The sequence below is a fragment of the Oenococcus kitaharae genome, assembly GCF_025758695.1.
GTDB lineage: Bacteria > Bacillota > Bacilli > Lactobacillales > Lactobacillaceae > Oenococcus > Oenococcus kitaharae_A.
In genome coordinates this window covers 1-115,343 of sequence record NZ_JANJQP010000002.1, presented here as the reverse complement: position 1 = coordinate 115,343, position 115,343 = coordinate 1, and the positions used below count along the sequence as shown (strand labels likewise).

The 115,343-nt window shown below is 40.1% G+C and carries 113 protein-coding genes, 5 tRNA genes and 2 pseudogenes (1 of these 120 running past the window's edge); 62 read left to right on the top strand and 58 right to left on the bottom strand.

Going from position 1 to position 115,343, the window contains the following annotated elements:
• Positions 1-221: the 3' end of a hemolysin family protein gene (locus NRF22_RS03980; protein WP_007744801.1), read on the top strand. 1,165 nt of this gene lie to the left of the window's left edge; the window shows 221 of its 1,386 coding nt (coding positions 1,166-1,386); its start codon lies off the left edge, out of view; the stop codon is at positions 219-221.
• Between the two features lie 9 nt (positions 222-230).
• Here the strand turns inward: NRF22_RS03980 and NRF22_RS03975 are convergent, their stop codons facing one another.
• The gene (locus tag NRF22_RS03975; RefSeq protein ID WP_263779365.1) at positions 231-1,445 is read right to left on the bottom strand and encodes an MFS transporter; all 1,215 of its coding nucleotides are present in this window, start codon (positions 1,443-1,445) and stop codon (positions 231-233) included.
• Between the two features lie 76 nt (positions 1,446-1,521).
• On the opposite strand from NRF22_RS03975, the gene zwf reads away from it, so the two are divergent.
• From zwf to NRF22_RS03960, 3 genes are all read left to right on the top strand, one after another.
• A complete protein-coding gene (gene zwf, locus NRF22_RS03970) occupies positions 1,522-2,994 on the top strand; it encodes a glucose-6-phosphate dehydrogenase (RefSeq protein WP_007744804.1) in 1,473 nt (490 codons plus the stop codon).
• 110 nt (positions 2,995-3,104) lie between these two features.
• Positions 3,105-3,614, top strand: coding sequence for a QueT transporter family protein (locus NRF22_RS03965; protein ID WP_007744805.1), 510 nt, complete (start codon positions 3,105-3,107; stop codon positions 3,612-3,614).
• A gap of 15 nt (positions 3,615-3,629) precedes the next feature.
• Positions 3,630-4,322, top strand: coding sequence for a hypothetical protein (locus NRF22_RS03960; protein WP_263779364.1), 693 nt, complete (start codon positions 3,630-3,632; stop codon positions 4,320-4,322).
• 46 nt (positions 4,323-4,368) lie between these two features.
• On the opposite strand, the gene gpmA is transcribed toward NRF22_RS03960, so the two are convergent.
• The 12 genes from gpmA to NRF22_RS03900 all read right to left on the bottom strand — a co-directional run bounded on the left by gpmA (position 4,369) and on the right by NRF22_RS03900 (position 14,280).
• Positions 4,369-5,082: a 2,3-diphosphoglycerate-dependent phosphoglycerate mutase gene (gene gpmA / locus NRF22_RS03955; protein ID WP_007744809.1), complete on the bottom strand. Its 714-nt coding sequence runs from the start codon at positions 5,080-5,082 to the stop codon at positions 4,369-4,371.
• 56 nt (positions 5,083-5,138) lie between these two features.
• Entirely contained in the window at positions 5,139-6,431 is a 1,293-nt protein-coding gene (locus NRF22_RS03950; RefSeq protein WP_263779363.1) for a D-alanyl-D-alanine carboxypeptidase family protein, read from the bottom strand.
• Positions 6,432-6,489: 58 nt separating this feature from the next.
• The gene (locus NRF22_RS03945) at positions 6,490-7,635 is read right to left on the bottom strand and encodes a sensor histidine kinase (RefSeq protein ID WP_263779362.1); all 1,146 of its coding nucleotides are present in this window, start codon (positions 7,633-7,635) and stop codon (positions 6,490-6,492) included.
• A gap of 3 nt (positions 7,636-7,638) precedes the next feature.
• Positions 7,639-8,331 carry a response regulator transcription factor gene (locus NRF22_RS03940; RefSeq protein WP_007744816.1) on the bottom strand — a complete coding sequence of 231 codons (693 nt, stop codon included), beginning with the start codon at positions 8,329-8,331 and terminating at the stop codon, positions 7,639-7,641.
• Positions 8,331-9,134 carry a DUF1129 family protein gene (locus NRF22_RS03935; RefSeq protein WP_007744817.1) on the bottom strand — a complete coding sequence of 268 codons (804 nt, stop codon included), beginning with the start codon at positions 9,132-9,134 and terminating at the stop codon, positions 8,331-8,333. The genes NRF22_RS03940 and NRF22_RS03935 overlap by 1 nt, the downstream gene beginning before the upstream one ends.
• 72 nt (positions 9,135-9,206) lie before the next feature.
• On the bottom strand, positions 9,207-10,310 hold the full coding sequence (gene ychF / locus NRF22_RS03930) for a redox-regulated ATPase YchF (protein ID WP_263779361.1): 1,104 nt from the start codon (positions 10,308-10,310) through the stop codon (positions 9,207-9,209).
• A 61-nt stretch (positions 10,311-10,371) separates the two neighbouring features.
• Positions 10,372-10,551, bottom strand: coding sequence for a DUF951 domain-containing protein (locus NRF22_RS03925; protein ID WP_007744819.1), 180 nt, complete (start codon positions 10,549-10,551; stop codon positions 10,372-10,374).
• Positions 10,552-10,556: 5 nt separating this feature from the next.
• A complete protein-coding gene (locus NRF22_RS03920) occupies positions 10,557-11,444 on the bottom strand; it encodes a ParB/RepB/Spo0J family partition protein (protein ID WP_263779358.1) in 888 nt (295 codons plus the stop codon).
• The gene (locus NRF22_RS03915; RefSeq protein WP_007744821.1) at positions 11,434-11,640 is read right to left on the bottom strand and encodes a hypothetical protein; all 207 of its coding nucleotides are present in this window, start codon (positions 11,638-11,640) and stop codon (positions 11,434-11,436) included. The genes NRF22_RS03920 and NRF22_RS03915 overlap by 11 nt, the downstream gene beginning before the upstream one ends.
• Positions 11,612-12,391, bottom strand: a complete 780-nt coding sequence (locus NRF22_RS03910) for a ParA family protein (RefSeq protein ID WP_007744822.1) — start codon at positions 12,389-12,391, stop codon at positions 11,612-11,614. The genes NRF22_RS03915 and NRF22_RS03910 overlap by 29 nt, the downstream gene beginning before the upstream one ends.
• The gene (gene rsmG / locus NRF22_RS03905) at positions 12,384-13,118 is read right to left on the bottom strand and encodes a 16S rRNA (guanine(527)-N(7))-methyltransferase RsmG (protein WP_263779356.1); all 735 of its coding nucleotides are present in this window, start codon (positions 13,116-13,118) and stop codon (positions 12,384-12,386) included. The genes NRF22_RS03910 and rsmG overlap by 8 nt, the downstream gene beginning before the upstream one ends.
• Positions 13,108-14,280, bottom strand: coding sequence for an AI-2E family transporter (locus NRF22_RS03900; RefSeq protein ID WP_007744825.1), 1,173 nt, complete (start codon positions 14,278-14,280; stop codon positions 13,108-13,110). Before NRF22_RS03900 ends, rsmG begins: the two co-directional genes overlap by 11 nt.
• Before the next feature lie 96 nt (positions 14,281-14,376).
• Between NRF22_RS03900 and NRF22_RS03895 the strand changes: the two genes are divergently transcribed.
• On the top strand, positions 14,377-14,553 hold the full coding sequence (locus NRF22_RS03895; RefSeq protein WP_263779355.1) for a hypothetical protein: 177 nt from the start codon (positions 14,377-14,379) through the stop codon (positions 14,551-14,553).
• A gap of 27 nt (positions 14,554-14,580) precedes the next feature.
• Here NRF22_RS03895 and rlmH read toward each other — a convergent pair whose 3' ends face one another.
• The 4 genes from rlmH to yycF all read right to left on the bottom strand — a co-directional run bounded on the left by rlmH (position 14,581) and on the right by yycF (position 19,165).
• Entirely contained in the window at positions 14,581-15,063 is a 483-nt protein-coding gene (rlmH, locus tag NRF22_RS03890; RefSeq protein WP_007744827.1) for a 23S rRNA (pseudouridine(1915)-N(3))-methyltransferase RlmH, read from the bottom strand.
• Positions 15,064-15,214: 151 nt separating this feature from the next.
• Positions 15,215-16,483 (bottom strand): S1C family serine protease, encoded by a 1,269-nt coding sequence (locus NRF22_RS03885; protein WP_007744828.1) that lies wholly within the window; start codon positions 16,481-16,483, stop codon positions 15,215-15,217.
• Between the two features lie 49 nt (positions 16,484-16,532).
• Complete coding sequence (locus NRF22_RS03880; protein ID WP_007744829.1) at positions 16,533-18,437, bottom strand: ATP-binding protein; 1,905 nt, start codon at positions 18,435-18,437, stop codon at positions 16,533-16,535.
• 11 nt (positions 18,438-18,448) lie between these two features.
• On the bottom strand, positions 18,449-19,165 hold the full coding sequence (yycF, locus tag NRF22_RS03875) for a response regulator YycF (RefSeq protein ID WP_263779353.1): 717 nt from the start codon (positions 19,163-19,165) through the stop codon (positions 18,449-18,451).
• Positions 19,166-19,261: 96 nt separating this feature from the next.
• Here yycF and NRF22_RS03870 point away from each other — a divergent pair.
• A tRNA-Lys gene (locus tag NRF22_RS03870) sits at positions 19,262-19,334 on the top strand.
• 289 nt (positions 19,335-19,623) lie between these two features.
• On the opposite strand, the gene NRF22_RS03865 is transcribed toward NRF22_RS03870, so the two are convergent.
• The 4 genes from NRF22_RS03865 to NRF22_RS03850 all read right to left on the bottom strand — a co-directional run bounded on the left by NRF22_RS03865 (position 19,624) and on the right by NRF22_RS03850 (position 23,642).
• Positions 19,624-21,051: a bacteriophage abortive infection AbiH family protein gene (locus NRF22_RS03865; protein WP_263779352.1), complete on the bottom strand. Its 1,428-nt coding sequence runs from the start codon at positions 21,049-21,051 to the stop codon at positions 19,624-19,626.
• 249 nt (positions 21,052-21,300) lie between these two features.
• Complete coding sequence (locus NRF22_RS03860) at positions 21,301-21,690, bottom strand: hypothetical protein (protein ID WP_263779351.1); 390 nt, start codon at positions 21,688-21,690, stop codon at positions 21,301-21,303.
• 521 nt (positions 21,691-22,211) lie between these two features.
• A complete protein-coding gene (locus NRF22_RS03855) occupies positions 22,212-22,547 on the bottom strand; it encodes a hypothetical protein (RefSeq protein WP_263779350.1) in 336 nt (111 codons plus the stop codon).
• 369 nt (positions 22,548-22,916) lie between these two features.
• Complete coding sequence (locus tag NRF22_RS03850; protein ID WP_263779349.1) at positions 22,917-23,642, bottom strand: PmeII family type II restriction endonuclease; 726 nt, start codon at positions 23,640-23,642, stop codon at positions 22,917-22,919.
• A 382-nt stretch (positions 23,643-24,024) separates the two neighbouring features.
• On the opposite strand from NRF22_RS03850, the gene NRF22_RS03845 reads away from it, so the two are divergent.
• The 3 genes from NRF22_RS03845 (at position 24,025) to NRF22_RS03835 (ending at position 26,839) form a co-directional block, all read left to right on the top strand.
• Positions 24,025-25,017, top strand: a complete 993-nt coding sequence (locus NRF22_RS03845) for a DNA cytosine methyltransferase (protein WP_318528711.1) — start codon at positions 24,025-24,027, stop codon at positions 25,015-25,017.
• Between the two features lie 151 nt (positions 25,018-25,168).
• Entirely contained in the window at positions 25,169-26,125 is a 957-nt protein-coding gene (locus tag NRF22_RS03840; RefSeq protein WP_263779347.1) for a restriction endonuclease, read from the top strand.
• Between the two features lie 105 nt (positions 26,126-26,230).
• Complete coding sequence (locus NRF22_RS03835; protein WP_263779346.1) at positions 26,231-26,839, top strand: KAP family NTPase; 609 nt, start codon at positions 26,231-26,233, stop codon at positions 26,837-26,839.
• 609 nt (positions 26,840-27,448) lie between these two features.
• Here NRF22_RS03835 and NRF22_RS03830 read toward each other — a convergent pair.
• The 6 genes from NRF22_RS03830 to NRF22_RS03805 form a co-directional block, all read right to left on the bottom strand.
• Positions 27,449-28,771: a GntP family permease gene (locus tag NRF22_RS03830; protein ID WP_263779345.1), complete on the bottom strand. Its 1,323-nt coding sequence runs from the start codon at positions 28,769-28,771 to the stop codon at positions 27,449-27,451.
• Positions 28,772-28,773: 2 nt separating this feature from the next.
• Entirely contained in the window at positions 28,774-29,577 is an 804-nt protein-coding gene (locus tag NRF22_RS03825) for an alpha/beta hydrolase (RefSeq protein WP_263779344.1), read from the bottom strand.
• Between the two features lie 104 nt (positions 29,578-29,681).
• Complete coding sequence (locus tag NRF22_RS03820; RefSeq protein WP_263779343.1) at positions 29,682-30,536, bottom strand: AraC family transcriptional regulator; 855 nt, start codon at positions 30,534-30,536, stop codon at positions 29,682-29,684.
• A 995-nt stretch (positions 30,537-31,531) separates the two neighbouring features.
• Entirely contained in the window at positions 31,532-32,392 is an 861-nt protein-coding gene (locus tag NRF22_RS03815; RefSeq protein ID WP_263779342.1) for a hypothetical protein, read from the bottom strand.
• A gap of 333 nt (positions 32,393-32,725) precedes the next feature.
• The gene (locus NRF22_RS03810) at positions 32,726-33,286 is read right to left on the bottom strand and encodes a hypothetical protein (RefSeq protein ID WP_263779341.1); all 561 of its coding nucleotides are present in this window, start codon (positions 33,284-33,286) and stop codon (positions 32,726-32,728) included.
• The gene (locus NRF22_RS03805; protein WP_263779340.1) at positions 33,279-34,187 is read right to left on the bottom strand and encodes a primase C-terminal domain-containing protein; all 909 of its coding nucleotides are present in this window, start codon (positions 34,185-34,187) and stop codon (positions 33,279-33,281) included. Before NRF22_RS03805 ends, NRF22_RS03810 begins: the two co-directional genes overlap by 8 nt.
• Positions 34,188-35,466: 1,279 nt before the next feature.
• Between NRF22_RS03805 and NRF22_RS03800 the strand changes: the two genes are divergently transcribed.
• The 3 genes from NRF22_RS03800 to NRF22_RS03790 all read left to right on the top strand — a co-directional run bounded on the left by NRF22_RS03800 (position 35,467) and on the right by NRF22_RS03790 (position 39,104).
• Positions 35,467-36,417 carry a hypothetical protein gene (locus NRF22_RS03800; RefSeq protein WP_263779339.1) on the top strand — a complete coding sequence of 317 codons (951 nt, stop codon included), beginning with the start codon at positions 35,467-35,469 and terminating at the stop codon, positions 36,415-36,417.
• An 82-nt stretch (positions 36,418-36,499) separates the two neighbouring features.
• Positions 36,500-37,660 (top strand): tyrosine-type recombinase/integrase, encoded by a 1,161-nt coding sequence (locus NRF22_RS03795; protein WP_263779338.1) that lies wholly within the window; start codon positions 36,500-36,502, stop codon positions 37,658-37,660.
• Positions 37,661-38,624: 964 nt separating this feature from the next.
• Positions 38,625-39,104: a GNAT family N-acetyltransferase gene (locus tag NRF22_RS03790; protein WP_263779337.1), complete on the top strand. Its 480-nt coding sequence runs from the start codon at positions 38,625-38,627 to the stop codon at positions 39,102-39,104.
• 23 nt (positions 39,105-39,127) lie between these two features.
• Here the strand turns inward: NRF22_RS03790 and NRF22_RS03785 are convergent, their stop codons facing one another.
• Positions 39,128-39,619, bottom strand: a complete 492-nt coding sequence (locus NRF22_RS03785) for a GNAT family N-acetyltransferase (protein WP_263779336.1) — start codon at positions 39,617-39,619, stop codon at positions 39,128-39,130.
• Positions 39,620-39,668: 49 nt separating this feature from the next.
• Between NRF22_RS03785 and NRF22_RS03780 the strand changes: the two genes are divergently transcribed.
• From NRF22_RS03780 to NRF22_RS03770, 3 genes are all read left to right on the top strand, one after another.
• Positions 39,669-40,502, top strand: coding sequence for a hypothetical protein (locus NRF22_RS03780; protein WP_007744886.1), 834 nt, complete (start codon positions 39,669-39,671; stop codon positions 40,500-40,502).
• A gap of 171 nt (positions 40,503-40,673) precedes the next feature.
• Positions 40,674-41,678 (top strand): ribosome small subunit-dependent GTPase A, encoded by a 1,005-nt coding sequence (gene rsgA, locus NRF22_RS03775; RefSeq protein ID WP_263779335.1) that lies wholly within the window; start codon positions 40,674-40,676, stop codon positions 41,676-41,678.
• A 3-nt stretch (positions 41,679-41,681) separates the two neighbouring features.
• Entirely contained in the window at positions 41,682-43,325 is a 1,644-nt protein-coding gene (locus NRF22_RS03770; RefSeq protein ID WP_263779334.1) for an ATP-binding cassette domain-containing protein, read from the top strand.
• A gap of 65 nt (positions 43,326-43,390) precedes the next feature.
• Here NRF22_RS03770 and NRF22_RS03765 read toward each other — a convergent pair whose 3' ends face one another.
• The gene (locus NRF22_RS03765; RefSeq protein WP_263779333.1) at positions 43,391-44,245 is read right to left on the bottom strand and encodes an oxidoreductase; all 855 of its coding nucleotides are present in this window, start codon (positions 44,243-44,245) and stop codon (positions 43,391-43,393) included.
• An 84-nt stretch (positions 44,246-44,329) separates the two neighbouring features.
• On the opposite strand from NRF22_RS03765, the gene NRF22_RS03760 reads away from it, so the two are divergent.
• On the top strand, positions 44,330-44,674 hold the full coding sequence (locus NRF22_RS03760; protein WP_007744896.1) for a MerR family transcriptional regulator: 345 nt from the start codon (positions 44,330-44,332) through the stop codon (positions 44,672-44,674).
• 199 nt (positions 44,675-44,873) lie between these two features.
• Here the strand turns inward: NRF22_RS03760 and NRF22_RS03755 are convergent, their stop codons facing one another.
• A complete protein-coding gene (locus NRF22_RS03755; RefSeq protein WP_263779715.1) occupies positions 44,874-45,713 on the bottom strand; it encodes a helix-turn-helix domain-containing protein in 840 nt (279 codons plus the stop codon).
• Positions 45,714-45,933: 220 nt separating this feature from the next.
• On the opposite strand from NRF22_RS03755, the gene NRF22_RS03750 reads away from it, so the two are divergent.
• A complete protein-coding gene (locus tag NRF22_RS03750; RefSeq protein WP_263779332.1) occupies positions 45,934-47,097 on the top strand; it encodes a thiolase family protein in 1,164 nt (387 codons plus the stop codon).
• A 2-nt stretch (positions 47,098-47,099) separates the two neighbouring features.
• Positions 47,100-48,260 (top strand): hydroxymethylglutaryl-CoA synthase, encoded by a 1,161-nt coding sequence (locus NRF22_RS03745; protein ID WP_007744901.1) that lies wholly within the window; start codon positions 47,100-47,102, stop codon positions 48,258-48,260.
• A gap of 8 nt (positions 48,261-48,268) precedes the next feature.
• On the opposite strand, the gene NRF22_RS03740 is transcribed toward NRF22_RS03745, so the two are convergent.
• The 3 genes from NRF22_RS03740 to NRF22_RS03730 form a co-directional block, all read right to left on the bottom strand.
• Positions 48,269-48,724 (bottom strand): DUF536 domain-containing protein, encoded by a 456-nt coding sequence (locus NRF22_RS03740; RefSeq protein WP_263779331.1) that lies wholly within the window; start codon positions 48,722-48,724, stop codon positions 48,269-48,271.
• A gap of 109 nt (positions 48,725-48,833) precedes the next feature.
• Positions 48,834-49,304, bottom strand: coding sequence for a DUF669 domain-containing protein (locus NRF22_RS03735; protein ID WP_007744903.1), 471 nt, complete (start codon positions 49,302-49,304; stop codon positions 48,834-48,836).
• A gap of 157 nt (positions 49,305-49,461) precedes the next feature.
• Positions 49,462-49,533 (bottom strand) — tRNA-Asn (locus NRF22_RS03730).
• Positions 49,534-49,658: 125 nt separating this feature from the next.
• On the opposite strand from NRF22_RS03730, the gene NRF22_RS03725 reads away from it, so the two are divergent.
• The 5 genes from NRF22_RS03725 (at position 49,659) to NRF22_RS03705 (ending at position 52,137) form a co-directional block, all read left to right on the top strand.
• Positions 49,659-50,510, top strand: coding sequence for a sulfite exporter TauE/SafE family protein (locus NRF22_RS03725; protein WP_007744904.1), 852 nt, complete (start codon positions 49,659-49,661; stop codon positions 50,508-50,510).
• Entirely contained in the window at positions 50,510-50,878 is a 369-nt protein-coding gene (locus tag NRF22_RS03720) for a DUF1634 domain-containing protein (protein WP_263779329.1), read from the top strand. The genes NRF22_RS03725 and NRF22_RS03720 overlap by 1 nt, the downstream gene beginning before the upstream one ends.
• Positions 50,879-50,881: 3 nt before the next feature.
• Positions 50,882-51,694, top strand: a complete 813-nt coding sequence (locus NRF22_RS03715; protein ID WP_263779328.1) for a Cof-type HAD-IIB family hydrolase — start codon at positions 50,882-50,884, stop codon at positions 51,692-51,694.
• Between the two features lie 242 nt (positions 51,695-51,936).
• Positions 51,937-52,019, top strand: a tRNA-Tyr gene (locus NRF22_RS03710).
• Between the two features lie 45 nt (positions 52,020-52,064).
• Positions 52,065-52,137: transfer RNA gene (locus tag NRF22_RS03705), tRNA-Gln, on the top strand.
• Between the two features lie 48 nt (positions 52,138-52,185).
• Here the strand turns inward: NRF22_RS03705 and NRF22_RS03700 are convergent.
• Positions 52,186-52,698, bottom strand: a complete 513-nt coding sequence (locus tag NRF22_RS03700) for a phosphatidylglycerophosphatase A (RefSeq protein ID WP_007744910.1) — start codon at positions 52,696-52,698, stop codon at positions 52,186-52,188.
• A 48-nt stretch (positions 52,699-52,746) separates the two neighbouring features.
• A complete protein-coding gene (locus NRF22_RS03695) occupies positions 52,747-53,385 on the bottom strand; it encodes a hypothetical protein (protein WP_263779326.1) in 639 nt (212 codons plus the stop codon).
• Positions 53,386-53,511: 126 nt separating this feature from the next.
• Here NRF22_RS03695 and NRF22_RS03690 point away from each other — a divergent pair, with 126 nt between their 5' ends.
• Both NRF22_RS03690 and NRF22_RS03685 read left to right on the top strand, forming a co-directional pair.
• Complete coding sequence (locus NRF22_RS03690; RefSeq protein ID WP_263779324.1) at positions 53,512-54,402, top strand: aldo/keto reductase; 891 nt, start codon at positions 53,512-53,514, stop codon at positions 54,400-54,402.
• Between the two features lie 59 nt (positions 54,403-54,461).
• Positions 54,462-56,333 carry an FAD/NAD(P)-binding protein gene (locus tag NRF22_RS03685; protein ID WP_263779323.1) on the top strand — a complete coding sequence of 624 codons (1,872 nt, stop codon included), beginning with the start codon at positions 54,462-54,464 and terminating at the stop codon, positions 56,331-56,333.
• 75 nt (positions 56,334-56,408) lie between these two features.
• Here the strand turns inward: NRF22_RS03685 and lepB (NRF22_RS03680) are convergent, their stop codons facing one another.
• From lepB (NRF22_RS03680) to rpmH, 5 genes are read right to left on the bottom strand one after another with little or no spacing between them, the layout of a single operon-like run.
• The gene (lepB, locus tag NRF22_RS03680) at positions 56,409-57,050 is read right to left on the bottom strand and encodes a signal peptidase I (protein WP_263779321.1); all 642 of its coding nucleotides are present in this window, start codon (positions 57,048-57,050) and stop codon (positions 56,409-56,411) included.
• Positions 57,026-57,646 (bottom strand): signal peptidase I, encoded by a 621-nt coding sequence (gene lepB / locus NRF22_RS03675; RefSeq protein WP_007744919.1) that lies wholly within the window; start codon positions 57,644-57,646, stop codon positions 57,026-57,028. Before lepB (NRF22_RS03675) ends, lepB (NRF22_RS03680) begins: the two co-directional genes overlap by 25 nt.
• A 3-nt stretch (positions 57,647-57,649) precedes the next feature.
• Positions 57,650-58,510, bottom strand: a complete 861-nt coding sequence (locus NRF22_RS03670; protein ID WP_007744921.1) for a membrane protein insertase YidC — start codon at positions 58,508-58,510, stop codon at positions 57,650-57,652.
• Positions 58,500-58,859, bottom strand: coding sequence for a ribonuclease P protein component (gene rnpA / locus NRF22_RS03665; protein ID WP_007744922.1), 360 nt, complete (start codon positions 58,857-58,859; stop codon positions 58,500-58,502). Before rnpA ends, NRF22_RS03670 begins: the two co-directional genes overlap by 11 nt.
• Before the next feature lie 30 nt (positions 58,860-58,889).
• A complete protein-coding gene (rpmH, locus tag NRF22_RS03660; protein ID WP_002819722.1) occupies positions 58,890-59,024 on the bottom strand; it encodes a 50S ribosomal protein L34 in 135 nt (44 codons plus the stop codon).
• A 449-nt stretch (positions 59,025-59,473) separates the two neighbouring features.
• On the opposite strand from rpmH, the gene dnaA reads away from it, so the two are divergent.
• From dnaA to gyrA, 6 genes are all read left to right on the top strand, one after another.
• Positions 59,474-60,820: a chromosomal replication initiator protein DnaA gene (gene dnaA, locus NRF22_RS03655; protein WP_007744923.1), complete on the top strand. Its 1,347-nt coding sequence runs from the start codon at positions 59,474-59,476 to the stop codon at positions 60,818-60,820.
• A 162-nt stretch (positions 60,821-60,982) separates the two neighbouring features.
• Complete coding sequence (gene dnaN, locus NRF22_RS03650; RefSeq protein WP_007744924.1) at positions 60,983-62,110, top strand: DNA polymerase III subunit beta; 1,128 nt, start codon at positions 60,983-60,985, stop codon at positions 62,108-62,110.
• Between the two features lie 126 nt (positions 62,111-62,236).
• Positions 62,237-62,458, top strand: a complete 222-nt coding sequence (gene yaaA, locus NRF22_RS03645; RefSeq protein ID WP_028291837.1) for a S4 domain-containing protein YaaA — start codon at positions 62,237-62,239, stop codon at positions 62,456-62,458.
• Positions 62,445-63,566: a DNA replication/repair protein RecF gene (gene recF / locus NRF22_RS03640; RefSeq protein WP_263779318.1), complete on the top strand. Its 1,122-nt coding sequence runs from the start codon at positions 62,445-62,447 to the stop codon at positions 63,564-63,566. Before yaaA ends, recF begins: the two co-directional genes overlap by 14 nt.
• Complete coding sequence (gene gyrB, locus NRF22_RS03635) at positions 63,559-65,517, top strand: DNA topoisomerase (ATP-hydrolyzing) subunit B (protein ID WP_007744927.1); 1,959 nt, start codon at positions 63,559-63,561, stop codon at positions 65,515-65,517. The genes recF and gyrB overlap by 8 nt, the downstream gene beginning before the upstream one ends.
• A gap of 8 nt (positions 65,518-65,525) precedes the next feature.
• Positions 65,526-68,096 (top strand): DNA gyrase subunit A, encoded by a 2,571-nt coding sequence (gyrA, locus tag NRF22_RS03630; RefSeq protein WP_263779317.1) that lies wholly within the window; start codon positions 65,526-65,528, stop codon positions 68,094-68,096.
• Positions 68,097-68,155: 59 nt separating this feature from the next.
• Here the strand turns inward: gyrA and nadE are convergent, their stop codons facing one another.
• The gene (nadE, locus tag NRF22_RS03625) at positions 68,156-68,986 is read right to left on the bottom strand and encodes an ammonia-dependent NAD(+) synthetase (RefSeq protein WP_007744929.1); all 831 of its coding nucleotides are present in this window, start codon (positions 68,984-68,986) and stop codon (positions 68,156-68,158) included.
• 240 nt (positions 68,987-69,226) lie between these two features.
• Between nadE and NRF22_RS03620 the strand changes: the two genes are divergently transcribed.
• The 12 genes and pseudogenes from NRF22_RS03620 (at position 69,227) to NRF22_RS03565 (ending at position 81,829) form a co-directional block, all read left to right on the top strand.
• Positions 69,227-70,696 (top strand): multicopper oxidase family protein, encoded by a 1,470-nt coding sequence (locus NRF22_RS03620; protein WP_263779315.1) that lies wholly within the window; start codon positions 69,227-69,229, stop codon positions 70,694-70,696.
• Positions 70,697-70,832: 136 nt separating this feature from the next.
• A pseudogene (rpsF, locus tag NRF22_RS03615) lies at positions 70,833-71,117 on the top strand (30S ribosomal protein S6); the annotation flags it as partial.
• A 170-nt stretch (positions 71,118-71,287) separates the two neighbouring features.
• Positions 71,288-71,833, top strand: coding sequence for a single-stranded DNA-binding protein (gene ssb, locus NRF22_RS03610; protein ID WP_007744940.1), 546 nt, complete (start codon positions 71,288-71,290; stop codon positions 71,831-71,833).
• Positions 71,834-71,857: 24 nt separating this feature from the next.
• Positions 71,858-72,178, top strand: a complete 321-nt coding sequence (rpsR, locus tag NRF22_RS03605) for a 30S ribosomal protein S18 (protein WP_007744941.1) — start codon at positions 71,858-71,860, stop codon at positions 72,176-72,178.
• A 99-nt stretch (positions 72,179-72,277) separates the two neighbouring features.
• A complete protein-coding gene (locus tag NRF22_RS03600; RefSeq protein WP_263779314.1) occupies positions 72,278-74,338 on the top strand; it encodes a DHH family phosphoesterase in 2,061 nt (686 codons plus the stop codon).
• A gap of 8 nt (positions 74,339-74,346) precedes the next feature.
• Positions 74,347-74,802, top strand: a complete 456-nt coding sequence (gene rplI / locus NRF22_RS03595; RefSeq protein ID WP_007744945.1) for a 50S ribosomal protein L9 — start codon at positions 74,347-74,349, stop codon at positions 74,800-74,802.
• Positions 74,803-74,804: 2 nt separating this feature from the next.
• The gene (dnaB, locus tag NRF22_RS03590) at positions 74,805-76,262 is read left to right on the top strand and encodes a replicative DNA helicase (RefSeq protein WP_028291841.1); all 1,458 of its coding nucleotides are present in this window, start codon (positions 74,805-74,807) and stop codon (positions 76,260-76,262) included.
• A 142-nt stretch (positions 76,263-76,404) separates the two neighbouring features.
• The gene (locus NRF22_RS03585) at positions 76,405-77,472 is read left to right on the top strand and encodes an ABC transporter ATP-binding protein (protein ID WP_007744947.1); all 1,068 of its coding nucleotides are present in this window, start codon (positions 76,405-76,407) and stop codon (positions 77,470-77,472) included.
• 2 nt (positions 77,473-77,474) lie between these two features.
• Positions 77,475-78,410 (top strand): carbohydrate ABC transporter permease, encoded by a 936-nt coding sequence (locus NRF22_RS03580; RefSeq protein ID WP_007744948.1) that lies wholly within the window; start codon positions 77,475-77,477, stop codon positions 78,408-78,410.
• Positions 78,407-79,264, top strand: coding sequence for a carbohydrate ABC transporter permease (locus NRF22_RS03575; RefSeq protein WP_007744949.1), 858 nt, complete (start codon positions 78,407-78,409; stop codon positions 79,262-79,264). The genes NRF22_RS03580 and NRF22_RS03575 overlap by 4 nt, the downstream gene beginning before the upstream one ends.
• Positions 79,265-79,268: 4 nt before the next feature.
• The gene (locus tag NRF22_RS03570) at positions 79,269-80,540 is read left to right on the top strand and encodes an ABC transporter substrate-binding protein (protein ID WP_263779312.1); all 1,272 of its coding nucleotides are present in this window, start codon (positions 79,269-79,271) and stop codon (positions 80,538-80,540) included.
• A 65-nt stretch (positions 80,541-80,605) separates the two neighbouring features.
• Positions 80,606-81,829, top strand: a complete 1,224-nt coding sequence (locus NRF22_RS03565; RefSeq protein ID WP_263779311.1) for an MBL fold metallo-hydrolase — start codon at positions 80,606-80,608, stop codon at positions 81,827-81,829.
• 7 nt (positions 81,830-81,836) lie between these two features.
• On the opposite strand, the gene NRF22_RS03560 is transcribed toward NRF22_RS03565, so the two are convergent.
• Both NRF22_RS03560 and NRF22_RS03555 read right to left on the bottom strand, forming a co-directional pair.
• Positions 81,837-82,403 carry a matrixin family metalloprotease gene (locus tag NRF22_RS03560; RefSeq protein WP_007744954.1) on the bottom strand — a complete coding sequence of 189 codons (567 nt, stop codon included), beginning with the start codon at positions 82,401-82,403 and terminating at the stop codon, positions 81,837-81,839.
• A 2-nt stretch (positions 82,404-82,405) separates the two neighbouring features.
• The gene (locus NRF22_RS03555) at positions 82,406-83,197 is read right to left on the bottom strand and encodes a hypothetical protein (RefSeq protein ID WP_263779310.1); all 792 of its coding nucleotides are present in this window, start codon (positions 83,195-83,197) and stop codon (positions 82,406-82,408) included.
• A gap of 87 nt (positions 83,198-83,284) precedes the next feature.
• Between NRF22_RS03555 and dtd the strand changes: the two genes are divergently transcribed.
• Positions 83,285-83,731, top strand: coding sequence for a D-aminoacyl-tRNA deacylase (gene dtd, locus NRF22_RS03550; RefSeq protein ID WP_263779714.1), 447 nt, complete (start codon positions 83,285-83,287; stop codon positions 83,729-83,731).
• 3 nt (positions 83,732-83,734) lie between these two features.
• On the opposite strand, the gene NRF22_RS03545 is transcribed toward dtd, so the two are convergent.
• Positions 83,735-84,469 (bottom strand): MurR/RpiR family transcriptional regulator, encoded by a 735-nt coding sequence (locus NRF22_RS03545; RefSeq protein ID WP_263779309.1) that lies wholly within the window; start codon positions 84,467-84,469, stop codon positions 83,735-83,737.
• A 200-nt stretch (positions 84,470-84,669) separates the two neighbouring features.
• Here NRF22_RS03545 and NRF22_RS03540 point away from each other — a divergent pair, with 200 nt between their 5' ends.
• From NRF22_RS03540 to NRF22_RS03505, 8 genes and pseudogenes are all read left to right on the top strand, one after another.
• Positions 84,670-86,121 carry a 6-phospho-beta-glucosidase gene (locus NRF22_RS03540; RefSeq protein ID WP_263779308.1) on the top strand — a complete coding sequence of 484 codons (1,452 nt, stop codon included), beginning with the start codon at positions 84,670-84,672 and terminating at the stop codon, positions 86,119-86,121.
• Between the two features lie 27 nt (positions 86,122-86,148).
• Entirely contained in the window at positions 86,149-86,457 is a 309-nt protein-coding gene (locus NRF22_RS03535) for a PTS sugar transporter subunit IIB (protein WP_263779307.1), read from the top strand.
• Between the two features lie 82 nt (positions 86,458-86,539).
• Positions 86,540-87,887, top strand: a pseudogene (locus NRF22_RS03530) (PTS sugar transporter subunit IIC).
• Positions 87,888-88,058: 171 nt separating this feature from the next.
• Positions 88,059-88,757 (top strand): LytR/AlgR family response regulator transcription factor, encoded by a 699-nt coding sequence (locus tag NRF22_RS03525; protein WP_263779306.1) that lies wholly within the window; start codon positions 88,059-88,061, stop codon positions 88,755-88,757.
• A gap of 253 nt (positions 88,758-89,010) precedes the next feature.
• A complete protein-coding gene (locus tag NRF22_RS03520) occupies positions 89,011-89,880 on the top strand; it encodes a sensor histidine kinase (RefSeq protein WP_412178719.1) in 870 nt (289 codons plus the stop codon).
• A 76-nt stretch (positions 89,881-89,956) separates the two neighbouring features.
• Positions 89,957-91,789, top strand: a complete 1,833-nt coding sequence (locus NRF22_RS03515) for an ABC transporter ATP-binding protein (RefSeq protein WP_263779305.1) — start codon at positions 89,957-89,959, stop codon at positions 91,787-91,789.
• The gene (locus NRF22_RS03510) at positions 91,776-93,686 is read left to right on the top strand and encodes an ABC transporter ATP-binding protein (protein ID WP_263779304.1); all 1,911 of its coding nucleotides are present in this window, start codon (positions 91,776-91,778) and stop codon (positions 93,684-93,686) included. The genes NRF22_RS03515 and NRF22_RS03510 overlap by 14 nt, the downstream gene beginning before the upstream one ends.
• A 72-nt stretch (positions 93,687-93,758) precedes the next feature.
• Positions 93,759-94,862, top strand: a complete 1,104-nt coding sequence (locus NRF22_RS03505; RefSeq protein WP_263779303.1) for a P1 family peptidase — start codon at positions 93,759-93,761, stop codon at positions 94,860-94,862.
• A gap of 32 nt (positions 94,863-94,894) precedes the next feature.
• Here the strand turns inward: NRF22_RS03505 and NRF22_RS03500 are convergent, their stop codons facing one another.
• On the bottom strand, positions 94,895-95,074 hold the full coding sequence (locus NRF22_RS03500) for a hypothetical protein (RefSeq protein ID WP_007744966.1): 180 nt from the start codon (positions 95,072-95,074) through the stop codon (positions 94,895-94,897).
• 187 nt (positions 95,075-95,261) lie between these two features.
• Between NRF22_RS03500 and NRF22_RS03495 the strand changes: the two genes are divergently transcribed.
• Positions 95,262-95,531, top strand: a complete 270-nt coding sequence (locus NRF22_RS03495) for a hypothetical protein (RefSeq protein ID WP_263779302.1) — start codon at positions 95,262-95,264, stop codon at positions 95,529-95,531.
• 43 nt (positions 95,532-95,574) lie between these two features.
• Here the strand turns inward: NRF22_RS03495 and NRF22_RS03490 are convergent, their stop codons facing one another.
• The gene (locus NRF22_RS03490; RefSeq protein WP_028291846.1) at positions 95,575-96,351 is read right to left on the bottom strand and encodes an ABC transporter permease; all 777 of its coding nucleotides are present in this window, start codon (positions 96,349-96,351) and stop codon (positions 95,575-95,577) included.
• Positions 96,352-96,363: 12 nt separating this feature from the next.
• A complete protein-coding gene (locus tag NRF22_RS03485; RefSeq protein ID WP_263779300.1) occupies positions 96,364-97,305 on the bottom strand; it encodes an ATP-binding cassette domain-containing protein in 942 nt (313 codons plus the stop codon).
• A 135-nt stretch (positions 97,306-97,440) separates the two neighbouring features.
• Between NRF22_RS03485 and NRF22_RS03480 the strand changes: the two genes are divergently transcribed.
• From NRF22_RS03480 to NRF22_RS03470, 3 genes are all read left to right on the top strand, one after another.
• Positions 97,441-97,947, top strand: a complete 507-nt coding sequence (locus tag NRF22_RS03480; protein ID WP_263779299.1) for a MarR family winged helix-turn-helix transcriptional regulator — start codon at positions 97,441-97,443, stop codon at positions 97,945-97,947.
• A gap of 499 nt (positions 97,948-98,446) precedes the next feature.
• Entirely contained in the window at positions 98,447-98,818 is a 372-nt protein-coding gene (locus NRF22_RS03475; RefSeq protein WP_263779298.1) for a hypothetical protein, read from the top strand.
• A gap of 267 nt (positions 98,819-99,085) precedes the next feature.
• Positions 99,086-99,508 (top strand): hypothetical protein, encoded by a 423-nt coding sequence (locus NRF22_RS03470; RefSeq protein WP_263779297.1) that lies wholly within the window; start codon positions 99,086-99,088, stop codon positions 99,506-99,508.
• A gap of 4 nt (positions 99,509-99,512) precedes the next feature.
• On the opposite strand, the gene NRF22_RS03465 is transcribed toward NRF22_RS03470, so the two are convergent.
• From NRF22_RS03465 to NRF22_RS03450, 4 genes are all read right to left on the bottom strand, one after another.
• On the bottom strand, positions 99,513-100,118 hold the full coding sequence (locus NRF22_RS03465) for a recombinase family protein (protein ID WP_263779296.1): 606 nt from the start codon (positions 100,116-100,118) through the stop codon (positions 99,513-99,515).
• 110 nt (positions 100,119-100,228) lie between these two features.
• A complete protein-coding gene (locus NRF22_RS03460; protein WP_263779295.1) occupies positions 100,229-101,410 on the bottom strand; it encodes an MFS transporter in 1,182 nt (393 codons plus the stop codon).
• A 64-nt stretch (positions 101,411-101,474) separates the two neighbouring features.
• On the bottom strand, positions 101,475-103,139 hold the full coding sequence (locus NRF22_RS03455; protein WP_263779294.1) for a glycoside hydrolase family 13 protein: 1,665 nt from the start codon (positions 103,137-103,139) through the stop codon (positions 101,475-101,477).
• A gap of 49 nt (positions 103,140-103,188) precedes the next feature.
• Positions 103,189-104,598: an SLC45 family MFS transporter gene (locus NRF22_RS03450; protein WP_263779293.1), complete on the bottom strand. Its 1,410-nt coding sequence runs from the start codon at positions 104,596-104,598 to the stop codon at positions 103,189-103,191.
• A gap of 201 nt (positions 104,599-104,799) precedes the next feature.
• Between NRF22_RS03450 and NRF22_RS03445 the strand changes: the two genes are divergently transcribed.
• Entirely contained in the window at positions 104,800-105,786 is a 987-nt protein-coding gene (locus NRF22_RS03445; RefSeq protein ID WP_263779292.1) for a LacI family DNA-binding transcriptional regulator, read from the top strand.
• Positions 105,787-105,963: 177 nt separating this feature from the next.
• Here the strand turns inward: NRF22_RS03445 and NRF22_RS03440 are convergent, their stop codons facing one another.
• The gene (locus NRF22_RS03440; protein WP_263779291.1) at positions 105,964-106,521 is read right to left on the bottom strand and encodes a DUF1349 domain-containing protein; all 558 of its coding nucleotides are present in this window, start codon (positions 106,519-106,521) and stop codon (positions 105,964-105,966) included.
• 391 nt (positions 106,522-106,912) lie between these two features.
• Between NRF22_RS03440 and NRF22_RS03435 the strand changes: the two genes are divergently transcribed.
• A complete protein-coding gene (locus NRF22_RS03435) occupies positions 106,913-107,620 on the top strand; it encodes an AzlC family ABC transporter permease (protein WP_263779290.1) in 708 nt (235 codons plus the stop codon).
• Complete coding sequence (locus NRF22_RS03430; RefSeq protein WP_263779289.1) at positions 107,607-107,942, top strand: AzlD domain-containing protein; 336 nt, start codon at positions 107,607-107,609, stop codon at positions 107,940-107,942. The genes NRF22_RS03435 and NRF22_RS03430 overlap by 14 nt, the downstream gene beginning before the upstream one ends.
• A gap of 234 nt (positions 107,943-108,176) precedes the next feature.
• Here the strand turns inward: NRF22_RS03430 and NRF22_RS03425 are convergent, their stop codons facing one another.
• Together NRF22_RS03425 and NRF22_RS03420 are read right to left on the bottom strand one after the other, a co-directional pair.
• Positions 108,177-108,473: a MazG-like family protein gene (locus tag NRF22_RS03425; RefSeq protein WP_263779288.1), complete on the bottom strand. Its 297-nt coding sequence runs from the start codon at positions 108,471-108,473 to the stop codon at positions 108,177-108,179.
• Between the two features lie 184 nt (positions 108,474-108,657).
• The gene (locus NRF22_RS03420) at positions 108,658-109,077 is read right to left on the bottom strand and encodes a hypothetical protein (protein ID WP_263779287.1); all 420 of its coding nucleotides are present in this window, start codon (positions 109,075-109,077) and stop codon (positions 108,658-108,660) included.
• Between the two features lie 475 nt (positions 109,078-109,552).
• Between NRF22_RS03420 and NRF22_RS03415 the strand changes: the two genes are divergently transcribed.
• The gene (locus NRF22_RS03415; protein WP_263779286.1) at positions 109,553-109,807 is read left to right on the top strand and encodes a hypothetical protein; all 255 of its coding nucleotides are present in this window, start codon (positions 109,553-109,555) and stop codon (positions 109,805-109,807) included.
• A gap of 42 nt (positions 109,808-109,849) precedes the next feature.
• On the opposite strand, the gene NRF22_RS03410 is transcribed toward NRF22_RS03415, so the two are convergent.
• The 4 genes from NRF22_RS03410 to NRF22_RS03395 form a co-directional block, all read right to left on the bottom strand.
• The gene (locus tag NRF22_RS03410; protein WP_318528709.1) at positions 109,850-110,938 is read right to left on the bottom strand and encodes an FAD-dependent oxidoreductase; all 1,089 of its coding nucleotides are present in this window, start codon (positions 110,936-110,938) and stop codon (positions 109,850-109,852) included.
• 211 nt (positions 110,939-111,149) lie between these two features.
• A complete protein-coding gene (locus NRF22_RS03405) occupies positions 111,150-111,989 on the bottom strand; it encodes an FAD:protein FMN transferase (protein ID WP_263779284.1) in 840 nt (279 codons plus the stop codon).
• Positions 111,990-111,992: 3 nt separating this feature from the next.
• Positions 111,993-112,484 (bottom strand): FMN-binding protein, encoded by a 492-nt coding sequence (locus NRF22_RS03400; protein WP_263779283.1) that lies wholly within the window; start codon positions 112,482-112,484, stop codon positions 111,993-111,995.
• A gap of 415 nt (positions 112,485-112,899) precedes the next feature.
• A tRNA-OTHER gene (locus NRF22_RS03395) sits at positions 112,900-113,005 on the bottom strand.
• 326 nt (positions 113,006-113,331) lie between these two features.
• Here NRF22_RS03395 and NRF22_RS03390 point away from each other — a divergent pair.
• Together NRF22_RS03390 and NRF22_RS03385 are read left to right on the top strand one after the other, a co-directional pair.
• Positions 113,332-113,985, top strand: coding sequence for an HAD-IA family hydrolase (locus NRF22_RS03390; protein WP_263779282.1), 654 nt, complete (start codon positions 113,332-113,334; stop codon positions 113,983-113,985).
• Positions 113,986-114,302: 317 nt separating this feature from the next.
• Entirely contained in the window at positions 114,303-115,262 is a 960-nt protein-coding gene (locus tag NRF22_RS03385; protein WP_263779281.1) for a D-2-hydroxyacid dehydrogenase, read from the top strand.
• Positions 115,263-115,343: the final 81 nt, after the last annotated feature.

Sequence of the window (115,343 nt, the reverse complement as noted above, 5' to 3'; positions counted from 1 at the left end):
ATTTTGATGAAGACGAGGCTGTCACTTTAACCGGATACATCCAAAATAATTACCCCGATACCAGAAAAGGCGATACCGTAACCGTTGAAAATGATGATTTTCGTTTCGATATCACTGCCAATGATTATGAAGATGCCTACATCAATTTTTTCACAGTTAAAAAGATAGAAAAAGAGTACCAGCCAAACGGTGATTTTGAAGAGAAAACAAGCGAAAAATAAAAGTCTGATTTATATCAGGCTTTTATTTTTTGATCTGCCAAAGATATAAACAACGCCATCAAGAATCAGCAACAAGAAAAAGCTGCTCATAAAAAGAGCAAAAATCCACCCCCGATCCATAAAAATGCCCGCGTAAACTGGCCCGATCGCACGTCCCAAGCTGATCATAGCGCTAATAAAAGCCATGCCTTGCCCTTGAAACTGTGCAGGCACCAAATGAGCAATCCAAGCTGTTGTTCCGGGCGAAAATAACATTTCGCCAACGACCAGCACGATTGTAATCAAGATCATTTGCCAAAAACGATTGGCCCAGATCAAAGGCGGAAAACTCAGAGCAAAAATAAAAGTACCAATGACTACCGTTTTCATAAAGGACCAATTTTTTGTTGCTTTCGTGACCAAATTTTGGAAAAAGATAATGACCAAGCCGTTAATTGTCCACAAATAACCATATTGTTCGATTGATATGCCCAAGCTGACCATGTGCGGGCTCATAACTGTTTCCCAAAACTGATAAGTTAAGTAGGTCATCATCGTCAAGGCGCCAATCGCAATTAATAAGCGTGAAAAAGCCAAACGGCTCGGTTGTTTTGCGGCAAGCACCATAGACGCAGGCCGGATTTGGACGCGAAAAAATAAAATAGCCAGCCCAAGCATTTCCAGATAAAAAACGATAGCAAGGAGCATCATGCCCTGGATTTTCATTTTGTCAAAGATCCAGGTACCGAAAAAAGTGCCAATGACTGTGCCGATATTCAAAGTAATGGCCATGTTCGAGAAAAAGTGCTTTGGATTATCTGTTGAGAGGTAGGCACCATATGAGTTTATCAGCGTTTGAAGCATGCCAATACCAATATTCAGAATCATGAGCCATGGAACATATATTGGCCAGTCATGAAAACAGAGCATCATCAATGATCCAAACAAGCAAATGGATAAAGCAATAATAAAGCTGTGGTAAGGCCGCCAGCGATCAAATAAAAGTCCCGCTCCCCAAGCGGCCAGCATTGAAACGAGGGATCCCAGCATTAAAATCACGCCAATAATTAAAAAAGACTGATGCAGATAATTATGCAGATACAAAGAGGTCACCGGCCAGGTCATTGCAGCAGCCGCGTTGCTGATTAAATTTTCTGCATAAACGTAAATTGGGCGGATCGTGCTCGTTTGAACATGCAAAGGCGGTCTGCGACGCGGTTTTTTGTCTTCCGAATATTGATCCATATGAAAATAGTAACATCTTCACAAACTTAACTAATCCGATAGGTTATACTTTTATATGTAAAAGTTTGGAGTGAATATGGATAATAAACCTACTGAATTACCTTTAGTTCTGCTGCTGTTTGGCGGCACCGGGGATCTTGCCAAGCGTAAGTTATACCCCTCATTGTTCAATTTATTTAAAAAGGGCTACCTGCAGGATCGTTTCGCCGTGATCGGGACTGCGCGTCATGATTTAGATGATGAAAAATTCCAGGAAATAGTTCGCCAATCTATCGCCAATAACGGTACAGAGGGGCAGATTAAGGCTTTTGCCGCTCACTTCCGTTACCGCAGTCATGATGTGACCGACTTAAAGGATTATGGCAAGCTGAAAGATCTTCTGGCTCAACTGGATCAACAATACAATGCCAATGGCAACCGCATTTTCTATATGTCAGTTGCGCCACGCTTCTTTGGACAGATTGCACAAGCAATCAAGTCTGAGGGCTTAATGTCAGATAATGGCTATAACCGTTTAATGGTTGAAAAACCCTTCGGTACGAGTTTTGACACAGCACAAGAATTACAAAACCAGCTCGAATCAGGTTTTTCTGATGACCAAATATTCAGAATCGATCATTATCTTGGCAAGGAAATGGTTCAAAATATCCCAGCGCTGCGTTTTGGCAATGCCTTTATTGATGCAACTTGGAATAATAAATACATTAAAAATATTCAAGTAACACTAGCTGAGGAGTTGGGTGTTGAAGAGCGCGCCGGCTACTATAATACAGCCGGAGCTTTGCTTGATATGATTCAAAATCATACCTTCCAAATTGTCGGTTGGCTCGCTATGGAAGAACCAGCTTCATTTTCAGACAAAGATATCCGTGCCGCTAAGAACGCTGCTTTTTCAAAACTCAAGATGTACAAGGGTGAGGAAGTTGCCGCGAACTTTGTGCGTGGTCAATATGGCCGCGGCCGTGAAGTTTGGCAAAAGGCCTATACTGAAGAACCAGATGTGCCGGCCGATTCCAAAAATGATACTTACGTAGCTGGCCGTCTGCAATTCGACACAGACCGCTGGCAAGGTGTTCCTTTCTACATTAGAACCGGTAAGCGTTTGGCTGCTAAGCAGACGCGTGTCGATGTGGTCTATAAGAAATCCACTTTCGATTTTGGTACTACGAATGATGACAAACTGACCGAGCCTGTCCTAAGTATTTTGATTGATCCAGTCGGCGGCATTCAATTCTCTTTGAACGGCAAAGATGTCACAACCGAATTCAGTACCCGTTCTGACTTGCTGGCTTGGTCCATTTCTGATAAAGATAAAGCCCAGACGCCGGATCCTTACGAAAGAATGCTGCATGACGCGATGAATGGAGACGGTTCGAACTTTGCCGATTGGACTGGTGTTTCCATTTCTTGGAAATTCGTTGATCAGATTGCTAAAGTCTGGGCTGAAGATAAAGCGCCCCTTGAAAGTTACGAGTCCGCTACTATGGGGCCGGTTGCTTCCGACCGTCTATTGGCTGAGACTGGTGACCGGTGGATTTACCGCGGTTAAAAAATTAATCCGTGTTTTCAAACACAGCAGACGCTGTGTTTTTTTGTCTAATAGCAAAGGAATTGTTTTTAATCTGAAAGATCGAGCACTTTTCTTATATCATGGAAAGTATGGAAAAAAAACAAAAGAGTCAAGCTAGAAATATAACACTTATCGGCGTTGTTGCCGCTTTATACATTCTAATCGGTATGATCCCGCCTTTTAATCTGCGTGGCGGTGCCATTCAGATCCGTCTTGGGGAAGGCTTCAACAACCTAGCCATTTTCAATAAACGTTATATCATCGCCCAAACAATTGGTGTTTTCGTCTTTAATCTATTTTTTGGTTTGGGAATCGTTGATGCAATTATCGGTGGTTTGCAGACTTTAACCATGACTTGGGTAGTTTATCAGGTTACGCGGCGCATTCCTAACACAATTCTCAAATTCGTTGCTTCAACATTGATTGTCAGCATATTTATGTTTTGGATCGCAGCTGAATTAATTATTTTTTATCCTAAATTTGCTGACGGCGGCTTTTGGCTGACATACGGCATGCTCTTTATCAGTGAACTTGCTTCAATGATTGTCGGATCGATTGTCATTTACGCTGTTTCCAAGGGCATTAATTTAAAAAAATAATGAGATACTAGAGACATGAAATTTACATCCTTTCTCCATCGGGTCATTATTGGGAAAAATGACCGCGCCGAACAACAATTACAGCCTAAGCCTGTCTCACCTTCACGTGTGCAAATTTCTCTTCCGGAAAATAAGACCACTCCTGCTGCAGCTACGAAGCCAGATCTTGTCACTAATTTAAAAGCTGAAACACCCATAGAGCAAAATGACAATTCTGTACCATACAAGTCAACGCCAACCGACAATGGCACAGCTGCCTCACTGTCTCATTTAGACATGATGATCAACCAATTAAACCCTAGCCAAAAAATCTTGTTAGAAAATTTCGCCCAACAGTTGATTAATCGGCAGCATACCACTGACGCGATCCCTAACGTTTCCTCAAGCAGTCCAAATAGTTTGCCATCATCACGCCCATCCGAGGCCGCCAGCATTCAAGCAGAGGATCAAACTTCTCAGGCCGCATCAGAAGAAGATAGTCGGCAAAAGGTCGCGCAAGCCAGCGAGTTCATCAATTCATTAGCACAAGATGAAGAGAAACAGACCTATTCCAGAGCAAACATCGATTTCTACAAGAAAGAATCTGCTCAAGAAGAGATTCGTATTCCGGAACGGGACGTCCGTCTAGACAATCTGCGACAGTTACTAGCTTCATCCGTCAAAGATCCTCGCGGTTTAGGCCGGATTCTTGCATCAAATCATTTTTAGATAAAAAAATCCACTTGATTTCTAACGATCAAGTGGATTTTTTAAATTACTTAGCAAGCAATTCTTTATTTGTAACTTTTAAATCCTTATCAAAATCATAAACGATTGGCTGCCCGTTGGCGATTTCAAGGCCCATGATATCAGCATCGGAAATGTTTTCAATATACTTGGACAAGGCACGCAACGAGTTTCCGTGAGCAGCAATGATCACGTTCTTGCCGGCGCGCAAATCTGGCGCAATTTTATCTTCCCAGAAAGGCATAACGCGTGTCAGAGTTACTTTTAAGTTCTCACCCAAAGGCAGCGTCTTAGGATCCAACTCAGCATAACGACGATCTAAGGCAGGATAAGTCCGACCATCTACAGTAATTGATTTCTGAATTGAGTCTTGCAATGGCGGCAAAACATCATAGGAACGGCGCCAAATATGCACCTGATCATCACCCCATTTTTCAGCTGAAGCCTTCTTATTCAGCCCTTGCAAAGCGCCATAATGGCGCTCGTTCAAGCGCCATGATTTTTCTTCAGGAATCCAAAGCTGGCCGATTTCTTCCAAAGTGATATGAAGCGTTTGAATTGCACGCGTCAGCACAGAAGTGTAAGCCTGATCAAACTCAATACCTTTTTCCGCGAGCAGTTCACCGGCCTCTTTTGCCTGGCGAATGCCCTCTTCAGATAGTTTTGTGTCGACCCAGCCATTGAATAGATTTAAAGCATTCCATTCAGATTGACCGTGACGAATAAATACTAATTTAGCCATTTTTCCTCCAAAGTTTCCTAATTTATCATAGCGCAAACGTGAACAAATTCGCTAGTCTAATGAGTTAGCCAACGCCAATATCTGACAAAAGGATTGAGTTGCCAGACGGCAGACCTCATGGTTTTTAAGTACAGTTTGCCCACCGGCTTTTGACCATATAAATAATCAAAATCACGTAAATTATTGATCCTGGTAACTAAAATACTATCCTTGGCAATATTGGCAGACCGCCGATCATAAGCAATGTGGTTTGCTGAGACCTGTTTCCTCTTACCAGAGGTCCAAAAATTAATGCTTGAGGCATTTTGTAAAGCAATCCGGCTAGGAGATGTCTTTTGCAGATAAAGGTTTTCAGCACCCGAAATCTGTGTATTTTTAGGTATCGATAAATAACTGCCTTGCCGTGACACCTGTGTCGCAGTCTTCGCCGTCAAATCCCAAGTTGGCCAAAGATTAGTGTAATCAGAAGCATGCATCGTCAAGACAATATAGCGACGACCATTGGGCATTTTGTTTGTCAGCGCGAGCAAAACCGATCCGGCCGCCTCAGAAGCACCGCTTTTAACGATAGAGAAAACTTTTGCATCTTGAGGAAATTGTTTGTTAAAACGCGTTAAAACAGAATCTCCGCGAAACGCATAATCGCTGGCAGGAAATGGAAAGAATAATTCCGGTGATTGCATTTCCTTGATAACTTTTGGATATTTTTTAAATAAACGGTTCGCAATTGTTGTGAGTGCTTTAGCCGAGGCCACATTCTCATCGTTATCCAAAGCCTTAGGTATTTTATCTTGGCCTGATAGGTAAACATTGTTGATGCCCACTGCATTATAAAAATGATATTGCGAACTGGGGATACCAAAGGAAGCCGTTGTACGATTCATTAAATCGGCAAAATTTCTCTGGTTGCCAGAGATGGCATCTCCTAATAAAATGCCTGTCGCATTACTCGAAATCAGCAAAGTCGCATCCAATAACTCCTTCACTGTATATGCCTGGCCTGCCTGCAAGGGTATATTCATAAGTTCGCTATTACGGGAAAGTGCTTGAATTTGCGGCGTTACTTTTATGCGCTGCTGCCAAGACAATTTCTTTTGCTGGACAGCTTGATAAACTAAATAAGCCGTCAGCAACTTGCTAGTAGAAGCGATAGCTAAATTTTGATTCGGATTCTTCTCTGCAATGATTTGCCCACTATCGAAGTCGGCAACCAATGATGCGGCAGCCTTGTTTTGAAGCTGGGCCGGTTTCCCACTAATGACCGGTAATACTCGGCTAGGTACTTTTTCGTTGATAAAAACACCAACTACACAAGAAGCGACCAGAAATAAACACAAAAGGCCGAGCAAACACGCCATTATTTTGTGTCGAAACCTGTGCTCTTTAAACATATAATTAGACCGACGATTAACCACGAGGCATCCCCAAAGAAGCGTCCAAGGGAAGTTCGATCACAAAACTCGTTAACTGAGAATTGGATTCCGCTCGAATTGTCCCGTGATGCTGTTGAGCAATGCCTTGTGCAATGGCAAGGCCCAAACCGGTACCAGAGATATTTTTGTTTCCCGATTGGTCAACACGATAAAAACGATCAAATAGCTTGCTCAAACTCGACTTAGGGATCTGCTCGCCATCATTTTGCACTTTAATCTCGACCTTGTCTTCCTTTGTGGCTGCGGTCAATTTGATAAAAGTCATGGTTTTGCCATATTTAAAAGCATTATTGATCAGATTCATGAATAAACGAGCCAATTTTTCCGGATCAGCCACGATCTGAATCTGGTCCGGGTGAGTCAGACTAGACATTGTAATAGCGTGTTTGCGAGCCTCCAGCTCAAACTGCACAATCAGCTGGTCAAAAAATTCAGAGATTTCCATCGGCTGGAAATGCAGATTTTCGCCGCTAGTCTGTGTTTGGGAATAGGAAAAGAGATCTTCCACCATCGATACCAGCTGCTGTGCTTTGGTATAGGCAGTTGAGGCATGCTTACGCATCTGATTAGCCGGCATATTCGGGTTCGATTCAATCAGACCCAGATAACCAATAATTGATGTCAGCGGTGTTCTCAAATCATGGGAAACATTAGTGACCAACTCCTGCTGCTTGCGTTCATTTTGACGTTCTGTATCAAGGATTTTCTGTTTTGAGGCTGTCATTTGATTGATTTGCAAAACGAGGCTCGTGACCATAGGATCAATCGATGACATTTTAATCTGATCATTATCTTCTGTTTGATTAATTTTCGTAATTTCAGCCGAAAGCCGTTTTAGCTGAATTTGCTGATATTCACGTAAAAATAAAAATACCCACAGCGCAATACCCAGCAGCAAGATCAAAACAAAGCCCCACCATTGGTAATTTGCTGGTGTAAAATTTTTGCCATTAAACAAAATATATGCCGTCGTTTCAAAACGCCCGCGGCCAACTTTAAAATCACCGGATATGAGTGCTGCAATTAAGCCAAAAACAGCCCAGTCTAAAAGAAGCAGTACGAAGGCCGCGACTGCTCCAAAAAGAATCAGATGAATAATTTCTCTAGCTGTTAGTTTCATAAGCTAATTGATTTCGACTTTGTAGCCAACACCCCAGACGGTTTGAATGACTTCATCACCGTTTGTACTCTCCTTGATTTTGTCGCGTAGATGGGAAACATGAACCATCACCGTCTTTGCTGAAACGACAGATTCAGTCTGCCAGACACGTTCAAAAATTTCATCTGCAGAAAAGACCCGATTCGGGTGGCTAGCCAGCAAATAGAGGATGCCGAACTCCAAGGCTGTCAACTGGATCACTTCACCAGCAGCTGTTTTCACCTCATGAGAATCTTTATTGATTGTCAGAGCACCAGCATCAATAATTTCAGGTGCTTCGTCCCGGACTGCATTTGACGACCTGCGCAGCAAAGAGCGGACACGAGCCATCACTTCCAATGGATTAAAGGGTTTTGTCACATAATCATCTGCACCGGTAATCAGGCCCTGAATCTTGTCCATATCGCCCGTTTTAGCAGAAACAATCAAAATAGGAATATTTGTATCCTTGCGAACGGCTTTAACCACATCAAAGCCGTTCATCCCCGGCATCATCACATCCAAAATCATAAGTGCGATATCTGGATTAGTATTGAGTTTTGAAAGCGCCTCTTCGCCTGAATAAGCCAAAATAGGGTCATTGCCCTCATTTCGAATATAAATCTCCAGTAATTCAGCAATTTCTTTATCGTCGTCAACCACTAGAATTTTTGTCATTACTTCTTCGTCCTAACTTTTTTCGCTTTCGGATATTTCTCGCGATACTTAAGTGCTGCATTTGTTGCCAAGCTGCCAATAATTAAAATTCCCTTTGGCAACGGTGACTGCCTGCGCCAAATATAATAAACTGCCGCACCAACCACCGCAATCGTAAATAGCCATGCTGAATTGAGTGCTGGATTTATAACAGGCGGAATAATCAAAGCCAAGCCGGAAAACGCACCAACCCAGACCACACCGGCAACTAAGGTGAATAAGACCCGCTGCCAAACAGGGCGCCGCTCTTTTTTACTAGGATTCGGGCTGACAATTCTAAGAACAAAGACATAGGCTGCACCGGTAATAATCGCCCAGATAAACAACGTCACAACACCTACGCCTTGGTTTCGGCCATTACTGGTCAGCATTGTCAAGCCATACAACGCTGCCAGTATAATCAAAAGCGTCCAGCTGGTATCAATGAATTCCAGCCAAAAACTAAAGTCAAATAGCTGCTCACTGATTTTTGGACGCGCACGTCTATCAGCGGGTGCAGCCTTTTTCCCTTGCTGCATCTGTGCAAGTTTTCTTCTACGTTCAGCTGCGCCCTTAGGGTCGACTAAATCCTGGTAATATTCACTGGGAGTGCCAAAAAGTTGACGAGCCGTTTGACCAGTTTTTTGTCCTGCCAAAAGTTTTTCAGTGACATTGCTGATTGTTGAATTTGTTTTATCATCATCAAAACTTTTCGATTCGCCGAGAAGTTTTGTTAAATGAAAAACAAATTCCTGATTTCGTTTAGAAAGTTCGGAATTTGCCATGAAGCCTCCGTGTAAAATTATACTAAAAAGGCGAACAAATTCTTAAGATTGTTCGTCCGCGTTTGAATTTGATTAAACATTGAAACGGAAATTGATAATATCACCGTCAGCGACCAGATATTCTTTGCCTTCAGAACGAAGCTTCCCAGCTGCTTTCACAGCAGCCATCGAACCCAATTGATCCAGATCCGTATAGCTGACAGTTTCAGCTCGGATAAAACCTCTTTCGAAGTCGGAATGGATAATACCGGCTACTTGCGGTGCCTTCATGCCTGCTTTAAAAGTCCAAGCACGGGTTTCTTTACCGCCAGCCGTAAAGAAAGTCCGCAGGCCCAGCAAATGGTAGGCCGTTCTGATCAGACGATTTAATCCAGCCTCTTGTACGCCGGCCATTTCCAAAAAATCAGCTTTATCACTTTCAGCCATTTCAGAAATTTCTTCTTCTGTTTTTGCCGCCAAGCCAATAACTTCCGCGTGATCTTTAGCTGCATAATCTGCGACTACTTGATAAAGAGGTGATTGAGAAGGATCGGCCATGTCATCCTCAGCGATGTTAGCTACATAGAGCATGGGCTTGTCAGTCAAAAAGAAGAGGCCGTGCACAATTTTAGCTTCATCCGTATCAAATTCGAGGCTGCGGACCGGTTCTCCAGCCTCTAAAACGGGTTTGATTTTTTTTAATAATTGATATTCAGCAATGGCTTCTTTATCTTTAGAATTGACAGCTGCCTTTTCAACTTTGCTATAACGATTATTGACATGATCTAAATCAGCAATAATCAATTCTGTATTCAGTGTTTCAATATCTTCTAAAGGATCAACCTTACCAGAAACATGTGTAATTTCTGAATCTTCAAAAGCTCGGACAACTTGGATAATCGCATCAGTCTGGCGGATATTTTCCAAAAACTTATTGCCTAATCCCTCGCCTTTAGATGCGCCTTTGACAATACCGGCAATATCTGTAAATTCAAAAGTCGTGGGCACGACCTTATCGGCTGGCTCGATTTCTTGAATTCTAGCTAGACGGGCATCCGGGACTTCGACGACGCCGACATTTGGTTCAATTGTTGCAAACGGATAGTTGGCCATTTGGGCACCAGCCTTCGTAATCGCGTTAAAAAGGGTCGATTTACCAACATTGGGCAGACCAACAATTCCTGCAGTTAATGACATATTTACTCCTGATTCCTTATTTATTCTACTATTTAATTTCTGGCAAACAAAAAGGCCTCTTTCAGCCCTTAATAATTTTGCTCAAGCGTTTTTCAAAATCTTGGCGGGTCATCATAATCACACGATGGCAATTCGTACATTCAATCTTAATATCAGCACCCATTCGAACGATTTTCCAAGCATTCGCCCCGCAAGCGTGTGGCTTTTTCATTTCAACAATTGTATTTAGCGTGTAGTTCATTAAATTTAGTCGGCATTAACACCGAGTATTTCCAAAATACGATTTAACTCGTCTTGATCCGAGAAACTGATTTCAAGTTTCTTTTTAGATAAGGAAACTTTCGTCGAAAACTTATCCTCAAGTCGTTTCTCGATTTCCTCGGCATAGATATTAGTCTCACTATGTTTTTTCGTCAACGAAACCGACTGCTTTTGGCTCTGCCCGCGAACTAATTCTTCGACTTGACGGACAGATAATCCTTCTGACACAATTCTGTTGGCAAGCGCCACCATCTCGGCTGGTGTATCCAAGCCCAGCAGAGCTCTGGCATGCCCCATAGCGAGCCTGCCATCGATCATAAACTGCTGAACCGCTTCTGGCAGATTCAATAAACGCAGCGTGTTTGTAATTGCTGCTCGTGACTTGCCCAGTTTTTCAGCTACTTGAGACTGCGTCAGAGCCAGCTCCTTCATATACGAATTAATGCCCTGTGCCTCTTCAATCGGATTTAAATTCTCCCGCTGAAGATTTTCAATGATAGCCAATTCAATCATGGCACTATCTGAAAGCGTCTTTTCAATAACCGGCACTTGAGTCAAACCAGCTAACTTTGCCGCACGAAAACGACGTTCTCCAGCAATAATTTGATAACTGCTGCCGTGTTTTCTGACAATCAAAGGCTCGATCAAGCCAGTTTGCTTCAGCGATTGTGCCAGTTCAGTCAACGCTGTCTGATCAAAAATCTTTCTGGGTTGATATGGATTAACTTCTAATGACGACAGTTTTAATTGTAGTAACGATTGGCCAGCCGTGTCTTTTGGAGCAACTTTTGCAACAGCCTGCAGCGTCTTTTGATCATCCTCATCAGAAAACAAAGCATCAATACCACGGCCTAAGCCGCGTTTATTCGCCATCTATGGTCGCCTCAAACTCGATAACCGTATAAAAATGGCCGGGTTCATGACGATGATTAACATCTGGTGTTCCTACAAAAGAAGCAACAACATGTCCACCAGAATATGCCAGATAGTCATTTACCTTCTGCTCGTGAAGGTGATAATCACCAGCAGTATGTATAATTTCAACTTGGTTCACTTTCTTCTGTGCCATCTTTGCTAATAATTTCCTTTACTAATTTATTGTATGCCCGTGCACCCGATGAAAAACCGGCAAAGTCAAAAATTGACTGCCCAAAACTCGGAGCCTCTGTTAAACGCACATTGCGAGGAATCGTAATCGAATATGTTTCCTCTGGAAAATGCTTTTCAACTTCCGCCACCACTTGCCGGCTTATTTTTGTGTGTGTAGTCATTGTCATCAAAATACCTTCGATCGTCAAGCCTAAATTACCATGTTCTTTAACTAAATCAATGGTTTTTTTAAGTTGGGCCAAGCCTTCCAAAGCAAAGTATTCTGCTTGAACAGGAATCAAGACAGAATCAGCTGCCATTAAGGAATTTAAGGACAATAATCCTAATGCTGGCGGGTTATCGATAATCACAAAATCATAATTTTCTTTTTCCTGGGCAATTTTCCGTTTGAGGATCATTTGCCGATTTTTCTTCTTGGTCAATTCAATCTCTGCACCGGCTAATTCCGGTGAAGACGGCAGGATATCAAAATTATCTGTCCGCTTGAGAATGGCAGATTTAACCGAACGATTAGAAATTAAAACATCATAAGCATCAAAATTAATCTCTTTTTTGTCAACACCAGCGCCCGAAGTCGCGTTGCTTTGAGGATCCAAATCAATCAAAAGAACTTTCTGTCCATTTTTAAGCAAACCAGCTGCGATATTCAAGGCTGTGGTTGTTTTACCAACACCGCCCTTTTGATTTGCCAGCGCAATTACTCTAACCATTTTTCCCACCAATTGGCGATCTTTTTGGCGTACCGGCCTTCCGTGGATACTTGTTTTTCGTTGGTGCAATCTTATCGACCACTATCAAAACACGTGGATCGCCATTGGGCAATTCGAAAGAAAATGACTGTGAAGCGCGGCCGCCTAGTTCTTCGAGTGCTTTGCTGGCGTGGAAAATTTCGTTTTCATCGTGAACGGTCTTCATGAGAATTGCTTTGCCGCCGACCTTAACAAAGGGTAACAGCAGTTCTAATAAAGTATTGGTTCCCGATACAGCCCGCGCAATGGCAAAATCATATTTCTCACGAAAATTAGGATTCTGCCCAAAATCTTCGGCACGGCCATGAACGGTCTCAACGTCATCTAACGACAGTTTCCTAACAAGCTTGTCCAGAAAAACAATGCGTTTCTGCAGCGAATCTAACAAGGTCAGCTGTAAATTTGGATCGGCAATTTTTAAAGGGATTCCTGGAAATCCAGCTCCGGACCCCACATCAATCAACGAGAATTTTTTAGTTGGATTCGGCACCGGCAGAAAGATCAAGGGTGTCAATGAATCATAAAAATGTTTCAGCCAAATATCCCCTGGTTCTGTAATAGCTGTTAAGTTAACTTTTTCATTGTAGGCCAGCATAAAAGTCAAATATTCTCTAAAAAGACCAATTTTCTGCTCTGAAATCGGCAGACCTTGTTTTTCCAATGCTGATGCAAATTCCTCAGGCGTCATTTTTATTCTCCTTATTAGCAGATTTTTTCAATAATTTCGCTGAGTCCGCTGAACTAACTTCGCCCACAGCATGCTGCTCATCTTTTTTTAATTGATAAATGTTGTAAACAAAAATCACGAGAGTTCGGATAATTGCATATATCGGCACGCCCAAAATCATTCCCGGCAATCCCCAAATATTACCGGCAGAAAGCAGAATGATAATAATGGTTAAGGGGTGAATTTTCAAATTACGCCCAATCACATTGGGATAAATCAGGTTGCCATCTAATTGACTAACAATGATAACGACCAAAGCCACAGCCAAAACTTGTTGTGTGCTAATTGTGATCGCAATCAACATGCTGGGTACCATACCGATAAAGGGGCCAACGTATGGTATTAAAACGCACAGACCTGCAAACAACCCTAACAAGGGCGCAAAGGGCTGCCGAATAATCAGATAACCAACCATGACACAGATCATGACAAACAGCGCTTCGATAAATTGCCCACCAATATAACGGCCGATGGTACTATTCATGCGTGCCGCCAAATCGTTGACCTCTTTAGCGCGGCTAGGAAAAATAAAATGGTTCACAAAGGGAACGAATCGATCAGCATCAGCCAGCATATAAAAGAGCATGATCGGAATTGTAATGATGTTGATCGTAAAAGTAGTCAGAAAGGACAGAGCATTCCCCAAGCTGCTGAGCGAGACTCTGAGAAAGGTTGACGAATATTTACTGATTTGCTGTTGAAAATCATTGGTCCGAATCTGCCAGCCGAGTTGTTTAAACCAAGTTGATCTTAACCAACTATTCACATTTTTCCTGATACCATTTGCAAAATCGGGCAGCGTTCCTAAGAGATTGCTTATTTGACCAATTAATTGGGGCAGAAAGGTCACAAATAAAGATGCAATAATAATCAGAAATGCTGTGAAGGTCAAAACCACAGCTAGCATGTGTTTCAGATTAAAATGTTTTTCCAAAAAATCAACTACCGGATGCAGCAGATAATACAGGAAACCCGCCGCAATAATCGGAATAAAAATTGTTCGGAAAAAAATGCCAATTGGCTCAAAAATAAAGCTCAGCGAAGAAAGAACTAAGATCAAGATTGCGAGCAGCAAAACTTCAACGGTCCAGTAAAGCAATCTATTTTTTTTGATAAATTCCATTAACTAAATTATAGCTAAGATTGCCGTCTTACTTGCTTTTTCGGGCAAAAGCACGTAAAATAAACAATTGCTTAAAATATTCCTAGAGGTATAGTAATGTCTAATAAAAATTTAACCGGCAAGTCGCCTTTCAACAGCTTCTCAACACCGCGCCCTGTCTCTCACAACCAACAAAAGAAAAACCAATTAAAGCGTACTGCTCAACTGCAGCAATGGGCTAAGGGCGTCGAAGGCGTCGAGCTTCCTAGAGCTGTTAAGATTAACGGAAATTGATTAAACTCGCACTTATCTGCGGGTTTTTTATTTGTGGTAAGGACTGCCTTCGTTGATCATAAAGGCCCGATATATCTGTTCGGACAGTACAACTCGAGCCAATTGGTGCGGCAAAGTAATACGGCCAAAGGAAATTTTTTGGTCCGCTCGCTGTTTAACTGCGTCAGATAACCCTAAAGAACCGCCAATCACGAAATCAATTGTTGAAAAGCCATCTAGGGGAATCAATTTTAGCATCGAGGCTAATTCCGGAGAAGAAATAAGTTTGCCTTCAATCGCCAAGACAATTACATAATCTCGGGGACCGATTTTGTCCAACAAACGCTGGCCTTCTACTTCTAAAATTTCTAAATTTTCTGCTTGACTGGCCTTTTCAGGAGTAGCTTGATCCTTAACAACACAAATTTCTGTCTTGGCAAAACGTGAAAGCCGTTTTGTATATTCGGCCAATGCTTGCGAATAGTATTTTTCTTTAATTTTGCCAACGACGATAATCCGAATATTCAGCATATAAACAATTATACTGTTCGTCTACTTTTCCACTTTTCCACACGAACAAAAAAATTTTTCGATAATACAAAAAGCCGATTTCTCGGCCTTTAGCGTGTTCGTATCCAAAGTTATCCACAGATTTTAGAAAACCTTAATAATTTGTGGATAGCTATTCTTTTAAGGATTCACTCATTTTAACGGTGACAGTTTTTTGATCAGCACCGCGATAAAAACGGATTCTGACCGAATCGCCAACAACCATTTTGTAGATAATATCCCGCATGTCCGCTAAATCACTAACGTGCTTGCCATTGACAGCAACAATCACGTCATAACGCTTCATACCAGCTTTTTTGGCTGGTGATTTGCTATCCGAAAAACCAGCAATAACAATGCCGCCTTTGACACTATTAGGCAGTTTCAAACGATTCTGCCTATCATCAGTGGAAACCTCGCTGAGATCAACTACTTGTACGCCTAAGGCCGGACGAGTCACCTTGCCATCCCGCACTAATTTATTCACAATATCAACAACTGTGTTTGATGGGATCGCAAAACCCATCCCCTCAACAGATTCGCCGCTGGTCGTCTGAGTCAATTTTTGAGAATTAATACCAATTACTTGTCCAGCTGTGTTAACCAAAGGCCCGCCTGAATTTCCCGGATTAATCGCGGCATCAGTCTGAATGGCGACCGAATCGCCATAATTCGTTTTACCATCCTCGGATGTATTTGAGACAAGTCTTTTCGGTGCTGAAACGATGCCTTGAGTCACAGAAGAGGCATAATCAGTTCCAAGAGGCGATCCAATGGCCAAAACAGTCTGGCCTGTCTGAATTTGATTTGAATTGCCGAATTGAGCAACGGATTTGACACTACTATTAGGAATTTGCAGGACCGCTAAATCTGTCATCGCGTCCGATCCGATTAATTTGGCCGTTACTCGCGTGCCATCATATAAAACGACTTGCAGACGGTTAGCACCTGCAACCACGTGCCGATTGGTCACAATATAAGCAGCTGCATCAGCAGAGCGGTATATAACACCCGATCCTTCAGATACGGTCTGCAGGCTATTACCGGATGAACTGCTGGAACTGGCAAAAAAACTATCAGCCGAGCTGCTGCTATTACGCTGTTGGTTAAGTACTGAAACAACAGCACCCTTTAAGTTGTTATAAACCTTACTGGCATTTGTTTTTCCAGAAATCACAGGTGCTTGAATTGTTTTTCGGCCGGACAAACTAGAAAAAGTCGGCCCATTGGTCGAGCCGTTCGTCTGCAGATAAAGATAACCAGCCCCAGCGGTAATACCACCACCAAGAATACCGGCAAGTAAAATCGTCACCAATAGGCGGCCGCCATGATTATGGTGATCATTTGTGCCTTGATCGTTTATGGTATTTTGTTTTTTTTCTTGATTTGAATCTTCAGTCACTGCAAAGAGCCTCCGTCAAATATTATCTGGATTAAAGATTAAAGGAACATTAATTGAAGTCGAGTTTTGATGCACTCATATCAACTTTTGGCAAAGTAACAAAGAAAGTCGTACCGACATCAACAGTGGATTCAACACGTATTTTGCCATTCAAAGCTTCAACAACTTCTTTTGAGATAGCTAACCCTAATCCTGAACCACCTTGCTTTCTGGCTCTGGACTTATCTACACGATAGAAACGGGTAAAGATATTATCTAAATCTTTTTTAGGAATACCAAGGCCATGATCTTTCACGCTCAAAACGATACTACGATCAGTCTCTTGGATATCAACTTCAACATTGCCACCATCTGGTGAATAATTAATGGCATTATTGATCAAATTATCGACAACTTGAATGAACTTCTCCGAATCGATTTCAACATAAGTCGATTTTGCCTGGTCATAGTTTCGAATGATGTGGTAAGTATGATTGGCGTGCATCGAATGGCCTTGTTTGAACATGACATCGAAACGATCAATCACGTAATTCATAAACTTTGTGAAATTAACCGGTTCGGTTTCCATTTTAGTCCGCCCTTGATCCATTCTTGATAATTCAAGCAGATCGTTAATCATACGAATCATACGCTGGGTCTCATCATGAGCAACACCCAAAAATTCAGTCGCAATCTCCTTTTGCGATAAGGCACCTTCCTGTAAGGTTTCGATATAAGAGTTGACGGATGTCAATGGTGTGCGCAATTCATGGCTAACATTGGAGACGAAGTTCTTCTGATCAGTTTCCAACTTCAGCTGCCGCGTGATATCACGCAAAACAACAACACCGCCGGAAATAAAACCCGATTGACGACGCACAAGGCTGGCAACAATATTTAATGTAATGCCGTTAGAGCCATCAGGCTGAACGGCAAAACCATGTGCAGACTGAAAAAGATCCCGTAGCGTGATTCTCTTATCAACAAGCTTAAGGAGATCAGAAATATTATGCCCGACTGCACTGTCCGAATTCGACAAATGAAGCAGATCCAGTGCCGCCTGGTTAATAATCGTAATCGTCCCGTCTCGCGTGATCGCTAAAACACCATCGGTCATGTTGGATAAAAGAGAATTCAGACGATCCCGCTCCATATTAGAAATCGCTGTCTCAGAAGCAATCGTATCTGAGAGATCGTTAATCTGGGTAGCCAGGATACCGATTTCATCTTTTGACTTAATCGTATTTCTCCGCGAATAATTGCCACGCGTGATTTGCCCCGTCTGATCTGCCAATTCTTTGATAGGCTGTGTCAACAGGCGTACCATCAAAAAACCAATCATAATGGCCATCAGCAGCGGAATAAACAAAGCACCAATAAACATACTGGTGATGTTTGCAATTGAAGCATAGATGGATTCCATGCTAGCTGTATAAACCAGCACACCTACAGTTGATTTACGATCACCGGGCTTTGTTTCCAGAGGTACCATCAATGTTTCATAGCGGCGGCCCAAAAGGCGCGTGCGAAAACGCCGCGTATAGGAATCGCTGCTGGATAAAGCCCGATAGATATTGTTACGTGCTCGGCTGCTCGTCACCGAAGAACTATCAATACCTTGTCCGACCAGCTGCTTCATTTCAACAGTCAGGCTGCCGCGGATAACGCCTTTTTGATCAACTACATAGACATAATCCTGATCAGTAGCACCACCAATCGTAGACAATGTCTCGTTGATTCGCTGATTAGCCTGACTAGTATCAGAAACTTGCAGATCAGAGATCAGCTGGTTTTCAATTGTTTTCGGAATTGAGACACGCGCATCAAAAGACTGTATCAGCTGTGACGAATATTGATTGACAAAAAAAGCGCCAACTAGACCCAGGGTTATCAGCGTAATAGATGTGAAGATCAAGGCAATTTTAAAATGGACTGATCGAAAGAATCTGGAAATAGAGTTGGAAATATTATTCATATGTTACTTATTTATTTATGGACACTATCTGGTTTGATGAAATAACCAACTCCGCGTTTTGTAATTAGAATTTCAGGACGGCTAGGCGCGTCTTCAACCTTTTCGCGCAAACGGCGAACGGTCACATCAACAGTTCTGACATCCCCAAAGTAATCAAATTCCCAAACCTCGGTCAGCAGGGCTTCACGAGTTAGCACTTGTCCTGGGCGACGGGCTAAATAATGCAAAAGGTCAAATTCACGGTGAGTCAAATCCAGATCAACACCATTTTTTGTGACAGTATAAGCATCGGGTTTAATGACAAGATCAGCAACCTTAATTTCTTTTTGCGACTTGCTGTCAGCAGCATCAACACCTGGCAGCGTTGCATCTTGTCGGCGTAAATTAGCTTTTACCCGCGCTACAAGTTCGCGATTAGAAAAAGGTTTGGTTACATAGTCGTCAGCGCCCATCTCAAGGCCGACAACTTTATCAATCTCGCTGTCTTTGGCAGTCACAATAATGACGGGTGTCGATGATTTAGAACGGATCTGACGCAAGACTTCTGTACCCTCTATTTCCGGCAGCATCTGGTCTAAAAGCACCAGATCTGGATTTTCTGCGGCGAAAACATCCAAGGCTTCGCGCCCGTCAAAAGCAGTTACGACATCGTAACCCTCTTTTTGCAAATTAAATTTGATGACATCAGAAATCGGCTTCTCGTCATCAACAACTAGAATTTTGCTCATATTTAATATTATACCAGCCAAGAAATAATTTATTTAGAGAAAGGCGGTTTGTGCTTGTATATTCGCAGGCAGTCGTGATAAAATATTAACTTGTTCGGATGCTTAGCTCAGCTGGCAGAGCAACGGACTCTTAATCCGTGGGTCCAGGGTTCGATCCCCTGAGCATCCAGAGCTATATGTTGACAAGGTGCTTTAACCGTATGGTTGAGCGCCTTTTGTTTATTTGAGTGTCGTCAATATGTTCCTTGATGACGAAAGAAAGTAATCAAAAAAGTAATCAAATTTATTAAAAGAAAGGTCAGTAAATGGCTTCACGGACATGACCATTTTTCAGAGTAAGTAAAAAAGTAAGAAGTATGTTCTTGCTTTTTTGGTAATCACTGTAAGATTCTCTTAAAACTTGAGTAAGATACCCTCGATTCAATTTGGAACCCTATATATTAATTTTCATAAAAGAATTAATCCCGCATCTCCATCAGTTTATCTTCCTTTCTTTTATTTTCTTTTGAAATAGATTCTAACTTTTCGGCAGTTGAATTTCTGATTTCAGTTTCAAGGGAAGTAATTGGTGGATAAGGTTGTAATTGAGCATCTTTTTGCATCGGATTGTACTCTTTTAAAGGTCTGATATGTACTCGGTTCTCAAGAATAAGCTTATGTAAAAGACTGCTACCATGATCCTGGCTAATGGTACTGCCATAATGCTTGATAAGATTATTAACGGCTAGAAACATAGCCCTAGTATCAAAATTATCTCTGTCTTTGTAATAGAAAAAAAGCTCAGTCTTGCTTGAGTACAGGCCGACAGCGTCGAAAATAGAGGTGTAATAAGAATTATCAGCCGGATTTAAGGAATGTCCGTAAATCTTGATTTTATTAATAGGCAAATGATCAAAAAAAGTTTTTCCAGAATAAGTTTCTTTCAATTGCATTGATCTAAAAGTCTTTGTGAATCTCACCAAATCATCATTTGCACCATCACTATAATCAATGCCGAAGATATCATTTGCATCTTTGGCTGTGCCATGAACATTTTTGACATAATCAAACCAATATTGCCGATATCCGTAATTAGGTCTTAGAGCCTCCATTTCTGGCTGAGTGTAGTTAAAGGTTAATAAATAGTTGTGCATGCCATCTTGCAAATTGCTGAGAGTCAAATCGTTTACTAATAAATCAAATAATAGGTTGCCACAGTTTTGCTTATAGTCCTGGCTGCTAGATACTTGCTGATTAATATACTGAGCAAAATCACGCTCTAACACACGCAACTCTGCTAAAAGAATTGTGTCAATGGCAGTTTTGAAACTCCTGTTGAACTCCGTTACTCGATTGGGACTATAGATCTTTTGACATATTTGTTCCCAACCTGGTTTCTTGATGTATTCATTCCATATGAGTGCTGCAATCCGTTCATACATCACTATTGTATGCGGCTGGTGTGTGTAGTCATTTTTACAGTTAACATTATCTGGGCGATCAAACGGATCCACATATTCATGATTCAGTATTTCTAGTAAATCGTGATAAACATTTGACTTGAGACCAATGGAGGGAAGGGAATCTTTTAGAAGACTAGAAATTAGCCCTTCAAAGTCCGACCATTTATTGCCTAAATTGCTATCTTCTTGGCAGTACAAAATATTGATAATGATAAAATCCCAAGCAGTCCACCGAGTCATGTCTAGATTTTGGCAATGTTTTTTAAAACCCTCCAAGTCATAGGCAGCGTTGGAGCGAATTACCATGTTATACGTATCCTTATTTGTTGTGGGAACATATCTTTTCTCGAAGAAGTCTTTGTATTGAGACTTTAAACCACAATTTAAATCAAAACCATTCCCTATAATGATAAGCTGATTTAATTCCTTTGTTTCCTCAACCAAGTTGCTACCTCTCCGTCGACCAATTGACAAAATTATTCTAAAACAAAAATAGATAGATACGTTAATGACAGTTTACCAATAAGCATCGCAGCCAAAAGAACCTCACTTGTCCAAATTGAAACAAAAAGCATACCAGATATTTTCGATGAGAGAGAAGATTAAAGAATGACAATGCAAAAATCCTGTGTTATTGAAGCAAAAACACAGGATTTATGTGGGCAAACAATTATTTGTGTACATAAAGTATTATCAGTTCCCAGCTGCTGTAAGAAAACCAGTAAAAAGAAGAATTACCATTGTTGCAGCCCTGTACCAGTTGTTTGCTTCGGCTATATCTTTAACTTTGGAATCCAATAAGCCAGCAAAGGCCAAAGATGAAACAGCTAACACAGCTAAATTCTTAAGAAAAGACAGAATTCCTGCATACGGGACAGAAATTTTAAAATAAGAAAGACCAGCCTTAAATATCACAGTTGCTAAAATCAGGCTTAGAGCAAGTTCTACAGTTATAGCTAAATTTTCTTTTATGTGGTCGACTACATTTTTGCTTCCGTTTCTTGTTTCTTTGTTGCAATATGTAGATGCAAACCACAAAACAGTAAAAAGCAGAGTGTAACAAACCAAATATACCCAAATCATAATGTTAATTTCACTATCTCCTTATATTCATTGAGTTTATTAGGGTTATCCTTCTCGAATTGAGTAATATAGGCCTTCAGCAATTCAATTGATTATGCCGTTGACTGACTCACCCTTTGATCATTGAGATTGCTTTGATATTGTCCAAAACATTCCCAGTCGTAACTACCCCAATACGTTTATCTTAGTCATTTAATTAGCTCTTGGTTCATTTTATTGAGCAACCTTAAAGATTGCATCCGCTGAATTGGCAACGTCCTTTTTAATAATTTTCTAAAATGTTGTTTTCAAAATATACGTTTAGCTTGAAAAAGGATTTAACGCTCCCTTACAAATACCTTTTTAAAAAGAAAATTGAAAAAATGTATAAATGGACAGTGCATTACTTAAACGCGCCTGGATATTAATGGCGATGACGGCTATGAAATTCTTTCTCATTGCAGGCTTACTTATAACAACGGAGTTTTCCTAATTGATCGAATTATGGACATCTGAGATTGATTCCAGAAAACGATCCGAAACTAAGTATGGGTTGCTATTCTCATCCGTTTTTCGATTAAAATTGCATCCCTATCGCTTTGTAATACCTTAAAATGTTGCCCCACTTGAAACTTTAAGCCACTTTCATCCTCACCTGAAGAAGTAACGGTAAATGATTTGTTCCGGAAGAGGCTAATGTTCGAGCCATGTTGGCTGCTAATACTAACTTTATGTTTTTTAAGTCCCCTCCGAAGTCCTACTTCTCCAGCTTTGCCAATCAAATACCCACCACAAGCTGTCAGAACAAGAAGTCTCATTGACCCTTTAACTGCTTTAGACCATTTAATTATCGTTTGGTATGAACCGAGATTACTCATTAGCAAGCACTCCTTGAGTTTTCATATATTGTTATTTCCATCTAAAAAATCTTTTTCGGATTCGTAAATATTGTCACTCGAAATGCTGTTTTTGTGGCCAATTCACTGCACTGCCAAATGTAGTGGTGATCATTAAAACCGATCTGAATATTAAGGTACACACCACAGCGGTCACAATACCAATCTGTTTCTGGAAAACGTTCTGCCAACTCAATTTCCTTTCTGTGGCTGCTATCTATATCGCCTCAGCCATTTCTTTACATAGATAACTCAATAAAAAAATTTTCTGAATTCAAATCAATGCAAACGGAACACACTCAATCCCTTGTAAGGCTTAAAAAACTTTAGATCCTAGCAACGACAAATTAATTAAATTCCGAAAAAGTCTTCGTTTTGTTCTATACCTTCTTTGACTGTGCTCAGCAGTTTATCAATGCTTTCCTGCATGGCAGAGTTGTTTGCTGCTAATTGAGCCTGATTAACCAAATCTCTATAAAGATCTTCATATCCAGTAAGGTGTAACCAAAATTCTTCTCCAGCTAAAACATTGTACCCATCATTTTGAATAGTCTTATACATGGTACTAAGATCACGATGTGAACCGTACAGAACTCCAACCACAGGATCATTTGTTGTAATAGCAAGATGATTAGTCCTCGCTAAATTTCTTAATCCCATGAAATGATCTTCAATAGTCTTGATATCATCCTTGTTAATGGTTGTTGGACCTGACTTAAGCTGGCAATACTTTCTTCTATTGTCAATCTGATCGACGTATTCAATATCCATCCCAGAGATAACGGACGGCTGGGCTATTTGGTCTCCCATTGTGGTTACGATAAATTTTTGCAAATTGGTACCAAAGCTGGTTGCAATTGAAGTTCCAAAAGCGAATGGATACACAATTGCTTTTGAAATCGAGTCAGCGTCAATACTGCCGGAAAGCCCCTTAGCAGTTGCTTGAATAGTGAAGGGATTTATCTTGAAGTCGGAGAATTTCTGTTTCTGATATTTTTTTGATCGATCATTAAAAAAATCAAGAAAAAAATCAAAGGTATTCTGCAGAATCTGTTCTCTCGTTGTTGCAATTGTCATAATTCCTCCTAAGAATTGATTGACAACTACCCTTAAAACAATTAATATAAAAACATAATAATATGAAGGGTAGCCAATGAAAACGGTTTTGGACAAGAGAAAAATCCGTGCTTTAATGCATAGACAAGGAATCAACACCCAAAAAAAACTAGCTCAGAAGATGAGTATTACAGAGAACCAGCTTTCTGTGATCTTATCCAATGACTTTAGCCCTCTAAAAACTAGCACGGTGAAATTAATGGACATACTTGGACAAGACGTACTTGATGCGATTACAATCAAAAAACAGGATTTAAGCCACAAGAAAACGAACGTTAACCCAGCTTTTCCTGATGGAACAATTGATGTCACAAAAATTAAACCAAAAAGTCAGTTTAATGTCTTGGAGCTTTTTGCCGGTGCTGGCGGGTTGGCTCTCGGATTAGAAGAGGCTGGTTTTAATGATGTTGGTTTACTGGAATTTGATAAAGATGCCTGCCAGACACTTCGCCTGAATCGGCCAAATTGGAACGTGATTGAAGAAGACATTACCAAAGTAACTTCTGATCCTAAAGGGGTATATAACTATATTCCCAAAGGCACTGAAATTGATTTACTGAGCGGTGGCTATCCTTGCCAGGCTTTTTCCTATGCTGGTAAAAAACTTGGCATGGAAGATACCCGAGGAACGCTCTTTTATCATTACGCAAAAATCATGGAACAAGTCAAACCGAAGATGTTTTTGGTCGAGAACGTTCGTGGTTTGACAACACATGACCATGGGCGAACTCTAAAAACAATGATACAAGTTTTTGAGAATCTTGGTTATAAAACAACCTATCAAGTGCTGAACGCATGGGATCATGGAGTTGCAGAAAAGCGAGAACGAATGGTTTTAGTTGGCATACGAAATGATCTCAACATTACTTTCCAGTATCCAAATAAACACGATTACAAACCTGTTCTTAAAGACGTACTACAAGATGTCCCTGATTCAGCAGGGATGCTGTATTCCGAAGCCAAAAGAAAAGTCATGGAATTAGTACCAGCCGGTGGCTACTGGCGTGATTTACCAGAGGCTGTTGCCAAATCTTATATGGGAAAAAGTTATTATTCTGGAGGTGGCCGAACCGGTATGGCCAGGCGCATTAGCTGGGATGAACCCTCTTTGACCCTAACGACCTCACCTAATCAAAAACAAACCGAACGTTGCCACCCAGATGAGACACGGCCGTTCACCACGCGAGAATATGCTCGTATTCAGAGCTTTCCAGATAGTTGGCAATTTTCTGGCGGAGTTGGTAGTATCTATAAACAAATTGGCAATGCTGTTGCTGTCAATTTTGGTAAAGAAATCGCTTTGGCGATTATCAATTCTCTAAATCAAACTGTTTAATGGCGACTTTGCTCAATGTTTACCGATGAGAATCGGTTGTCTTCTGCAAAGTTTTTCAATAACGCTGCCTTTGTACAGAGGCAGCTTTTTGCGCATTGTCTGCTATCAAAGATTAAACTATTCTTTAGGTTTATTGAGACAAGGGAGCTATATGGATTTAGAAGAGTTTAAAATTTTATCAGCCATAAAACGTGAAAATTTGCTGATGCCTGAAATTTTGAAATCTTTGGTCAGCCTTGGTGGCCAAGCTGAGAGTTCAGAGTTACGAGAAACGATTCAAAGTGATTCAACTTTGGTTCCTGAGGATTATGTTGCATTTCAGAAAACCGCAAAATCTGGCAATCAATATCGACCCTTTGATTTTGATTTCAATTTCGCGATCCGCAATTTAGAAATAGCTGGTTTTCTGCTAAGACCTAAATCAGGTTTGATTGAGTTAACTGATAAAGGCAGGGAAATAGACCCTGAAAAAATGTCTGTTGAAAAAGAAATTCGTCAGGTTACTAAACCAATATGGCAACAAAAACATGCTCAAAATCAATTAAATAAGCTTAAGAAGAGTGCAGATAAGATTATCAGTACGATATCAAGCGATGCATTCGTTGGCATTCAACGTGATGGCACTATCAGTGTCGATGATCTCGTTCCCCAGTGGAAGCAGCGTTTATTAAAAGCTTTAAAACAACTCTCGCCTAAAAAGTTTGAATTATTTTCTCGTCTTTTGGTTAAATCAATGGGAGTGAAAATTGATCCCAGTATTGGTGTGCAATTAAGTGGTGATGGTGGTTTGGATGGCTATGGTTACATTACTTCGGATGAATTCAGGACAGCTCGTGTGGCTATTCAATCAAAAAAATGGGAAGGGACTGTCTCTTCCCCTGAAATTGATAAGTTTCGTGGTGCTATGGATAAATACAACGCCGAATTTGGGATTTTCATTACGACAGGCACTTTTTCTCAAGGCGCCTTAGCTGCTTCTCGTATTGGTACAAGAGTCATCACGATGATTGATGGTGATCGTCTTGTTGATTTAGCTGCTAAATATGAATTGCATGTTACTCCGGTCACGACTTATCAGCTAGATGACTTCTTTAATGAAGAAATTTAGTTAGAAAGACAAACACAATGAACATGGGCAACTTCAAATAGACTGCTCACATTTTTATTGACAGTTGACTTAATATTTAAAAAAGTCAGATTTATGGAGAATGGGATGGATCTAATAGGTAAAGCAATTCAATCTTACTTGAGATCAGATGATGATCAGGCCTTTCAAATTGATGGCCCTTGGGGAATTGGCAAAACGTATTATGTTCAAAATACCGCCAGGAAAATCATTAAGGAAAATGATTACCGCACAATTTACGTTTCCCTCAGCAATATGCAGGATTTAACTGAGATTAAATCCGAGGTGAGCGTACAAATTCTAGCGACTCTTGGTACCACTAAACAGGCTGGCTATCAAGCAACGAAGATAGCTGCAAGCTCATTAGAATTAATAAAGAACTTAGGCTTTTCTCAAGCTGAATTATTGAAACAACCTGCTAAAGAATTTGGGAAGAAAATTCGTGCTCACCTGCTTAAAAATATCGACTATACAAAATACGTGTTTATTTTTGATGACTTGGAAAGGATATCTAAAAAAATAGATATCCAACAAGTTTTTGGTTATATTGCCAATTTACTCGAACAAAATCGTAGCAAAGTCATCATTATTTCTAACCAAGAAAAATATGCTCATCCAGATGATATCGCCGATAAGAAAGAAAAAATCATTAATAAAACCATGAGGGTTCTTATATCTGAAATCGGATATCTTTAAAGTTTTGCCGTCCGACATCATACTTTAGAAAAGGTTCAGTAATTTTCGTCTCCTCTTTAGGATATTGGCTCTTATCTCATCTTATATGGGAAATTGATTTTACAGTTTTGTTGAGGTTAAGCCAATACTTATAGTTGAAAAGTAATCCTGTTCTTGAAATTGCGTTTAGTTGGCTAAATTGAGCTTTTGTTTTCTTGAAAGCATATTTGTATACTACTTTTCATATTCACTAGAGGTGAACTATTTGAACTGTCCTTTGCCGTTGATGCTATAACTAATTATTCAGAATTTTACAAAGGCACTTTATTTATTAATGGATTGTTCTTTTAACCTAATTAAATCAGTTTAGAGATTTGGCATAGTTAAACATTTAATTTTTTGTTAGGGCAATCCAAGTAATTCGAACATTAAAACTAAAATGTTTTAATTTGGAAATATACAAAACCATTAACTTTTAACATAGCGTTCCTTGATTCAAAAATAAAGCCTCAAATACATTCAGCGATTATATATCGCGAATATATATTGAGGCAACATTAATTAAAAGTTAAAGCTGTGTTTTTTGAAATAATTTATCTACTAACTACTAAAAAGCTCTACGCGCTTAATTTAAATGAATAAACTCATTATCATAACAAGAATCAAACCAACTATTCCTGAGAGTGAACTTTGAAGCGTCCATGTTTCAAAAGTTTCTTTGACAGTTAAATTAAAATATTGATTAACCATCCAGAACCCGGCATCATTTACGTGAGATCCGAACGATGAGCCTGCGCCTATTGCTAGTACCAGCAAAGCTACTGGGACATTAATACTTCCAACGATTGGAAGTATTAATCCAGCCGTAGTCAGAGCAGCCACTGTCGTAGAACCCAATGACACCCTTATTAAGGCCGCCATAATCCAGGCCAATAACAGGGGAGACAAACCGGTATGTAAGATCAGTTTTGCAATTTGGCTTGCCAGATCCCCAGATACCATGATCTGTTTCAAGCCACCAGCAGAACCAATAACCAATAACAACATACCGATACTACTAATCGACGCCTCAATAGTACTTAGAATTTCTTTATTACTACGATGCTGGTGCCATCCCATAGACCACAAGGCAAACATCAAGGAAATAAACATTGCAAAACTAGAATTATTAAGGGCTGCAACAATAACATTTTTAGTCCCTAGAGCTGTTAACACAGTCGCAACTGACATTAAAAGAACTGGCATTAGAGCGGTAATCAAAGATAATCCTAAACTGGGTGCTGATGATGTTTTGCTCTCTTTTAAATCACCAACTCCTGGTACATAAGTAATTTTACGGAAACTTTTTGGAAATAGGTGTTGAATCAATTTGGGAATAGCAACAGCAGTAATCAATAAATACGGAATTCCCATACATATTCCCAACAATAAGACAGTACCTAAATTTGCATGCAGTACCTGACTAATTGCAACAGGTGCCGGATGAGGAGGAAGGTAAGCGTGTGCAGTACCAAGACCCATCAGCATAGGAAGGCCTAGTTGGAGCATCGGCAAATCAACTTCTGTAGCAACTGCAAAGATAATCGGAACCAGCACAACGACTCCTACTTCAAAAAACATAGATAAGCCGATGACGAAAGCCGCTATAGCAACGGCTAACTGAATGTGTTTTTTCCCAAAAAGCTGAGTTAAGGAGTCCGCAATTTTTTTTGCTCCACCTGAATCAGCAACTAGTTTTCCCAAGATGGCACCAAAAGAAAATACTAAAACAAGTCCCCCTAATTGTGTCCCAATACCAGTTCCGATTAAATTCATCACTTTATCAACTGGCATTCCCAATGATAATCCGAGAAATATTGAAGCAATAATTATTGCAATATATGCATTAATCTTGAAAATAGTAATCAATAACACCAAAATTACTAGGCTCAAACAAAGAAATAGTAAACTCATTTTTATCTCCTTTCGTGAATAGGCAGCCATGACAGTACATGCTCGAGTTCAGGTGCCCAAAAATCCCAATTATGCCCACCTTGACCAGAATCCCAAGTAAAGTTTGAACCAAAGATCTGATTCAATTTTTTTTGATAATTTTCATTATCCTCATTCAAAAAGTCTTCTTTCCCACCGGCAGTAATGAATACCCTCAGATCTTTTAATCCTAACGCTGGATGATTAAGCAACCAAGAGATATTTAAATCTGAATTTACAAGGTCTTGTTTTCCCCAAATAGCCTCTATATCCGGAGAGTCAGGGTATCCTAGAACACCATTTTTTAGATTATTTACAAATTTTGGAAGATCAATTACTGATGACATTCCTGCCACTGCGCTAAACATTCTTGGATATTTAAAAGCCCATCGAAGAGCTCCGTATCCGCCCATAGAATAACCTGCTAGGAAATTGTCTTCTCTCAACGAGGACAAAGGAAATATAAATCTCATGCGCTCTGGCAATTCTTGTGTAATATAAGTCCAGTACTTATCTCCATGGCTCATATCCGCGTAAAAACTACGTTCAGCTTGTGGCATAACCATCGCGACACCATAATCGTTTGCTAACCGTTCAATTCCAGCACGTCGTAACCATACTGTATCATCATCACCGAGTCCGTGTAATAGCCACAATACAGGGAAAGTTTCTCCTTTTTTATATTTAGGTAACCTCATTTGCTCATTTTTTATCTCAGGTAATACCACCTGAACACTAGTGGTTCTTCCTAAAGAATTTGAGAAAAATCGATTTGAATGCAGCGACATAATTATTCCTCCTTAAGTATGAATACGCTTACATTTTCTATGTTAATTACTGATAAAATTATAAGTGATTAAAATAAGTCAGAAAAATGATTCATTTCAGCAAATTAATTGTTCTTAGAAATTTTCAAATATTGGAGTGGGGTTAAATGATACGTAGATTTAAATGCCTTTATAAAGGCCATCTCATTAGGAAAGCCTACGAGACTAGTAATCACTTCTACGCTCTTATGTTGATTAATCAGTAAATCATAAGCTTTTGATAAACGTTGATTGCGCAAATATGACTGCACAGGAGTGCCCATTTCTGCTTTAAAAATATGGGTCAGTTTACTTTCTGATACATGCAAATTTTTGGCAATAGAGCTGTTGTTTATGCTTTCAGATAGGTGCTTTGAAATATAAGATACGCATTCTATCAAGAATTCAATTTTAGCCTCTTTGTTTGAATAATTATTTTTGGATACTCGCAGATAATCAGAAGAAAACAAATTCTCCAGTACTGTATAGGCTAATTTTCTTAAACTAATTCTACTTAACTCACAACCAGTTGTATTATGCACATTCCACATAGCCATGAAAGTTTGAGTTAGCCCCTTGTAACTAATATTTCGAAGAAAATTTGGATATTCCACGGTATTCAAAATTAAATACATTGATGCCAATCGTGGATACAACAATACTAATTGATCATAAGGATAGATGAGAGTCAAAGAGTCATAGGGTGCTCGATCACTAGCAGGAGCAAAGGCGTGGGGTACGTTGCGATTAAAGACAATAATATCTCCCGATCCCGGCCTATACTGTTTCCCGTTTAAAGTGACTATGTCCTCCATACCGTCGAATACATAATTTACTTCAATGGCATCGTGAAAATGCATTGGAACTAGATGAAAATCATTATGATGAAAAATGAATTTACATGGTTCAAACTCCTCTGATTTAAATAGCTCGTATTTCACGGTTATATTTACCCTCCTCTAGATCGGAACAATTTTACAGCTGGACATTAATTCGTATGTCGAATGCAATGGACAAATTTTTCTTAATTCTTCTATGTAAGTTATCTAGAATCTTTGCCTTAAAGTTCATATGCTACAACAAATATATGTACATATTTCGTTGTTCCAAATGCCACTTGTATAGTGAATTTTCTTTGTCCTCTAGAAAAATCGATATAAAGTTTTTTCATTATTTCTTTATTTGTATAACGAACACGCTCTGTTAGAAATAACTTTAATCGGTTCCCATTTTACCGCTAAGCATATTTCCTCGATAAAATAATCTTTCTTCAACTTTTCTGATTAAAATAGCGTCAGGGGAAAATATAAGATTTTCCTTTTTGAGGTATCGACAATTAAAACATAGTTTCTCTCTCAGTAGCCAAGCTGACTTTTAAGAAATAAAACGGACTTATCACGTAGATGCCTGCACACCGTTCAAGCGAATGTTGTAGGAGTTCAGAAAAAATGATAGGGGGGATTGGTGTCTGATAGGGCGTTCACAGAACCGTTCGCCTGTTTTCAAAATGCGGAAAGTAAAACTTTTTTATAGGCTGTTTAGGTCCTATAAATGCCCATATAACGGCGTTTGATTGTCTCTAGGAGTCAAACTGAGACACACCAGCCTTTAGCCATTACTGGTCTATCTGGTCTCACTAGAGACGATATAAGATCAATCGGAAAAAAATAAATAAAGGGGAACAAATGCCTGAGCAGTGGTCTTAGTAGCCATAAAATACACAAAAAACAGCCAAAAATAAGCGATTATTTGCCATTATTTGCCATTATTTCCGGTTTTTTAAGTTCTGAATGTTTCGATGATGTATTTTTTGATACAAAAGTGATGTAGAGTAACGCACAAAACTTCTGTTTGAAGGTAAATGTAATAGCGGTATTTGCTCTTGAACTTTATTGACTAGCCAACCTTGTATTAAAAAACAAGTTTATAGCCCAAGCTATTTCTTAAAAAACTTAAGTGTATCCCCAGTCCCTTTGCCAAACATCTGTAGAGTCAGCCTATCACCATCATGTAGGCTAATACTGACGGGTGCATTTTCCATGACCTGCTGCAGTGATGATTCTTGATCATTAATTTCAGTCGTACCATAAGCGGTATCAGGATCCGAACCGTTCCAAGAACCTGGTGCCCACTTCACTTGGTAACTACCTGCCACTAAAGTCGAAGCACCTATTGGAATCGTTATTCTTTGTGGGCCACTAGATTTACCAAGGTACTTGCCATCTCCATCGCTAAGGCTCAACTCATGCTGATCTTTTCTTAAGACAAACACGTAATCCAGAGCATTCTGTGTGCTTGAGCCATCCGAGTGACTGGTTTGCTGGCTAGTGCTAGAGGCTTGTGCTGTATGTTTGCTTTTAGTTTTAAGGGACTTTTGGCTATCACGTTTACGTTGTTGCTGGCTAACAGCAGCATGGGAAGCTGGTGCTGGTTCTTTGGACATAAATAGCATTATGACTAACCCTGTACAGGCGACTACAAAAAGGCTGATTAAAGCAAAGAAAGCTGGTTTCAAATTGCTAAGATGTTTCATGCTGTCTATAAAACCGACTGTATGTATCACAGTCTTATTGTCAGTGAGATAAAAGCGCTGCTTGAAAAAGGTATCCTGATCATTCTCAGACTGAACCAAAGCCTGGCAGTCTTCTTGGACTTGTGCTAAGGGTATTTGAGTTTCGCTTGATAAGTCTGAGAGTGATATATTGTGATGCCTAGTTAATATTTCATGATATTTCTCAAAACGCTTTCTTTGTTTATGCGCCTTGTAGGCTGCCTGCAACTTATCCTTAATTCCCATATTCCCTCCTAAAAACCCTCATCATTATACTGACTATCATCACCATCAGAAATAGCTATTTTACCCGTTTCTTTAAAAAGTTTGGATTCTAGCTGTTCGTTAACAGAAAAAAACGGGCTGTTTAATACTTGTTGGATATGAATACATGTTTTTGAGCTGGAGTTTATGAAATGAGTTAATCAAACTTGTCTTGTCTTGTCTTTACTTAACTTGTCTTTACTTAACTCGTATATTTCCAAACAGGAGTCTTCATAAAGCTAGTTATGAAGGGCTATTTAGGGATTTTACTTCCGTCCAAAACATGCTATTTCTTGATTTTGAGTCAAAAAGTCGCTACGGGCTTTCAGATTGTGTTTGACGAGATTTATTCAATTTCTTTTTTGGGCTGGATATCTGTCTAAGTTTTGCGACCATTGGCTTTGTTAACTCAATCTCATTATCATCTAACCAGCTTGCTAAAGCCCGGAAGTCTGAAGAGGGTTTATAGATTTTTGAAATCAACAGTTTGTGTTTGGTGACGTAGTCATGGTTCTGATTATCCCGATGGTCTTTAAAAACTGTTTTGCCATTGGCACCGATGAATAGATTAGCCATTAAAAATGGGTTGTCCATACCGACTAATGCAAAGTATTGCAGATGCTGGTTCCACTCAAAAAAGTAGTAGTATGTCTGATCATCAAAATTGAATTCCTTAATATAACCAGCTTGTTCTATCTCCGCAATAACGCTCTCGGGAAGATCATAGGTATGCAAAGCACTCAAAGGGCTTTGAATAATGCCAAGATCATCCGTTCTATCAAATAGAAGTGGCAATGCCGCTTTTGCTTCCAACGACAGACCAATATAGCGGTCATTAAAAAGCCAGCCTTTATCTAACTTGCGGCTGTTAGCCATTGACGCGCTCTTTTCTGGCTGCCGTTCTACTCACAGAGTCAATCGTGCGGTATAGCTCAGACTCTGGTAAAGGGTTATCCGAGTGTTCATTTGACCATAATAAAAGCGTTTCTATAACATGCTGATCTATCTGCATAAACAATAACAAGCCAATTAAGGAACTATAAAAATCATGTCGTCCATGTCCAGGTGGGGTGACTAATTTCGTTAGCGCTTGATTAACAGAATCTTGCCAAGGCTGGCGATCATTCCGAACTTTTGACTCAGCCAGCCCTTTTAGCTCTTGAGGCTGGGGCTTGATCATGGGAGCCTGACTTGATTTGATTTGAGCCAGACTCAAAAAAGACTTTGTATCATTCATGGCCAGCTTGCAGTTATGCGCCATAGAATAAGCATTTAAAACAGGCAGTCCGGCTAATTGTGACCAATGAGAGCCATAGCTAGTCAAGTCTGTTTGCCAATTATTGGGTAATAACTGCCTTAAATAATCGCCTAATTGGATCCGCTGTGCTGCATCAAAAGTCGAGTCAATAGGTACAGCTAGGCGCGAGCGAGTGCCTTTATAACCATTAGAAACAGTCGGGTAGACCAGATAAACTATCTTGGCTAAAGCTGACTGGATACTTGACACAGCCGTCTGGTAATCATCCCCATCTGTACCATCAATATCAAAAAACAAGATTGAACGTTCGATCAGGTTAGTGTCATTTCTAGTAAGAGCCGCCATTTTCCCAGCTAGTACAAAGGCAGCTTCGTTTTCTTTATAGCTATGAGCCAGATCACTTGAATCAATCCCAGTTCGTTCTAAGGGCTGGTAGCTCTTGAGCCAGTCCCAGTCAGAAAACTCTGTTGGCTGCTTTGTTAAGTGACTATTCTTTAATCCTTTTTGCAGATAAATCATCAGATTTCCTCTACAAACAGGAAAAGCCTGTTACTATAAACATAGACATCTGATTTGATGTCAGCCATTTCTAAATAAGTTTTGTTCCATCCGTTGATTCTTCTACTTTGGTCGGTAATGATATCAATGGATTTTTTTGTGTGTTTAAATACTGCTTTTTTATTCGTTATCATTTAACTTGCTTCCTTTCCATTAATGCCAGCATATCTGCTGTTTTGTAAAGCTTCAAACTCCCCCAGATAATGGGTTTGATCTGAGCTTTTTGTGTTAATTTATCGAATGTCCTTGGACTAATCGAAAAATACTGTAGTACGTCCCGGCGCCTAAAAGTCACCGGATAATATTCTATTAATTTTTTCATAATTTTTCCCTTCCTTACTAATTATTGTTTGCATTTTCTTGAATCAATTTCTAAATCAACCCATCAACCTACTGAAATTATTGTTGAAGTTTCGTCTAAGCAAGGTCTTAACGGCGGTGCAATGATCATATCCGTGTGCCCATTTCTCCTTTTTGATTAATATTGTTTTCCGTAAAGACACGCATTGGTAATGTTAACTTTTCAAGCAAGCGGTTGAATGGTGAATTAAGTTCTTTTTTCTGGCACTTAGCCAGCTGCTTGTTTACTGTTCATAATCGTAAGTATATATAATTTATATATACTTTTTTTACGATTATGAAGGCAAAAAAACACAACAAGTAACTTAATTAATCAAGCGATGCCAAACGAGATAGATACATATTTCAAGACCATTTTCCGTTCAGCAAAACATCTTGTTTTAAGTCTATCTTTTGATCATTTAAAATCTCATTATGGCTCCTTAAAATAGTGACAGGTCTCTTAATTTAATGACCCAATCATTGGCAATGTCACTAAGACAAAATTATTCGCTACTCAATACCTTGCCATTTGTTGTAAATGTTTCACTATCCCTGAGTTCTAATAAAATATTTTTTTCAGCTATGATAGCTCGTTACTCTCTATCCAAAATTTTCATCTTCTTTCTTTTTTTTAAATCTTTCAAATTTATATTGCCATTCAATTTTTTATATGGTATAATTTAATAGGATTTATTTTATAGATATATTCTATCACGTTTATTTAAAAAAAGCAAGTTAGCTCTTTTCGCTCAATCTTTAGGAGTGTTTTTTTGTCTAATCATTTTCAACTCAGTCTGAGTAATGAGAACGTTCAACGTCTTCTTAGAAATGTGCTATACTAATCGTAATAATTTTTATCTGTAATTATGTTTAATTACGAATTAAATCAAATACGATTATGACAATAAAAACATCTCTACAACCAAATCAGAACAGTAGTGCTTTCAAACGAGTTAAAGGCAACCGTAAATATTTCAGTCAACTTCTCAAGGGCTTAATGGCTAAGCATAATCAAGAAATCAAGGATCTCCTAGCACCTGTGCTGCATCTCTACGAAGGAACTAGCCCGTTAGACAACTATCAGAACGGTATCTCTAAAATTAGTAATTGGCGTGTCGGTAAAACTTTGCCCTCGAATTTAGAGTTAAAAGCACTTCAGGATTTTTATGCTAAACAAGGTGATCACCTTACCTATTTTGCTATGCTCTATCCTGATCCGCTTTCTAGCTATCTCAACCGTTTTTTCCGGGACCTGCAGCGCGCCATTGAACACGAATTCTTTACTATACAACGAGAAAAATCATCATCCTACCGGCTTTTAGACCAAAAGTTCAAATCTAAAGATATTCGACTTTTAGCGACGAGATTTGACGATCTGTTTTCTCAGGATTTTTCATATATGAAAGCCACCGTCTCAGAATACGAAACAGACCCAGAAACCGACCAACCGCTGTCAGAAGAAGAACTAACTAATTTTTTTAAAGAGCACATTCTCAATAAGCCTCGTTTCAGTGATGGCTTTGATCGTTACTTAGTGACACAAACCTTTTACAGCTTTAAAACCTTATCCAATAGCTTAGGTAGCCTGATTAATGAGCACTTACTCGCTTATATTGGGGAACTCATAACGGCCGCTAATAGTCACATTCAAAATGAACTCAGTCAGTTATATAGAAACACTGCTCAACATTCACCCCTTTACGATCTTACCCAACGCGACTACTTAGATGTTCACAGCGGCAACTCGAAAGCTGACGTCTTACAGCACAAAATCAATCAAGCCACCATGGATTTTCTCTCGCAACTGGAGGCTTTTAACCAAGAACGAATCGGCTCAAATATTGATTAAAAAATAAATCTATCAGGCAAAGACAAGCCGTTAAAACTCACGTGATTGATCATATCCGTGATTGTTCATTGAAATAAAAACAATGAAAATCAAAAATCGAACGCTTAAAAATGGCGTTAAATCATACTATTTTAGGATTACCTTAAATGGTAAGCCAACAACAAAAAGAGGCTTCAATAGCCATAAAGAGGCTGTTAATGCCTATCGTGCTTATAAAGTCGCCGCGGTTAATGGCCAGCTAGAAAGTCAGAAATCAAAGCGGATTAAATTCACCGAATCAGCTAATCAATGGTTAGCGATGAAAGAAAAAGAGGTCAGACCATCTACTTTCAAAAAGATTAAAGAACGTTACGAGCTGCATATTCAACCTTACTTCAAGGGGAAATATTTAGATGAGCTGACACCACTGCAAGCACAAAAGTTTGTAAGTATCTTGGCTTCTAAGTTAGTCGGCTATTCTGACAGCTTTGATATTATAAATCAAGTCTATAAAAAAGCCATCCAGTATGGCTATATAGCTGAGAATCCTTTTGCTAACGTTGATAAGCCCAGAGCTAAAAAAGCAGCTGACAAAGACTCAGTGACCTTCTATGATAAAGAACAGCTAATTGAGTTTCTAAATAGTGCTTACCGGCTATATCATCAAAAACACTACGAACGGTATGCCTTCTTTAGGCTATTAGCCTTTACCGGTATGAGAAAAGGCGAGGCATTAGCTTTGAACTGGTCTGATATCGACTTGAGCCAAAAAACCTTGTCCATTAGTAAGACCGTTGTAACTGTCACTGATGGCGAGGTTGTTTCTGATGAGCCCAAGACCAAAGCCAGTAATCGTGTCTTGACTCTAGATGAAGGTACGGTATCTGTTCTAGCTGAATGGAAACTGCAGCAACATGAGCTATACGAGAAACTGGGATATGGTTCATCCCCCTGTGAGTTCGTGTTTAACAGCTCCGTGAACTCGTTTGTCAGTTTAGGCAAACCCAGACAATGGTGCCGAGCCATAGCCAAACAAGCTAATTTATCCCCTATAACGATTCACGGCTTTCGCCATACCTATGCCACTTTAGCCGTTCAAGCGGGGATGGACATCAAACAGCTACAATATCAGCTAGGCCATAACGATGTGCATACAACCTTACAGATTTATGCCGAAGTAACTAAGCAGCAGAAAACAGCAACAGCGAAGATATTCGCCAATTTTTTGAATCAAAGTAATCAAATAAGTAACCAAGCTGATTAGAAAAGGGCAAAAACCATGCAGGACATAGGATATGCTGTTCAGGGTTCGATCCCCTGAGCATCCAGAGCTATATGTTGACAAGGCGCTTTAACCGCAAGGTTGAGCGCTTTTTGTTTGTTGAGGTGCTGTGGATAAGTCCTGATATTACTTACAAAAGTAATCTGACTAATTAAAAAACAAGACACGTGTCTTGTTTTTTAATTGTAATCATTTTGAGACGTTGTAAATCTTATCAAGCGGATCGGCGCAAACCAAGTTAAGTACCATTTCGCACGATTGAATAATATGAACGAAGCGGCTGCCATCCTTATGAAGAACAGCATAACAATACGACAAGGAGAATGACGCAGACCTAACTCTGAGTGTTGTGAATTGCTAGCGACTTTCATAAATTAACAGAGTTGTGTGTCAAGATAATAATGTAATGAAAAAAATTCTCCGAAAACTGCCATGCGACATCAGAAATTATAAGATATAGTGCTTACCAGTACGATACCCATTCTTATTATGGTTCTATGGCTGCCGGAGCGATCGGTGGAGCTGTTCCGTATTTAACAACTGTTCCAGGAAAAAATAAAATCAGTAATTTTAAATGGTGAATTTATGCAAATATTAAAAATTAAAAATCCTTATTTACGAATAGCAAGTGGCATATTTTTGTTTACTGCAATTTGTGTTGTGACACAATGGCTAGTTCCACAAAACATAAGATTGTTCTTTTTAATTGTTGGATTTATTAATATAGCGACACCGTTTTTGCGATTATTAGCGTCAGGCAATTTGTTTGATTATGGTGATTTTCATGTGTTGCTTGATCCTAAGAATATATGGACAAAATATATATATGGTATTCTAGTTCTTTTGTTTCTTATGTTTTTACTAATACCCATAATTTAGTTTTCGTATTTTTTTGTATAGATGAGATACTAATAGGTCTATTTAGATCTGATAGGAGAAATATCAGATGATTACTTATCGTCAATTTAAAAGTTCAGATGCAGATGAAGCTGCCAGTTTAATCGCCACAACCATGCTCACCACTAATATCAAAGACTATTCCAAAGCATACATTGAGGATGATTTGAAACATTTAACAGCTAAAGATTTGATTGAACGAGCAAAAGATTTTCATTGTTATGTGCTGGTTGATAATGGCCAAAACAAAATCGTAGCTATCGGTTCAATTGGCCCTTATTGGGGCAAAGAAGATGAAAGTAGTCTGTTTAATATTTTTGTCTTGCCGGATTATCAAGGACAAGGGATCGGTAAACAGCTGATTCAAATATTGGAGCAGGATTCGTATTTTAAACGAGCAAAAAGAATAGAAATTCCTGCCTCAATTACCGGACTGAAATTTTATGAAAAGATGGGATACACTTTTAAAAATGGTATCAGCCAAGTGGATCAAGAAGGACTGTATCGACTAGAAAAGTTCAATAATTAACAAAATTTATACATGGAATCTGATTATTTTTTGGAATCCTTGACAAAATCCAGTAAATCGTAAAACCTGCCGTTTTTCTCAAAGGCTTTTTCTTCTTTTTTTGAAAACACCATGCCATTTTTAAGCATGACTTTTGCCGAAGCAATATTGTCCGCCACACAGCTGCCGATTATTTGACTCAATGAATAATTTCTAAAGCCCAGCCTGATTAGCATTTGCACGCTTTCACTAGCAAAACCTTGTCCCCAATATTCTTCGGCAATCGTATAAGACAGTTCACCAGTTATCTTATGAATGGACAGCTGGCAATTACCAATTAATTGACCATCCTTTAAAAAAATCCCCCAGAAATTGCCCAACCGATTGTGTTTTTTAATAAAATCCCGTGCTTCTTCAACGCTTTTAAAATAATCATGTTTTGTATAAACAAATAAATTTGGATTTTTGAATATTTGATATTCTTCCTCTGCCAATGACAGCGGCATAACTGCCAGTTTAATTTTAGTGCCATTCATTTCCGTCATGATAAATTTAAGTTATCATAATGGCTGAACGAGATGCTATATGAATTTAAATGACGCACAACAATTACTAGCTAATGTAAGCCAGAAAATGCCAATTTGGGAGGAGTATCGCGCGAACATCTCCAGTAGTAAAATCTATTATGACGCACAGCACCAGCCATCGGCTCTACTTGTCTTCTCGACAAATCAATTTCATCCCCACGCACTTGGCATAGCGGTTTATGCACTCTCTTCAGACATGTTTTCGATCATTTTAAATGATGCAATCCAAGAAGTTGGCCGCCAGCATAAAGATCGGCTCGTCATTTGGGAATACCGACCCTTTAGTCCCTTCACAGAATGGTTGCTGACTCAAGGATTTTCCGTGTGGCGAGAAACTGTCAGCCCGAACGCTCAATTAGCAGATATTGCCTTGCCAAGCACAACAGAGGGCCAAATATTAACAACAGCTGATATTCAAGCCAATCATCCTTTAAAAACACAACTGATTGAGATGAGCCTGACCGATTACCGTCAAGTGCATACAATCAATCCCATGGCTGTAACAACCCCGGCTCAATGGGAACGGATAGTATTTCCTGATGTTTTATTAGATGCGCCGATGGTTTTGATCAAGCACAATCAAATCACGGCTTATACTTTTCCCTTTGAAGATAACCCAGGAACTTTAACATTTGGCTGGTTAGGTGCAACAAATCCGACTGCTTTATGGATGCTGCAAGCTGCTCAAATACAATGGGCTAAAGGTCGAGGGATGACCAGTCTAAGCGGCGAACTTGATAGTACTGATCCGCTCGCTTTAGCCACTTATCGTCACTGGCCTTTTGTGCCCGCACCCGTCTACACCATGGTCGGCAAGAAAATAAAAAATTAATCCAGGCTGCTTTTCGGCACAGCTTCTGTACTGAAAATGATTTTTATGAAGAATTTTTATCATTTTAGTAGATAACAATCGTTGACAAACAAAATCATCCGTGCCATACTTTCGACATGCTTACTAGATAAAACACAATCAACCAAATCTAAACGAAAAGAGTTTATTGTCTTGCAGACAAACGATTATTGTATTTTATCTTATCTTTCATCTAACCAACTTGATCAGCCTATCGACCAAGTTGGACGCATCATTCAAATTTTTAATCAAAGCAATATTACGATTGCCGATCGTCATGGTACGATTCACCATTCGCTACTTTTGACCGGTCTTTTAAAACAACAAATAAGTCAAGCATCTGATTCGCTCACGGTTGGCGATTTTGTCTCCTTTGAAAATAAAGCGGGTCAATTAGTTATTTCAGATGTTTTGCCAAGAGTTAATCAACTATCAAAAAATATTAGTTCAGCCAGAAAATCTATTCATGTTAAAAGCGGTCTTCAGCTATTGGCCGCAAATGTCAGCGATGTTTTTATCGTAGTCGCCTGTGATCAGCGTTTTACGATAGCCTTATTAGAACGTTATTTGCTGGCTTTCAGCTTAGATCATGTCAAGCTGCATATCTTATTAACTAAGCAGGATTATCGCCAAGGATTCACACAAATCAGTCAATTAATTGAGCAGGCCTATCCAAAATTATCTTGTCTGCCCTTATCGATTTATGATCAAACAAGTTTTACTGTTTTTGACAGGCTTTTATCAGCCCAAAGTACTTCGATCTTTATCGGCGCTTCTGGAGCTGGTAAATCGACGATTATCAATCAGTTAGCCGGCCGCCAGCTGCAAAAAACTGGTGCCGTTCGGCTAGGCGATCAGCGTGGCAAACATACAACGACGAGCTCTCATTTATATTTCATCAGCCCAGAGTTCGGTTATCTGATCGACACACCTGGTATCAAAGAAATCGGGCTCGTCAATGATGATCAGTCAGGCTTGTTCTCTGACATTGATGCTTTAGCGGCTCAGTGCAAATTTAAAAACTGCCGTCATGAAAACGAACCAGGCTGTGCCGTTCAAGCAGCGATTACTTCCGGACAGCTGGATGCTGAGCGTTTTAAACGCTATCGCAAATATCAGCGCGAATTACAGCGTCATCTTAAAAGAGACGGGAGGTAATTGATGGCTCAGACTCAGAAAAGCTTATTCACTTATTTAAACGAACACAAAAGCAAGGCTTTAGGACTGGCAGCGATCAATTTTACCAATTCAGCTTTGCAGACTTTAGGCGGGATTGCCAGCGCCAATGCGTTGACCGTCCTAGTTGCCGGGCATTTCCAAAGTTTTCTGCTTTGGATCACAATTATGCTGGTCTCCTATCTATTGTTTGCCTTGGGGATGTATTTTAGCATCTACCATTTAACACTGGTCAAACAAGCTGTCAATACGTCAATTCGAAGAGACATTACAGAACGGATTGCCAAAAGCAGTTACGGAAATTATCATCAGCGGCAAGCTGGCGATTATAGTTCTTGGATGTCCAACGATCTTTCGATCATTGACTCGGAAGGGATTGAGAATTTCTTTGCAATTGTGACAGCCATTACCGATGTGGTCTTAGCCAGCTTGACTCTAGCTTATTTCCATTATTCGATCCTCATCACAGTCTTCGTTTTGAGTATTGTCATGATGGTTCTGCCTAAGGTATTCCAGAAGGCTCTCAGTCAAACCTCACTAAAACGGACTCAAGCCAACGAGCGGTTAATGTCTCGCATCGAAGATCTGTTAGAAGGCTTCAATGCCCTGTTTATGTTGAATGCACGCTCCTTGATTGTTGCTAAAACAGTCGCGGCCTCTAAAGAGGCGAATCATGCTTTTGAAACCCGATCCAAAGTGTTTGGCAAAATGATGGCCACGGTCAATGGCATGAGTATTATCAGTCAAGTGATTGTCCTTGCCCAGGCTGGTTTTCTGATCTTTCTCAAACTCACTCCGATTGGAGCCGTCTCAGCGGCCCAATATTTTTCCGGGACCATCTTTTCTCAGCTAACTGGTATTAGTGCTAATTGGGCCGAATTGAAAGCCACCGCATCGATTATGACGAAATTTACAGACTTGCCGACCGCTGACAAAACAGCGTCTTTACCTACAGCCGCTCCCTTTCACACGGCCATAACCATTCAGCAAGTAGATTTTAGCTATCAAGGCAAAAACATCTTGCGTCACTTAAATCTCACGATCAAAAAGGGAGCAAAATACGCCCTTATCGGTCCGAGCGGTGCCGGTAAATCCACGCTCTTAGCTTTATTAGCTACCAAACTGACAGATTATCAAGGCAGAATTACTTTAGACGGTGCTGATTACAAAACCCTTGATCCGGGTTCTATTCGTAACCAGCTTTATGAATTGGATCAGGATCCCTATATCTTTAATGACAGTTTGAAAAACAATATCACAATGACTCGGCCAGTCAGTCAAGACCTTTTGCAAAGTGCCATCGACCAAGCTGGTTTGGCCGATTTAATCAAAAGTCTCCCTGATGGTCTACAAACGCAGCTTGCCCATAACGGTTCCGATCTATCTGGTGGGCAAAAACAACGCATTGTCCTGGCACGCGGCCTTGTTTCCGGCCGATCAATCTTTCTAGTCGATGAAGGCACTTCGGCTTTGGACCCGGCTTCAGCTGATCAAATTGAAAACAGTCTGATTAACGATCCGGCTATTACCCTCTTAATGGTGACACACCACTTAAAACCTGAGATCGCCAACCGTATGGATCGAGTTTTCACAATACAAAATCAGCAGCTTCGGCCAGCAGCAGATTGAAATGATCATGTTCAAAATAAAAACGTCCTAAAAATAAAGGGCGTTTTTTCATGAATGAAAGCATTTTATTGTTCCCAATAAGCATCATCGCCAAAGCTCAAATGCGTTGCATCCTCTTTATGAGCCTCGAACTCGTCTAGTGCTTGCCGGTAAGTACTTGTCGCTGTGCGGTAAGCATCTTTACCAAACAGATAATGCATGGGCTGCTTTTCCATGTTGGCCAATTTAATAAAAGCCTTAGCCGCCAGTTTCGGATCACCATCTTGTGAACCGGAGCGTATTTCTGAAGCTGATCTGGCATCATGAACAGCTTGATAGTCATCAATTAAATTCGTAGCACCTTTATGACTTTCACCAGCCCATTTGGTTCGGAAAGCACCAGGCTCGACATTGGTGACTTGAATCCCGAATGGCGCCACTTGTTCACGCAAAGACTGGAATAAACCTTCCATCGCGAATTTTGTCGCATGATAATAGGCAAAAGTCGGAAAAGCGGCTAATCCGCCAATTGAAGTCACATTCAAGATGCGGCCAGATCGATGTGCCCGCATCTTTGGCAAAAGGGCTAGCGTCATGTCGTTAGCGCCCCAAAAATTAGTTGCCATCATACGCCTGACTTCAGCCTGATCAGACTCTTCGACAGCACCAAAATAACCATAACCCGCATTATTTACCAAAACATCAATAAAGCCAAAATGCGCTTCCGCTTGAGAAACAGCATCACGAATCTGCTCTTGGCTTGTAACGTCCAGCGGCAGTTTTAAAACATCGGCTTCTCCTGTTGGCAAATCAGCAAGGCTGGCAATTTTTCTTGCCGTAGCGACGACCGGATAATTTTCATGAATTAACTCTTCGACCAATGCTCGTCCGAATCCGGATGAAGCACCCGTTACAAACCAAACCTGATTCTTTTTACTCATGTTGATACCACCTTTCATCAGTTGCTATGGTGATACTAGCATGTTAAAGTTACTTTAAGTCAACTTTAGATTTGAGGTAAGGATTTGGTATCCATTTCAGAAATTGCTAAACAGCATAATTTAACCGCGTCGGCTATCCGCTACTACGAAAGCCAGGGGCTGATCAATATTCAACGCGACCGTGCCGGTAACCGTTTATTTGATAGTAAAAGCGAGGAACGGATCCGTGTCCTTTCTTATCTTCACCAAGCGGGCCTGTCGCTTAGCGAGATGAAAGATTATGTGAATCATTTAATGGATCACAACTACGAGGTCCGCTTGCTGCAAGCAAGCAGGCGGCGTCTAGAAAACAAAATAAACCAACTCGATCGCACACTTCAATTTCTGGATTATAAAATCGTTTATCACGAAAATTCTCGAAATAGCTGAGTAACACAACTTAAAAAAGAGCGTTTCCGCCCTTCGATTTTTTTAAAATCATCAGCAGTAGTAAAGCATCAATGGTGGATGAGAAGTGGAAGAGAAAAGTTACATAGAACCATAAAAGCTTACGACTGCTTATCGAAACTATAACGCATCATGCACTCTTTGCGACAAAACGGTAAAAATAGCGGTTTTTTAGTTGATTTCAACTCTTTTTCGGAGTATTTGAGAGCTTTTCAGGAAAATCATATTTACGCATATATACTTCATACGAAGAAGCTAAATTATTGGATCCAATCATGCGCAGTGATTCAATTAACTTATTATTATCGATAACAGCTTGTTTCCGACTGGACGAAAGCAGATTTTTCATAAACGTTAATTTAAAACGGATCATTAATTTTGTTTGGTCAGAAAAAAGCGTTTCACATTTAAGCATAATTTTTCGAGCTGCCTCATAATCTTTGCGGCGATAAAAAATATCAGCCGCATTACATAGCAACGATAAGATCCGGTCCGAAGCTTCAACACCATCCAGAGAATACAAAATTTCTTTCAGCAGATTTTTGATCATGACAGATGTAAATAAAATCAAGCAGTTGTTAAACAAAGAAATCTCAAATGGATCCCAATACTCAATAGCTAGTAAGTGGCTGGCAATTTTTTCGATCATTTTTGTATCAACCGAATATTGCTGATCAATTCCTTTGATTAAAGAAAACAGCGTCACTAATTGACCTATTAAATCAAAATCGGGATTATGAGCAACTTCAAGTGCTTTCTTCTGAGCTATTTTTTTTAATGTCGGCAAATCGTTACTTTCATAAATTGGCTTGATTTTGTTTAAAAAAATCGTGTAAGCAGAACCTTCTTGCTTATAAATTTCCTGAAAAAAATAATCTGGTCGCAAATTCATCCGTCTCGATAACTCAGCTAGGATCGTAAAAGATAATTTAGCGTGTCCGTTTTCAAATTTATTAATCGAAGACACAGATAATAAGCCAGCAGCTAGTTGCTGAGTCGAAATTTGCCGTTGTCTTCTTATTTTCCGGAATATTGCACCGGCTTTTTTGTCGTATCACGATTCATTTGAAAAAATTATGACACAAAATTTGGATGATATGGATTATTTTTTAATCGTTTATCAAAAATTTATTCTTGCAAACAGGGACTTTCTTGCTCATATTAAAAATTTAATAGTTGTTTTTTTATTAAATACACCAGCCTTTAAGCGGGAAGACAATCGGCATTTTATAATGGTAAGTATGCAAAATGATCGAATTGCTGTCATCAGCGCAAAAAGAAGTGCCATCGGTAAATACGAAGGACAATTCCATTCACTTTCCGCGGTCGATTTAGCTACTTTGGTCAATCAAAACATTTTTCAAGAGACACATATTGACCCACAACTTGTCGACCAAGTGATTCTAGGCAACGTTTATCAAACAGGCAGTGGACAGAATCCTGCTCGTCAGACGGCATTAAGAAGCGGTCTTTCCAACTCCGCCACTGCCTTTACAGTCAACCAGCTCTGTGCATCCGGCATGAAAGCAATTAAATTAGCTAGCGATACCCTCCGGTTAGACGACAGCCGAGTCGTCTTGGCAGGCGGTTCAGAAAGTATGACCAACACAGTCTGTTTTATCAAAAAAGATGAACAATTGACGGAAAGCAATCTCCAAGACAGCTTATTTGTTGATGGTCTGGTTGACCCCTTTAATAACAAAGCTATGGGTCTGGAAACAGAATCATTGGCTGAAAAATATCAAATTACACGAGAATCTCAGGATCGCTGGGCTTACCGATCGCATCAAAAAGCCTATCAAGCCACTCTACAAGGACGTTTTTTAAATGAAATTGTGCCTATCCAAGTCCAAAATCAAAATATTAAAGAGGATCAATCAATCAGACCTGACAGTACGCTAGAGAAATTAGCACAACTAAAAAGTGTTTTTAAAACATCAGGACGAATTACAGCCGGCAATGCTGCACCACTGAATGATGGCGCAGCAATGCTGCTGCTCACTAAGGAATCTTTTGCAGAAAAACAAGGCTGGCCTATTATTGCTTATTTGAATACAGCAAGTGAGGCTGGTGTCCAATCCGAATTCTTTGGATACGGGCCAGTCGAGGCAACGCAGAAATTATTAAAAAAACAAGCAAGAACAATTGCCGATTACGATTTATTTGAGATCAACGAGGCTTTCGCAGCACAAGTTTTAGTTGATGCTGAAATTCTTCACATCCCCGCAGAGAAAATAAACGTCAATGGTGGATCATTGGCTTTGGGCCATCCCTTAGGAGCATCGGGCGCTCGAATTGTTGTTAGCCTGATTCACGCATTGAGGAATCACGGGTTAAAAAGAGGCCTTGCAATGCTTTGCGTCGGCGGTGGTATGGGTATGGCAATGGAAATAGAGGTGGATTAAATATGAAAATTGGCATTGATAAAATCGCTTACTATACGCCAGAATATTATCTCGATTTAGTCGATTTAGCCCACGCAAGAGGGGTTGATCCGAACAAATATCTGATCGGGTTGATGCAAAAAGAAATGTCTGTCGCACCATTAGACCAAGATACAGTCACAATGGCAGCCAATGCAGCAGATCAAATCTTAAGTAAAACAGATAAAGACGAGATTGGCTTATTAATTTTAGCAACCGAATCAGGCATCGATCAATCAAAAGCGGCAGCGTTATATGTGCAAGAATTACTCCACATCAGTTCTCAAGCTCGTGTCTATGAGATCAAAGAGGCTTGTTACGGGGCAACCGCGGCTTTGACCAGTGCACTGGATTACATTACAAACCATCCATCCAAAAAAGCACTTATCATCGCCTCTGATATTGCACGTTACGGCCTCAACACACCTGGCGAAGTCACACAAGGTGCAGGCGCAGTGGCGATGCTTATTAGTACAGATCCTAAAATTGTCAGCTTAGACGGTCAAAGCGAAATTCATAGTGAGCAGATCATGGACTTTTGGCGGCCGAACTATGCTAAAGAAGCGCTCGCAGACGGCCACTATTCACAAGAACAGTATTTAAAATTTTTTCAGATTGTTTTTAAGGCCTACATGCAAAAACACCATCTGGATTTGAGTTATTTTTCAGCGATGCTCTTCCACCTGCCCTATGCTAAATTAGCTTTTAAGGCATTGAATCTGGCATTAGAAACCGATAAAAGCGGCTCGTCAAAACGACTCTCGCAAGCCTTTTCGCAAGCAATCCATCTCAATCAAAAAGTCGGGAATATTTATACAGCTTCTCTGTACCTTAGTCTGATTTCATTATTGCAATTTGATCAACAACTGAAAACTGGCGACAAAATTGCTGCCTTCAGCTACGGATCCGGTGCAGTCGCGGAATTTTTCACTCTAACTATTGAAGCAGGTTTTGAAGGCAGGCTGTCTAAAATAGATAACGATCGCCTTATCGGAAATAGAAAAAAATTGTCTATAGCAGAGTACGAACGTGCTTTTCAAGCCTCGCTACCTGAGGACGGCAGTGATTTTCAAGTGACAGCAATGTCTAAAGCACCATTTAAATTATTAGGAATTCATGGTCACAAAAGAATTTACGGTCAATAGATAGCGCCTCATTTGAAAAGACGGCTGAAAAAGCCTTCTTTTTTTTCTGTACCATCTTCTAAGAGTGGCTTCTTTTTTTCACTTAATTGCAATTTTTGAGATTGGTCCAGCAGTGTGTGTAAATCTTTTATCTGTTCATCCTTAATAGTCAACTGCTTATTAACTTCTTCAAGTTGTTTAATTAAAGCGTTAAGGGCCAGGCCGCTTGCCAAGTCATTATCAGCAGCTTTTTCTTGTTTAGTATTCTGGCCGGATTTGTCAACAATTGTACTATCTTTATCTTCACCGTATTTCTTAGCTAGAAAAGAATGTGTTTTCTCGCTATATTCAAGTACCGTTAACTTACCGGTCTTTTTCCGGTTACTTACCGACAAACCACCTTTGGTAATGGCGTTTCGAATAGCTTGTTTAGATTTTCCAAATTCATCTGCAAGTTCTTTGATTGTATAATTTCTCTCGGTCACTTAGTCTATTTTACACATTTTTATTTTCAATTCCCAAACTTATCAATCAGATTTCTGCCTGTCTTTGCCATACAAAAAAATCGGGAACACATTCCCGACTCTAAGCGGTTTAGACATTTTCCAAAACAATTTGCGTTGGTTCCCAATCCCAAGGTGCGACGGTCTCTTGAACACGATCTTCGCCTTGAAAAGTTGACACATCATGCGTAACAGCCACACGAACAGGTTTATTAATCAGCTCTTTTTTAAAATCTTCAAAAGTTTCATAAATACGCTTATTAGAAGCCCCAGCGGCGACAGCGATCGCATTAAGAGTTGTAAAACGATACTCAGGATTTCTTTCTGAATTCCACACCGTTGTAAAGAAAACGCGACCTGCAAATTTGCCGTTGGCATTAACTAGACCTGCTTCGTTTCCAATGCCGTGACGCACCTCTAACTGAAAGGCAATACCCGCATTACCGGTTGCCGCTTCTTTTTCATTAATATCTTTGATAACAACCTCATAATTACCGGTAGGCAGTGCATCGTAACCGCCTCCTTCAGGCAAATGGTCATAATCTGTTTTCAAAAAATTCATTATAAATTCCTCCTATAACTCTTGATACGTATTTAAAGAGTTAAATCAGAAAAATGACGAATAAAATCGAACATGTCTTAATCACGGAAATCCATGGTTAAGAAAACAAGCAGGGGGCCGCATTTAGGAAATAAAAAAAGAGCTTTAGCTCCTCAAACTGTCCAGGCTGGGTTCGAACCAGCGACATCCACATTAACAGTGTGGCGTTCTACCACTGAACTACTAGACAATATTCTATTCATTATAAAGACATGTTTGCTATAAAGCAAGCCTTTTTTAATCAGCAAATGAGAAATACGGCATTTATCCCAAGACTATGTGTAAAAAGGAACTAATACCGCTAATATAGTAAATATGAGTCTTAGCCTCTTAATTACTTACATTTTGATTGGTGTCCTGGCTGGTATTTTTGGTTCGATATTAGGGTTAGGCGGCGGCATGATTGTCACACCGATTTTAGTACTTGCTTTTAATTTACCTATTCATTATGCTATCGCCGCTTCAATCATCGCAGTTATCGGTACCTCTTCCGGTGCATCGGTAGCATATTTAAGAGATGATTTATTAAATGTGCGTGTGGCGATGTTTCTAGAGATTTTTACAACCATCGGTGCATTAATCGGAGCCGTTCTTGTCGGTATTTTTCAGCCCGCATGGCTGAATGCTTTTTTCGGTTTATTGCTCGTCTACCAAGGTTACGCTATGTGGCAGAAAATTCATAATAAAAAAGCGGATGAGCTCGCATCAAAGGACGACAAGATAGCCGCCAAACTCAAATTAGACTCCAGTTACTACAATAAATTGGAACAAAAAAACGTATCCTATCATATCCAAAGGGTGCCTTTAGGTGCTCTGATTATGTTCGGTGCTGGTTTTGCCTCTGGACTATTAGGAATCGGCTCTGGTGGTTTTAAAGTGTTTGCTATGGACAGTGTGATGCAGATGCCATTAAAACCTTCTAGTGCTACCTCTAACTTTATGATGGGTGTAACAGCTGCAGCGTCAGCGGTCATTTACTTCTTTAATGGTACTTTGCAGCCCTTGATTGTTGCGCCAATTGCCATCGGGATTATTTTCGGCTCTACTTTGGGATCGAGAATTATGCCGCACTTACCAAATAAGCTGCTTCGAACTATATTCATTCCGGTGGTTCTAATCGCCGGTATCCAATTGATTATTAAGGCTTTCGGGATTAATTTATACTAATGGCAGATAAACAAGAAATAACAAACGAGAGAAAAATAGAAAATGGTATCGGCTGGATTCTGCGTGTAGGCGTTTTTTTTGCTGTTATCGTGATGAGTGTTGGCGTTATTCTGCTGCTGCTTCACGGAAATACCGGTTACGGAAAAAATATTCCTACAGATTTAGATCCCCTAATCGCAGGCCTGATAAGTGGAAAAGCAGCAGCTTGGCTGATGATGGGTATTTTTATACTCATTTTGACGCCAACTATTCGTGTCTTTGCCTCCATTTTTGCTTTTTTAGCTGCTAAAGACTTTCTCTATGTAGGTATTACAACATTGGTATTTATTATTCTATTATTCGCAGCCTTTATTGGGCTCCAGGGATAAGATATGGCAGTTAGGCTAATCACAATCGATGTCGACGGTACTTTATTATCCAGTGGGCAAACCGTCCCCAAAGACAATATCAAAGCTATTCAGGAAGCAATGTCTCAAGGATCTAAAATTGTGATTGCTTCCGGTCGTCCCCTATCCGGTATTATGCCATGGCTAAAAATTATTGGCGTCCCGATTGCAGATGATCAATTTGTAATTGCATTTAATGGCGGAGTCGTTCAGACAACTTCAGGAAAATTGCTTGAAAAAAATCAAATCACTTATCAAGATTATCAGCAGCTGCAGGCTTTTGCTGACCAGCAGCAGGCATACTTTCAAGTGGAGTCTTTAGATGGGTCTCACACCATAGCCAATAAAATTCCTAAAGAAGCTCAAATGGAAAATTATCTGATAAACGCTGATTTACAGATACACAAAAAAATGCCAGAACAAATAGAGTTTATCAAGCCAATGATTAATGGCAGTAAAGATGAATTGGATCGCATCATCAAACTTGTTCCAACGGAGATATCACGCAATTTTAACGTCGTACGCGGTGCTTGGTATAACTTGGAATTCATGTCAAAAAAAGCTTCTAAAGGAAATGCGCTACATATGCTGTCTCGTCAACTGGGTATTGAAAACACACAAACGATGGCGATTGGTGACCAGCAAAACGACCTATCCATGTTCAGCCAAGCCCATTATGCAATTGCAATGGGCAACGCTGATGACGCAATTAAAAATCAGGCTGATTTTACGACCAAAAGCAATGATGAAGCGGGTGTTGCACTGGCTATTAGAAAATTTGCGCTTGCAAAATCTTAAATATTGACAAACAAATCTATCCGAGTAATAATATAAACACATCTAGGAAAGGGGGCGATCCGTTTTGAATTCAAATACATCTGAACTTCTTAACGGCTTCGCCGCTTAAAGGAAAAGCGGCGAGAGCTGTTGAGAGAACCCGGGCAAATTTAGTTAGGTGGCCCGGGTTTTTGTTTGAACTTTTTCAAGAAATACTTGATATTCGTGTGGTTTTCCCTTAGAATAATTTAGTCAAAGCGTTTGGGAGTGTAGCGAAGTGGTTAAACGCTGCGGACTGTAAATCCGCCCTCTTACGAGTTCGTAGGTTCGAATCCTACCGCTCCCATCGGTAATAAGTTCGCTTGCTTGTCACAAATTTATTACCAACAAATGCCCCATAGCCAAGTCGGTAAGGCAACGGTTTTTGGTACCGTCATGCGCTGGTTCGAGTCCAGCTGGGGCAAGAAATTAAAAAAGACCTGTTGGAGGTCTTTTTTTATTATCCTAATATTTTATTGTGCATCATCCACAAATCCCTTAGGATACTTCTGAGCCAAACGCGACCCGGCTGCTGCCGCAATCCCACCAATGACATCATCAATAAAAGTTGTTGTGACACCCTTGGTCGTTTTACCAATTTTATCTAGTTTACCGATAATACCAGGTTTGATGTTATCAACATAACCATACCCTGTAAATCCAATTGAGCCAAACGAAGTTGCAATTGCATTGCCTAGTAATTCATCAACGCCAAACAGGCCAAAATCTTCCTTAATGACATCGCGCAAGGGCTCATTAATGAGATTTTCTTCTGTCAAACGATCAAGCTCCAAAGCAACCCACACAACATGCTGTACTTCTCTTTTCTCTAGTACGCGTTGGACAGATTGCATCGCAATCTGCTTGGTCAGTCCCGGTAGATAACGCAACTGGAAATGATAAGCTATCTCGGCAATATCATCCAAGTCAACGTGCCGTTCTTTTAATTTTGCAACTGTATTTTCATAATTTACGTGTTCAGACATATCTACCTCCAAATATAGATTTTTAATTACAAGCCAATTTTGATTAATTCAACGGCGTATCAAAATACCGAAAGTTAATCCTAGCAGCATAGCAATTGCCATCATCCAATAATTTCTCATCGCGAGATTAGCGGTTGCGAGTATGAATGGACGAGAAATAAATTTAATAACGTTGTTGAACACAGGAGGCAAAGCAGCGACTAGCAGCAGCGTTGTCCATGGTAGGAAGGCAAACAGAACCGCTCCGGCCACGGCAAAAAATGAAATAACATAAGCAGTAGAAAACATAATCAAATCCCGCCTCAAAGACTCAACCTCCTCAGCATTTGCCGGACTGTTGTGCATGATAATTCTATGAGACAAAAGAACATTAAAAATACTAACAACGGCAGGAAAACAGGCTAAGAAAACCAAAACATAGCTGCTCAGCGTTAAATTATTGTTTGAATTTAAAAAAATTAAGGCTGCAGGAATGATATAGCCCAAAATCAAGGAATAGATAATAATAGCCGTTTTTTCAGTTGGCAGCTGACTAAAAAACGAATAGATCATTGTAATAATAATCACAGCGAAAACAGCTGCAATTGAAGACCAGAAGTTAAGCTTGCCAAAATTGAATTGAGCAATTAAAAGAGCTAAAACGATTGGAAAAACAATCAATTTAATTGTTAAAAATTTATCCGTCATTTATCAGCCCTTTCTGGGCTCTTCCTATATTCTACCTGCTCTTCTATAATCATGTATAGAAGCTCTCTTTGAACTTCAGGTTGCTGGAACGTTAAATCTTTTTTCTGTCATATGGGGGACCTTTATATGCAAATAAGTGCAAAGACATTAACAGATACATATTCATTAAAAAACGGCATTAAAATTCCAGTAGTTGGTTTTGGTACTTGGCAATCAAATAATGGTGCAGAAGCATATAATGCCGTAAAATGGGCCTTAGAAGCGGGTTATCGACACATTGATACCGCAGCTGTGTATGGCAACGAGGAATCAGTTGGAAAAGCCATTCGCGATTCAGGCATTAAACGCGATGATTTGTTTATCACAACTAAATTGTGGAATTATCAACGAGATAGCTATGAACATACATTACAAGCATTTGGTGATTCTCTTTCACGCTTGGGGCTGGATTATGTCGATCTCTATCTGATTCATTGGCCGGAACCAATTGAATATCGCGATCACTGGCAAAGCCTCAATGACAACTCTTGGCGAGCAATGGAAAAAATTTATCGAGACGGCGGAACACGCGCAATTGGTGTCTCTAATTTTAGAGAAACACATATCAACGAATTACTAAAAACAGCCGAAATCACACCAATGGTCAACCAAATTTTCTTAAATCCTGGCGATCAAGAGAAAAACTTAATCAAATATAATCAAGATCATAAAATTTTAACTGAAGCTTATTCACCACTAGGAACAGGTCAGCTGCTTTCGCGCCCCGATCTCAAAAAAATTGCCAACAAACACAATGTATCTGTGGCTCAAATCTTAATTAGATGGAATTTAGAAAAAGGTTACCTACCCCTGCCGAAATCAACACACCAGGATTTTATTAAAAATAATACTCAAGTGTTTGATTTTCAGTTGGATTCTGATGATCATCGACTTTTGGATCAGATGGACGGCCAAGGCAAGCAGCATACAGAACCACGTTTACATGATTTCCAAAAGATAGTCCCTTTTTTGGAATAATAGCAAAAAGATAAGCTGTAGCAAATTATGTTACAGCTTTTTAATATAATTGAAGGTATATGAAAATTGCGATTATTGGTGCTGGCCCAAGAGGTTTGGCCGTAGCAGATCGGTTAGTAGTTCGAGCTGCAAAAGAACAAATAAAAATTGATATCAAACTCTTTGATCCCCATGAAATAGGCGGGCGAGTCTGGGATCCTTCAATTAATGCCAATAACATCCTGCTGATGAATACTGTTGTCAGCCAGGTAAGCTTTTTTGCTGATGATTCCATTTACCACCCAGGTCCCACCAGACAAGGACCTAATTTTTACCATTGGATTAAAGAAGACGCTGTTGAATTTTTGAAAAATACACCACAAGGTATCCGCTACTTGGACAAACTGAATTTGAATGAAAACAGTTATGCGGTTCGTGGACTTGCTGGTCTATACCAACAATGGTTTTTCAATAACATCAAAGAACAGTTAGAAAATAATTCCTCTCTTGTCTATCAGAAGACAGAAATTAAAAAAATTGCAAAACATAACGACCAATATCGATTGAGTTTTGCAAATAGTTTTGAAGATTTTGATTTTATCTTTATGGGCCTAGGCTTTGGCAACAATCGACTAACAGATGAAGAAAAAAGCTTTTCTGAGTTCGCCAAACGCTACAATCTCCGGTATATTGCACCCGGCCACCCTGCAGAAATAGATCTGAGCCAAATTCCTGGTAAGCAAAACGTTATTATCAGAGGGCTTGGCCTTTCCTTTTTTGATTATCTGGCCCTGTTAACGGAAGGTCGAGGCGGCCATTTTGTTGAAGATAAAAGCCAAGAACTCCGGTACCATCCTAGCGGAAAAGAGCCGACAATATATGCTGGTTCTCGTAGCGGCAATCTGCTCCATGCTCGCGCCTTAAATCAAAAGTCAGAAAGCGAACAATATGCTGCACAATTTTTCACAACTGCTAATTTAAAAAAATTAGAAGATAAAAATGGTCATATCACTTATTCAGATTTCTTCTCATTGTTCGACAAAGAGCTGCAGTTCAAACATTACGAAAATCTCACCAAGGCAATAGCCTATCGAAATCTCTTTCATAAAAAAACTCATCGGTTTTTGGAAAGGCTTAGAAATAGCGAAAGTAAAGATTTTGAGGTCATTGCACATAATTTTCAAATTCCCGAGGAACAAATTTGGCATTGGAATGAAATTATTGATGCCATTCACCAAGTCAAGAGCAAAGATGATTTAACAACTTGGTATGAAAGATACTTAGCTAATGATATTGAGGACGCTTCTGAAGGTAACAAGAATGCCATCTTTGCCTCAGCATTCGATATTTTAAGAGATATTCGCGAAACAATCCGCGACCTGATCAACCAGGACCGTTTTCAGACTCAAGATTTAAAAAAATTCCTGACAATTTTTAATCACATCAGCACGGTTATTAGTGTTGGACCGCCTTTGATCAGAATCAAACAACTAAAAGCACTTTTAAAAGCCAATATCGTGCACTTACTTGGCCCAGATCTCAAGGTTGAGAATAACCCTAGAGAAAATTCTTATATCGCAAAGACTGCCTTATCAGAGAGAGTCTCAGCCTCAAGCTTCATAGATGCTAGGTTGCCTCAGGTGAGTGTGTCCTTATCTGAGCAAGATCTCAGAAAGGAGCTGATTAACTTAGGCTGGTTCCACGAAACATCCTATCAAGATAAGCAAGGCCATTTGATTTTAGATGCTGCTCAAATCAATCCCAATACTTTCCAATTAATTGATGAATTTGGACAAATCCTACCCAATTTATACTCTGCAGGTATTCCTCATGAGAGCATCAGCTGGTTCACCACCGTTTTACCCCGTCGTGGTGTGAATACGATTATTTTCCATGAGGCTGCCATCATTTCTGAAGAAATTGTTCAGACCATTAAAAAAACGTCCAAATGACCTGTACCCCTAAAATTGTTTCCGACTTTTTTGGGTACAGATCAGAATAGGGCGTTTTTTTGTTTCACGTGAAACCTATTCAAAAAAATGGCGAGACCACGAATTAATACGGCGCATACGTTGTCGCTGATTCCACGAATAGTATTGTACCGATCCTTGAATCTGTGATTTTTTTATTAGACCGTACTTTCGACTATCTGTGGGCATACTTCGATTATCTGCTAAAACAAAATACGTATTTTTTTTAACTTTTAGAATATTTTGTTGGGATCTTGGCCAGTTCCGATTAAGAGATAAAGAATTTAGGGACCAACCGCTATCAATTGACATGCTGGTAGCTTGCTGTTGTTGTTTACTAATAAATCGCTGATTAACCGTTTTGCCATTAACTTGCAGCTTATTTTTCCGAAAAACAATATGATCTCCTGGCAGTCCTATAATTCTCAAAACTGCCATCGTCGTACCTGTATCTGACCTCTGCCTAGCATTTGTATTAAAGACAACAACCGTTCCACGTGAAACATTTTGATTTTTTCTCAATAAAACAACTTGGTTATTAACCAAATTCGGCGACATGGACTGTCCGGAAATTCTGATAAAAGAAAAATAATTAGCCCTAAGAAAAACCGCAAACGCGATACCAGCGAATGCGGGAAATAACCAAATCTTCAAGAAATATTTGACATGTTTATTCATTTGGTAAAAAAGTTCTTCCAAACATCATTAATTTGAGTATGATTACTACTCCAAGGAAAGACTTTAGCAACACCAAGCATGTGTGCTTGACTCACAAATCCAAAATATCGGCCATCTTCTGATCTTGCACGATTATCCCCAAGAACAAAATAATTACCAGCAGGAACCGTCGTTGCCTTTCCATCGGCCCAATGCGAGCTGCCGGAAACGAAAGGCGAATCGCCTGAAGATAAAGACGTCAAAGTCCAATTCCCAGTACCGCTCGTCCTATTATAAAAAGAAATATAACTTTGAGATATTTGTTTGCCATTGACATAAATATTGCCATTCTTAGCTTCAATTCGATCGCCAGGTAATCCGATAACACGCTTAACATAGTCCTTTTCACCAGATTGAATGCCCGGATCTTCTTTACGAGCATCAAAAACAACGACTGATCCGCGTCGAATCCGCGCCATTTTCAAGACCCAAATGCGTTCACCGTTAGTAAGGTTGTTTAACATGGAATCACCATTGACGGTTACCGGTACTAAAATAAATATTTGAATGAGCCAGGCGGCCAGCAAACCTACGATAATTGGGACAATCCAAGAAAAAAGAACTCTAAGTTTTGCCATTTTTTATCTCCTTCGTTTGTGTACTTTACGCAATGTTTTGGTAATGACCCGTTTTCTTTCAATTTCTGCTTGCACTTTGGCCTTTTCCTCCGCGCGAACTTTGAAGGGATTTTGGAAGAAGAAAGTCTGAACAGCTTGAAATGCATTGGTTGCAACCCAGTAGAGAGATAGTGCTGAAGGTACAGCAAGCGAAGAGAAAAAGATAATAAATGGAAATATATAAGGCATGACTTTAGCAAATCCTGGCTGATCTTTTCCAAGAGATACCGTACTCATCCAAGAACTGATGAACGTAAACAAGGCAGCGAGAACCGGGAGAATAAAGTATGGATCTGTATTTCCCAGCTGTAACCAATAAAATGATCCGCTTTTTAATGCTGGTGTCGAGTTAATCGCTTGAAACAAAGCCCAAAGTACAGGCAATTGAATCAGCAAGGGCAGCATGGAAGCATAGGGATTAACACCAGCTTCCTTATAGACTGCCGACGTCTCCGCCTGCATATTCATCATGGAATCACGATCACGTTTCCCTTTATATTTTTCCTGGACTTTCTTAATCTTTGGTGTGACCTTAGACATTTTCTTTGAGGAAGAAATCGAATAGACCATTAAGGGTAAAATCAGAAAACGGATCAAAACTGTAAAAGCAATAATGCCAAAGCCATACGAGTTGGTAAATAAACTTGCAGCACCAAAGATCGAATTAGCGAAAAAACCAGTTATCGAACCCAAGATACCGTGATAGTTTGTCTGATCTGAATTAGGAATCAAAGCAAGGGCAATGATTGCAATCAAAGAAAGTACCGCAAGAACAATTGATGGCCAACCAACTTTTTTTAAAAAATTCTCTATTTTATTTATCATGTAATATGCCTGCTAAATCCAATACGTGTTTGATTTGATCTTGGATTACCGTCTGTGCTTGCCCAGAAACGGCTGGTCGCGCAACAACGACGATATCCAAATCATCAGCTATCATTTGAGATAGATTGTTAAAAGATTCACTAATACGGCGCTTAACCCAGACGCGTTCATGAGCTTTACCGATTTTTTTTGAAACAGACAGACCAATGCGCCAATGGTTAAGATGAAGATTTTCTGGTTGCTGCTCACTGTATACAACAAAATAGCGGTTTGCAAAAGATTGATGCTTTGCAAAAACTTTTGCAAAATCGCTAGCCTTCTTTATTCTAAAAATTTTTTTTGTACTCATTTTACAAAAAAAGTCGCATACGCGACTGAATTAAGCTGCTAACACCTTACGGCCCTTAGCACGACGACGCGCAAGTACCTTACGACCATTTGCGGTGCTCATTCGTTTACGGAATCCATGGACACGTTGCAAGTGCCTCTTTTTAGGTTGATAAGTTCTTTTCATGTTCTACTCCAATATATGCCCAACCGGGGCAAAGTTACTGAAATATAGTACCACAAAAGCATACGTAAACTCAACTGGCGCAAGCTTTTAAAAGAAATTTACTTGTCCACAATACCACGGAATGTGGTGTGGAATTATTAAGAAAGTTTAAAGTTAAAAGCGCCTAAATCAGGGGTTTTCCACTAATTAACTACATTTCCACAGCTTGTGAACAAATAATGGACATTTTCTTGTGTATTCTGTGGATAAGTGGTTAATTTGTGGAAAGATCGGCATTTTCATGAGAAAGTGCCTTGTGGAAAAGTATTAAAAAAGTGGAAAGGGTTAAAAATACCCACAGACTTGGGGATAAATTAGTTAACAGACTGTAAATATCTCGGAAAGTTGTTTGCACATACTGTTGAAAATAACAGAGAGTTCCCGTTTAATTAGTCTAGTCGGAAAATATTATGAATGATGATTACTTTGATTTGAATAATTTTTGGAAGAGTGTCCAAGATCGCTTCGCTGATAACATGGGTGAAACAGCCTATGAGAACTGGATTCGGCCAGTTAGAGCAGCCAGCGTTGACCTAGCAAATCGTACCGTATCTCTGCAAGTCCCAAGCGATCTAGTCATGCAGGCTTGGGACAATGGCAACTACACAGCGAAGTTTATGGAATATGCCTATGATGTTGCTCATGATTTTTTTAAGCCTGACTTAAAAGTTGTCAAGGTCGTTGTCAATCCAGTTAACAATTCAAATCAAACCTCGTCCAATTTTCAAACGAACGACTACCAGCTCAATCCCGCTTTCACTTTTGATACATGGGTAGTCGGAGACGCTAATGAACTGGCAACAAGTGCCGCAATGGCAGTCTCAGAGCAGCCAGGCCGGCAATATAACCCTTTACTTATATATGGATCCTCAGGTTTGGGAAAAACGCATTTGATGGAGGCGATCGGAAACCGTCTAAAAGAGGTACAGCCCAATGCGATCGTGCGCTACATTACGACTGATGATTTTATGAATGATTGGGTCAATGCGATCAGTAAAAAATCTACCAGTGAATTTACAGATACGTATGAAAATGTCGATTTGCTCCTTGTTGACGATATCCAGATGCTGCAGGGGAAGGATCGTTTTCAAGAAGAGTTCTTTAATATATTTAACAAAATCACAAAAGCTCAAAAACAAATTGTTATGACTTCCGATGTTCTTCCCAAAGATATCCCTGGCCTTAATGCACGGCTTGTTTCCAGGTTCATGCAAGGTGTGGCCTATGATATTCAAAAACCCGATTTTCCAACTCGCCTGGCGATTCTAAAAAACAAGTCCGAAGAAGCTGGCATGCAGATTGATAATCAGACCCTGACCCTGATCGCAGAACAAATAGATACGAACGTTCGGGAATTAGAAGGAGCCTTCAATACCTTAACTTTAATGGCTAGAGCCGGTCGACCCATCAATGTTGCCAATGCTCAAAAAATTCTCGAACATCTCAACATCAGCAGGCAGAAAGTAATAACTGTTTCAGATATTCAAAGAATTGTTGCTGAAGATTATGGGGTTGGCTTGTCTGATTTGCTTGGGAAAAAACGAAATTCAGATATCGTGCTTCCTAGACAAGTTGCTATGTACTTAATAAGAACGCTAACCGATACCTCGCTGCCCAAAATCGGTCAAGCCTTTGGCGGGCGCGATCACACAACGGTGATGCATGGCACGGAAAAAATTGCCGATCTGATCGAAACTGACTACAGTATGAAGCAGAGAATTGAAACTCTGTCGACAAAAATCAAAGAAAAATCATAAAAATACGTATCATAAGAGTATAGACAGTTGTGGATAAAACGTTTGGTTTTCCAGAAATGTTTCCACCAGGTTTATCCCTGCCGAACAAGTAATGAGACGGCTTTTCCACAATATCCACAGCCCTTATTATTACTATTAACAAATTTATTATTAGGATGAGCGATGAAATTCTCTGTTAAACGAAGCGAATTAGTTAATAAATTAAATATTGTCAGCCGTGCCATTTCAGGCAAAGTCATGATTCCTATTTTGACTGGAATCAAAATTTCAGTCACCGATAGTGATCTAACTTTGATCGGGTCAAATTCGGAGATCTCTATTAAAACAGTGTTATCAAATACGCCGGAAAAACAAGAAAATCTTGTAATTGCAGAAAAAGGCGAAATAGTGGCCAATGCCAATTTCTTTACGAATATCATAAAGAGACTTTCTGGAGACCGCGTTGATATCACGACAGAAGGCTCCCAAATTAAAATTGTTGCCGGTAAGTCGGAATTTATGGTTTCCGGCCAGTCAGCAGACAACTATCCGCAATTACCACGTATTGACGACTTAGATTCCATTAGTCTCTCTTCTAAACAACTCATTGATATTATCGGCGAGACAATTCGATCAGTGTCGATTCAAGACTCTCGGCCACTGCTAACCGGTATCCATTTCATAATTGATAACGAACAGCTCAAGGCGGTCTCGACAGACTCGCACAGGCTCTCTCAAAGAATTACACAAATATCATCTGCCAACTCAGCTGACGTTGTGGTTCCCGGCCGTACTTTGACTGAATTAAGAGCACTACTTGAAGGTATTGACCAGTTAAATCTGCAATTTGACCAATCACAACTGCTGGTTGATTTAGGTCAGACAACTTTTTATTCTCGCCTGCTCGAGGGTCAGTATCCGGATACTGACCGGTTGATCCCAAGCGAATCAACTACAGGATTCGTGATTGATGCCGCTCAGTTGGCCTCATCCTTGGATCGTGTTAGTTTAGTGGCACACCAATCTGGTAATTTGGTCGCAAAATTTACGATAAAGCAGGGCAAGTTAACCATCAGTACAGCGCAGAGCGAAGTAGGAAAAGTTTCTGAAGAATTGTCAATTGATCATTTTATAGGCCAGGATCTGGAAATCAGTTTTAACCCGGATTTTGTTCGCGATGCTTTAAGCTCGATCGCTGAAGAGCAACTCAATTTTTCTTTCACGACTAATTTGCGGCCTTTTGTCATTAGGCCGGCCTCTTTTTCGGACAATAACAAGGTACAGTTAATCACACCCGTTAGAACCTTCTAGTTTTTTGCGATCTAAGCAAAAAAAGCATTTTATGATTAAAAACGCCAAAATGTCAAAAAATTGCTCAAACGGCAAAATACGGCGTTTTTTTGCTATAATGGAAAAGGTAATCTTGGGGGTGAAAATTTGAAAAAAGTTCAGATCAACACCGAATTTATTACGCTAGGTCAATTATTGAAGATTGAGAATATAGTTGATTCTGGTGGCAGCGCAAAGTTTTTTCTAAGAGAAAATCCAAGCTCTTTTTTTATAAACGGTGAAGCGGATAACCGGCGTGGTAGGAAATTACGTCCCGGGGATATGATCAGCATTAAGCAGGTTGGAGAGTACCAAATTGTTTCTCAATAATCTTAGGCTTGTTAATTTCCGAAACTATAAAGAATTAAATGTGGCTTTTTCACATTCGATCAATGTTTTAATCGGTAATAATGCCCAAGGAAAAACCAATTTATTAGAAGCAATTTATTTTTTATCCATGGGAAGATCTCATCGTGATAGCAATGACAGAGATTTAATTAACTGGTCAGCAAAGTCGGCTGTCATTAGCGGGGAGATTGAAAGCAGAACAGCTCGTTATCCTTTAGAAGTCCGAATTGAGAAGGGTGGAAAAAGAGTTCTAGTCAACCACCTTACCGAAAACCGGCTATCCGATTATATCGGTAATTTGAATACCGTTTTGTTTGCACCTGAAGATTTGGAATTAGTAAAAGGCTCTCCCGGTGTTCGACGAAAATTTATCGATAGCGAATTTGCTCAAATGTCCAGCAATTATTTGTTTAACCTGCTGCAATATCGTAACGCGTTAAAGGACCGTAACGCGTATCTGAAAAACATCAAATGGGTGGCCAACTCGCCTAAGTTTGATGAAACTTATTTAAGTGTTTTGGATGATCAACTAATTAAGTTTGGCAGTGCTATCATTCTGCAACGCTTTTCTTTAATCCAAACTTTAGAAGCCTACGCACGTGAAGTTCATCTGGCGATCTCAAAAATCGAAGAATTGAAACTTTGCTACATTACTTTTCCAACAGTCAACGAACAGTCCAGTCAAGAGGAAATTAGTGAGATTTTTAAAAAACAGTTATTAAAAAATCGGAATCGTGAACTTTTCTTGAAATCGACAAGTGTTGGTCCTCATCACGATGACCTCAAATTTTTGATTAACGGGAAAGAAGTTGGTTCCTTTGCTTCTCAAGGCCAGCAGCGTACGACGGCGCTGTCGATTCGATTAGCGGAAATTGAAATGATGAAATTTGAGACCGGTGAATATCCGATTTTGTTGCTAGACGATGTACTTTCTGAATTAGATGGCAAAAGGCAGACACAACTATTAGATTTTATTCAGGATAAGGTTCAAACTTTTTTGACCACCGCAAGTCTTTCTGACATCGACAAGGGACTAATCAAAGATCCAAAAATTTATCACGTGAAGGATGGAGTACTTATTAATGATTGATGAAAAAAATAATAATCAAATAGCACCTGATGATAATAATGCTTACGGCGGATCTTCAATCCAAATTCTTGAAGGTCTTGAAGCTGTCCGTAAACGTCCAGGAATGTACATAGGATCAACTGCTAGTTCTGGATTGCATCATCTGGTCTGGGAAATCATTGATAACGGGATTGATGAAGCTTTAGCCGGATTTGCACATCATGTCACACTAACAATTGAGAAGGACAATTCGATTACTGTGACCGATGACGGCCGTGGTGTCCCTGTTGAGATCCAGCCTAAAACTGGTCGTCCAGCCATGGAAGCCGTTTTCACAATTTTGCACGCGGGCGGTAAATTTGATTCGAAAAACTACAAGGTATCCGGCGGTCTTCATGGAGTTGGTGCTTCGGTTGTTAATGCATTATCCAAAGAAATGGACGTACGCGTCTATCGTGACGGAAAAATTTATTATATGGATTTTCAGCGCGGCCATATTCAAACGGAGATGAAACTTTTGGATGAGCCAATGCGCTTAGAACGTGGCACCATTGTTCATTTTGCTCCGGATCCAGATATTTTTCGAGAGACGACAACTTTTGACTACAATACTTTAGCCAGTCGTATTCGTGAATTGGCCTTTTTGAATAAAGGACTGCGTCTATCAATTACAGACCGGCGTGTCGAACCAGAGAAAAAAGAATCTTTCATGTACGAGGGCGGTATCGCAGAATATGTGAAATTTTTGAATAAAAATAAACAGCCCCTATTCCCAGAACCCGTCTATGTGGAAGGTGAAGAAAATGGTATCCAAGTAGAAGTTGCTTTACAGTATACAGATGCCGTTGCTGAGACATTAATGAGCTTCACGAATAATATCCATACGCACGAAGGCGGAACTCATGAGACCGGCTTTAAAATGGCGCTGACACGAATCATCAATGATTATGCTAAGAAAAAAGGCATATTGAAAGATTCCGATGATCCTTTGACTGGCGAAGATGTCCGCGAAGGCATTACGGCGATTGTTTCGATTAAGCATCCAGACCCTCAATTTGAAGGTCAGACCAAAACTAAGTTGGGGAATACCGATGCGCAACAGGCAGTCAACCATCAATTTTCGACAATTTTCAATCGTTTTATGATGGAAAATCCAGAAACGGCTCGCGCCATTGCCAACAAGGGTATTATTGCATCCAAAGCACGAGTAGCTGCTAAAAAAGCTCGTGATTTGACCCGACGCAAGTCAGGACTGGAAATCAGTGCACTTGCCGGTAAACTAGCCGATAACACATCGAAAGATCCCGATATTTCTGAATTGTTTATCGTCGAGGGTGATTCTGCCGGCGGTTCTGCTAAACAAGGTCGTTCACGTTTAACACAGGCCATTCTGCCTATCAGGGGAAAAATTCTCAATGTTGAAAAAGCGACCCTAGATAAAGTACTGGCCAACGAAGAGATTCGTTCTCTATTTACAGCGATGGGAACTGGATTTGGTGATGAATTTGATATCAGCAAAGCCCATTACCACAAGGTCATTATTATGACTGATGCCGATGTCGATGGTGCTCATATTCGGACACTTCTTTTGACGCTATTTTTCAGGCATATGCGGCCATTAATTGATGCAGGTTATATTTACATCGCTCAGCCGCCTTTGTATGGTGTCGCAATTGGAAATTCTGATCAGCGTGTATATCTGGACTCAGATGAAGAACTTGATCGTTACATTGCAACATTGCCGGCTAGTCCGAAACCAAGAATCCAGCGTTATAAGGGACTTGGTGAGATGGATGCCGAACAGCTTTGGGATACGACTATGGATCCTAAGCATCGGCGTCTGCTGCGAGTTAGTCCTGACTACCAGCCGGAGGTTGATACGACTTTTGATATGCTGATGGGTGATCGCGTCGAACCGAGACGTGAGTTCATTGAAGATAATGCACAATTTGTTGAAGATTTGGATGTTTGAGGAATTATATGACCGAAGAAGAAAATAACAATTTTACACCTGATTCCCGAATCAAGAGTGCCGATCTGAATAGCACGATGCGGACTAGTTTTTTATCTTATGCGATGTCTGTTATCGTGGCTCGCGCGTTGCCAGATGTACGAGATGGTTTGAAGCCGGTTCACCGTCGTATTTTGTATGGTATGAACGAATTAGGCGTCACGCCTGATAAACCGCATAAAAAATCGGCTCGTATTGTTGGAGACGTCATGGGAAAATTTCATCCGCATGGCGATTCGGCAATCTATGAATCGCTAGTTAGAATGGCACAGCCTTTCAGTTATCGTTACCCGCTGGTGGACGGCCATGGAAATTTTGGATCTGTTGATGGTGATCCAGCTGCCGCAATGAGATATACCGAAGCGCGTTTATCTAAAATTGCTTTGGAGATGCTGCGAGATATCAATAAAGACACGGTAGATTTTCAGCCCAGCTATGATGGCGATAACCGGGAACCGGTTGTGTTACCGGCTCGTTTTCCTAACTTGCTGGTAAACGGTGCACAAGGAATTGCGGTTGGAATGGCAACCAATATTCCGACGCATAATTTACGAGAAGTCGTGGCAGCTATTCATGTTTTAATGGACAATCCCGATGCAACGGTTGCTGATTTGATGGAAGTATTGCCGGGACCGGATTTTCCGACTGGTGCGATTGTCATGGGCAAAGCCGGTATTAGACGGGCTTATGAGACTGGTCGCGGGTCTGTCACGGTTCGTTCCAAAGTTGATATTGAGACAACTTCGACCGGGCATGAACGGATCGCCATTTCTGAATTGCCTTATATGGTCAATAAAGCCAAGCTGATTGAACGCATTCGAGAATTAGTTTTGGAGAAAAAAATGGATGGTATTACAGCTATCCGAGATGAGTCAGATCAAAAAGGCCTGCGAGTGGCGATCGATGTTGGGCGAGATGCAAATGCCAACGTTGTTCTCAATAACCTTTATAAACAGACACTCCTGCAGACGAGCTTTTCCTTTAACATGATTGCCATTAATCATGGTAAGCCTCAGACAATGAGCCTCAAGCAGATCTTGGTGGCTTACCTGGAGCATCAACGTGAAATTATCCGCCGTCGGACTGAATTTGATTTAAAGAAGGCACAAGATCGCGCTCATATTCTCGAAGGACTGCGTATTGCGTTAGACCATATTGATGAAATCATTGCCTTAATCCGTGCCAGCTCGACAGCTGAAATTGCCAAGACCGAGTTGATCACGCGTTACCAATTGTCTGATAAGCAGGCACAAGCTATCTTGGATATGCGTCTGGTACGTTTGACAGGATTGGAACGCGACAAGATTGAAGCTGAATACAATGATCTGCTCAAATCAATTGAGGACTACAAAGATATTTTGTCTAAGCCGGAACGGATTGATCGGGTTATTTATCAAGAACTGCTGGATATTTCTAATAAATTTGGGGATGACCGTCGTACAGAACTGCAGGTAGGCGATGTAACATCGATTGAAGATGAAGATTTGATTGATGAAGAAGATGTTTTGATCTCTTTGACACATAAAGGCTATATCAAACGGCTTTCGACAAACGAGTTCCATACGCAGAATCGTGGCGGCCGTGGTGTCCAGGGAATGAATACGCATGATGATGATTTTGTGGAACAGCTTGTTTCGACGAGTACCCATGATACTTTATTATTCTTCTCTGATCTCGGCAAAGTCTACAAAATGAAGGGCTATGAAGTTCCTGAGTATGGTCGCCAAGCCAAGGGAATCCCTGTAATCAACCTACTAGGTTTGGATTCCGGTGAACGTGTACAAGCTGTGATTAATGTCCGCGGGGAAGCAGCCTCATCGAAGAACTTTCTCTTCTTCACCACGAGACTCGGCACTGTTAAACGCACTGCTGTATCTGAATTTACCAATATTCGTCAGTCGGGTCTTCGTGCGATTAATCTGCATGATGATGATTCCTTGATTAGTGTGCTGCTGACAGATGGCAAAAAGAATATTGTTATCGCATCCCATTCTGGTTATGCTGTATCTTTTGCCGAACTAGATGTGCGTGCCATGGGCAGAACCGCTTCTGGTGTTCGCGGGATGAATTTACGGACTGGCGATTATGTTGTTGCTGCTGACTTGCTGATTCCCGGTCAGAATGTTTTGGCGATTACGGAAAAAGGTTACGGAAAACAGACCGCAGTTGAAGAGTATCCAATACGCGGTCGTGGCGGCAAAGGCTATAAAACAGCTAATATCTCTGAAAAGAATGGGCCTTTAGCTGGTTTAGCTGTTGTTTCCGGTAATGAAGATATCATGATTACCACTGATTCTGGTGTCATGATTCGCTTTAAAGCCGGGGATGTTTCAATTACCGGAAGAGCCACCTTAGGAGTTCGTGTTATTCGAATCGAGGAAGGTTCTAAAGTTGCTACTTTGGCTAAAGTTGAAGCAGAAGATGATGAAACTTCGCAAGATGAAGTAGGATCTGCAGAAGACCAGACAGATAACGCAACAAAAGTTCAAAATCTTGCTGATCAATTAATTGATGAGAATAAAGATGATAAACAAGATTAATAAAAACCACTTCATGATTGAGGTGGTTTTTATTAATCTTAAAAAAAATAAGCAGACTTTTATTGATACCACCAAGTATCGTAAATAGTTACCGGTAAATGGCGCTTTTGTTTGGTACTAAGATACAGTTTTTCGATTGTTTCGGCCGCCTGTTCAGGTACCTGACGTCCCTCTAAGTAGTCGTCAATATATTTATAAGAAACCCCCAATGCCACCTCGTCAGGCAGCTGAGGACGCTCATCCTCGAGATCTGCAGATGGTACTTTGTTATATAGAGCCTCGGGCGCGTGTAGAAATTTCAGCATTTGTTTTCCCTGACGCTTATTTAATCGCCACAAGGGATCGATATCGGTTCCGCCGTCACCATATTTGGTAAAGAAACCAGCAAAAGCTTCAGCAGCGTGATCTGTACCAACAACGACGCCGGCGTGCTCTCTTGCAACTGCATATTGAGCAATCATACGCATCTTGGGTTTAATCGAACCCCGGCTCATATCGTCAACGACCAAACCGGCATCTCGCAGGGTTGCTGTCAGTGCATCTGTCGCTGCTTTGATGTTGGTTGTCACTGTTATATCGGGCTCAATGAAATCTAGAGCAGCTCGTGCATCATCTTCATCGGCTTGCTGGCCATATGGTTGTCTGATCGCAACGAATTGATAGGACGAATCCTTTTTCTCTTCTCTTAATTCTTGAATGGCTGTTTGTGCAAGCTTACCTGCTAAGGTCGAATCTTGACCACCTGAAATAGCTAAAGCATAGCTTTTATAATTTGGATTAGCTAGTAAATAGTTTTTTAAAAAGGAAATTGAGCGGTCAATTTCTTCTTTGGGATCGATAACCGGCTGTACATGCAGGTCAGCAATGATTTCAGCTTGTAAAAGTCTCATTAGTTCTGTTCTCCTGATGATTTTTGTTCTTCTGGGGCAACCAGCTGCCCATTGAAGACATTCTTTGGATAATCAAGATTATTCTACCTTTTTTTGCTTCCTGTAGCGGATTTCAGTCAGCTGCAATTGTTTATATAAAAATGAAGAAGATATATCCTATAGATGGCTGATATTTTAAGTGTGAGAGAGAAATATACGAAATTAAATTCTAGAGATCATCAGACGAAACGAGGTTTGAAAATGACAGAAATTTTAAATAAGTATTTATTTGACGAAAAAGCTTATGACTATCACGATGCGGCTTATAAAGCTTTGGTTGTGCCCAAAACTAAAGTTCATAGCCTTAGAATTCCAAAAATTCTAGAAGCCGACAAAATTCAAGGCGACACCATTTACTACACAATTCGTGCCCAAACAGGACAAACACAAATTTTAGATGGTAAGCCTACCGCTACTTGGGGATATAACGCTAGTATCCTTGGGCCCTTAATCAAATTCGTATCAGGCAAACACTACCATTTGACTTTGATTAACAACCTGCCCGAAGTGACAACTTGGCATTGGCATGGATTGGATATTCCCGGTCCAATCGAAGACGGAGGTCCGCACGCACCGGTACGGCCTGGTGAAAAAAAAGAGATTGAATTTGATATTAATCAGCAAACGATGACAGCTTGGCTTCATCCGCATCCATGTCCGCATACTGCAGAACAGGTCTGGCATGGCTTGGCAGCACCTGTTGCTGTGATTAATCCGGCAGATAATCTGCCTCAGATTCCGCATGATTGGGGCATTGATGATATTCCTGTCATTTTCCAAGATCGAACCTTTCATGATAATCAATTAGACTATCAGAGCGATTACGATATGGATGGGACGCTGGGGGATACTGCTTTGGTAAACGGTACCGTGAATGCTGAATTTACAGTAACACGGCCTTGGCTTCGTTTGAGAGTATTGAATGGTGCTAACCGGCGGGAACTTCGGCTAAATTCAAATGATAATATCACGATGACACAGATAGCATCGGATGGCGGCTTTTTGCCGCACGCGGTTCCGTTGACTAAATTAATGCTGACTTGCGCCGAACGAGCAGAATTGCTGCTTGATTTTTCATCATATAAAACTGGTGATCAAGTCGTATTGAAAGCTGACGACACACCGATTCTGAGACTTAAAGTCGGTGATTTTACAGAAGATAACCGTTCACAGTTACCGGCAACTTTAAAACAGATTGAGCGCGGTTTTACCGGTGGCGCCACGCATAAGGTCGTCATGGCCGGGATGGATGATTCTGTTCGGATTAATGACAAACTTTATGACATGACCCGTATTGACGACCAGCAGATAATGGGTAAAAACGAAATTTGGGATGTTTCTAATACAAATGATGATATGCCTGGTATGGGAATGATTCATCCATTCCATATGCATGGCATGTCCTTTCTCGTGTTATCTAGAAATGGCCATGACCCCTATCCGAACGAATTTGGTTTTAAAGATACGATTGGTGTTAATCCTGGCGAGCACGTTAGACTGCTGGTTAGATTTTCTGTTCCCGGTATCTTCATGTATCATTGCCACATATTGGAACACGAAGATACCGGTATGATGGCTCAAATCGAGGTCACTGATCCTGCACATCCAATACACTGGGATTTGAAAGATTTGTGCGAGAAAAATGGTGTCGATCCCAATATGCAGATGTAGCCTGTTTGTTTTTGAAACATGGCTTGAAGTTGATGCAGCTTGCTTTTAAGCGCGTTTCCCTGTATCATATTTGTCCGTGATGAAATACTCACTTTCCTTACCGCTAAGGCGGTCAGAGACCAAAAGGAGGTAAAAAATGGCTAGTTATGAATTAACTTATATTGTTCGTCCTGACTTAGATAAAGACGCAAAAGCAGCTTTGGTTGCACGTTTTGATAAAGTATTGACTGACAATGGCGCTGCAATTGATAAATCCGAGGATTGGAATTCTCGTCGCTTCACATACGAGATTAACGGTTATCGAGAAGGAACTTATCATGTTGTTGTTTTCGCAGCTGATGATGATAAAGCGATTAATGAATTTGATCGTTTGGCTAAGATTTCAGAAGATATCTTGCGTCATATGATCGTTGCTGTTGACCCTGCAAAGCTTGCTGATGCTCACGCTAAACAAGCTGCAGCGGCACAAAGAGCAGCTGAACGTCGTGCGCAGCGTGAAGCTGAGCGCAGCGCTGCACAAGCGCAATATAACGCTGCTAATGAAGCAAAAGCTGCATCAGCACCTGTATCAAGCGAAAAGTAAGGAGTTCTATGATCAATCGAGTTGTATTAGTTGGCAGATTAACCCGTGATGTCGAATTGCGCTATACCGGAAGCGGTGACGCGGTTGGTTCCTTCACGATTGCAGTTGAAAGAAATTTTACGAATCGTGCCGGCGAGCGTGAGGCAGATTTTATTAGTTGTGTCATTTGGCGAAAACCAGCAGAAAACTTTGCCAATTTTACAGGCAAAGGTGCCATGATTGCTGTCGAAGGACGTTTGCAAACGCGAAGTTATGATAATAATCAAGGTCAGAAAGTTTATGTGACTGAAGTTGTTGTAGATAATTTCCAGTTATTAGAGACGCGGGCTCAATCTGAAGCTCGCCGTTCTCAAAATGGCAGTTCCGCGGCGCCTCAGCAGAACCAGAATAATTTTAAAATCCCGGCTCAGCAGTCAAATCCGTTTGACGCGCAATTTAACAATCAATCACAGTCAAGCTCAGCTAATAATGATCAATCTAGTGCTTCCAGCCCCTTTGATACAGATGCTGGAAACAATTCGGTTGATATCTCGGATGATGATCTCCCATTCTAAATTTTTAAGAAAGGACTATCAATAATGCCTGAAGAACATTCAAACCAAAGAACTCAGACTTTTAATGGCGAGCGGACAAACCGTCCTAGCCGTACTCCTCGTGGAGACGGTGATCGCCGCGGCCGTCGTCAAGGTGGCCGTCGTCGTGTCGATTACCTCGCTGTCAATCACATTGAATATGTCGACTATAAAGATACTGAGTTATTGCAGCGTTTCATTGCTGACAATGGTAAAATTTTGCCGCGTCGGATTACCGGCACTAGTTCAAAAAATCAGCGTAAAATTGCAATTGCAGTTAAGCGTGCGCGCATCATGGCTTTACTGCCATTCGTTGCTAACAACTGATTTTCATATTGTTGGTTAAAAAGCATTTCCGTCAGGAGTGCTTTTTTGTTTCTTAAGAAAGGGTTAAAGTTCTTGGATCGTGATAAAATTAGATTCTTGATGAAGAAATATTCAAATTTACCTGCCTTCATAAAAAATTATCGCGTCATCTATCTGATTGGCATTTTTTTGTTGCTGGCAATTAGTGGTTTCGTTTTTTCATTACGTTTTGGTCCGATTATTTCTGTCATATGGGTCGCGTTTGTCATTTTGGCTGCATTGCTCCTGTATAGCTTGATAAGTTCTTTAGGTGTTGACTTTCAGACATATATGACCAACCTGTATGGGCGAGTGTCTATTTCTCAAACAAGCGCGTTGGATCAAATGCCTATCGGTGTTATGCTGCTCAATTCAAACGGGGAAATTGAATGGGTGAATGAGAATCTTTTGAATGTCATTGGTGATCGGTCGGTTATCGGCAAAAATATACAAGATGCTGATCCTGAGCTTAATCAATTTGTACAAGCTAATAAAGATAGCGGGCCGGCCGAAATCAGCTGGCGGGATGGTAAGTTCTCTCTTCAGGTTCAAGGAAATGGTCGAGCAATATTCCTTCTTGATCTAACAGACGTATCTAAATATGAACTGTTGTATCAAAATGACCGACTTTTTTACGGTTTAATCAACGTTGATAATTATGAAGAAGTTATTCAAGATGCAACGGATTCTGATTCAAGTCGTTTGATAGCATTTATTTCTGGCAGACTCGATAATTGGGCGAAAAAGTATCATTTGTTTTTACGACGGATATCAGCAGATCGTTATCTTTTTTTTGGACGTTTGCCAAATTTAAAGCAGCTTGAAGACGATCGTTTTTCTATTTTGGATGAGATACGAGAAGAATCTTTAAAACAAAACATGCCTTTGTCTTTATCGGTCGGTATTGCATATGGTATTTCAGATTTAAATAACTTAGCTGATTTAGCACATCGAAATCTAGACTTAGCCTTAGGCCGAGGCGGCGATCAGGTTGTGATTCGCGACAACGAAAATCCAGCTATCTATTATGGCGGGACCTCAAATCCAATGGCCAAAAGAACACGAGTCAGAGCGCGTATGATTGATCAGGCTTTGTCGGATTTGCTAAACAACACTGATGTTGTCTTTATTTGCGGTCACCAAAATCCAGACATGGATTCTCTTGGTGCAGCTTTAGGCATCTGGCGAATGAGCCGTTTGCATGATTTGCCTGCCTACATTGTGATTGACGAACAAAATCTGCAGCGTGATGTCAAACTAGTCACGACAAAATTTAGCGAAGAAATTGCAGCTGCGAATGCCAAAATTAAAGAGCAGGCAGCAGCTTCTGACGACAATCAGCCGCCTAAACTCATCGAGTATCCCTTCATTTCAGAAAAGAAAGCGATGGCGCTTGCCAGTGACCAAAGCCTTCTCGTACTCGTGGATCATTCTCGGCCGACCATTTCAGCTGCCGGACAACTTTTGGACCGATTAAAGTCTTCTTTGGTCGTGATTGATCATCACCGAATTGCTGATGAAGGTTTTGCTGAAAAACCACTGCTTTTCTATGTTGAACAATATGCCTCATCTACCTCTGAATTGGTTACTGAACTCTTAGGTTACGAGGATCGCCGCAAATCACCATTAACTAAAGTCGAGGCGACAGCATTGTTAGGCGGCATCCAGCTGGATACCAAGGGCTTTACAGCTCACAGCGGGTCAAGAACTTTTGATGCTGCTAGTTTTTTAAGGGCTGCTGGCGCTGATACACAATTATTGCGGAGCTTCGGTAAGGAATCCAAGGAAGATTTGCTAGTTAAAGCACATTTGTTAGAATTAACTGATCTAAACGAAAATATTGCAACCGTTGTTGGTGAAAATGAGATTGACTATAATTCTGTTTTAGCTGCTCAGGTTGCGGATGAACTCTTAAAAATTCAAGGCGCATCTGCCAGCTTTGTCATTACTCGCCGACCAGATAAGAAAGTTGGTGTTTCCGCTAGATCAGATGGCAGTGTTAATGTTCAATTGATTATGGAAAAAATTGGCGGCGGCGGATCGTTATCTAATGCAGCGGCACAAATCGAGACTGATAATATTGTTGAGGTTAAGCAGCAGTTGGAGAAAGTTATTTTTGATTCATCAGATGAAAAGAAATAGGAGGCCATATGAAAGTTATTTTTTTACAAAACGTCAAAAACCAAGGGAAAATTGGTGACATTAAAGAGGTTCCCGATGGATATGCAAATAATTTTTTAATTAAGAATAAAAAAGCCGTCTACGCTTCTCCTGAAAATGTCTCAAAATTACATGGACAACAAAATTTAGAAGCAAAGCAGGCTGCTAAGGTTTTGGCTGATGCACAACAACTCAAAGAGACATTAGCTTCGCCAAAAACAATTGTGCAATTTGCAGAACACGTGGGTCCTGATGGCCGTTTGAACGGTTCTGTGACTGCGAAAGAAATTGCCGATCAATTGGCAAAACAGTACCAATTAAGCGTTGACAAGCGTAAATTGGACCTTTCACAGCCGATTAAGACGGTTGGCCTGCATGAAATTCCGGCAAAGCTTCATCAAAAAGTCTCAGCCTCAATCAAAGTCAATATTTCGCAGCTGGATTAATAATGGCAGATTCATTAATGGACAATAGAATTCCACAGGAAATTCAGACTGAAAAAGCATTGCTTTCAGCTTTTTTTTATACCAATGGTCTCAGCCAGCAGCAGGACGTTTTGGATCGCATGCTGGGGATTATTTCCGAAGATGATTTTTATGATCCTAAAAATAAAAAAGTTTTTCAAGCGATTAATGAACTGCTAAGTGATGATAAAATTGTTGAACCCCTAACTGTATCGGATCAAATGAAAACCGACAAGAGTCTGGATATGGTCGGCGGGGAAGGTTTTATTTCGGAAATCCTGCTGGCTGACGGTACGATAGCCAACGTTGAAAACTATGCTAAGGCGGTTCATGAAAAGGCCACTCAACGGCGCTTGATTGATTTATTCAACCAAGGCAACGGTTTGGCACACGATCCCTCTTCTCAATCGCAAGATCTTATTGCTAATGTGCGAGCAAAACTAGATTCAATCGAAGACCAATCTGAGAATACTGATTTTATTGAATTAAAAAACTCGCTTAGTAAAACAATCGATAACTTAAATAATTCCGCAAAAAACAATTCTATCCTGCGTGAAGGCGCTTTGCCTAGCGGTTATGCCTACTTGGACAAACTTACAAAGGGTTGGCAGCCGAATAACCTCATTATCCTAGCAGCACGTCCGGCCGTTGGTAAAACTGCTTTCGCTTTAAATCTAGCAATTAATGCTGCTAAATCTAAGGAGATTGGTAAAAAAACTGTTGTCGTCTTTAACATGGAAATGGATGACCAATCCTTATCAACACGAATTTTAGCTGCTAATGCACGTGTACCCATGGATAAATTGATGACTGGTAAAGATTTGACTCAATCTACTAACGGGCAGGTGGATCCGAATGCCGATTGGACTCGGATTATGCTGGCCAACGAAAGACTAAGCCGGTTGAATATTCACCTAGACACGACTCCAGGAATCCGCATCAACGAGATTCGTGCCAAATTGCGTAATCTGCAATCACAGTCGCAAAGAGAAGACCCGGAAGGCGGTATCGGACTTGTGATTATCGATTATTTGCAGCTGATCGAGTCCGATGTGACTGAATCTCGGCAGCAAGCCGTCGCTGCGATTTCACGTTCATTAAAAAAATTAGCCGGTGAATTGGATTTGCCGATTATTGCTTTGTCCCAATTATCCCGAGGTGTTGAAGGCAGGACGACCAAACGACCAATGCTGTCTGATTTGCGTGATTCCGGTGCGATTGAGCAGGATGCTGATATCGTGATGTTTTTATATCGTGACGATTACTATGATCAGAACGGCCATTCAGAAGATGATGAAGATTTTGATGAATCAGCTATCCCGGATCGCGGGCCAGTTGAACTGATTGTTTCAAAGAACAGACAGGGTGCAAATGATACGGTTAAACTCATGTTTGATCGAAGCATTCAATTCTACGGCAATTTGGATCCGCATAACAGTTAGTATGACTTATGATTGATATTTTTATCACAAGTCTTTTTTATTCAACTGGTTCTAAATTGGTTTTTTCTAATTGCTAATCGTGTCTTTCTTTGATAAATTTATTCTTCGTAAGGTATTTCTTTAATTTGAGAAGGGGATCAACTTGAAGCTTGTTGCGAAGAACCTGACATTAGCCTATGAGGCCGGTCAAAACATTATTGACGATATCAATTTCGAAATTGAGGATCATAAACTTGTTTCGTTGCTGGGGCCTTCTGGTTCTGGTAAATCAACGATTTTAAATATGATTGCAGGTTTATTAACACCAACTGCAGGTGAAATATATTTCGGTGAGCAGAATGTGACCAAATTGACAGTCTCTAACCGAAATATTGGTATGGTTTTTCAAAATTATGCCCTTTATCCAAATATGACGGTCAGGAATAATATCGGCTTCCCACTTAAAATTGCCAAAATTGCTAGAAATAAACGTCAAGAGGAAATAGAGAGGCTAGCCAAACTTGTCCATGTTGATGATCAGCTGGACAAACGGCCTGGTGAACTTTCTGGCGGTCAGCAGCAGCGTGTCGCAATCGCCAGAGCGTTAGCCAGAAAACCAGCCGTACTTTTATTAGATGAGCCTTTATCTAATTTAGATGCCAAATTAAGAACTGAAATGCGGGAAGAGATTGCGCGTATCCAACATGAGACTGGTGTTACGACTATTTTTGTCACGCATGATCAGAATGAGGCTATGCATATTTCTGATAAAATTATGCTCTTGTCTGATGGCACGATTCAACAGTATGCTGTGCCCAATGACCTCTATGATCGGCCGGCCAATTTGTTCACGGCCAAATTTATTGGAGATCCGCAAATCAATACCTTTGATCAGCCGCAAGCTTTGGCTTATCTACAAAAGTATTTTGCAAAACCCGTTAAAACCATTGGCATTCGTCCAGATGCGCTCTCGACAATTAAGACTACAGGCAGTGTTGCTTTGCCGGTAACATTGAAATCCTATTCTAAATATGGTGCTGAGGAATTGTCTCGTTTTGATTTTTTCTCTGTTGAACTTGATGGTGAAAATGTGGATGGCGTCAGCGATACACAAATCGGTCAAGCATTAGAAGTATATGTTCCCTTAACGCAAATTCATGGCTTTGACGATCAGGATCAGCACGTTGATGTTATCCAACCCTCGGCCAAGATTCTTGAGGCCAATCGTTAATCATGATGAATGCTAAGCAAACTTGGAAAGGCTCAATCAAGGGCTGGCTGTATATTCTGCCAATGCTGATCGGTATTGCTATTTTTAGTATTTACCCGATTCTAAAATCCTTCTCCATGTCATTTTACACAGATTATCAATTTCTCACTGATACGGTATTGGCTCGCGGGTGGGGAAATTTTACATATCTATTCTCTGATGGCGATTTTCATCTGGCGGTAGTTAATACGCTTATTTATGTTGCAGGGGCAGTACCCCTGACGATTATTTTTTCGCTATTGTTTGCAGTTTTGCTGTTCAGGATTAAATGGCTGTCCGGATTTTTCCGTACAGTCTATTTTTTGCCTTTTGTTACATCTACGATTGCGATTTCAATGGTCTGGACTTGGATATTTAATGCGCGGTCCGGACTGGCTAACTATTTTTTGGGCCTGGTAGGTATTCATCCCATCGATTGGCTGAATGATCCTAAATATGCCATGCTGACTTTGATTATTATTTCTATCTGGAAAGGATTGGGATTCAATATCATTCTCCTTATGGCTGGTTTAGGTAATATTGATAAACGATATATGAATGCTGCTCGAATCGATGGTGCTAATGCTTGGCAGATTTTCTGGCACGTTACTTTGCCACAATTGTCACCGACTATTTTATTTGTCTTCATCAATGGCGTAATCGTTGATTTTAAAGTTTTTGATGAGGTTTTTGCGGTATTTGGCGGCCAGCCCGGCCCAGCCCAATCTGCGATGACGATGGTCTTTTATATTTATCAGCAGTTTTATGTCATGAATCAATATGGCAGAGCAGCTGCGGCATCTGTGATCTTGTTTATCATGATTTTAATTGTCACTGTTTTACAATTACTGATTTCACGGCATTTTGATTACCGTCGTCCCACAAAGGTTAGGAAAGCAAAGGGAGGCGTTTCCCTATGAATAATATGCAGCAGACCAGGTTGAAGACGAAAAAAAAGATCGATATTATTACGGTTCTGGTGTACTTGCTTGTTATCGCAGGCGCTATTGTCATGGTGATACCCTTCATTTGGATGCTTTCGACCGCCGTAAAAACACAATCAGAGTCGATTGAAGTACCTCCGATTTGGATTCCAAAAGTATTCCATTTTGAAAACTTTGTTAGTGCGTGGCAGGCAGCGCCCTTTGCAACTTACATGATGAATTCAGTCTTTGTGACAGTTGCAACAACAGCCTTACAGTTATTTACGAGCATTTTGGCAGCCTTCGGCTTTGCGAAACTTAATTTTAAAGGTAAAAATTTATTATTCATTCTGTTATTGGCAACTATGATGGTGCCTGGCGAAATGTTGATTATTCCAAATTATGTGACGCTTGCTAAAGTAGGTTTGATTAATACTTATGGCGCTCTGATCATACCGTGGATTGCAAGTTTTTTCTCGGTATTTGCTTTACGTCAAAGTTTTCAGTCGGTTCCTGATTCTGTTTATTATTCAGCAAAAATTGATGGATCTTCTGATTGGCGTTTTCTATGGCGAATTTTAGTTCCAATGAGCAGGTCATCGATTGTCGCTGTCACAATGCTGCAAGTGATTGGTTCATGGAATAGTTTTATGTGGCCATTGATTGTTACTAATAGCGACAGTCTCAGGACTTTGCCAGTCGGATTGCAGTCTTTTATGACTGAATCAGGCATTCAATATCCACAGTTGATGGCGGCAACGACTTTTGTCATTCTGCCGATGGCAGTACTATACTTATTCCTGCAAAAGTATATTATTGCAGGAATTTCAAGATCAGGATTGAAAGGATAATTTAATGAAGAAAGTTAAAATGTTTGGCATGGCCACTTTGGCTTTGTTTGGAAGTACAACGGCAATTAGCGCGGTTGCCCCGGTCGCAGCCAGTGCGGCTAGAACAAAGGTCGTACTTTGGGATGGTATGACCGGTCCTTATGCCAAGGCTTTAGACAAGATTGTGAAGGGTTACAATCGTTCTCAATCTAAGTACACAGTTGTTCGCCAATCGCAAGGGAACTATGCAGCTTTAAATCAGAAAATTATGGCTGCGGCCAAGTCGAGAACCTTACCAGACATGGCTCAAGCTACTTATACACAAGTGCCTGATTATCAAAAAGAAAATCTTGTTTCGCCTCTAGACAGCTATATGCTGAAGGGCAGCGACAAAATTTCAAAAGCACAATTGAAAAATATTTATCCTGGTTTTATTTCATCTTCTAAATGGCAGGGTAAATATTATTCAATACCTTTCTCTAAATCGGTTCGTGTCATGCTTGTGAACCAGGATCTGCTCAAGCAATTAGGATTCTCGACACCGCAAAGCTGGAATGACTTGGAAAAGATTGCGAAGGCTGCCAAGGCCAAGGGCGATGCCGGAATTGGATTTGATGCTTCCTTTGATATGGAACTTGAAGGTATGTCCACAGCAGCTGGAAATAAGTTCGTTTCCAAAAATTTGAAAGTCAATTTTGCTAAGCCGAAAGTCCTCAAAGCAGCCAATACTATTTACGACATGCTGCAAAATGGCGAAGCTTGGACTGCCGGTGCTGACGTATATGGTACAAATCGTTTTGCTGAAGGTAAGACGGCTGTCTACTTCTCTAGTTCAGCCGGAGTCACAATTTCTGCTTCCACAGTGAAGAAGTTCAAGCTGGGTACAGCAGTGTTTCCTAGCTATCAAGGAAAACGTGCAACTGAATTTGCCGGTAACGATATCGTGATGATGAATAACGGCAAAAAGCATCAAGCTGGTGTTTGGTCCTTTATGAAGTATCTGTTGAAAAACAAGACTACGGAACAATGGGCTGAATCAACTGGTTATCTGCCTCTGACAAAGAAGGCACGCAACTCTGCCTCTTATAAGAGTTATTTGAAAAAGAACCCGCTTTTCAAAGCTGCTGCTGACTCATTGCCATACGGCTTCCAAGCTACGGCCTTTTCTGGGTATAACGACTACCGGAATAAGATGCTGACAGCGATTGATGCAGTGACTGCTAAAAAAGAATCCCCATCCAAGGTATTCCCAGCCACAGCTAAAGAAATGAAAACAATTATTTCAGACAACAAGTAAATAACTGTAAGTGCTAAAACCATTCGCGATATGAATGGTTTTTGTTTTGTCTTAAAATAGAATACATGACAACTGAAGTAACTTTTTTAAATGGACTTAATACAATTGGCGGAAATATTGTCAGTTTTACGAATGGAAAAACACGTATAATCATGGATTTTGGTGTTCCCAGCGACCCCAGAGACGGTGATTCAACATCTGATTTAATTCAGCAAGGAATATTACCAAACACGCCGGAATTATTTGATGCAAAGGCGCAGCAGCTTTTTGATCATCAAGCTATTTTTATTTCGCATTTGCATATCGACCATATTGGCGCTTTAAAATTTTTAAAAGCCGAGCTGCCAATATATATGACAACCGATTCAAAAAAATTGTACGAGGATTTAATCGCTAGTGGTGATGAAGCGGCTGTAGCTAATCTGCAAGCTGTTGATTATGAACGACCGGTCAAAGTTGGACCTTTTTCGATTAGCTTTTTTAAATCGGATCACGATATTATTGGTGCCAGTGCCATAAGAGTGGTTGATGATGAAGGACATATCTTCGTTTATTCTGGGGATGTGCGTTATAATGGCCCAGATCCTCAGAGTGTTGCACATTGGGCAAAGTCTGTAGCCAAGCCCCAAGCGGATCTATTTTTGCTGGAGGGGACTAGTTTTTCTTTTGATGATGAAAAAGGTGATCACGCAGAAAAGATTGTTCCCGATGTTGAAGGCAGTCTGGTCGAGCTGTTTTCTGACAAACTTTCCTCTAACCACTTGCTGGTAATCAATCCCTATCCTCGGAATGTGGCGCGTTTGTATGCCTTGGAACAGGCGGCTCGGGAATTTGGACGGCCAATTGTATGGGAGAAATTCTATGCCGATCTATTGAAGCAATTTTATTCCCAGACACACCCATTAATACTTGGCAAAGAGGTTGATTTATCTGAAATAATCGCATATCCGGAAAATTATGTGCTGCAAAATAGTTTTCAGAATTTAGATAATCTAGCCGATTTTTATCAGCCGATATTTTTGCAGATGAATGGTGAACCGCTGGGCGATTATGATCCGCGATATCGTGTGCAGCAGGAAAAATTGCAAAAGTTTGCTGCAGAATTTATCTACGCTGGTGCATCGGGGCACGCTGTTAAATCTGATTTAATCAAAATTGCTCAGCAGGTCAAAGCAAAATTAACAATTCCCTGGCATTCATTTAAGCCTGAAACAGAGGCTCGCGTGCTAGAAGAAGCTGGACTTCGAGTCAAACTGCCGCATAAAAACGAAACGATGGTTTTTAACTAACCGATTGTTAATGAATTCTCTTTAATATGTAATTGGCGACTTGCACATCATATTGACTAATAAAAGCCGTTGACTGCATCGAGGCGTTCATGAGTGCATCACCGTTGATGTGCTTTAATCCGATGACGTGACCCAATTCATGTTCGATTACCGGTATGATGTATGGTTGGTCGTCCACTTGCTGCATAAAATCACGATTGAGATAAATACCTCCTTGACCGGTGGCAGCTAAGATGTGTTCACCATAGCCGACGTCTCTATTAATTTTAGAGAATTGCTGATTCGACAAGTCATAGAGTGTAATCGTAGCCTGTGACTGATCAAATTCATGAAACAAATGACGTTTTAGTGCTTTGTTCCATAAGGACATTGCTTTTCTTGCTTCAGGCGCATAGTGGGTCTGGCTTAAATTGATCAGCACTTTTTTATTGCGCGGAATTTGAGTGGTCATGACAGAGTCCCTGAGAGCTGGGCGCCGAATATAAAGAACAAAAGTGAAGCTGGCGGCCAGCAGTAGTAGGATAGCAATCAGTGAGAGTACTAGCTGAAGATTTTTTGCTAGCCGTTGACGCATTGTTATCCAAAGAAGCCATGCAGCAGATTCGCAACTTGGGCCGCTGCCCAGATGATGAAGAGCAAATCTGAAATAATGGTTGTCCAGCCAAAATACCTGGTCAAAGGCAGGTAGGAAAAGGCGGGCAGGTTATGATTTTCCCGGTATCTTACGATAATCGAGGTCGAGAAAATATTGATTGTGATCACGACGAAGAAAACATTGGTCAAAATTCGTGAAAAAGAATTTTGAAAATAATTAGGCAGTAGGATAATTAACAAGGCGATCCATTGAATTTTGCCTGAGTTAATCCATTGAAGGAATCCCCGCAGAAAATCTGAATAAACTATTTTCTCAAACCATTTTCCTGATGTAACAACCGTTAGGGAACGCTCATAGCTTTCATTTTTTAATTTAAATCGCTGCGAGCTGCCATAAATTTTATCTGGATTTTCAGCTGCCCAGGCGTTGGCCATAGATAGAGCGAGAAACAGAATAATAATTGCTATCAACGTAATGAGTAACCAAGTTAATAGACTGCTGAGCCACCTCAAAGACGGCATAAAAAAGGGCAGAATAAATAGGGCAATCAGAAAACCAAGCAGCGGAATATACCGGCGTTTTTGAATGAATCGTGTGAAAAAACGTATCCAGCGATCAAAACTGGGACTATTTTCCCGCTCGTGAGCAAAGGTTGCAATTAAACGATCGTTTTCAAAACTGTCTTTAGACTGGGGAAGTGTCAATCCTTGTGCCAGCAGCCATGAAGCCAAATTCCGACAGGATTTTTTGAATTGTGTTAATTTAGTTAACATTTCACTGTCATTGTATAATAACGGCATTCACAGATGAACAAAAATCAAGTTGGTTGTTTTATCTGCTTGATTTTAAAGGGAGAGATCATGCGTGTTCTTTTACAGAAAGTTAGTTCAGCCAGCGTGTCAATTGATAAAAAAGTCGTTTCGCATATTGGAAAGGGCTTTTTATTATTAGTGGCTGTTGAAGATTCTGATGGTGCAGAAGAAGTGGCTTACCTAGTACATAAAATTATTAAACTGCGAGTATTCCTAGATAAAAAAGGCAAGATGAATTTATCGATTTCAGACGTTGCTGGTTCGATTTTGTCTGTGTCGCAATTTACTTTATATGCTGATACAAGAAAGGGCAATCGGCCAAGTTTTACTGATGCCGGACAGCCAGCGCATGCTCAGGCAATCTATAACGACTTCAATCAAGCATTGACTGCCACTGGTATTCCGCTAGAGACAGGTGTCTTCGCAGCTGATATGGCGGTTGAGTTAGTCAATGATGGCCCAGTTACGATCATGTTTGATACAGATCAACGATAAAGGTCAACTTTGATCATCGGAAGTTGAAATTAATTCACGAATCAAGGCTTCCAATATGAAAACGACTGGTACTTGGGTCGTGACGTTTAAATCAGGTCCAATCATCTCAGATTTAGCCTGGTAGGCAAAGTTCACATCAGATAATTTAGCAATACTGTTACTGCTGTTGTTGGTAATACTGATAATTTTTGAGTTTTGTTCCCGCAGTTTTTGAGTCTGGGCAACACTTTCTTTTGTTTCGCCGCTTACTGAAAGAACAATTCCAGTCACAGAATTGGCCATACTGCCAAAACGAAAAGGAAAAAAAGGGTCGTTGCTAAAGTGTGCGTTGAATCCGAAATTTGAAAATTCCCTCGCACCATATTCTGCAAGCACACCGGAAGTGCCGATACCGAAGAAGATGATGAACTTGCTTGGTAAGAGAATTTTTTTGGATGATGCCATTTCATTTTTGAATCGATCGACCAATTTATCATTAAAAAACTCTTTGGCTTCTGAAATTAAATCAAAATTTTTGCCGTTTATCTTAGTTGCCGCATACATTTGTGAAAGTGTAAATTTGAATTCCTGAAAACTTTGATAACCGATTTTGTTAATACATCTGAGAATCGTTGTCGGGGAAACGTTGCTCCTTTTGGATAATTCTCTAATCGTCAGAGCTGGAATATCAGCCAAATGAGAAATGATGTAGTTGTATGCTGAAGCTTCAGATGAAGTCAGGTTTTTAATTTCTGTCATGTTAAGAAAATTATAGTTGTCTTTCTGGGCCAAAAGATCGTGAAGTCTCTAGTAGCCTATCTGTTACAAAAAATGGTTCTTGTACCATTATTAGGCCTTTTTGTTATTAATGGAAGCGCTTACAATTATAATAGATGGTGTTGGGGATATCAAATCTTCAACAAGCTTTCACAAGCTTTTTTAAGGAGAGGAGAATATGGTTGGAAAATAGTAAGACTTTTTCGTTAAATGATCATTTTTTGTGGGGTGGCGCGGTCGCTGCGCACCAACTTGAAGGTGCTTGGAATGTCGATGGCAAAGGCATTAGTATTGCCGATGTGATGACGCAAGGCGCTAATGGTGTTGAAAGAAAAATCACTGATAGCGTGTTGGATGGTGAAAATTATCCAAACCATGAAGCGATTGATTTCTACCACCTCTATCCTGAAGATATTAAGCTGTTTGCGGAAATGGGATTTAAATGCTTTAGAACCTCTATTGCATGGTCAAGAATTTTTCCGCAGGGTGATGAGGATCTGCCCAACGAAGCTGGTTTGAAATTTTACGATGACTTGTTCGATACTTGTTTGAAATACGGTATCAAGCCTGTGATTACTTTGTCCCATTTTGAAATGCCCTACCACTTGGTCCAAGTATATGGTGGATGGCGTAATCGCAAAATGATCGGTTTTTTCACCAAATTTGCCAGAGTTGTGTTTGAAAGATATAAGGACAAGGTCGAATATTGGATGACCTTTAATGAAATCAATAATCAGACTTCATATGATATGACCTTTTCTCTTTTTACAAATTCAGGAATTCTGGCAAAAACAGGGGAAGATCCAGAAAAATTAATGTATCAAGCTGGCCACTATGAAACGGTTGCTAGTGCTTTAGCTGTTCAGATTGGCCACCAAATTAATCCTAATTTTAAAATTGGTGCCATGATCGCTATGATTCCAATTTATCCGGCAAGTTCTAAGCCGGCAGATATTTTCAAAGCCGAAAAGGCCATGCAGATCAGATATTGGTTTGCCGACGCGCAGGTCAATGGCAGGTATCCTGATTGGTTAGTTAAATATCAGCAGAATCATCATTTTGATCTGGATATTACGTTGGCAGACTTAGATGTATTGAAATCGGGTCCAGTTGACTATTTGGGTTTCAGTTATTATATGTCCGCGTCTGTTGCTGCCTCTGAAAGCGATGAACCGGAATACGGGTATAAAGAAAATCACAAATTTGTGAAAAATCCGTACTTAGCTGCTTCGGATTGGGGCTGGCAGATTGACCCGCAAGGCTTGCGTTATGCCATGAATTGGTTAAACGATCGTTATCACCTGCCGCAATTTATTGTGGAGAATGGTTTAGGTGCAATTGACCAACTCGAAGATGATCAAACAATCCATGATGCATATAGGATTGATTATCTGAGGGAGCACATCCGACAGATGGAACTAGCTGTGGCTTACGATGGGATTAATTTGATCGGTTATACCCCTTGGGGTTGTATCGATCTTGTCTCTGCCGGCACCGGACAAATGGATAAACGCTATGGATTCATTTATGTCGATAAAAACGATGCTGGTCATTCTACTTTAAAAAGATATAAAAAAGATTCATTCTATTGGTACAAAAAAGTAATCCAATCCAATGGTCGGGATCTGGACTAGTTTTCATCAACTGAAAGGTTATGTAAGATGGCAAAAAAAACGATTATGCTTGTTTGCGCGGCCGGCATGTCAACCAGCCTTCTGGTTAGCAAGATGCAAAAAGCCGCTGCAGAAGATCACGAAGATGTCACTATTTTCGCTACAGCCGCCTCGGATGCTCAATCGAAGATCGAGAGTGAACATCCCGATATTTTAATGCTGGGACCTCAGGTCAATTATCTGTTCAGCAGTTTTAAAGAAAGAGAAACGATTCCTGTCGAGGTCATCAATATGCAGGATTACGGCATGATGAACGGCCGCAAAGTCTTAGAACAAGCACTAAAGGACATGACTTGAAATATCACCGTATTTTCTTAAAAAAGACAGTTTAACAAATATCGCGCTTATTTAATTCAATTGAGAGGAGCGTTAATTATTTATGAACAATTTTGTCAACAAAACAATTTTGCCTCCTGTGATGAAATTTGTGAATACTAAAGCGATCACGGCCTTAAAAGACGGTATGATCGTCAGTTTGCCATTCATCATGGTTGGGTCGGTCTTCCTGCTGCTGAGTTCATTTCCATATACACCAATTGCAAATTGGATGACATCCACAGGCCTATCGGCATATTTTACGCAGGCATATAATGCTTCGTTTGGTATCGTTTCTGTTTTTGCAGTTACCGGTATTGCTTATGTTTGGGTTAAAAATGAAGGATATGAACCACTTCCTGCTGGTTTGACTGCCTTCGTCAGTTTTATTCTTGTTATGCACCCGACCACTGCTGTTATGAATGGTACTAAAACCGTCATTTCAGCTAGTCAAGCACCAACGCTGCTTGGTGGTTTCATTGATCGAACATGGCTTGGCGGCCAGGGTATGATTGCCGCTATTATTGTTGGTATGATTACTGGTTGGATTTATTCTTGGTTTATCAAGCATAAGATTACAATCAAGCTGCCGGAGCAAGTTCCGCCAGCTGTATCTGCTTCATTTGTTGCTTTAATTCCGGCTTTTGTCATTGTTGTTGGCTGGCTGCTGGTTTATATTCTGTTTGATGCAGCAGCAAATGAAACCATGACACAGTGGATTTACCATGTGGTTCAGATTCCTCTGCAAGGCTTGACTGACAGCTTCGGTGGCGTGTTGGGTGTTGCACTTTTGATACCTTTCTTCTGGTTCTTTGGTGTTCACGGTGCCATTATTGTTAGTGGTATTATGTCACCAATTCTGCAAGCTAATGCACTTTCAAACGCTGCTATTTTTAAAGCTGATGGTGTTGTAACTGCTGCTAATGGCGGCCATATCTTCATTCAGCCTCTGCTTGATCAATTCGGTACAGTTACCGGTTACCGGTTCTGGTATGACTCTTGGACTAGTAATCTTCATGTCATTCTTTGCACGTTCTGCTCAAATGAAGAGTATCGGAAAACTATCCCTAGTACCGGGAGCCTTTAATATCAATGAACCGACACTGTTTGGATTGCCAATCGTGCTTAATCCTTTGCTGGCATTGCCGTTTATTTTGATGCCAGCTCTGTCGATGTGTGCCACATATGTCTTAATTCAGATTCATGTGCTGCCTTATTTGACCGGTGTTATGGTTCCCTGGACAACGCCGCCGATCATCTCAGGATTCTTGGTTGGCGGTTGGCAGATGGCAATTTGGCAAGCAATTGTTATAGCTGCTTCATTCTTTGTCTACTTCCCATTTGCACGTCGTTACGATAAGATTCTTTATCAGCAAGAGCAGGCAAAAGAACAAGAAATCTTAAGCAAATAAATATGTTTAGAATATGAAACCTGAAAAAGCTAGCCCAACAGGTTAGCTTTTTTATTACTTCAGATTCCTTGGGGATGTTATTGTTTTTCTAGATTAGCTGTCTTGCTGTCAAGCTAGTTGTTTTTAAGCCCGGTGCTATAATGTTTTTAGTTTTAGGCTAGGAGATCTATCATGCTGCTTGCAATCATTGAAGATGATGAACGCACACGCGAAAACAATGCTGAATTGTTCGCCAAGGCAGGTACTGTCAATCTTCCCGTTGTAGTACGTAGCTTTAGTTCGGCTGAATCCTATCTTTTCGCGGCCATTACACCAGATTTATTAGTCTTAGATATTCGTTTAACCGGAGCAGATGGCATGACGTTGGCTAAGAAAATCCGGCAGGTCGATGCCACGGTACCGCTTGTTTTTCTCAGTAATTATGAGGAATATGTCTTTGAAGGTTACGATGTGAATGCATTGGCTTATATTATGAAGCCGCTTACTTCGGGTAAGGTGGCACATATTCTTCATAAAGTTACTAAGTTGAAGCCGCCTGCAGGCATTGTTGTGAAAACGGATGATGGAACCCGCCGGATTAATTTATTCGATTTACTGGCCGTTGAAGTTTTGAACCATGAGCTGTTGTTTCACACACAACAAAGTGTTATACGAAGCTCTGGGCAATTAAAGGATTTTTCGAATCTCACGAAACAAGGTTTTGTTCAAGTTTATCGGTCAGTACTTGTGAATCTCAGTTTTATCCGGCGTCTGTCTCCAAACCTTGTCGATATGGCAGACGGTACGCAATATCCTTTGTCGCGGAAGCAAGCCGCTAAGGTCAAACAAGCCTTTTTTACACATTATCGAAAGCTGGCTGATAATGACTAGTATTTTAGTGGCAGCCATTGCTGTCGGCACAAACAGCTGGCTTCTCAGTCAATCTTTCTCTCTTTTCCATCGTACAGCTGCAGCTGTGATAGCTGCTGCTATAACGGTATTATCCGTCTGGTGGGGACTTTACTGGTTACCGGCTTGCTTACTACTTATTCTTAGTTTATGGGATTGGCATCGGCGTAAAGCGGCATTATCCCAGTTGATCATTTGTGGGGACATCATCGTAGCTGTGATCCTGAGCTTTTGGTTGATAGCTTTGCCTTATGTTTGGCTGCTGCTGGCAACGGGAGCAATTCGTTTGTGGCAAAGCCAACGGCATTGGCCGCTGCGCCTACTAGGAACTGCATGGATACTGGTACTAGCCCTTTTAGTATCTCTTTTGTCGAGCTGGCCGCAAGTTGTTTTGACTTTAGCGATTGCTTTGCTGCTTTTATTTATGACCGAACTTATTTCTTTTTTCTTTACGCAGCAGGATGCTGTTTTTGCCATTGGATTAGACCAGATGATGGCTCAGTATAGTCAGGAAGTGCAGGATTTGTATGCCAATATGCGCGGCTGGCGGCATGATTATCATGATCACTTGCAGGCTTTAAAAGCGTATCTGGATGATCAGCATGTCGCCGAAGCACGCAATTACCTGGATTCCCTCGAAGAACGCTTGGATACAGTAGATACACTGATCCATTCTGGCAACGTTTTGCTGGATGCAATCATGAATGCAAAACTCACTTTAGCTGAACATGCACATATCCCAACCAATGCTAAGGTGTTTGTCGGCACAAGGCCTTTGATTAAGGATTTAGACTTGGTTGTGATTGTGGGAAATTTAATGGATAATGCCCTGGAAGCAATTGAAGAGCAGCCGGATGGCGAGATGCGGCGCCTGCGTGTTTATATCGCCATTTTGAAACAGCAGCTTTATATATCTGTGACGAATTCGCGCCCGCGCGATCAGACTATTGATTTTCATTATGCCTCGACCAAAAATGACAAACGCGGCCTTGGCATTCGCCGTATCAACAAACTGGTTTCTAAATATGGCGGTATGATCAACCGTCAATACGAAGACGAAGTTTTCGTGACGGAAATTGCCATACCACTTGCGCAGAGTAAATAACCATTTACGCAAAAAATGGCCTCAATGGTCATTTTTTTTGTAGGGTAAGTGAAGTAAAGAAAAGAGGGCGATTATTATGGTTGAAAAACATCTGACATATTCTTTGTGGAACAACTTACGCTGGTGGTGGGGAATCATGCGCCAAGAACGTCCTTGGATTAAATGGACACTTGTCGGTTATATCTGCCTTACCGCTATCGTATCGGTAATTAGTGTAATTATCCCGGCTTGGCTGGTCTCTTTGCTGGCGTCGCGCGCGCACTTTGCAAACTATGCCACAGTTGCTTTGGCGATGGCTGCCGCTTTGGCTGGTACTGTCGTGGCTCAGAACTTGTGTCTTTCATATGGACGCGATCTTAGCGGTGCGGTCCGATCTCGCGTCCTGCTGCAGATGCATAGTCGTGTCTTGTCAGTGCCTTATCAGCAATTAATCGAACCAAGTACCGAGAAACTTTACCATGAAGCATCGACCAATGGTACTTCTTGGACAATGGCTGGCGCTCAGGCAATTTTTTTCGGGCTTGAAGGTGCTCTGGCAGATAGTATCACGCTCTTGATTTTTGTGCTGACTTTAAGTGCTTTTACCCCTTGGCTATTTGTTTTGGTGTTGCTGGCGGCAGTAGCCAGTTATTTTGCTTTGCAATGGTTCCGTGATTGGTACGACAAACATAAAAATATTTGGGCGGCTGACGAGAAACAGCAGGATTATCTCGAACGTACGGGTTATGCCAGTGAAAACGGCAAGGATGTCCGCCTTTATCATGTTCAAAGCTGGTACCACGCGCATCTGGACAAATTGATTCACGATCGTATGCAGTGGCAGCGCCGCAGTAGTAGGCGCGAGATGGTTAGCCGCATGATCGGGGAAGTGGCCGGATTGGTTAGAGACGCCGCAGCATATAGCTACTTAATTGCGGCCGTATTGGCCAAAACCCTCACCTTGGGCCAGTTCACGCTGTTGTTTTCTGTGACTAATCAGTTTGTGACACTAACCAATCAGCTGCTGGAAGATATGCATATACTACAAAAGGCTAGTATTGATTTGCAGGATGTCAGGCGTTTTTTGGACACTTCTAAGGAGAAAAATCTGCCTCCATTATCAGCAGCTATGGCAAAACAGCTAGCGAAAAGACCTGTCACGATTATTTTTGACCACGTTAATTTTACTTATCCAGAGGCAGTAAAAGAAACATTGCAGGATGTTAGTTTTACGATGCATGCTGGTGAAAAATTGGCTTTGGTCGGTGTCAATGGCGCTGGCAAAAGCACGATCGTCAAATTAATGATCGGACTTTTTACGCCTGGCAGCGGCCGTATCACCATTAATGGCCTTAATGCGGCTATGATACCGCTGCAGGATCGCTATGATCTGTTTGCTCCGGTCTTTCAGGAAACAACACTGATAGCTGCTTCGGTCGCCAACAACATCGCGCTAACAAGCACGCCTGATTCTGCACGTGTTCAAACAGCTTTAGCAACGGCTGGTCTAACGGAAAAAATCGCCAGTCTGCCCAATGGGGTTGAGACCCCAATGACACGAAATATTGACGATCAAGGTGTCGAATTTTCGGGTGGCCAAGCACAAAAACTCATGCTGGCACGAGCAGTTTACAAGAATGCACCGGTATTGGTGCTTGATGAGCCGACTGCTGCCTTGGATGCGCTGGCTGAAAATGAGGTGTATGAAAGTTTTGCTGGATTAGTACGGGGGAAATCAGCTATTTTCATCTCACATCGTTTGGCATCGACACGTTTTTGCGACCGGATTATTTTTTTGGCAGACGGCAAGATTACAACACAAGGCACGCACGAAGAATTGATGGCCCAAGGTGGCAGTTACGCGGAAATGTATCGAGTACAAAGCAAATATTATCAAAAGAATCTGAAATCGGGTGATGACCATGACTAATCAGAAGAAAAATTTTGGACAAAAACTTTGGAATATTATTCGCGTTGTTCATACACTTGATGCTAAAGCAGTCTGGTTGGAATTGGCTTATGCCTTTGCAATGCTCGCCAGTCCATACCTGAATATCGCTTTTTTGGGACTATTGTTGATCGGCTTGCAGCGTGGGTTTTCAAATGATCATATGCTGCTGTTATTGGCAATCTTCCTGGGGGCGCGTTTGTTTGTAACGCTTATTACCAGCTGGCTGGAAAAATTAGCGGCCGATCATGAGACTTATGTTGGTCAAAGATTGAGAGCTAAAACAACAGAAAAACTGCTTAGTATCAGTTATTCGGATTTTGAATCGCCGCAGATGCGTGAAGCATACACAGGAACCAAGCGCGGCATAAATATGAGTGGTGGTCTGACGTCATTATTGCAGAACGGTTTTAGGGATACTTTTTCCTTAATCATTTCGGCTATTTTCGCCATCGGAATCTTTATCACCTTGGCGCAGGGCCATGTGAGAATGAATGCAACAGCTGCTGGTTTTTTCAATGGTTTCTATTATCCGCTGACCCTTGTGCTGCTGCTGGCTGCACCAATCGGATTAGGCTTCTGGGCGACTCAACGCGGCAACATCCAGCAGCGTAAAATGATTGCCGGCATTATTCGAGAAAATCGTGTATTTGGTTATTTTATTAATTTTGTTGATACTTTTAAACACGGTGAATTAACACGGCTTTATCATGCAGATAAGTTGATCGAATCCCAAGAAGAGGCCTCAAATAGCAAGAGCTGGGAAGACTATTGGCGGGGAGCAATCGGTTCGCTCCTTTATGCCCTGCCGCCTACTATTCTGATTAATCTTTTAGTTGGTGCCTTGTTTGCCTTGATTGGACTGCAGGCCTTTGGCGGTGGTATTGCGATCGGCACAGTTTTGATTGCTGTCGGCTATTTTCAACAATTTATGAATGCCTTTAATGAATTTACAGGCAGTGTTGGCTGGTATCTGAATATGATTGATTATCTGCAATACTTTAGTGATTTCTTTTCTCTACCTGACGCGGCAGAATCGGGCAGTTTACCGGTCGAAAAACGAACCGATAATGATTTTGCTATCAGTTTTCATGATGTGTCTTTCACATATCCCGGCAGTGATGCCTGGGCACTGAGGCATGTGAATTTAGATCTGCATATCGGAGAACGTCTGGCAATTGTCGGACCCAATGGATCTGGTAAAACGACATTAATTATGCTCTTGACGCGTTTGTATGCGCCGACCGAGGGAAAGATTACGCTGAATGATATTGATATAGCCAAGTATGAAGCTAAAGAATATGAGAGCCTGATGGGTGTTGTTTTCCAAGATTTTCGTCTATTCGCCTATAGTATTTCCGAAAATGTGGCGACAGACTCTATGCCTGACAAGACACGCGTCTGGCAAGCACTTGATATTGCGGATATCAAAAAACGAGTCGTCGAACTACCCAAGACGATCGATACCCCATTAACAACAGCTTTATCTCCTGATGGTGTTGCAGTTTCGGGCGGAGAAGCACAAAAAATCGCAATTGCCCGAGCTTGGTATAAGAATGCACCTGTTGTCATACTAGATGAGCCGACTGCAGCTTTGGATCCTATTTCTGAATATGAGATTTATCAGCGTTTTGATGACCTGATCGCCGATAAGACAGCAATTTATATTTCGCATCGCATGAGTTCGACGCGTTTTTCCCAACGAATTATTGTCTTTAATCAAGGACAGATTGTCCAAGATGGGACGCACGATTCTTTGATGGCACAGCCGGGCTTGTATCGAGATCTCTTCAATGCACAAGCAAAATACTATACCGATGATCGAGTTGTGTCCGAACGCGCCAATGGCGACAAAAAGACGAATGCTGTGACTGGTTGACTAGCGGAGTATCTTGGGAAACATTTCCTATATTTTGTGAGATGATGTCAGCTAGATGTCGAGGTATTCAATATGGGTTTATCGGTCAATTTAGTTAACGACCTTTCAGATGGGATTAAAGGCCCTAAAAACTTAATCACAGATGTTGCCGGTGTCAAAGTGGGCCAAATAAACCACGATGAAGGCGATTTTCATAGTGGTGTGACAGCGATTTTTCCTCATTCGGGTAATCTGTTTAGAGAAAAAGTGCCGGCTGCATCTTATGTCATTAATGGTTTTGGAAAAAGCGTTGGTTTAATTCAGATTGATGAACTGGGCACGATTGAGACGCCGATTATTTTAACAAATACTTTTGCAGTGGGCACGGCAATCAATGCTTTGACGAAATATATGCTGAAGGAAAATCCAGAAATTGGTCAGACAACTAGTACAGTCAATCCAATTGTTGCCGAATGTAATGATGGGGTTGTGTCAGACATTCGCAGCATGCAGATCACCGAGTCGGATGTTTTTTCGGCATTGGATGCTGCCAAAGATACTTTCTCAGAAGGAGCTGTTGGTGGCGGCCGCGGCATGATTTGTTATGGTTTGAAAGGCGGCATCGGCTCATCTTCCCGCGTTATTGAAATTGATGACCGCCATTACACAGTTGGCGCCTTGGTGATGACTAATTATGGCTTTCTCTCAGATTTTGTTGTTGCCGGTATATCGATCGGTAAAGCTCTGTCGGAAATTTTAGTTACCGGTAAGCAAAAAGAAGAAAAAGGATCAATTATTACTGTCTTGGCTACTGATGCACCTTTGGACTCACGACAGTTGAAGCGTTTAGCCAAGCGGGCCGCAGTTGGTATTGGCCGGACTGGTGGCTATGAGGGAAACGGCAGTGGCGAAATTGTTTTTGCCTTTTCGACAACGAATTTGGTCCAGCATTTTGCCAAGCATGATTTTGACACGGTTTCCCGATTTAATGACAATCATATTGATACCTTTTTTAGAGCAGCCGCTGCCAGCGTTGACGAAGCTATTTTGAGTTCCTTGCTGCATGCCAAAACAACCATGGATCGCAAGGGTTATTTATGTCTCAACCTAGCGGATGCCGCTAAACAATTAATTGAAACGCAGCCCAAATATACTGGTATGGTTCATGATCTTTTCCACCAGCTCGGTATCAAATGAATCAAAAAAGGAGCCGCAGCTCCTTTGCTAAATTATGTTGGTCTCTTTAATTTAAGAAATACAACGATAGCATTATACAGATTTTTATTTTGTAAAAAATTGACCGAATCAAGTACTGCTTGATCCTTGGAGGCCAAAGGATGCTGTGGAACCTGTTTCAATTCCTTGATTTCAACATTCTTTGGATGAGATTGTTGTGTCTGAGTAATCATAGTTCCTCCTTTAAAAGGCAGGTTCGCTAGATGTTTACAACTCTATTCTATCAAGGAAAATTAAAGGCCACATTAAAACCGACCTTCTGTGACAGTGGTAAAGTATTGGCAAATCATCCGCTCAGAATGATCGATTAACTGGTGTTACTGGAATAAGCCGGTAGTGAATTGAAAAAGAGTTTTAAAAATGAAGTCATCAGATAAAAAACAAAGTCTTAAGGAAGAATTGCAAAAAATTCAGTTCAATAAGTTGGATGAAAAGCAAATCATAAATACTGCTATTGCTCGGCTTGAAGGCGGTCAGCGGGACCGTATGGTACTTGCATATTTGGCACAGCAGTTAAGGAAACTAGCTTTAGAAAGAAACTTATCCAAAGAAGGCCTTGATTTGCTAACGAGGATCACACGTCCAAACTTTGATGAGGATGTTGCGTTTTCATCAATCACTTGGTTTTAATTCTCAATCAGGGAGCTATTTTTCTTCTGAGTTTTAACCGCTTTTAACGCCGTCGTTGATAGACAAAGACAGTCAGGGGCATAAAAATCAAAATAATGATTCCTCCGCTAATAAAGACCGCAGTGGCATTGCCGCTCCATTGACCAGTTCTCAGAATGGTTCTAATTGCCGAGATGGTCAAACTCACCGGGTTAATCTTCACTAGCGTCTGAATAAATTTTGGCAATGTTTTTGTGGGAATAAAGGCGTTAGATAAAAATGTCATCACTAAGATAATTACCATAGATAAGCTGCCAATTAGCTCCGCATTCTTGGCAATCAAGCCTACCAAGGCAAAGATCCAAGAGGTGGACCAGCCGATAAAAATAGCTAACAATAGCACTGTGATTAGTGCTGGCAAGCCGACTGTTGGTCGCCAGCCCATGAAAAAGGCCGTGATCAACGCCATGGCTCCTGAAATCAGTAGGCGGAAGATGTCACCCACTAATTGACCTGCTAGCGGCACAATTGGCGAAATCGGCAGAGTCTTGAAACGATCAAAGACACCTGCATTAATGTCTTCACGCAATTGCTGACCGGAACCTGAGGCCGCGTTTAAAATACTTTGCACCAGAATGCCAGACACCAGCATGGGCAAATAGGCGTGAACACTTCCCGCAATGACGCCGCCGAACAGATAACCGAACAATAATGTGAAGATCACGGGTTGCATAATTACGTCACTAAAATTATCGGGATTATGCAGCGTCTTCAGTAGATTGCGGTGCGTCATAGTTAAGATGTTGCTGAAAACAAGATTTTTGTTTGTAGTTGATTGCATCATTTATTCTCCCTAATTTTTTCCCACCGTCATTTTTAGAAAAACATCATCCAGCGATGGTGTTTCAACAGCAAAATTGTTCATGGCAATCCCTGCAGTCTGGAGCTGATTTAAAATTTGTGAAACTACCGACATTCCAGAGTCGTCAAGCAATGCGGTCAGGGTTCGTTCGTCAACGTGCACAGATGCTGCTAAAACGTCTTGAATAATTGTTTGGGCTTTTGTGACTTGTTTTAAATCAGCCACCTCTAGTCGAAGTCGTAGGCCGCCGACTTGTTGTTTGAGCTGGCTTGGTGTCCCGATTGCGATCATACGACCGTGGTCAATCAGGGCAATGCGATCAGCTAAGTGGTCGGCTTCTTCTAGATATTGAGTTGTTAATAACACGGTTGAACCTTGGGCAACCAGTTTTTGGATGGCCTGCCACATCTGTGTTCTTGTTCTTGGATCCAATCCAGTGGTCGGCTCATCTAAAAACAAAATCGCGGGTTTTCCAATCAAGCTAACAGCTAAGTCCAATCGGCGGCGCATACCCCCAGAAAATGTTGCTAATGTTTGATCAGCTGAATGCAGTAAGTCGAAATCTGTTAATAATTCGGTGGCACGATTACGAGCGGCAGCACCTGTTAAACCGTTTAGCTTACCGAAAATCATTAAATTCTCGCGTGCACTCAAATCTTCATCAATCGCCGCAGTTTGGCCAGTCACACTGAATTGTTGACGTGCAAAACGGCTCTGTGCCAGCGTGTCAAAACCGTTCAATAAAATTTTTCCTGCGTCTTGGCGCAATAAAGTCGTGATCATCTTTAAAATAGTGGTTTTTCCAGCGCCGTTTGGGCCTAATAAACCGAAAATCTCACCTTGTTTAATGGCAAAAGAAACACCTTGGACTGCTATTTTGTCGCCAAAATGTTTTTCAATATTCCTGACTTGAACGATGTTATCGTGATTCATAATTTGTTCTCCTATTATTCTATCAGGGCCCCAGATCAAATATATAGTAAGGGTATCTGACTAAATTGTCAAGCGGCCGTTTTCAGGGCTAGGAATGTTGTATATTTAAAAGAGTAATGGATGGCGTAGCGAATCATGGCAAATAAAATCAAGGCAGAACTGGCCGCCGGAAAATTGGCGGAGTATGAACAGCTCAGTAAAATCTATGATGATATCATCAAACAGGCGCGGCCACGCTTAACAGTTCAAGGCCAAGGCAAGATTTTACTGGCATTGGCTGATGAAGACCATTTATCACAACGGGAACTGGCTACACGCCTGGGAATTTCGCCTCAGTCTACGAGCGAATTTGTCAATAAACTTGTTAAGTATCATTTAGTCACTTTGACAAAATCACCTAATGATCGGCGCATCAACTTAGTGAATTTAACTAGTGAAGGCCGAAAACAAATCGAGTCCGCTGCCCAAGAAGTACCTCCATTCATTAAGACACTCTCCGACACTGAACTCGATCAATTGTCATCGTTGTTGTCTAAGATCACGACGGCCATGTATGCAGATATAGATGCCGCTAACTCTACTTTAGGAGTTAAACTTCATAAGCTATTTGCCAGCCGATATTTAAAACAGTTCAAAAAATAACCGTTACCACTGGTAACGGTTAAAGCTAAAAAATAATCTCGTTTGCCGGTTGTTTTACGATGATGATATTCAGAAATAGAACAAAACAAAGTTTTTTTGGGATTGAATTAATTTGTTGTAGTTATGTTTTATAATCTTTTTAAATCATTCAAGCAAGCATGTTGGGTTTGCTGCATTGATTTGAATTCAGAAAATTTTTGTTGAGTTATCTATGTAAAGAAATGGTTGACGTGGTATAGACAGCAGCCACAGAAAGGAAACTGAGTTGGCAGAACGTTTTCCAGAAACTGATTGGTATTGTGACCGCTGTGGTGCGTACCTTAATATTCAGATCGGTTTTAATGATCGCCACTACATTTGGCAGTGCAGTGAATGCGGCCACAAAAACAGCATTTCGAGTGACAATATTTACGAATCCGAAAAAGATTTTTTAAATGGACATAAAAATGTATGAAGACTCAAGGAGTGCTTGTTAATGAGTAATCTTGGTTCGTATTAGATGATAATTAAATGGTCCAAAACAGTTAAAGGACCAATTAAGCTTCTTGTTCTGACAGCTTGCGGTGGATATTTGATTGGCAAAACTGGAGAAGTAGGGATTCACAGGGGATTTCGGAAACATAAATCCAGTACTAGCGGTCAACCTAGACGGGGCAAAGATCTTATCCGGACTAAATTATTTACTGTTACTTCTGCTGGTGAAGATGAGAGTGGCTTAAAGTTTCAGGTAGGGCAACATTTTAAAGTATTACAAAGTGATGGGAATTCAATTTTAATCGAAAAATTGAATGAGAATAACAATCCATACCTGGTTTCGGGTCACTTTTTGGAATCAATTTCAAATTTTCGTGGTGTGTGCCCTCATGTATAATTCAATAAATCGACTGATATGTTTTTCTGGTTGATTGTGAAAGATTACGTTGATTAAACCTTGTTGTGGTTTCTGAAGCCAGGAATAGGCAAGATGAATACGGGCAAATATTAAAAAAAGAAGTAACAAAACAAATCTAATAATATACGAATTTTAGTCGGTCAGACAACGGCGAGTACTGGTCATGCTTTGTAAAACAGTAGTAACTCGTGCTCGAATAAATGTGCTAACCTGCATTACATAATAAATTTCTAGAATCGAGAGAAAATGTCAATGACACTTAACAAAGAAGATATAGAGTCAGAAAAAGACGTGTATCGTCAATATTGTAGTAACCCAACTATTTTAGCAAAAGAGGTTTCAAAAAGAATAGATCAAGGACTAACTCATTTATTACAAGATGATAAAGCAAGTGCTTCTCTAGAGACCATTCTCAGACAAAGATTGATGGCAATAAAAGTGATAAATAGATCAATCCCGCAAAGCAACGCTGGTGAAATAAATACAAAAATGGAATGGATTATTAACCAACTAAAATGGATCGATTTATGTCCCCAACTACTTGCCAATCTAAAAAGTGCCCTTTTATCTTGCAATCGAGGAATTAATCCAACAACTGCCAGTACTTTAATTGGATCACCCCTCTATAAAGACTTGAAGAAACAAATTCATCACTTAGTTACACCTTGAATGATTACTCTTCTTTAATCCTTTTCATGACCCGATAAGCCGTTGAACGGGCAATGCCATACTGCTTGGCTAATTGTGTGATGGAATAAGTCTGACTCTGATAAGCGGCTTGTAAGCCAAAGTAAATAGCACGCTTACCAGGATTCACGCTGTTGGGTGCATATTCTAATTGCTTGCCAATATAAGCGCCACGCTTTTTGGCTTCGATAATCCCTTGTCTTTGTCTTTCTTTAATCTTCTCTCTTTCATTTTGAGCGACAAAGCTCATGAGGCCGATAATCATATCCAACATAAATTGATCAATTAAAGGATTGCCAGTTGCCAGATTAGGCAGATCGTCAGCAATGAAGGCCACATGTTTATGACGGAGTTCAGAAACAATGTTTTTAATATCCTGGTAGTTTCTGGAGAGCCGATCTAAGCTCAAGACTTCTAAGGTATCGCCCTCTCTTAAGTAAGCTAGGCACTTGATAAATTCTGGCCGTTGAATGTCTTTCCCAGATAACTTGTCAGCAAAAATTTTATCAGCTTGAACCTCTTTGGCTCTAGCTAACTGTCGAGCGAGATTTTGATCTGTGGAACTGACTCTGGCATAAAAGACTAAACTCATGGTATTTTTCCTTTTTCTTTATGATACATGTTTATAGAACAAACAAAAAGCCTAGCTGATAGGCTTTTTCTTACTTTTGATTTTGTACCGCTAGGGTATACCTATAAAGGTCAATTCTTAGTGATGCTGTGATGATTAATTTTTATCCTAACTAATTGCTGGATTAGAACGAGACAGGTTAAACCGGCCAAGATCCAAAAAATAGATAAGAACGCTGCTGCTTGATTTGTGAGTGAGCTTAATCTCTTCAATTCATTTAAGAGAAATGGCGTTGCAAAAGAACCCATATTAGCACCAATCAGAAGACAGGAGTTTGCGAGCGTTTCAGATCCTGCTGGAGCTATTTGATTCACTAACGAGAAAATATAAGAACCAACTAAGGGGTAGGAGCCCCCACAGATAATAGCGCCTATTAAAACACCCAAAACATTATTAGAAATTACAATAATTAACGAGCCAAGTGCCATCAGAACAATTCCCAAGGGTAAAACAAAACGTTTAGTGAAATGATATATCTTGCCAAACAAAATGCCCATAAACATACCTGTTAAAGTATTGAGCGAAATGATTATGCTTGATACAGTTCCTGTACCGGAAAGATCAGTGACAACGATATTAGGAATTTGAACGATAACAGCCGTTGAGCAGCTAACTATTAGGAAAAGTAGAAGAGCTAGAACGACAACTCGGATATTAATATGCTGTTTGGTCCTTTTGTTTTGCTTGGGAACAGGAGGTTCTGGAATATTTTTCAAAAAAAACGTCAGAAGAGGGAACGCCAAAAGATAGATGAGAAAAGAGGCGTGCCAATTAATTAGGACCAGCATTCCCGCCAAAACATTTAATAACGAAACTCCTATTTGTTCAGTGGCGGAACGAAAACCAAGCATTTGTGATTGTTGTGAACCATCGTAAAAAAGATCAATCAAAGTAATCGCCAACGAATTGAATAAACCAATGCCGAGGCCCAGAATAAGTCTGGAAATGAGAATGAGTACCCAATTTTGAGAAAAGAAAGGGAATACTCCTGCTATACCGGTAGCGGCTAAACCGATCAAAATAGTTTTTTTAATCCCTATTTTCCTTGAGATGATCCCAGATAATAGGAGTGTAATTATAACGGCAAACTGCTGTATCGTTGCAATTGAGTCAATTTGTTCCATCGGAACTTTAGGGAAGCTTTTGGCCATCTCTGGCAATGCAGATGAAATAGCGGTACCAGTTGTGATCATAACTGAGACCGACAATACGGCCAAAGCAAATATCTTTGATTGAGGATTCTTATAATTCACGGATAAGGCCTTTCTTGTTTAGAACTAAGATGATTAGTTGCAATATGATACAAAATTAAGTCGTCTAAAACAGATAAACTTTACTTTCATAAGGTCTTAATTTTCTTCCTTGATCGTTAGCGTAATTCCCGATTAATAATGTACCTTCTTGCTTTGGCGGATACACTCTATCGATTGTTTTAGCAGTAAAATTATTAATCACTAGTAGTGTTTTACCAGCGTACTTTCTTTCATAGGCATAAACCTCATCATCTTGCGGATCTAGTGGGATGAAGGTACCATATCTTATAATTTCATATTCATGGCGAAGCTTAATAAGCTTTTGATAGTAATAAAATGTCGAGTTCTCATTCGATAATGCAGCTTCGGCGTTAATTTCAGAATAATTATCGTTGATTGCATACCAAGGTTTTGCATCCGAAAAGCCGGCATTGTGATTGTGGCTCCATTGCATAGGTGTTCTGGCGTTATCACGGGACATATGAGCTAAATATTTAAGCATTGTCTTACCATCAACGATATGCTTTTCATTAACTAGCTCATGATAAAAATTAACAGATTCGATATCCTCATATTGCTCTAACCGTGTGAAACCAGCATTTGTCATGCCTAATTCTTCGCCTTGATAGATGTATGGTGTACCCTGCATCATGTGCAGAGTAGTTGCTAACATCTCAGCTGATCGTTGCCTGTATTCAGGTGAATCGTTTCCAAAACGGGAAACTGCGCGCGGTTGGTCATGATTATTCCAATAAAGGCTATTCCAGCCTTGGCCATCAAGACCTGTCTGCCATCTGTTCAAAGAAGCCTTGAGTTCGGTTAGTTTAATAGGTTGATCATTCCATTTCCCTAGTCGAACATCCGGATTAGGACTGAGCAATACGTGTTCAAATTGGAAAACCATATTTAACTCATGCCTATCTAGACCTGTATATTTAATAGCATCTTGCGGTGTTGAACCCGGCATTTCGCCAACGGTGATCGTATTGTAATTTGACAGAACTTCTTCATTCATTTGAAGCAAAAATTCGTTTAAGCGGTGACCATCGGCTACAAAATCCATAGTCTTGCCTGCGGTTACAGGCTCTGGGACATCGGGTAATCCTTCTGGCTTAGAAATTAGATTAATGACATCCATTCTAAAGCCATCTACACCTTTATTTAACCAGAAACGCTCGATATCAAAAACAGCTTGGCGAACTTCAGGATTTTCCCAGTTCAGGTCGGGCTGACCCGAAGCAAATAGATGTAAATAATATTGTTTCCGCTCTGGAACATATGTCCAAGCAGAACCGCCAAACGCCGCCAACCAATTATTTGGCTCGTGGCCATTTTTAGGATCGCGCCAGATATAATAATCTGAATACGGATTGTCTGTAGACTTTTTGCTTTGCTGAAACCAGTCGTGTTGATCAGAAGTATGGTTCACAACTAAGTCCATCATGATCTTAAGATTTAGTTTATGGGCTTGAGCAAGCAAGGCATTGAAGTCTTCCATGGTTCCATATTCTGGATTAATAAGGCGATAATCAGCGATATCGTAACCGTTATCTTTATTCGGCGATTTATAGATTGGATTCAACCATATTACATCTATTCCGAGCTTCTTGAGATATGGTAGACGTTCAATGATCCCATTCAAATCGCCAATACCATCATTATTACTGTCTTGAAAGCTCATTGGATATATTTGGTAGACCACTGCATCTTTAAACCATTGTTTTGACATTTGTTTTCTCCTTCAAAAATATAATAAAAATTCAACCGCTATTTTATAACTAGGAATGAATGAATTTAACTGTGAAAGCTCCTACTAGTAAGGAGACTCCACCCACAAGGAACATCGCTGGCATAGAATTGCCAACAAGAGGAAAAATCCAAAAGCTACCCACTGAAGCTAGAATTTGTGGAATACAAATACTGCAATTAAATAGTCCTAGATAAGTGCCTTCATTTTTTCCGTGCAATGCTTCTGTTAACAACGAAAATGGATATGTTGTCATCGCTAGATAAGTTATTCCGATTAAACAAAAGGGCAGGATTAGTAAGAACTTATTGTGGATAAAGAATATGGAAATATAGGCAATACCACCTGCACCCAATCCAAATGCATACCAGAATTTGCGTTTAGTAGGTTTAGCTCTAGATTGAACCAGAAAACCCCAAATCACAGCGGCGATGGACTGAATACATGTTAAGACACCGACCCAGTTTCCAGCGGCTTGATAGCCCGATGAAGATGGATCGGTCGCTTTCCATACATTGGCAGCGATTGCGCCAGTACTATAGGTCCACAGATATAAAATTGCAAACCAGGTAAACAATTGCACGAGAGAGGTCTCCCAAAAAACTGTCGGCGCGTTTTTCAGTAATTTTAAAAGGCTGGGTGATGTGTTCTTGTTGCTTAGCTTCATATTGTGAAAGCGCGCATAGTCTGTTGGGTTATATTCCTTTACTTGAATAATCGTACATGCCGATGTTATGAGTAATATGGCTGCCGCTATATAAAAGGCCCACTTAACGGTTTCTGGGATTTCACCCCTTGGCGCAATGTTAGACACGCCAAGGACCGTTAACAAGAATGGAATGAGTGCCGCCAATACTCCTCCTAAATTTGAAAACGATTGTTGCCAAGACCATGCCAAATCCTTTTGGTTTTCATTAACCATATCACCGATAATCATTCGAAAAGGTTGCATGCAAATATTAGAAGTTAAGTCCATCAGCAGGGTTGCTATTGCACCAAACGATAGGGCCAGTATTGATCCGTATCCAAAATTAAAAGAGCCTGCGTTCGGAAGTAGTATTAAAATGACTGCAGCCATAGGAGCCCCAACTAATAAATATGGCATTCTGCGTCCAAACCTATTCCAGGTTCTATCAGAATACTTACCTATGAGTGGTTGAATAATCATGCCGGCTAAAGGCGGCAAAATAAAGAAGAATCCTAGTTTATTGGGGTTAGCACCGATCGTTTGAAATATTCTCCCTAATTGTGATGACTGTAGAGAAAATGCCATATTAACGCCAAAGAATCCAAATGTCATAGTGAAAATTGTAGTCAATGGCAAATTCGGAAGATGGTATTTTCCCTTTTTATTAGTGTGTTTGGGTGCTACTATTTCAGTTTTGCCTGTTGGATGGGCTGCTATAGCGGGATCTGCAATAACAGCGTGATGTAAATTCATGAGCTATCCTCCTGTTCGAATTAATTTATTCAATCTTTTGACAGTAAACGTTTACAAAAGGAGAGTTTATCATATAGAGTAAACGTTTACAATGCCCTTTTTAAAGAATAGTAAACGTTTGCATTGTTGCTCTATAGTTTAAAGGGCCAGGCAATGTTAAAGTTTATCTATAAAGTATGTTTGGCAGGAGGATTTTGCTGCATGACCGTGACAATTAAAGACGTCGCCAGGGCTGCCAAGGTATCAACGGCAACTGTTTCGCGAGTATTGGCAGGAAAAGATCTTTTTTACTCTGAAATAACCGAGAAAAGAGTCAGGGAAGCCGTTCAAACCTTGGGCTACCGTAAAAATATGGCGGCCGTTGAGTTGGTGACCATGAAAAGTAAGGTTGTTGCCGTGATTCTCCCTGATACAAAGACAACGTTTTCAAACAAAATCATCGAGGGGATCCAAAACGAGGCTTTAAAAGCTGATTTAAGTGTCATTATTTTATATATTGGGGACAATGATCCCGAAATGCAGAGACGTGCACTTGATACTGTTATTGAAAGATCTGTTGCAGGGATACTTCTTTTGTCTGTTGAATTAACTCATGCCAATCAGAAGATATTAGAAAACGCTCATATTAATTATGTATTTGCATCTAGTGCTTTCGCTCAAGAGAATAGTCGTTTCATCGCGTCTGATGATTTTAAAATCGGTTATGAAGCAACTAATTTTTTGATCAGGGAAGGACATCAAAGAATCGGTTTGGCTGCTTTGGAACCAGACACCTTCGTCGGGCAGCAACGACTGTTAGGGTATCTTCAGGCTTTAAAAGAACATTCTTTCTCTTTTGATAAAACCTGGATATGTGCTGGAAATTATTCGTACTATGATGGTGTGAATGCCATGAAGCGTTATGGTCCTGACACTAAATTGACTGCGATTATTGGTGCTAGTGATTTAGCTGCAATCGGAATTATTAATCAGGCCAAAAAAATGGGTCTCAGTGTACCTCAACAGCTGTCAGTCATGAGTATTGATGGAACCGATATTGTCAACATTGTTGACCCTACTTTAACCAGTGTGACCCAATCTTTTTATACCATGGGAGTTGAGAGTATGCGCATGCTATTGAACCCGAAATTGAAGTCTAAATATACTAAAATCGAAATTAAAGAGCGCGAAAGCACCAGACGCATTTGAGTATTTCGCTAGTCAATCATTTTTTGGAGAAATATATCTTTCTAAAGTTTCTGTCTTTGAATAAAGCACCGAGATTTATTTGTAATCAAAACAACTTGATTACTTCACATTGAATCGGCTCTGACGAATTATATTGTCGTACGCGTTCATTTATTGATTAGCCATATCCCACCGGTTTTAATTAAAGTGCGGATTGACGAACTCAGCTGTAAACCCTTGGCCTTGTGGGCTGCAAGCATACAGCCCGATCCGGACGTCCGTTAGAGGCTCGTTCAAAGCTAGGTTGAACACTCTCAATTGGTGATACTCAGCTTCTTTAAAGGCATAGGCAACAATAAAATCATTAGCTTCTCTTGTCACCTGATAACGGATACTTGTGATGTTGGCCGGTATATCTTGTGTGGCCCAATCAGAATATCCTTGTTTAGTTACCACACCACCTAGTCTTTGGAACTTCGTGTTTTCGTATTCACTGGAAAACTTAGCCCAATTGTTTTCATCTAGGTAAATTATAATGCCACATTGGTCATATAGATCATGACTAGCAAATTTTGTTTGGACTTGATAAACGAATCCTTGATCAGATGAATGAGTGAGATACATGGGGGCGTTGTTTCTACTAAATCCATAATGTGTGCGTTGCCACATATCAGTCTGTGTTTCTGTTTGCATGCTTAAAGTCTGATTATCTTCTTTATGAACGGCTGGTTCATTAATCCAGATATAATTTTTCATCGCTTATTTCTCCTTTAACATCTTCGCAAGCTATACCAGCATAAATAAGAACTGCCATACTGGTGAATAATTGTTCAACATGGCTTCGCTTTGATCATTTTTGATTGTTTTGCTGAGATATTACGTATATTCAGCTAGCTGTTTGCCTCATTTCGAACACTATTATTACGTGTCAAAATCAGGCTTATCCAATTAAGCTATAGTCAATACTGCAACAATGCTTAACTATCAAATGTCCGGCCACCGCTTTTAATTATAACTTTTGCAATATCTATCAGTTGAGATCATTACCAGTATAAAAAAGATTTTTTAGCCAGTCTAGAACACAATAATAAATTATTAGTTCCAGTGACTATGCATTATAATATATTTCAACTAATGGGGGTGTCTGGTGAATAACCAACTGTCAGCAAGAACTGCTTTAAGAGAAACTCTTCCAACCGTTTTTGGATACGTTGGAATCGGAATTGCCTTTGGCATTATTGGCAAATCATCCGGACTTAAAGATATAGAAATATTATCAATGTCCTTAATCACATACGCTGGTTCGGCACAATTTATTATGATTAGCCTGTTATTAAATCGGGCGCCTTTGGCATCAGTAATTTTGACAGTATTTTTGATTAATTCAAGAATGATTTTGATGAGTATGAACACCTCAAGATTTTTTAAAAGAGAATCCATGGTGAAAAATATTTTAATCGGTACTTTTTTGACTGATGAAAGTTTTGCCCTTAGTATGAATAAAATTAACTATACAAACGACTCGCTATCTTTTGAATGGCTTAATACAAGCAATTTAATTGCCTATTTCACTTGGTCCGCGGCCTCTCTAGCAGGTGGTTTTTTTGGTAATTTTATCCGCGATTCCCAAAAACTTGGTTTAGGTTTTGCTTTGGTTGCGATGTTTATTGGTTTATTATATTTACAAATGATTAATGATCATGCCCTTTCAATTAAAATTCAATTGACTGTCATATTGTTCGTTTTTTGCTTAATTTACTTAGGTCTGGTCCTGATACCATCAAGCATTTTAATAATTTGTGTAACGATCTTAGGCTGTGCCTTTGGAGTGGCAATAGAACATGCCCTCGCTTAGATATGTATTCACAGTAATTTTAGGCTGTGCCCTGGCAACCTGGTTATCTCGGGTAGTACCCTTTATTATTCTAAAGAAATTTAGGTTGCCTAATTTATTACTTGAATTTTTAAATTTTGTACCAATTGTAATTATGTCCTCATTATGGTTTGAAAGCTTATTTACCCAACGCCAAGGCCAGTTACCGCTCATTAATCTAGGAAATTTTCTTGCTTCCATTCCGACAATTGCTGCTGCCATAATTTCTAAAAGTCTTTTAGTTACGGTGCTCATCGGTGTTTTATCTCTAGCAATATTGAACATTTTTTTCGGAATAAACTAAGTAATTAAACAAGTAGATTTCTTAGAATTTAATTTTTGTATGAATTTATTTAACTCGCGAGGATATCTATCGAAAATCATGTGTCCAAAGGGGTAAGTTATTCGAATGATCTGCTCTCCCCCCTAAAACCAACCAACGCTGGTTATTTCTCGTATATGCTGATTTTCTGGCAAATATCGAAGAGAAATTTTAGTAAAAAAAGAAGTATAGGAGCATTAAATTTCCTGATTTTAATTAATGTTGTTGCTTAGATACCCATTTGTGAATTTTACGTTCTACTAAATTTTCAATATCTTGGTTACTGGTTCCTAATTGGCATAATAGGGCGATGGCTACCATTATCACATCAACCAGCTCCTCTTTAACATTATCTTGATCTAGGCCCTTATATTTATTTCCAGAAATGCCTTGGCTAGAGAGATAAGCTTGGCAAGCCTCCCCTAATTCCTCACTCAGCTTCATAAACTGTTGTTCGGGTTTTTTGGGTTCTGTAACAGCCGCTTTTCTAATTTTCTCAATAAGATTATTCATATGTTCAATCCCCTCCGATACAATTCTTGCACAATGCATTTATAGATCATAAAGTTTTTTTCTTAACTTTTCAGGTGATCTTTATTTTTAAGACTCCAACCAATCTAAAGGAAGTTGCAAGAGCCCCAAAGTAAGAATGAATCTTAAATGAGCTCCTTGGTTAGCCTAATGTTGTCTATACAATTTATTTTCTTTTCAGAGCATTGATGACTGCTGGTTCCTTTATTTTTAAAAATCTAGTATAAAGAGAAGATGTGGCCCCACTTAAGAACCAAATATACCAATCACTGTGCTGAGTAAATATAGAAAAAGTTAACAATTCATTTTTCAGTTCTGAAAATATTTCCTTGAGAACCAAGTTGGGGGTGAGTGTTTCAAATAAAGCAGAACATCCAATTCCTAATAATATCGTAATTAACCAGCCCCATAAATAAGGCAACCCTTTTTTCACATAAATGGTCGTGCGGCCATACCGATCAGCATCATTAGATCTCTTGAATTCAACTTTGGAAACTTGGAACCAGGCAATAGGAACCGATACAAGCGTAAGCCCAAAAAGCATCGTAACATTACTTAAATTCCAATCCATAACAACCAGAAACATAACTAATGAATATACTGGGATAATAACGCTCGTTAATCTCGTAAGTTTCTCAAACCTAAAAACGTGGCTGGTCACACGATAAATGGCAAAAAAAAGGCCTAATATCAGTAAAACGTTTAAGATCATTTTGTAAACCCCACCAGAGTGTCTGATTACAGAAATCAGCTCTTAGCATTTATATTATCGTATTTGAGTTTCTGGGACTCTAAATTCAGAACGTGATGCGAAGGTTACCAATGCCTGGTATTTTAGAAAGCATGCAAAAGAGGATTGAGAATCAGGGTTTTCTTTTTGTTTAAAATGAGAAGTGTATCTTGGCCATGGTGTTTAATTACCTGAAAATTATTAATTGGGACAGAGCCTGCAATTTTGCTGATAATTATCACGTTTTTGTGGTAGGCCTCTTCCGATCTGGCCCAATTACCACTATCTTGACAAAGCAAAGATACGAACATATGTGAGGAGGGGTATCACCGTGCATCAAGGCAAATGGATCCAGTTTGTTGGTTTTAATGAAGAGAAACAAAAGGTCGTTATACCAGTTCTCTTTTATAAAAAAAACGGAATCTTTCATTACAGTTATACTCAGTCTGATTTAGTAAACAAACAGGTTTTTAAACCAACAGAAAGCAAACTAGCCGTCTTATACGTAAAAAAGCTCTGGGCAACTGGAAAGTTTAAAGGAATTGTTGATGCCGATGGGCGGACCACCACCTCGGAATTTAAATAAAAGCATAAAAATAGCTCGTTTTATGGAAGAGACATCCAGGCCTCAGAAGCTAAATTTTTCATAGTAAATTTCCCCTGGTGTAATACCAAATTTGCGAAGCATTTTTTTATATCCCATCATCATGATGTTGGAACCGGATAGCAGATAATAGCCATTTTCCAGGACGGAAGTTTCCAAGATCTTTGACAGTTTTTCGGGATTTAAGCGGTGAATAGACTCCAAATAATGAAACTTATTTTGTTTTTTGGCTAAATTTAAAAGCAGTTCCCTATATACCAGCTGATCTTGGTGAGAAACAGTCCATACAAAATATATTTCTTTTTCTTGGGCATATCTAAGAGCTAAGTTGATTAATGGCACGGCACCGGTGCCTCCTGCGAGCATCACGAGTGGCTGCTTGCTATTTTCTTGTTCAACAATTTGATTATTTAAAGTCCCATAAGGACCATCAACCAAGACTTGTGCACCATTTTTAATCTGAGCAACTCGTCGCGAGAAATCACCATCTCCGCGAATAGCCAAAACGATTTGCTTATTTTTTAAATCAAAATCAACAAAAGAAAATGGATGCATTTCTTTCATCTTTTCAAGATTAGGAAAACTTATAAAAACATAATCACCAGGTTGGTACTGTCTCAAACGACCAATTTTAATTTTTGAAAACTTTAAAATCATTTGAGTCATATCACCACCCAGATCCTTAACCTCGATGACATTAGCTTTGCTGAAGCGCCAATATCTAGACACGATAAACCACGAATAACTTAAAAAAGTTATAAACGAATACAAATAAAAGGTAAGTGCAAAGGAATTTATTTGCATTATATAATCAATTAAAAGCACATGAATAAAAACAAAAATAGTTGCAACAAGATTTAAACGATGAAGCCACACGCTGGTTTCGTGTTTAAAAATATGTCGTTCCAAAAATCTAACAATCAATTTAACCCAATGAATTCTGTCAGTTATCCAACCACTTAAAAATAAAATTGAATAAGCAGCAGTTCCGATTAAAATCCATAATGCATAATCTCCAGTGAGTTTGATTAATCCGCTAGATAAATTCACTAGAGTGTGTATGTAAGCTAAAACGATTGCTCCGATACCAAGAAAGCCATGAACGAAATACATAGATGGTAACCCAATAATTCGGTCAAGCCATTTAGGCCTTGTACTAACAAAAATTACAAATAGCATCCAAGCATATGCTATTGTACCTACTTGAATGCCAAGTATAGATGAAGACGATTCGTTCATTCCGGTAGCAAGTGCTTGAATTAGCGGAAGCGGAATAATAAATATCGCCACTCCCCAGAAAAGTCCTAATAAGTATCTATGGTTTTTAAGCATGAGTCAAATTCCTTTGATCAATCAACTGGTGATCAATCCAACGTTCAGCTGTTCCGTTGTAACTAATTCTGAGTCCTGATCCAGATAAAGATTTTAGCCAATCATGATCGTGAACCGTGGTCGTGGCGATCGCCGTCGCCCAAATATCAACATAAATAAGTTCTGAGCCGATAATACTTGCACTAATGATATTACTATCTCTGCCTAAAACTGCTTGCTTAGTCGCTGAATCAAATAAATGTGCTCCTCGCCGGCTGGTTCCAGAAGTAGCGACGGCTCCTTTTTTCATAGAAAAATGGTTGACAACTTTTTTGCTGTCAAAGGGATCAACAATTCCAATTTGCCATCGCCAATCCGTATTCGGAGAAGTGCTAAATTGCATATCTCCACCACCATTTAAATTCACGGCCACAAAGGTAGGATCAGACAAAAGAGATTCAAGATAAGTTTTCTCGGCCTTCTGAATCGCCCAGCCTTTAACAATACCGGTTGGATCATATTTTCCTGCAAAAGCGGCAGAAAATAAACCACTTGTTATGTCTGAGGCCCAAGCCGAAAGAACAAATATTTCTTGAAAAAATTTGCTTGTACTAGCCAATCTCAGCGATTGATTCTGAAAGGAAACCAGTTCTGAATCTCTACGATAAGGAGAAAAGATCTGGTTGACTAGTTGTAGCCATCTATCTATTTTTTCTGCACGTTCTAAAATGACCTCTCTGACGACGGGATTATCTTCTTTAACAACAATTTGGCCCGTAAATGGAATATTCATTTCGTTAATCTCAAAACTAAGCATCACATAATGGCCAATATTTTTTTTATAAATTCTCATTATTTAAGACTCCGCTTTATTGAGTGCACTTTGTAATGATTCTTTGAAACCTTTCCAAGTCTCAGTAGCACCACTAACTGATTGAATTTTCGCAGAATTACTTGTGACCGCTTCATTCTCATAAGTGGGCAGTACGTTGGAATTAATTTCTTGATCATGGGGATTATCCGTGGGATATTGAATGGTTTGAACCTGCGTGATTTTATTGTTGTTAATCGTTACTTTGACTTGCACATCTCCCCACTTCATCGTTCCTACTTCGCCAGTATATGTGCCATCTTTGTAACCACTGCCGTTGCCAACACTACTGCTCTGACTTACTGTTGAATTTGAAGAAGCAGTCTGGTTGTCACTTGTCTCAGCCTGTGCCGATGAACTAGTGGAATTTGCCAAACTTTGTGAACTTTCTTTTTTAAAGAAAAGCAGATAACCATCAATTGCCAATGCAATGACTATTGCAAAAGAAACTAAAAATCCTATTAACTTTTTTACCATGTTTTTATTTCAATTCTTCTGCATTAAGTCACTCTAAAACTTGAATTAATTAAAAATTAAATTTTGGATTACTATGTAAGCTTGATCTTGAAAAGCAAATACTCGAATAATTAATATTGAAGGCTTTATATTGAACTATTTTTTAACCAGTACATTTAAATGATGGTTGTTTTAATAAGAGTATTTTTAACGAAGATACAACGCCTCTGTTTAGACCGGCCTGTTTCTTTGCTTAGGCCATTGCATTTTAGCAATCAGCAGTATTTATAACATACTATTTAAAATTCAGAGGATGCTTTAACAAGCTCAATGTATTTAGCGGTTTGGGCCTAGCATAGTAATCAAAATAGTTATCACTATTTTCTAAGAAACTTAAATTATTCATACTGCAGAATAAATCACACAGTTAGAATTAAGGAGAAGGAAGGGATTTGAACCCCCGCATCGAGAAATCGACCTACCATGTGTTATGTATAGCGTACAGACAAATGGCCTCTTAAACCAGACTTGAGTACTTCCCCGGATTCATAATGAATCATTGATTTTGTTATCTATTTGATAACACAGAACAGATTAGTCTCAATGATTTAAACCAAACTTAAAGACAAATAAAATCAAAATAAAAGCACCCGGATCTCTCCAAGCACTAACGACTGAATATAGGGTTTCTAAAATCTGTCGTGGACACTTTGTACCAAACAGCTCATAGCTTCATTTAATCTATTTATACAAGTACCCAGCATTGGTAGTCACCGCTTCTAAGTCTCTTCATTAATATATCCAGACGTTCAGGAACAACCAGAGATGTGTTAGCATGAAAACAATATTTTTATAATGGAGGAAGCTCGTGAATTTAACTTTTGATTGTTATGGCACTTTATTAGATACTGCTGCTATTGAGACCTGCTTTAGGCAAATAAGCAACGAAAACCATCTCAATGGCTCACTAGCAGCTAATGTTTTTTCTAGTTATAAGGAACGTTTGATGTATACGGAGGCTATTATTCCCTTTGAAAAACTCATCAAAAAGAGTTTGCAGTTTATGGACATGGATTTAAAGACAGACCATTTGTTTTCGAACCATTATCAAACAATTATGCAAGCATATTATGATCTAAAGCCCTTTTCAGAGGCTCATGCAGTTCTAAGCCAATTGAAAAACGCTGGAAACTCATTGTACTTAATGTCAAATTCATCTAGCCGTTTGATGGAACATCATCTTCAGGCATTAGGTCATCTCTTTGACGGAGTTTTTACTGCTGACGACACCCGATGCTACAAACCGCAACTAGATTTTTTTGAATTTGTCCAAGACCAACTTCATCTCAACAATGATAATCATATTCATATTGCTAAGGGTTTCTGGTGGGACATCGTTCCTTGCACGAAAATGGGTTGGCGCAAAATCTGGATTAATCGAAATCACCTCTCCGGCTTAAAGGAGTATCAGCCTTATCAAGAGCTTCCCGATTTATCAAGGCTACCAGAAATCCTCCTTTAACCACACAGATCGGAGGTCAAACATTAATCAAATCAAAGTGACCCCTAATTATACTGGCTCTAACTCAAGACGAGAATATTTTTTCAACTGAACAAAAACTATCTAGACTGCTTTAGATGTTGTTAAAGCACTAAGACGCAAGCCATGATACTGGGCCACATTAATAAGTAACTGTAAGTCTATACATGAATTATCACAGTAAGCAAAAATATTAGTTTCACACACTTATAAAAGTGACTACATCTAATGTACCCTACGCTATGGCCACATAATTGAGAAAAAGAATTTGAGCATTAGTTCAGAGAAAGAAGCCTGTCATGAAAATGGTACTTTTGGATGGTTACGCCCTAAACAAAGACTTAAATTGGCATTCATTAGAAAAATTGGGAAATTGCAAATTTTATGATCGGACAGATGTTCACGATCCAGACCAGGTCCTAACACGCATCGGTGATGCGGAACTCGTTTTAACTCACAAAACACCTCTCAGCGATGAGGTTATCAGCCGAGCTAGCAACCTTCAATATATTGGAATCATGGGTACCGGCTACGATATCGTTGATATTCATAGCGCTCAAAGCCATCACATTGCCGTAACTAACATACCCACCTACGCGACAGAGGCAGTGGCCCAATTTACTTTTGCGTTGTTGCTGGAAGTGGTTAGCCAAGTCGGTTTGCACAACCATCTAGTCCATGATGGCAAATGGTCTCAAGTCCCAGATTTTACTTTTTGGAATAAGCCATTACTGGAATTGAAAGGCAAAACTTTAGGTTTGGTTGGCTATGGCCATATAGCACAGAAAGTTGCTGAAATTGGCCACGCTTTTTCGATGAAGATTCTATTTTATAATCATCATCCTAAAAGCATTGCACAAGCATGGGCTCAACAAGTTTCCTTAGACGATCTTTTAAATCAGTCAGATATCATTAGTTTGCCTGTTATTCAAACACCAGAGACGGTTAACTTAATCAATACAACAAGCATTCAAAAAATGCGGGACGGAGTGATTTTAGTTAACACGGCGAGAGGCAAATTAATTAATGAATCAGATGTCGCCAATGCTTTAAATAATGGGAAAATTTATGCACTTGCCACCGATGTTGTCCAATCAGAGCCCATTCATCCAGATAATCCATTATTACGGGCTAAAAACTGCTTTACTACTCCTCATATTGCATGGGCTCCATTAGAAACGCGAACGAGGTTATTAGATATTACGCTTAGTAATTTAAAAGCTTTCTTAACCGGCGGCCAAGAAAACAGAATAGGTTAATTCATCATATTCACTGTCAAAAAGCAAAATAGCTAAGACTCATTTGATTAGCTTATATAAGCAGACATAACTTCACTAAGC

What these genes read in the sequence shown, in the direction of transcription:
- NRF22_RS03960 (WP_263779364.1), top strand. Translation starts at nt 3,630, where the DNA reads ATGAAATTTACATCCTTTCTCCATCGGGTCATTATTGGGAAAAATGAC.
- NRF22_RS03545 (WP_263779309.1), bottom strand. Translation starts at nt 84,469, where the DNA reads ATGACAGAAATTAAAAACCTGACTTCATCTGAAGCTTCAGCATACAAC.
- NRF22_RS03620 (WP_263779315.1), top strand. Translation starts at nt 69,227, where the DNA reads ATGACAGAAATTTTAAATAAGTATTTATTTGACGAAAAAGCTTATGAC.
- NRF22_RS03735 (WP_007744903.1), bottom strand. Translation starts at nt 49,304, where the DNA reads ATGAATTTTTTGAAAACAGATTATGACCATTTGCCTGAAGGAGGCGGT.
- ychF (WP_263779361.1), bottom strand. Translation starts at nt 10,310, where the DNA reads ATGTCATTAACTGCAGGAATTGTTGGTCTGCCCAATGTTGGTAAATCG.
- NRF22_RS03510 (WP_263779304.1), top strand. Translation starts at nt 91,776, where the DNA reads ATGACCATGACTAATCAGAAGAAAAATTTTGGACAAAAACTTTGGAAT.
- NRF22_RS03400 (WP_263779283.1), bottom strand. Translation starts at nt 112,484, where the DNA reads ATGGTAAAAAAGTTAATAGGATTTTTAGTTTCTTTTGCAATAGTCATT.
- NRF22_RS03565 (WP_263779311.1), top strand. Translation starts at nt 80,606, where the DNA reads ATGACAACTGAAGTAACTTTTTTAAATGGACTTAATACAATTGGCGGA.
- rnpA (WP_007744922.1), bottom strand. Translation starts at nt 58,859, where the DNA reads ATGAGTACAAAAAAAATTTTTAGAATAAAGAAGGCTAGCGATTTTGCA.
- NRF22_RS03490 (WP_028291846.1), bottom strand. Translation starts at nt 96,351, where the DNA reads ATGCAATCAACTACAAACAAAAATCTTGTTTTCAGCAACATCTTAACT.
- NRF22_RS03430 (WP_263779289.1), top strand. Translation starts at nt 107,607, where the DNA reads ATGCCCTCGCTTAGATATGTATTCACAGTAATTTTAGGCTGTGCCCTG.
- NRF22_RS03785 (WP_263779336.1), bottom strand. Translation starts at nt 39,619, where the DNA reads ATGAATGGCACTAAAATTAAACTGGCAGTTATGCCGCTGTCATTGGCA.
- NRF22_RS03935 (WP_007744817.1), bottom strand. Translation starts at nt 9,134, where the DNA reads ATGGCAAATTCCGAACTTTCTAAACGAAATCAGGAATTTGTTTTTCAT.
- dnaA (WP_007744923.1), top strand. Translation starts at nt 59,474, where the DNA reads ATGAATGATGATTACTTTGATTTGAATAATTTTTGGAAGAGTGTCCAA.
- NRF22_RS03720 (WP_263779329.1), top strand. Translation starts at nt 50,510, where the DNA reads ATGGCAGATAAACAAGAAATAACAAACGAGAGAAAAATAGAAAATGGT.
- rplI (WP_007744945.1), top strand. Translation starts at nt 74,347, where the DNA reads ATGAAAGTTATTTTTTTACAAAACGTCAAAAACCAAGGGAAAATTGGT.
- zwf (WP_007744804.1), top strand. Translation starts at nt 1,522, where the DNA reads ATGGATAATAAACCTACTGAATTACCTTTAGTTCTGCTGCTGTTTGGC.
- NRF22_RS03725 (WP_007744904.1), top strand. Translation starts at nt 49,659, where the DNA reads ATGAGTCTTAGCCTCTTAATTACTTACATTTTGATTGGTGTCCTGGCT.
- NRF22_RS03440 (WP_263779291.1), bottom strand. Translation starts at nt 106,521, where the DNA reads ATGAAAAATTATATCTGGATTAATGAACCAGCCGTTCATAAAGAAGAT.
- rpsR (WP_007744941.1), top strand. Translation starts at nt 71,858, where the DNA reads ATGCCTGAAGAACATTCAAACCAAAGAACTCAGACTTTTAATGGCGAG.
- NRF22_RS03570 (WP_263779312.1), top strand. Translation starts at nt 79,269, where the DNA reads ATGAAGAAAGTTAAAATGTTTGGCATGGCCACTTTGGCTTTGTTTGGA.
- NRF22_RS03965 (WP_007744805.1), top strand. Translation starts at nt 3,105, where the DNA reads ATGGAAAAAAAACAAAAGAGTCAAGCTAGAAATATAACACTTATCGGC.
- NRF22_RS03560 (WP_007744954.1), bottom strand. Translation starts at nt 82,403, where the DNA reads ATGCGTCAACGGCTAGCAAAAAATCTTCAGCTAGTACTCTCACTGATT.
- NRF22_RS03895 (WP_263779355.1), top strand. Translation starts at nt 14,377, where the DNA reads ATGTCTAATAAAAATTTAACCGGCAAGTCGCCTTTCAACAGCTTCTCA.
- NRF22_RS03580 (WP_007744948.1), top strand. Translation starts at nt 77,475, where the DNA reads ATGATGAATGCTAAGCAAACTTGGAAAGGCTCAATCAAGGGCTGGCTG.
- NRF22_RS03780 (WP_007744886.1), top strand. Translation starts at nt 39,669, where the DNA reads ATGAATTTAAATGACGCACAACAATTACTAGCTAATGTAAGCCAGAAA.
- nadE (WP_007744929.1), bottom strand. Translation starts at nt 68,986, where the DNA reads ATGAGACTTTTACAAGCTGAAATCATTGCTGACCTGCATGTACAGCCG.
- NRF22_RS03880 (WP_007744829.1), bottom strand. Translation starts at nt 18,437, where the DNA reads ATGAATAATATTTCCAACTCTATTTCCAGATTCTTTCGATCAGTCCAT.
- NRF22_RS03700 (WP_007744910.1), bottom strand. Translation starts at nt 52,698, where the DNA reads ATGTCTGAACACGTAAATTATGAAAATACAGTTGCAAAATTAAAAGAA.
- NRF22_RS03920 (WP_263779358.1), bottom strand. Translation starts at nt 11,444, where the DNA reads ATGGCGAATAAACGCGGCTTAGGCCGTGGTATTGATGCTTTGTTTTCT.
- NRF22_RS03860 (WP_263779351.1), bottom strand. Translation starts at nt 21,690, where the DNA reads ATGATTTGGGTATATTTGGTTTGTTACACTCTGCTTTTTACTGTTTTG.
- NRF22_RS03410 (WP_318528709.1), bottom strand. Translation starts at nt 110,938, where the DNA reads ATGTATTTCGTTCATGGCTTTCTTGGTATCGGAGCAATCGTTTTAGCT.
- NRF22_RS03505 (WP_263779303.1), top strand. Translation starts at nt 93,759, where the DNA reads ATGGGTTTATCGGTCAATTTAGTTAACGACCTTTCAGATGGGATTAAA.
- rlmH (WP_007744827.1), bottom strand. Translation starts at nt 15,063, where the DNA reads ATGCTGAATATTCGGATTATCGTCGTTGGCAAAATTAAAGAAAAATAC.
- NRF22_RS03425 (WP_263779288.1), bottom strand. Translation starts at nt 108,473, where the DNA reads ATGAATAATCTTATTGAGAAAATTAGAAAAGCGGCTGTTACAGAACCC.
- NRF22_RS03475 (WP_263779298.1), top strand. Translation starts at nt 98,447, where the DNA reads ATGATAATTAAATGGTCCAAAACAGTTAAAGGACCAATTAAGCTTCTT.
- NRF22_RS03805 (WP_263779340.1), bottom strand. Translation starts at nt 34,187, where the DNA reads ATGATTTATCTGCAAAAAGGATTAAAGAATAGTCACTTAACAAAGCAG.
- NRF22_RS03790 (WP_263779337.1), top strand. Translation starts at nt 38,625, where the DNA reads ATGATTACTTATCGTCAATTTAAAAGTTCAGATGCAGATGAAGCTGCC.
- NRF22_RS03815 (WP_263779342.1), bottom strand. Translation starts at nt 32,392, where the DNA reads ATGGGAATTAAGGATAAGTTGCAGGCAGCCTACAAGGCGCATAAACAA.
- NRF22_RS03670 (WP_007744921.1), bottom strand. Translation starts at nt 58,510, where the DNA reads ATGATAAATAAAATAGAGAATTTTTTAAAAAAAGTTGGTTGGCCATCA.
- NRF22_RS03690 (WP_263779324.1), top strand. Translation starts at nt 53,512, where the DNA reads ATGCAAATAAGTGCAAAGACATTAACAGATACATATTCATTAAAAAAC.
- NRF22_RS03575 (WP_007744949.1), top strand. Translation starts at nt 78,407, where the DNA reads ATGAATAATATGCAGCAGACCAGGTTGAAGACGAAAAAAAAGATCGAT.
- NRF22_RS03455 (WP_263779294.1), bottom strand. Translation starts at nt 103,139, where the DNA reads ATGTCAAAACAATGGTTTAAAGATGCAGTGGTCTACCAAATATATCCA.
- NRF22_RS03915 (WP_007744821.1), bottom strand. Translation starts at nt 11,640, where the DNA reads ATGGCACAGAAGAAAGTGAACCAAGTTGAAATTATACATACTGCTGGT.
- NRF22_RS03480 (WP_263779299.1), top strand. Translation starts at nt 97,441, where the DNA reads ATGGCAAATAAAATCAAGGCAGAACTGGCCGCCGGAAAATTGGCGGAG.
- NRF22_RS03830 (WP_263779345.1), bottom strand. Translation starts at nt 28,771, where the DNA reads ATGAGTTTACTATTTCTTTGTTTGAGCCTAGTAATTTTGGTGTTATTG.
- NRF22_RS03850 (WP_263779349.1), bottom strand. Translation starts at nt 23,642, where the DNA reads ATGACAATTGCAACAACGAGAGAACAGATTCTGCAGAATACCTTTGAT.
- NRF22_RS03945 (WP_263779362.1), bottom strand. Translation starts at nt 7,635, where the DNA reads ATGAAACTAACAGCTAGAGAAATTATTCATCTGATTCTTTTTGGAGCA.
- NRF22_RS03715 (WP_263779328.1), top strand. Translation starts at nt 50,882, where the DNA reads ATGGCAGTTAGGCTAATCACAATCGATGTCGACGGTACTTTATTATCC.
- dnaB (WP_028291841.1), top strand. Translation starts at nt 74,805, where the DNA reads ATGGCAGATTCATTAATGGACAATAGAATTCCACAGGAAATTCAGACT.
- NRF22_RS03855 (WP_263779350.1), bottom strand. Translation starts at nt 22,547, where the DNA reads ATGAGTAATCTCGGTTCATACCAAACGATAATTAAATGGTCTAAAGCA.
- NRF22_RS03535 (WP_263779307.1), top strand. Translation starts at nt 86,149, where the DNA reads ATGGCAAAAAAAACGATTATGCTTGTTTGCGCGGCCGGCATGTCAACC.
- yycF (WP_263779353.1), bottom strand. Translation starts at nt 19,165, where the DNA reads ATGAGCAAAATTCTAGTTGTTGATGACGAGAAGCCGATTTCTGATGTC.
- NRF22_RS03685 (WP_263779323.1), top strand. Translation starts at nt 54,462, where the DNA reads ATGAAAATTGCGATTATTGGTGCTGGCCCAAGAGGTTTGGCCGTAGCA.
- NRF22_RS03940 (WP_007744816.1), bottom strand. Translation starts at nt 8,331, where the DNA reads ATGACAAAAATTCTAGTGGTTGACGACGATAAAGAAATTGCTGAATTA.
- NRF22_RS03910 (WP_007744822.1), bottom strand. Translation starts at nt 12,391, where the DNA reads ATGGTTAGAGTAATTGCGCTGGCAAATCAAAAGGGCGGTGTTGGTAAA.
- NRF22_RS03800 (WP_263779339.1), top strand. Translation starts at nt 35,467, where the DNA reads ATGACAATAAAAACATCTCTACAACCAAATCAGAACAGTAGTGCTTTC.
- NRF22_RS03900 (WP_007744825.1), bottom strand. Translation starts at nt 14,280, where the DNA reads ATGGAATTTATCAAAAAAAATAGATTGCTTTACTGGACCGTTGAAGTT.
- NRF22_RS03750 (WP_263779332.1), top strand. Translation starts at nt 45,934, where the DNA reads ATGCAAAATGATCGAATTGCTGTCATCAGCGCAAAAAGAAGTGCCATC.
- rsmG (WP_263779356.1), bottom strand. Translation starts at nt 13,118, where the DNA reads ATGACGCCTGAGGAATTTGCATCAGCATTGGAAAAACAAGGTCTGCCG.
- NRF22_RS03450 (WP_263779293.1), bottom strand. Translation starts at nt 104,598, where the DNA reads ATGAATTTACATCACGCTGTTATTGCAGATCCCGCTATAGCAGCCCAT.
- NRF22_RS03500 (WP_007744966.1), bottom strand. Translation starts at nt 95,074, where the DNA reads ATGATTACTCAGACACAACAATCTCATCCAAAGAATGTTGAAATCAAG.
- NRF22_RS03745 (WP_007744901.1), top strand. Translation starts at nt 47,100, where the DNA reads ATGAAAATTGGCATTGATAAAATCGCTTACTATACGCCAGAATATTAT.
- NRF22_RS03385 (WP_263779281.1), top strand. Translation starts at nt 114,303, where the DNA reads ATGAAAATGGTACTTTTGGATGGTTACGCCCTAAACAAAGACTTAAAT.
- NRF22_RS03405 (WP_263779284.1), bottom strand. Translation starts at nt 111,989, where the DNA reads ATGAGAATTTATAAAAAAAATATTGGCCATTATGTGATGCTTAGTTTT.
- NRF22_RS03495 (WP_263779302.1), top strand. Translation starts at nt 95,262, where the DNA reads ATGAAGTCATCAGATAAAAAACAAAGTCTTAAGGAAGAATTGCAAAAA.
- NRF22_RS03515 (WP_263779305.1), top strand. Translation starts at nt 89,957, where the DNA reads ATGGTTGAAAAACATCTGACATATTCTTTGTGGAACAACTTACGCTGG.
- NRF22_RS03770 (WP_263779334.1), top strand. Translation starts at nt 41,682, where the DNA reads ATGGCTCAGACTCAGAAAAGCTTATTCACTTATTTAAACGAACACAAA.
- lepB (WP_007744919.1), bottom strand. Translation starts at nt 57,646, where the DNA reads ATGGCAAAACTTAGAGTTCTTTTTTCTTGGATTGTCCCAATTATCGTA.
- NRF22_RS03840 (WP_263779347.1), top strand. Translation starts at nt 25,169, where the DNA reads ATGGATTTAGAAGAGTTTAAAATTTTATCAGCCATAAAACGTGAAAAT.
- NRF22_RS03795 (WP_263779338.1), top strand. Translation starts at nt 36,500, where the DNA reads ATGAAAATCAAAAATCGAACGCTTAAAAATGGCGTTAAATCATACTAT.
- gpmA (WP_007744809.1), bottom strand. Translation starts at nt 5,082, where the DNA reads ATGGCTAAATTAGTATTTATTCGTCACGGTCAATCTGAATGGAATGCT.
- NRF22_RS03555 (WP_263779310.1), bottom strand. Translation starts at nt 83,197, where the DNA reads ATGTTAACTAAATTAACACAATTCAAAAAATCCTGTCGGAATTTGGCT.
- NRF22_RS03810 (WP_263779341.1), bottom strand. Translation starts at nt 33,286, where the DNA reads ATGGCTAACAGCCGCAAGTTAGATAAAGGCTGGCTTTTTAATGACCGC.
- NRF22_RS03835 (WP_263779346.1), top strand. Translation starts at nt 26,231, where the DNA reads ATGGATCTAATAGGTAAAGCAATTCAATCTTACTTGAGATCAGATGAT.
- NRF22_RS03600 (WP_263779314.1), top strand. Translation starts at nt 72,278, where the DNA reads ATGAAGAAATATTCAAATTTACCTGCCTTCATAAAAAATTATCGCGTC.
- NRF22_RS03695 (WP_263779326.1), bottom strand. Translation starts at nt 53,385, where the DNA reads ATGACGGATAAATTTTTAACAATTAAATTGATTGTTTTTCCAATCGTT.
- gyrB (WP_007744927.1), top strand. Translation starts at nt 63,559, where the DNA reads ATGATTGATGAAAAAAATAATAATCAAATAGCACCTGATGATAATAAT.
- NRF22_RS03825 (WP_263779344.1), bottom strand. Translation starts at nt 29,577, where the DNA reads ATGTCGCTGCATTCAAATCGATTTTTCTCAAATTCTTTAGGAAGAACC.
- ssb (WP_007744940.1), top strand. Translation starts at nt 71,288, where the DNA reads ATGATCAATCGAGTTGTATTAGTTGGCAGATTAACCCGTGATGTCGAA.
- NRF22_RS03975 (WP_263779365.1), bottom strand. Translation starts at nt 1,445, where the DNA reads ATGGATCAATATTCGGAAGACAAAAAACCGCGTCGCAGACCGCCTTTG.
- rpmH (WP_002819722.1), bottom strand. Translation starts at nt 59,024, where the DNA reads ATGAAAAGAACTTATCAACCTAAAAAGAGGCACTTGCAACGTGTCCAT.
- NRF22_RS03445 (WP_263779292.1), top strand. Translation starts at nt 104,800, where the DNA reads ATGACCGTGACAATTAAAGACGTCGCCAGGGCTGCCAAGGTATCAACG.
- NRF22_RS03470 (WP_263779297.1), top strand. Translation starts at nt 99,086, where the DNA reads ATGTCAATGACACTTAACAAAGAAGATATAGAGTCAGAAAAAGACGTG.
- NRF22_RS03420 (WP_263779287.1), bottom strand. Translation starts at nt 109,077, where the DNA reads ATGTTTCTGGTTGTTATGGATTGGAATTTAAGTAATGTTACGATGCTT.
- NRF22_RS03925 (WP_007744819.1), bottom strand. Translation starts at nt 10,551, where the DNA reads ATGAACTACACGCTAAATACAATTGTTGAAATGAAAAAGCCACACGCT.
- NRF22_RS03465 (WP_263779296.1), bottom strand. Translation starts at nt 100,118, where the DNA reads ATGAGTTTAGTCTTTTATGCCAGAGTCAGTTCCACAGATCAAAATCTC.
- NRF22_RS03485 (WP_263779300.1), bottom strand. Translation starts at nt 97,305, where the DNA reads ATGAATCACGATAACATCGTTCAAGTCAGGAATATTGAAAAACATTTT.
- dtd (WP_263779714.1), top strand. Translation starts at nt 83,285, where the DNA reads ATGCGTGTTCTTTTACAGAAAGTTAGTTCAGCCAGCGTGTCAATTGAT.
- NRF22_RS03525 (WP_263779306.1), top strand. Translation starts at nt 88,059, where the DNA reads ATGCTGCTTGCAATCATTGAAGATGATGAACGCACACGCGAAAACAAT.
- gyrA (WP_263779317.1), top strand. Translation starts at nt 65,526, where the DNA reads ATGACCGAAGAAGAAAATAACAATTTTACACCTGATTCCCGAATCAAG.
- NRF22_RS03765 (WP_263779333.1), bottom strand. Translation starts at nt 44,245, where the DNA reads ATGAGTAAAAAGAATCAGGTTTGGTTTGTAACGGGTGCTTCATCCGGA.
- dnaN (WP_007744924.1), top strand. Translation starts at nt 60,983, where the DNA reads ATGAAATTCTCTGTTAAACGAAGCGAATTAGTTAATAAATTAAATATT.